Source organism: uncultured Sphingomonas sp., assembly GCF_913774285.1.
Taxonomy (GTDB): Bacteria; Pseudomonadota; Alphaproteobacteria; order Sphingomonadales; family Sphingomonadaceae; genus Sphingomonas.
In genome coordinates this window covers 1-111,085 of record NZ_CAJYHX010000006.1, presented here as the reverse complement: position 1 = coordinate 111,085, position 111,085 = coordinate 1, and the positions used below count along the sequence as shown (strand labels likewise).

119 protein-coding genes, 1 tRNA gene, 1 pseudogene and 1 riboswitch (1 of these 122 cut by a window edge) are annotated in these 111,085 nt (G+C 66.5%); of the genes and pseudogenes, 78 read left to right on the top strand and 43 right to left on the bottom strand.

Going from position 1 to position 111,085, the window contains the following annotated elements; translation table 11 throughout:
- The 5 genes in view from QZ670_RS02320 to QZ670_RS02300 are tightly spaced (at most 57 nt apart) and all read left to right on the top strand, a layout consistent with a single transcriptional unit that may run on beyond the window.
- Positions 1-1,018: the end of a TonB-dependent receptor gene (locus QZ670_RS02320; RefSeq protein ID WP_294251575.1), read on the top strand. It extends 1,460 nt beyond the left edge of the window; the window shows 1,018 of its 2,478 coding nt (coding positions 1,461-2,478); its start codon lies beyond the left edge, outside the window; its stop codon occupies positions 1,016-1,018.
- On the top strand, positions 1,018-1,716 hold the full coding sequence (locus QZ670_RS02315) for a tetratricopeptide repeat protein (RefSeq protein WP_294251570.1): 699 nt from the start codon (positions 1,018-1,020) through the stop codon (positions 1,714-1,716). Before QZ670_RS02320 ends, QZ670_RS02315 begins: the two co-directional genes overlap by 1 nt.
- Positions 1,710-2,393, top strand: coding sequence for a Fe2+-dependent dioxygenase (locus QZ670_RS02310; protein ID WP_294251567.1), 684 nt, complete (start codon positions 1,710-1,712; stop codon positions 2,391-2,393). The genes QZ670_RS02315 and QZ670_RS02310 overlap by 7 nt, the downstream gene beginning before the upstream one ends.
- A gap of 45 nt (positions 2,394-2,438) precedes the next feature.
- On the top strand, positions 2,439-2,990 hold the full coding sequence (locus tag QZ670_RS02305; RefSeq protein ID WP_294251565.1) for a hypothetical protein: 552 nt from the start codon (positions 2,439-2,441) through the stop codon (positions 2,988-2,990).
- Positions 2,991-3,047: 57 nt separating this feature from the next.
- Complete coding sequence (locus QZ670_RS02300) at positions 3,048-4,034, top strand: hypothetical protein (protein ID WP_294251562.1); 987 nt, start codon at positions 3,048-3,050, stop codon at positions 4,032-4,034.
- A 31-nt stretch (positions 4,035-4,065) separates the two neighbouring features.
- Here the strand turns inward: QZ670_RS02300 and cobS are convergent, their stop codons facing one another.
- Both cobS and QZ670_RS02290 read right to left on the bottom strand, forming a co-directional pair.
- Positions 4,066-5,070, bottom strand: a complete 1,005-nt coding sequence (gene cobS, locus QZ670_RS02295) for a cobaltochelatase subunit CobS (RefSeq protein ID WP_125972285.1) — start codon at positions 5,068-5,070, stop codon at positions 4,066-4,068.
- 73 nt (positions 5,071-5,143) lie between these two features.
- The gene (locus QZ670_RS02290) at positions 5,144-5,824 is read right to left on the bottom strand and encodes a winged helix-turn-helix transcriptional regulator (protein ID WP_294251558.1); all 681 of its coding nucleotides are present in this window, start codon (positions 5,822-5,824) and stop codon (positions 5,144-5,146) included.
- A 79-nt stretch (positions 5,825-5,903) separates the two neighbouring features.
- Here QZ670_RS02290 and QZ670_RS02285 point away from each other — a divergent pair, with 79 nt between their 5' ends.
- The 6 genes from QZ670_RS02285 to QZ670_RS02260 are packed head-to-tail and all read left to right on the top strand — an operon-like array spanning position 5,904 to position 8,913.
- On the top strand, positions 5,904-6,335 hold the full coding sequence (locus QZ670_RS02285; protein ID WP_294251552.1) for a VOC family protein: 432 nt from the start codon (positions 5,904-5,906) through the stop codon (positions 6,333-6,335).
- 19 nt (positions 6,336-6,354) lie between these two features.
- Positions 6,355-6,585, top strand: coding sequence for a DUF4287 domain-containing protein (locus QZ670_RS02280; RefSeq protein ID WP_294251550.1), 231 nt, complete (start codon positions 6,355-6,357; stop codon positions 6,583-6,585).
- Between the two features lie 18 nt (positions 6,586-6,603).
- Positions 6,604-7,275, top strand: coding sequence for a glutathione S-transferase family protein (locus QZ670_RS02275; protein ID WP_294251547.1), 672 nt, complete (start codon positions 6,604-6,606; stop codon positions 7,273-7,275).
- 12 nt (positions 7,276-7,287) lie between these two features.
- Positions 7,288-7,644 carry a DUF1428 domain-containing protein gene (locus tag QZ670_RS02270; RefSeq protein ID WP_294251544.1) on the top strand — a complete coding sequence of 119 codons (357 nt, stop codon included), beginning with the start codon at positions 7,288-7,290 and terminating at the stop codon, positions 7,642-7,644.
- Between the two features lie 19 nt (positions 7,645-7,663).
- Positions 7,664-8,449 carry a VOC family protein gene (locus QZ670_RS02265; protein ID WP_294251540.1) on the top strand — a complete coding sequence of 262 codons (786 nt, stop codon included), beginning with the start codon at positions 7,664-7,666 and terminating at the stop codon, positions 8,447-8,449.
- Positions 8,446-8,913: an SRPBCC family protein gene (locus tag QZ670_RS02260; RefSeq protein WP_294251536.1), complete on the top strand. Its 468-nt coding sequence runs from the start codon at positions 8,446-8,448 to the stop codon at positions 8,911-8,913. The genes QZ670_RS02265 and QZ670_RS02260 overlap by 4 nt, the downstream gene beginning before the upstream one ends.
- Before the next feature lie 13 nt (positions 8,914-8,926).
- On the opposite strand, the gene QZ670_RS02255 is transcribed toward QZ670_RS02260, so the two are convergent.
- Positions 8,927-9,466: a J domain-containing protein gene (locus tag QZ670_RS02255; RefSeq protein WP_294251531.1), complete on the bottom strand. Its 540-nt coding sequence runs from the start codon at positions 9,464-9,466 to the stop codon at positions 8,927-8,929.
- A 107-nt stretch (positions 9,467-9,573) separates the two neighbouring features.
- On the opposite strand from QZ670_RS02255, the gene QZ670_RS02250 reads away from it, so the two are divergent.
- Positions 9,574-9,858, top strand: a complete 285-nt coding sequence (locus tag QZ670_RS02250) for a BolA family protein (RefSeq protein ID WP_294251526.1) — start codon at positions 9,574-9,576, stop codon at positions 9,856-9,858.
- Positions 9,855-10,295 carry an NUDIX domain-containing protein gene (locus QZ670_RS02245; RefSeq protein ID WP_294251521.1) on the top strand — a complete coding sequence of 147 codons (441 nt, stop codon included), beginning with the start codon at positions 9,855-9,857 and terminating at the stop codon, positions 10,293-10,295. Before QZ670_RS02250 ends, QZ670_RS02245 begins: the two co-directional genes overlap by 4 nt.
- Before the next feature lie 198 nt (positions 10,296-10,493).
- Here the strand turns inward: QZ670_RS02245 and QZ670_RS02240 are convergent, their stop codons facing one another.
- On the bottom strand, positions 10,494-15,116 hold the full coding sequence (locus tag QZ670_RS02240) for an NAD-glutamate dehydrogenase domain-containing protein (RefSeq protein WP_294251518.1): 4,623 nt from the start codon (positions 15,114-15,116) through the stop codon (positions 10,494-10,496).
- An 89-nt stretch (positions 15,117-15,205) separates the two neighbouring features.
- Complete coding sequence (locus QZ670_RS02235; protein WP_294251515.1) at positions 15,206-16,474, bottom strand: hypothetical protein; 1,269 nt, start codon at positions 16,472-16,474, stop codon at positions 15,206-15,208.
- Positions 16,475-16,677: 203 nt separating this feature from the next.
- Here QZ670_RS02235 and QZ670_RS02230 point away from each other — a divergent pair.
- From QZ670_RS02230 to QZ670_RS02145, 18 genes are all read left to right on the top strand, one after another.
- A tRNA-Thr gene (locus QZ670_RS02230) sits at positions 16,678-16,753 on the top strand.
- A 152-nt stretch (positions 16,754-16,905) separates the two neighbouring features.
- Positions 16,906-18,123: an integrase arm-type DNA-binding domain-containing protein gene (locus QZ670_RS02225; protein ID WP_294251510.1), complete on the top strand. Its 1,218-nt coding sequence runs from the start codon at positions 16,906-16,908 to the stop codon at positions 18,121-18,123.
- A gap of 483 nt (positions 18,124-18,606) precedes the next feature.
- Positions 18,607-18,747 carry a hypothetical protein gene (locus QZ670_RS02220; protein ID WP_294251505.1) on the top strand — a complete coding sequence of 47 codons (141 nt, stop codon included), beginning with the start codon at positions 18,607-18,609 and terminating at the stop codon, positions 18,745-18,747.
- 62 nt (positions 18,748-18,809) lie between these two features.
- On the top strand, positions 18,810-19,682 hold the full coding sequence (locus tag QZ670_RS02215) for a TorF family putative porin (protein WP_294251502.1): 873 nt from the start codon (positions 18,810-18,812) through the stop codon (positions 19,680-19,682).
- Between the two features lie 119 nt (positions 19,683-19,801).
- Positions 19,802-19,891: a K(+)-transporting ATPase subunit F gene (gene kdpF / locus QZ670_RS02210; RefSeq protein ID WP_066689868.1), complete on the top strand. Its 90-nt coding sequence runs from the start codon at positions 19,802-19,804 to the stop codon at positions 19,889-19,891.
- Positions 19,892-19,904: 13 nt separating this feature from the next.
- Positions 19,905-21,608 (top strand): potassium-transporting ATPase subunit KdpA, encoded by a 1,704-nt coding sequence (kdpA, locus tag QZ670_RS02205; RefSeq protein WP_294251499.1) that lies wholly within the window; start codon positions 19,905-19,907, stop codon positions 21,606-21,608.
- 12 nt (positions 21,609-21,620) lie between these two features.
- A complete protein-coding gene (gene kdpB, locus QZ670_RS02200) occupies positions 21,621-23,657 on the top strand; it encodes a potassium-transporting ATPase subunit KdpB (RefSeq protein ID WP_294251496.1) in 2,037 nt (678 codons plus the stop codon).
- Between the two features lie 10 nt (positions 23,658-23,667).
- Positions 23,668-24,240, top strand: coding sequence for a potassium-transporting ATPase subunit KdpC (gene kdpC / locus QZ670_RS02195; RefSeq protein ID WP_294251494.1), 573 nt, complete (start codon positions 23,668-23,670; stop codon positions 24,238-24,240).
- Positions 24,240-26,915, top strand: a complete 2,676-nt coding sequence (locus tag QZ670_RS02190; RefSeq protein ID WP_294251491.1) for a sensor histidine kinase KdpD — start codon at positions 24,240-24,242, stop codon at positions 26,913-26,915. Before kdpC ends, QZ670_RS02190 begins: the two co-directional genes overlap by 1 nt.
- Positions 26,915-27,601, top strand: a complete 687-nt coding sequence (locus QZ670_RS02185) for a response regulator transcription factor (RefSeq protein ID WP_294251489.1) — start codon at positions 26,915-26,917, stop codon at positions 27,599-27,601. The genes QZ670_RS02190 and QZ670_RS02185 overlap by 1 nt, the downstream gene beginning before the upstream one ends.
- A 118-nt stretch (positions 27,602-27,719) precedes the next feature.
- On the top strand, positions 27,720-28,019 hold the full coding sequence (locus tag QZ670_RS02180; protein ID WP_294251485.1) for a hypothetical protein: 300 nt from the start codon (positions 27,720-27,722) through the stop codon (positions 28,017-28,019).
- A complete protein-coding gene (locus QZ670_RS02175) occupies positions 28,016-28,267 on the top strand; it encodes a hypothetical protein (protein ID WP_294251482.1) in 252 nt (83 codons plus the stop codon). The genes QZ670_RS02180 and QZ670_RS02175 overlap by 4 nt, the downstream gene beginning before the upstream one ends.
- A gap of 22 nt (positions 28,268-28,289) precedes the next feature.
- Positions 28,290-28,655: a hypothetical protein gene (locus QZ670_RS02170; RefSeq protein WP_294251479.1), complete on the top strand. Its 366-nt coding sequence runs from the start codon at positions 28,290-28,292 to the stop codon at positions 28,653-28,655.
- 35 nt (positions 28,656-28,690) lie between these two features.
- On the top strand, positions 28,691-29,659 hold the full coding sequence (locus QZ670_RS02165; RefSeq protein WP_294251477.1) for a magnesium and cobalt transport protein CorA: 969 nt from the start codon (positions 28,691-28,693) through the stop codon (positions 29,657-29,659).
- A gap of 60 nt (positions 29,660-29,719) precedes the next feature.
- Positions 29,720-30,070, top strand: coding sequence for a hypothetical protein (locus QZ670_RS02160; RefSeq protein WP_294251472.1), 351 nt, complete (start codon positions 29,720-29,722; stop codon positions 30,068-30,070).
- Between the two features lie 177 nt (positions 30,071-30,247).
- Positions 30,248-30,592 (top strand): SAM-dependent methyltransferase, encoded by a 345-nt coding sequence (locus QZ670_RS02155; protein ID WP_294251469.1) that lies wholly within the window; start codon positions 30,248-30,250, stop codon positions 30,590-30,592.
- A gap of 275 nt (positions 30,593-30,867) precedes the next feature.
- The gene (gene lysA, locus QZ670_RS02150; protein ID WP_294251466.1) at positions 30,868-32,100 is read left to right on the top strand and encodes a diaminopimelate decarboxylase; all 1,233 of its coding nucleotides are present in this window, start codon (positions 30,868-30,870) and stop codon (positions 32,098-32,100) included.
- Positions 32,101-32,434: 334 nt separating this feature from the next.
- Complete coding sequence (locus QZ670_RS02145) at positions 32,435-32,689, top strand: sigma factor-like helix-turn-helix DNA-binding protein (protein WP_294251463.1); 255 nt, start codon at positions 32,435-32,437, stop codon at positions 32,687-32,689.
- Between the two features lie 76 nt (positions 32,690-32,765).
- Here QZ670_RS02145 and QZ670_RS02140 read toward each other — a convergent pair whose 3' ends face one another.
- Positions 32,766-34,562, bottom strand: a complete 1,797-nt coding sequence (locus QZ670_RS02140) for an FAD/NAD(P)-binding protein (RefSeq protein ID WP_294251460.1) — start codon at positions 34,560-34,562, stop codon at positions 32,766-32,768.
- A 50-nt stretch (positions 34,563-34,612) separates the two neighbouring features.
- Between QZ670_RS02140 and QZ670_RS02135 the strand changes: the two genes are divergently transcribed.
- The 3 genes from QZ670_RS02135 to QZ670_RS02125 all read left to right on the top strand — a co-directional run bounded on the left by QZ670_RS02135 (position 34,613) and on the right by QZ670_RS02125 (position 37,099).
- Positions 34,613-35,131 (top strand): hypothetical protein, encoded by a 519-nt coding sequence (locus QZ670_RS02135; protein WP_294251457.1) that lies wholly within the window; start codon positions 34,613-34,615, stop codon positions 35,129-35,131.
- A 158-nt stretch (positions 35,132-35,289) separates the two neighbouring features.
- Positions 35,290-35,472, top strand: coding sequence for a CsbD family protein (locus QZ670_RS02130; protein ID WP_294251455.1), 183 nt, complete (start codon positions 35,290-35,292; stop codon positions 35,470-35,472).
- Between the two features lie 121 nt (positions 35,473-35,593).
- Complete coding sequence (locus tag QZ670_RS02125; RefSeq protein ID WP_294251452.1) at positions 35,594-37,099, top strand: PAS domain-containing protein; 1,506 nt, start codon at positions 35,594-35,596, stop codon at positions 37,097-37,099.
- Here QZ670_RS02125 and QZ670_RS02120 read toward each other — a convergent pair.
- Positions 37,094-37,480, bottom strand: coding sequence for a response regulator (locus tag QZ670_RS02120; protein WP_294251449.1), 387 nt, complete (start codon positions 37,478-37,480; stop codon positions 37,094-37,096). The genes QZ670_RS02125 and QZ670_RS02120 overlap by 6 nt on opposite strands.
- A 130-nt stretch (positions 37,481-37,610) precedes the next feature.
- Positions 37,611-37,826 carry an AlpA family phage regulatory protein gene (locus QZ670_RS02115; protein ID WP_294251965.1) on the bottom strand — a complete coding sequence of 72 codons (216 nt, stop codon included), beginning with the start codon at positions 37,824-37,826 and terminating at the stop codon, positions 37,611-37,613.
- 312 nt (positions 37,827-38,138) lie between these two features.
- Here QZ670_RS02115 and QZ670_RS02110 point away from each other — a divergent pair, with 312 nt between their 5' ends.
- The 7 genes from QZ670_RS02110 (at position 38,139) to QZ670_RS02080 (ending at position 47,869) form a co-directional block, all read left to right on the top strand.
- The gene (locus QZ670_RS02110; RefSeq protein WP_294251446.1) at positions 38,139-38,549 is read left to right on the top strand and encodes a DUF2946 family protein; all 411 of its coding nucleotides are present in this window, start codon (positions 38,139-38,141) and stop codon (positions 38,547-38,549) included.
- 84 nt (positions 38,550-38,633) lie between these two features.
- Complete coding sequence (locus tag QZ670_RS02105; protein ID WP_294251441.1) at positions 38,634-39,239, top strand: TonB-dependent receptor plug domain-containing protein; 606 nt, start codon at positions 38,634-38,636, stop codon at positions 39,237-39,239.
- Positions 39,169-40,683, top strand: a complete 1,515-nt coding sequence (locus QZ670_RS02100; RefSeq protein ID WP_294251439.1) for a TonB-dependent receptor — start codon at positions 39,169-39,171, stop codon at positions 40,681-40,683. The genes QZ670_RS02105 and QZ670_RS02100 overlap by 71 nt, the downstream gene beginning before the upstream one ends.
- Positions 40,684-40,829: 146 nt before the next feature.
- Positions 40,830-42,908, top strand: coding sequence for a TonB-dependent siderophore receptor (locus tag QZ670_RS02095; RefSeq protein ID WP_294251434.1), 2,079 nt, complete (start codon positions 40,830-40,832; stop codon positions 42,906-42,908).
- Positions 42,909-42,910: 2 nt separating this feature from the next.
- A complete protein-coding gene (locus tag QZ670_RS02090) occupies positions 42,911-43,825 on the top strand; it encodes an alpha/beta hydrolase (RefSeq protein ID WP_294251431.1) in 915 nt (304 codons plus the stop codon).
- A gap of 125 nt (positions 43,826-43,950) precedes the next feature.
- Positions 43,951-44,171: riboswitch (cobalamin riboswitch) on the top strand.
- A 204-nt stretch (positions 44,172-44,375) separates the two neighbouring features.
- Positions 44,376-46,334: a TonB-dependent receptor plug domain-containing protein gene (locus QZ670_RS02085; RefSeq protein WP_365894594.1), complete on the top strand. Its 1,959-nt coding sequence runs from the start codon at positions 44,376-44,378 to the stop codon at positions 46,332-46,334.
- Positions 46,335-46,336: 2 nt separating this feature from the next.
- Positions 46,337-47,869, top strand: a complete 1,533-nt coding sequence (locus tag QZ670_RS02080; RefSeq protein ID WP_294251427.1) for a PepSY domain-containing protein — start codon at positions 46,337-46,339, stop codon at positions 47,867-47,869.
- On the opposite strand, the gene QZ670_RS02075 is transcribed toward QZ670_RS02080, so the two are convergent.
- From QZ670_RS02075 to QZ670_RS02035, 9 genes are all read right to left on the bottom strand, one after another.
- Entirely contained in the window at positions 47,833-48,966 is a 1,134-nt protein-coding gene (locus tag QZ670_RS02075; RefSeq protein WP_365894592.1) for an aminotransferase class V-fold PLP-dependent enzyme, read from the bottom strand. The genes QZ670_RS02080 and QZ670_RS02075 overlap by 37 nt on opposite strands.
- A 618-nt stretch (positions 48,967-49,584) precedes the next feature.
- Entirely contained in the window at positions 49,585-50,883 is a 1,299-nt protein-coding gene (locus QZ670_RS02070; protein ID WP_294251421.1) for a PLP-dependent transferase, read from the bottom strand.
- A 104-nt stretch (positions 50,884-50,987) separates the two neighbouring features.
- Positions 50,988-52,073 (bottom strand): PepSY-associated TM helix domain-containing protein, encoded by a 1,086-nt coding sequence (locus QZ670_RS02065; protein WP_294251418.1) that lies wholly within the window; start codon positions 52,071-52,073, stop codon positions 50,988-50,990.
- Positions 52,074-52,105: 32 nt separating this feature from the next.
- Positions 52,106-54,124, bottom strand: a complete 2,019-nt coding sequence (locus tag QZ670_RS02060; RefSeq protein ID WP_294251414.1) for a TonB-dependent receptor — start codon at positions 54,122-54,124, stop codon at positions 52,106-52,108.
- A 31-nt stretch (positions 54,125-54,155) separates the two neighbouring features.
- Positions 54,156-54,788, bottom strand: a complete 633-nt coding sequence (locus QZ670_RS02055; protein WP_294251408.1) for an SCO family protein — start codon at positions 54,786-54,788, stop codon at positions 54,156-54,158.
- Positions 54,775-55,248 (bottom strand): copper chaperone PCu(A)C, encoded by a 474-nt coding sequence (locus tag QZ670_RS02050; protein WP_294251405.1) that lies wholly within the window; start codon positions 55,246-55,248, stop codon positions 54,775-54,777. Before QZ670_RS02050 ends, QZ670_RS02055 begins: the two co-directional genes overlap by 14 nt.
- 45 nt (positions 55,249-55,293) lie before the next feature.
- A complete protein-coding gene (locus QZ670_RS02045) occupies positions 55,294-55,740 on the bottom strand; it encodes a DUF2244 domain-containing protein (protein ID WP_294251402.1) in 447 nt (148 codons plus the stop codon).
- A gap of 65 nt (positions 55,741-55,805) precedes the next feature.
- On the bottom strand, positions 55,806-56,033 hold the full coding sequence (locus tag QZ670_RS02040) for a hypothetical protein (RefSeq protein WP_294251398.1): 228 nt from the start codon (positions 56,031-56,033) through the stop codon (positions 55,806-55,808).
- A 136-nt stretch (positions 56,034-56,169) separates the two neighbouring features.
- Entirely contained in the window at positions 56,170-56,571 is a 402-nt protein-coding gene (locus QZ670_RS02035) for a hypothetical protein (RefSeq protein ID WP_294251394.1), read from the bottom strand.
- A gap of 307 nt (positions 56,572-56,878) precedes the next feature.
- Between QZ670_RS02035 and QZ670_RS02030 the strand changes: the two genes are divergently transcribed.
- Genes QZ670_RS02030 through QZ670_RS02020 form a run of 3 tightly spaced genes read left to right on the top strand, consistent with a single transcriptional unit; the run spans position 56,879 to position 57,876 of the window.
- Positions 56,879-57,091 (top strand): hypothetical protein, encoded by a 213-nt coding sequence (locus tag QZ670_RS02030; protein WP_294251391.1) that lies wholly within the window; start codon positions 56,879-56,881, stop codon positions 57,089-57,091.
- A 10-nt stretch (positions 57,092-57,101) separates the two neighbouring features.
- Positions 57,102-57,560, top strand: a complete 459-nt coding sequence (locus QZ670_RS02025; protein ID WP_294251387.1) for a hypothetical protein — start codon at positions 57,102-57,104, stop codon at positions 57,558-57,560.
- Between the two features lies 1 nt (position 57,561).
- Positions 57,562-57,876, top strand: coding sequence for a hypothetical protein (locus tag QZ670_RS02020; protein WP_294251385.1), 315 nt, complete (start codon positions 57,562-57,564; stop codon positions 57,874-57,876).
- Here the strand turns inward: QZ670_RS02020 and QZ670_RS02015 are convergent.
- Together QZ670_RS02015 and QZ670_RS02010 are read right to left on the bottom strand one after the other, a co-directional pair.
- Positions 57,873-58,517 carry an SOS response-associated peptidase family protein gene (locus QZ670_RS02015; RefSeq protein ID WP_294251382.1) on the bottom strand — a complete coding sequence of 215 codons (645 nt, stop codon included), beginning with the start codon at positions 58,515-58,517 and terminating at the stop codon, positions 57,873-57,875. The two genes, QZ670_RS02020 and QZ670_RS02015, sit on opposite strands and share 4 nt — an antisense overlap.
- A gap of 56 nt (positions 58,518-58,573) precedes the next feature.
- Positions 58,574-59,164 (bottom strand): SOS response-associated peptidase family protein, encoded by a 591-nt coding sequence (locus QZ670_RS02010; RefSeq protein ID WP_294251378.1) that lies wholly within the window; start codon positions 59,162-59,164, stop codon positions 58,574-58,576.
- Between the two features lie 236 nt (positions 59,165-59,400).
- On the opposite strand from QZ670_RS02010, the gene QZ670_RS02005 reads away from it, so the two are divergent.
- Together QZ670_RS02005 and QZ670_RS02000 are read left to right on the top strand one after the other, a co-directional pair.
- On the top strand, positions 59,401-62,007 hold the full coding sequence (locus QZ670_RS02005) for a TonB-dependent receptor (protein WP_294251375.1): 2,607 nt from the start codon (positions 59,401-59,403) through the stop codon (positions 62,005-62,007).
- On the top strand, positions 62,001-64,124 hold the full coding sequence (locus QZ670_RS02000) for an Atxe2 family lasso peptide isopeptidase (protein ID WP_294251373.1): 2,124 nt from the start codon (positions 62,001-62,003) through the stop codon (positions 64,122-64,124). The genes QZ670_RS02005 and QZ670_RS02000 overlap by 7 nt, the downstream gene beginning before the upstream one ends.
- A 52-nt stretch (positions 64,125-64,176) precedes the next feature.
- On the opposite strand, the gene QZ670_RS01995 is transcribed toward QZ670_RS02000, so the two are convergent.
- The 5 genes from QZ670_RS01995 to QZ670_RS01975 form a co-directional block, all read right to left on the bottom strand.
- Positions 64,177-64,302 (bottom strand): hypothetical protein, encoded by a 126-nt coding sequence (locus QZ670_RS01995; RefSeq protein ID WP_294251370.1) that lies wholly within the window; start codon positions 64,300-64,302, stop codon positions 64,177-64,179.
- 20 nt (positions 64,303-64,322) lie between these two features.
- Positions 64,323-66,104 carry an asparagine synthase-related protein gene (locus QZ670_RS01990; RefSeq protein WP_294251367.1) on the bottom strand — a complete coding sequence of 594 codons (1,782 nt, stop codon included), beginning with the start codon at positions 66,102-66,104 and terminating at the stop codon, positions 64,323-64,325.
- Positions 66,101-66,748 (bottom strand): lasso peptide biosynthesis B2 protein, encoded by a 648-nt coding sequence (locus QZ670_RS01985; RefSeq protein ID WP_294251362.1) that lies wholly within the window; start codon positions 66,746-66,748, stop codon positions 66,101-66,103. The genes QZ670_RS01990 and QZ670_RS01985 overlap by 4 nt, the downstream gene beginning before the upstream one ends.
- Positions 66,749-67,203: 455 nt before the next feature.
- On the bottom strand, positions 67,204-68,274 hold the full coding sequence (locus QZ670_RS01980) for a FecR domain-containing protein (protein WP_294251359.1): 1,071 nt from the start codon (positions 68,272-68,274) through the stop codon (positions 67,204-67,206).
- A gap of 2 nt (positions 68,275-68,276) precedes the next feature.
- Positions 68,277-68,810, bottom strand: a complete 534-nt coding sequence (locus QZ670_RS01975; protein WP_294251356.1) for a sigma-70 family RNA polymerase sigma factor — start codon at positions 68,808-68,810, stop codon at positions 68,277-68,279.
- Between the two features lie 415 nt (positions 68,811-69,225).
- Between QZ670_RS01975 and QZ670_RS01970 the strand changes: the two genes are divergently transcribed.
- Positions 69,226-69,519, top strand: coding sequence for a sigma factor-like helix-turn-helix DNA-binding protein (locus QZ670_RS01970; protein ID WP_294251353.1), 294 nt, complete (start codon positions 69,226-69,228; stop codon positions 69,517-69,519).
- Positions 69,519-70,442: a HEPN domain-containing protein gene (locus QZ670_RS01965; protein ID WP_294251350.1), complete on the top strand. Its 924-nt coding sequence runs from the start codon at positions 69,519-69,521 to the stop codon at positions 70,440-70,442. Before QZ670_RS01970 ends, QZ670_RS01965 begins: the two co-directional genes overlap by 1 nt.
- A 27-nt stretch (positions 70,443-70,469) precedes the next feature.
- Here QZ670_RS01965 and QZ670_RS01960 read toward each other — a convergent pair whose 3' ends face one another.
- The 3 genes from QZ670_RS01960 to QZ670_RS01950 form a co-directional block, all read right to left on the bottom strand.
- Positions 70,470-71,072, bottom strand: coding sequence for a GntR family transcriptional regulator (locus tag QZ670_RS01960; protein WP_294251348.1), 603 nt, complete (start codon positions 71,070-71,072; stop codon positions 70,470-70,472).
- Between the two features lie 28 nt (positions 71,073-71,100).
- Positions 71,101-71,709 (bottom strand): acyl-homoserine-lactone synthase, encoded by a 609-nt coding sequence (locus QZ670_RS01955; protein ID WP_294251345.1) that lies wholly within the window; start codon positions 71,707-71,709, stop codon positions 71,101-71,103.
- A gap of 77 nt (positions 71,710-71,786) precedes the next feature.
- Complete coding sequence (locus tag QZ670_RS01950) at positions 71,787-72,530, bottom strand: LuxR family transcriptional regulator (protein ID WP_294251343.1); 744 nt, start codon at positions 72,528-72,530, stop codon at positions 71,787-71,789.
- A gap of 208 nt (positions 72,531-72,738) precedes the next feature.
- On the opposite strand from QZ670_RS01950, the pseudogene QZ670_RS20065 reads away from it, so the two are divergent.
- Together QZ670_RS20065 and QZ670_RS01945 are read left to right on the top strand one after the other, a co-directional pair.
- A pseudogene (locus QZ670_RS20065) lies at positions 72,739-72,900 on the top strand (DUF6499 domain-containing protein); the annotation flags it as partial.
- On the top strand, positions 72,854-73,570 hold the full coding sequence (locus QZ670_RS01945; RefSeq protein WP_294251341.1) for a DUF2285 domain-containing protein: 717 nt from the start codon (positions 72,854-72,856) through the stop codon (positions 73,568-73,570). The pseudogene QZ670_RS20065 and the gene QZ670_RS01945, both read left to right, overlap by 47 nt.
- On the opposite strand, the gene QZ670_RS01940 is transcribed toward QZ670_RS01945, so the two are convergent.
- Positions 73,567-74,154, bottom strand: a complete 588-nt coding sequence (locus QZ670_RS01940) for a zeta toxin family protein (RefSeq protein ID WP_294251338.1) — start codon at positions 74,152-74,154, stop codon at positions 73,567-73,569. The genes QZ670_RS01945 and QZ670_RS01940 overlap by 4 nt on opposite strands.
- Positions 74,151-74,507: a ParD-like family protein gene (locus QZ670_RS01935; protein ID WP_294251335.1), complete on the bottom strand. Its 357-nt coding sequence runs from the start codon at positions 74,505-74,507 to the stop codon at positions 74,151-74,153. The genes QZ670_RS01940 and QZ670_RS01935 overlap by 4 nt, the downstream gene beginning before the upstream one ends.
- Before the next feature lie 376 nt (positions 74,508-74,883).
- On the opposite strand from QZ670_RS01935, the gene QZ670_RS01930 reads away from it, so the two are divergent.
- Positions 74,884-75,273 carry a response regulator gene (locus QZ670_RS01930; protein ID WP_294251332.1) on the top strand — a complete coding sequence of 130 codons (390 nt, stop codon included), beginning with the start codon at positions 74,884-74,886 and terminating at the stop codon, positions 75,271-75,273.
- A 118-nt stretch (positions 75,274-75,391) separates the two neighbouring features.
- Here QZ670_RS01930 and QZ670_RS01925 read toward each other — a convergent pair whose 3' ends face one another.
- On the bottom strand, positions 75,392-75,652 hold the full coding sequence (locus QZ670_RS01925; RefSeq protein ID WP_294251330.1) for a hypothetical protein: 261 nt from the start codon (positions 75,650-75,652) through the stop codon (positions 75,392-75,394).
- 361 nt (positions 75,653-76,013) lie between these two features.
- On the opposite strand from QZ670_RS01925, the gene QZ670_RS01920 reads away from it, so the two are divergent.
- From QZ670_RS01920 to QZ670_RS01905, 4 genes are all read left to right on the top strand, one after another.
- Positions 76,014-76,985 (top strand): zincin-like metallopeptidase domain-containing protein, encoded by a 972-nt coding sequence (locus QZ670_RS01920; RefSeq protein ID WP_294251327.1) that lies wholly within the window; start codon positions 76,014-76,016, stop codon positions 76,983-76,985.
- Positions 76,982-77,410, top strand: coding sequence for a DUF2958 domain-containing protein (locus QZ670_RS01915; protein ID WP_294251322.1), 429 nt, complete (start codon positions 76,982-76,984; stop codon positions 77,408-77,410). Before QZ670_RS01920 ends, QZ670_RS01915 begins: the two co-directional genes overlap by 4 nt.
- Positions 77,411-77,501: 91 nt before the next feature.
- Positions 77,502-79,253, top strand: coding sequence for a ParB N-terminal domain-containing protein (locus tag QZ670_RS01910; protein ID WP_294251318.1), 1,752 nt, complete (start codon positions 77,502-77,504; stop codon positions 79,251-79,253).
- A gap of 149 nt (positions 79,254-79,402) precedes the next feature.
- Entirely contained in the window at positions 79,403-79,768 is a 366-nt protein-coding gene (locus QZ670_RS01905) for an NIPSNAP family protein (protein ID WP_294251314.1), read from the top strand.
- A 19-nt stretch (positions 79,769-79,787) separates the two neighbouring features.
- On the opposite strand, the gene QZ670_RS01900 is transcribed toward QZ670_RS01905, so the two are convergent.
- Both QZ670_RS01900 and QZ670_RS01895 read right to left on the bottom strand, forming a co-directional pair.
- Positions 79,788-80,198, bottom strand: a complete 411-nt coding sequence (locus QZ670_RS01900; protein ID WP_294251311.1) for an NUDIX domain-containing protein — start codon at positions 80,196-80,198, stop codon at positions 79,788-79,790.
- 4 nt (positions 80,199-80,202) lie between these two features.
- Positions 80,203-80,682 carry a YbaK/EbsC family protein gene (locus QZ670_RS01895; protein WP_294251309.1) on the bottom strand — a complete coding sequence of 160 codons (480 nt, stop codon included), beginning with the start codon at positions 80,680-80,682 and terminating at the stop codon, positions 80,203-80,205.
- A 330-nt stretch (positions 80,683-81,012) separates the two neighbouring features.
- Here QZ670_RS01895 and QZ670_RS01890 point away from each other — a divergent pair, with 330 nt between their 5' ends.
- The 11 genes from QZ670_RS01890 to QZ670_RS01840 all read left to right on the top strand — a co-directional run bounded on the left by QZ670_RS01890 (position 81,013) and on the right by QZ670_RS01840 (position 89,970).
- Positions 81,013-81,312 carry a DUF736 domain-containing protein gene (locus QZ670_RS01890; RefSeq protein WP_066725667.1) on the top strand — a complete coding sequence of 100 codons (300 nt, stop codon included), beginning with the start codon at positions 81,013-81,015 and terminating at the stop codon, positions 81,310-81,312.
- A gap of 168 nt (positions 81,313-81,480) precedes the next feature.
- Positions 81,481-81,720 (top strand): helix-turn-helix domain-containing protein, encoded by a 240-nt coding sequence (locus tag QZ670_RS01885; protein WP_294251298.1) that lies wholly within the window; start codon positions 81,481-81,483, stop codon positions 81,718-81,720.
- Positions 81,707-82,291, top strand: a complete 585-nt coding sequence (locus QZ670_RS01880; protein ID WP_294251295.1) for a S26 family signal peptidase — start codon at positions 81,707-81,709, stop codon at positions 82,289-82,291. The genes QZ670_RS01885 and QZ670_RS01880 overlap by 14 nt, the downstream gene beginning before the upstream one ends.
- The gene (locus tag QZ670_RS01875) at positions 82,279-82,890 is read left to right on the top strand and encodes a lytic transglycosylase domain-containing protein (RefSeq protein ID WP_294251290.1); all 612 of its coding nucleotides are present in this window, start codon (positions 82,279-82,281) and stop codon (positions 82,888-82,890) included. Before QZ670_RS01880 ends, QZ670_RS01875 begins: the two co-directional genes overlap by 13 nt.
- 221 nt (positions 82,891-83,111) lie before the next feature.
- Positions 83,112-83,483 carry a hypothetical protein gene (locus QZ670_RS01870; protein WP_294251285.1) on the top strand — a complete coding sequence of 124 codons (372 nt, stop codon included), beginning with the start codon at positions 83,112-83,114 and terminating at the stop codon, positions 83,481-83,483.
- A 257-nt stretch (positions 83,484-83,740) separates the two neighbouring features.
- Positions 83,741-85,768, top strand: coding sequence for a relaxase/mobilization nuclease RlxS (rlxS, locus tag QZ670_RS01865; protein ID WP_365894590.1), 2,028 nt, complete (start codon positions 83,741-83,743; stop codon positions 85,766-85,768).
- A 75-nt stretch (positions 85,769-85,843) separates the two neighbouring features.
- On the top strand, positions 85,844-86,269 hold the full coding sequence (locus QZ670_RS01860; RefSeq protein ID WP_294251282.1) for a CopG family transcriptional regulator: 426 nt from the start codon (positions 85,844-85,846) through the stop codon (positions 86,267-86,269).
- A complete protein-coding gene (locus QZ670_RS01855) occupies positions 86,266-86,700 on the top strand; it encodes a helix-turn-helix domain-containing protein (protein ID WP_294251279.1) in 435 nt (144 codons plus the stop codon). The genes QZ670_RS01860 and QZ670_RS01855 overlap by 4 nt, the downstream gene beginning before the upstream one ends.
- A gap of 253 nt (positions 86,701-86,953) precedes the next feature.
- Complete coding sequence (locus QZ670_RS01850) at positions 86,954-87,757, top strand: alpha/beta fold hydrolase (protein WP_294251276.1); 804 nt, start codon at positions 86,954-86,956, stop codon at positions 87,755-87,757.
- Between the two features lie 555 nt (positions 87,758-88,312).
- Positions 88,313-88,558, top strand: a complete 246-nt coding sequence (locus tag QZ670_RS01845; RefSeq protein ID WP_294251274.1) for a hypothetical protein — start codon at positions 88,313-88,315, stop codon at positions 88,556-88,558.
- Positions 88,559-88,674: 116 nt separating this feature from the next.
- Complete coding sequence (locus QZ670_RS01840) at positions 88,675-89,970, top strand: cation:proton antiporter (protein ID WP_294251272.1); 1,296 nt, start codon at positions 88,675-88,677, stop codon at positions 89,968-89,970.
- 22 nt (positions 89,971-89,992) lie between these two features.
- Here QZ670_RS01840 and QZ670_RS01835 read toward each other — a convergent pair whose 3' ends face one another.
- The 7 genes from QZ670_RS01835 to QZ670_RS01805 form a co-directional block, all read right to left on the bottom strand.
- Positions 89,993-90,268: a hypothetical protein gene (locus QZ670_RS01835; RefSeq protein WP_294251269.1), complete on the bottom strand. Its 276-nt coding sequence runs from the start codon at positions 90,266-90,268 to the stop codon at positions 89,993-89,995.
- A 55-nt stretch (positions 90,269-90,323) separates the two neighbouring features.
- Positions 90,324-90,512 carry a hypothetical protein gene (locus QZ670_RS01830; protein ID WP_294251264.1) on the bottom strand — a complete coding sequence of 63 codons (189 nt, stop codon included), beginning with the start codon at positions 90,510-90,512 and terminating at the stop codon, positions 90,324-90,326.
- Between the two features lie 321 nt (positions 90,513-90,833).
- On the bottom strand, positions 90,834-91,313 hold the full coding sequence (locus QZ670_RS01825) for a hypothetical protein (protein ID WP_294251261.1): 480 nt from the start codon (positions 91,311-91,313) through the stop codon (positions 90,834-90,836).
- A 1-nt stretch (position 91,314) separates the two neighbouring features.
- Positions 91,315-92,202: a transglutaminase family protein gene (locus tag QZ670_RS01820; protein WP_294251259.1), complete on the bottom strand. Its 888-nt coding sequence runs from the start codon at positions 92,200-92,202 to the stop codon at positions 91,315-91,317.
- Positions 92,203-92,211: 9 nt separating this feature from the next.
- Positions 92,212-92,493 (bottom strand): hypothetical protein, encoded by a 282-nt coding sequence (locus QZ670_RS01815; RefSeq protein ID WP_294251256.1) that lies wholly within the window; start codon positions 92,491-92,493, stop codon positions 92,212-92,214.
- 68 nt (positions 92,494-92,561) lie between these two features.
- Entirely contained in the window at positions 92,562-92,729 is a 168-nt protein-coding gene (locus tag QZ670_RS01810; RefSeq protein ID WP_294251253.1) for a hypothetical protein, read from the bottom strand.
- 146 nt (positions 92,730-92,875) lie between these two features.
- Positions 92,876-94,003, bottom strand: a complete 1,128-nt coding sequence (locus QZ670_RS01805; protein WP_294251249.1) for a PHB depolymerase family esterase — start codon at positions 94,001-94,003, stop codon at positions 92,876-92,878.
- A 351-nt stretch (positions 94,004-94,354) separates the two neighbouring features.
- Here QZ670_RS01805 and QZ670_RS01800 point away from each other — a divergent pair, with 351 nt between their 5' ends.
- Positions 94,355-94,513: a hypothetical protein gene (locus QZ670_RS01800; RefSeq protein WP_294251246.1), complete on the top strand. Its 159-nt coding sequence runs from the start codon at positions 94,355-94,357 to the stop codon at positions 94,511-94,513.
- On the opposite strand, the gene QZ670_RS01795 is transcribed toward QZ670_RS01800, so the two are convergent.
- A complete protein-coding gene (locus tag QZ670_RS01795; RefSeq protein WP_294251244.1) occupies positions 94,510-95,232 on the bottom strand; it encodes a Crp/Fnr family transcriptional regulator in 723 nt (240 codons plus the stop codon). The genes QZ670_RS01800 and QZ670_RS01795 overlap by 4 nt on opposite strands.
- Before the next feature lie 505 nt (positions 95,233-95,737).
- Here QZ670_RS01795 and QZ670_RS01790 point away from each other — a divergent pair.
- Entirely contained in the window at positions 95,738-96,409 is a 672-nt protein-coding gene (locus tag QZ670_RS01790; RefSeq protein WP_294251241.1) for a PEP-CTERM sorting domain-containing protein, read from the top strand.
- A gap of 92 nt (positions 96,410-96,501) precedes the next feature.
- Here QZ670_RS01790 and QZ670_RS01785 read toward each other — a convergent pair whose 3' ends face one another.
- A complete protein-coding gene (locus QZ670_RS01785) occupies positions 96,502-96,894 on the bottom strand; it encodes a response regulator (protein WP_294251238.1) in 393 nt (130 codons plus the stop codon).
- 86 nt (positions 96,895-96,980) lie between these two features.
- On the opposite strand from QZ670_RS01785, the gene QZ670_RS01780 reads away from it, so the two are divergent.
- Positions 96,981-99,578, top strand: coding sequence for a GAF domain-containing protein (locus tag QZ670_RS01780; RefSeq protein WP_294251235.1), 2,598 nt, complete (start codon positions 96,981-96,983; stop codon positions 99,576-99,578).
- Between the two features lie 171 nt (positions 99,579-99,749).
- Entirely contained in the window at positions 99,750-100,922 is a 1,173-nt protein-coding gene (locus tag QZ670_RS01775) for a zinc-dependent alcohol dehydrogenase (protein WP_294251232.1), read from the top strand.
- Positions 100,923-100,995: 73 nt separating this feature from the next.
- Here the strand turns inward: QZ670_RS01775 and QZ670_RS01770 are convergent, their stop codons facing one another.
- Entirely contained in the window at positions 100,996-101,718 is a 723-nt protein-coding gene (locus QZ670_RS01770) for a Crp/Fnr family transcriptional regulator (RefSeq protein ID WP_294251227.1), read from the bottom strand.
- A gap of 175 nt (positions 101,719-101,893) precedes the next feature.
- On the opposite strand from QZ670_RS01770, the gene QZ670_RS01765 reads away from it, so the two are divergent.
- The 5 genes from QZ670_RS01765 (at position 101,894) to QZ670_RS01745 (ending at position 107,044) form a co-directional block, all read left to right on the top strand.
- On the top strand, positions 101,894-102,181 hold the full coding sequence (locus QZ670_RS01765; protein ID WP_294251224.1) for a hypothetical protein: 288 nt from the start codon (positions 101,894-101,896) through the stop codon (positions 102,179-102,181).
- 398 nt (positions 102,182-102,579) lie between these two features.
- Positions 102,580-103,626 carry a fatty acid desaturase gene (locus QZ670_RS01760; RefSeq protein ID WP_294251221.1) on the top strand — a complete coding sequence of 349 codons (1,047 nt, stop codon included), beginning with the start codon at positions 102,580-102,582 and terminating at the stop codon, positions 103,624-103,626.
- 100 nt (positions 103,627-103,726) lie between these two features.
- A complete protein-coding gene (locus QZ670_RS01755; RefSeq protein ID WP_294251219.1) occupies positions 103,727-104,770 on the top strand; it encodes an alpha/beta hydrolase in 1,044 nt (347 codons plus the stop codon).
- Between the two features lie 193 nt (positions 104,771-104,963).
- On the top strand, positions 104,964-105,683 hold the full coding sequence (locus QZ670_RS01750) for an ATP-binding protein (RefSeq protein WP_294251216.1): 720 nt from the start codon (positions 104,964-104,966) through the stop codon (positions 105,681-105,683).
- A gap of 728 nt (positions 105,684-106,411) precedes the next feature.
- On the top strand, positions 106,412-107,044 hold the full coding sequence (locus QZ670_RS01745; RefSeq protein ID WP_294251956.1) for a tyrosine-type recombinase/integrase: 633 nt from the start codon (positions 106,412-106,414) through the stop codon (positions 107,042-107,044).
- 164 nt (positions 107,045-107,208) lie between these two features.
- Here QZ670_RS01745 and QZ670_RS01740 read toward each other — a convergent pair whose 3' ends face one another.
- Positions 107,209-108,222 carry a Crp/Fnr family transcriptional regulator gene (locus QZ670_RS01740; protein WP_294251213.1) on the bottom strand — a complete coding sequence of 338 codons (1,014 nt, stop codon included), beginning with the start codon at positions 108,220-108,222 and terminating at the stop codon, positions 107,209-107,211.
- Here QZ670_RS01740 and QZ670_RS01735 point away from each other — a divergent pair.
- The 3 genes from QZ670_RS01735 to QZ670_RS01725 all read left to right on the top strand — a co-directional run.
- Positions 108,181-109,131 carry a ferritin-like domain-containing protein gene (locus QZ670_RS01735; protein WP_294251210.1) on the top strand — a complete coding sequence of 317 codons (951 nt, stop codon included), beginning with the start codon at positions 108,181-108,183 and terminating at the stop codon, positions 109,129-109,131. The two genes, QZ670_RS01740 and QZ670_RS01735, sit on opposite strands and share 42 nt — an antisense overlap.
- A 27-nt stretch (positions 109,132-109,158) precedes the next feature.
- On the top strand, positions 109,159-110,151 hold the full coding sequence (locus tag QZ670_RS01730; RefSeq protein WP_294251206.1) for a ferritin-like domain-containing protein: 993 nt from the start codon (positions 109,159-109,161) through the stop codon (positions 110,149-110,151).
- A partial coding sequence (locus QZ670_RS01725; protein ID WP_294251203.1) for an Nramp family divalent metal transporter occupies positions 110,151-111,085 on the top strand: 935 nt, incomplete at its 3' end. The genes QZ670_RS01730 and QZ670_RS01725, both read left to right, overlap by 1 nt.

Genomic DNA, 111,085 nt, shown 5'->3' with positions numbered 1-111,085 from the left:
CACCGTCGCCGTCTATGGCTTCGATTCCATCACCCTGCTGCCGCAGCTGATCCTCAACGTCGGCGCGCGCTACGATCGCTTCAAGTCGACCGTCACGCCCGGCCAGGCGGCGACCGCGACCAGCACCTTCCAGCTCAGCAAGACCAGCAACCTGTTTAACTGGCAGGCGGGCCTGGTGTTCAAGCCGACCCGCAACACCAGCCTCTATGCCAGCTACGCCACCGCCGCGACGCCGCCGAACAGCCTGGTGGGCGAAGGCCAGGAGGGCAACGGCCTCGGCACCGCCGTCAGCGCCGCTGCGGTGCTGGACAGCCTGAAGGTCGAGAAGACCAAGTCCTATGAGGTTGGTGCCAAGGCCAATCTGTTCGACGAGCAGCTGTCGCTGACCGCCGCCGTCTTCCAGACCGACACCGACAATGCCCGTGTCACCGGTCCCAACAACACGGTGGAGTTCATCGGCAAGCGCCGCATCCGCGGCGTGGAGCTCAACTTCAACGGCAACGTCACCAAGTGGCTGAGCGTGTTCGGCGGCTATACCCATCTTGATCCGGTGATCGTCGACGGCGGCTTCACGGCGCTGACCGCCGCCGCGGTCGGGAACCAGGCGGCGAAGACGGTGCAGGTGCCTTCGGTCAACACCGGGCGCCAGGCGCAGCAGACGGTGAAGGACAGCTTCACGCTGTGGGCGGACGTGAAGCCGACCAGCAAGTTCAGCTTCGGCGGTGGCGCCTTCTACGCCAGCACGATGATCGGCGGCTACCAGGACAACCGCAGCGCCACGCAGAACGCGGCGGGCGTAGTGACCGTGAACCCGGCCACCAAGGTGCTCGTCCGCTCGGTGCCGTCCTACTGGCGTTTCGATGCGCGGCTCGCCTATCAGCTCACGCCGAAGATCGGGGTGAGCGCCAACATCCAGAACCTTACCGACAAGACCTATTATACGCAGGCCTATACCTCGCACTATGCGACGGTCGCGCCGGGCCGCTCGGCCTTCGCGACGCTGAACGTGAAGTTCTGATGCGCGTCGCGCTCGACGACCTCAGCGCCGAAGACATCGCCGCCCGCCTCTCCGGTTCCCCGGAGGCGCGGGCGGCGCTCGTTCGGGAAGGCGCCGAAGCGGGCGTCGCCGAAGCCCAGGCGGTGTGGGGGCAGATGCTGCTCGACCAAGGCCGGGCGACCGAGGGGTTCGAATGGTTCGTGCGCGCCGCGCGGGCGGGGCACCTGATGGCGCTCAACATGCTCGGGCGCTGCTACGATCTCGGCTGGGGCACGGGCGTGGATAAGGTCCGCGCCGCCGAATGCTTCCGCGTCGCCGCCGAGCGCGGGCTCGACTGGGGCATGTATAATTACGCGACGGCACTGGCGCTCGGCGAAGGCTTGACCGAGGACAAGGCTGCGGCGCTCGGCTGGTTCGAAAAGGCCGCGGCGACGGGCAACGCCAAGGCGATCAACTATGTCGGCAGCTTCCACGAGGATGGCTGGGTGGTGCCGCAGGACATGGCCAAGGCGGCAGACTGCTATGCCCGCGCGGCCGAGGGCGGCGATTTCCGCGGCGCGTTCAACCATGCCCGCATGCTGGCGGGTGAGGGGCTGCTGGAGACAGCCGCCCATTGGCTGATTCGCTGCCGCGAAACCGCGACTCCGGCCTTCGTGCAAAAGGCCCGCGACTGGCTCCGCCGCTCGCCCTGGCCCGAACTGGAGACCCATCTTTGCTGATTCCCATCCCCGACCTGCTGACCGCAGACGAAGTCGCGCATATCCGCGGCATCATCGATGCGGCGGAATGGGTCGACGGCAACGTCACCTCGGGCGCGCAGTCGGCGCTCGCCAAGCGCAACGAACAGCTGCCGGAAGGCGGCGAGGCGCATCGCAAGGCCGGCGCGATCATCCTCGACGCACTGGCGCGCTCGCCGCTGTTCGTGGCCGCCGCGCTGCCGCTCAAGGTGTTTCCGCCGCTGTTCAACCGTTATGCCGGCGGTCAGGCGTTCGGCACCCATGTCGACAATGCGATCCGCATCCAGCGCGGCAGCGACTTCCGCATCCGCTCCGACCTGTCGATGACCGTGTTCCTGGAGCCGCCCGAGGCCTATGACGGCGGCGAGCTGCGGATCGAGGGACTGTTCGGCGAGCAGAGCGTCAAGCTGCCGGCCGGCCACGCGATCCTCTATCCCTCGTCGAGCCTCCACCGGGTGGACCCGGTGACCCGCGGCGCGCGAACCTCGAGTTTCTTCTGGCTCCAGTCGATGGTGCGCGACGACGGCGAACGTCGCATCCTGTTCGACCTCGATCGTTCGATCCAGGCACTGGCCGGCGAGGTGGGGCAGGGCCATGCCGAGGTAGTGGCGCTGACCGGCGTGTACCATAATCTGCTGCGCCGCTGGGCGGACGCCTGAGGAGCCAGCCTGCAACGACAGGGACGGGGCGTACGTTGTGCCGCCATGCCGGCCGATGCTCCGCAAACCGCCACCGTCGTTACCAGCCGCGCGATCCGTGCGGGGCACGAGCAGGATTTCGATCGCTGGGCGACGGCGCTGGGGGACCTCGCCGAGGCCGCGCCCGGCTATCGCGCGGCGATCCGCCTCGGCCAGACCGCCGGCTTCCAGCATCTGCTCTTCCGTTTCGAGGATCGCGCGACCGCCGAGGCCTGGCATGAGAGCGAGGCGGTGCGCGCGCATGTCGCAATCGCCGATCGCTGGTCCACGGCGCTCCGCCAGATCCAGTCGGGCGACCGCATCGCCTTCGATCTGCCGAGCGACGCCAGCGCGAGCAAGTGGAAGCGCTTCGTCACCACCTGGCTGACGGTGTTTCCGGTGCTGCTGCTCGTCAGCCTGGGCGTGCGCACCGTGCTGAAGGACGTGCCGCTGCCGCTGCAGCTGCTGCCCTCCTCGTTGCTGCTGACCGCGACGCTGCAATGGATCATCCTGCCGCGGCTGCAGCGCTACACCCGCTTCTGGCTGCTGCAGGACAGCTCGGGCACGCTGAAGACCTGAGCGCTGCGGATCGGCGCGGATCATGCTATGCAGGGCCGCCAACTTGGGGGGAGGCCGATGACCGCCACGCCGCTTGCGATCCGCCGTTCGACTCTGTGGGTGCGGCTGCTCCCCATCCCGGTGCTGTTCCTTGCCGCCTGGGCCGTGCGGACGCCGCTGGCGAGCGCGCATCCGCTCGTCGCCGGGATGCTCTTCTTGTGGATCGCGAGCGACAGCCGGCTGCTGGCGCTGATCGCGCGCGCGCCGCGCCGTCGTCCGGCTCCGCGCCAGATCGTCGCGGGGCTTGCGCTGGCCGTGTTCGCGGTGCTGATCGCCGCGCCTCCGGCGGTGCGGAGCGCGTTGCTGAACCTGCCGGTACTGGCGGGCGCGATGGCGATCGTGCTGGCCGTCCATCTCGGCTGGGGCGCCTGTGCCGCCTGGGGGCGGCTGCGGACGGCTGCCGAGGCGCGCTGGGTCGCGGCCCTGTCCGAGCTGTTGCCGCCGCCCCTCGTTCGGCTGGCGGCGGCCGAGCTCCGCCTGCTCCATCTCGGCCTGTTCCGCTGGGGCACGGCGCCGGAGGTGCCGGCGGGCTGCCAAGGCTTTGCCTATCATCGGCACCTGACGCCGATGGCGGTCACGCTGCTGGCGTTGCAGGCGATCGAGGTCGCCATCCACCATCTGTTGCTCGCGCATTGGAGTGCGTTCGCCGCCTATGTGCTGTTCGTGCTGAGCGATGTCGGGCTGATCTACATGATCGCCCTGATCAAGTCGTTCCGGCTGTACCCGGTGCTGCTGACGCCCGACGGCGTGCGGGTGCGCGCCGGGCTGCTGATCGACCGGTTGGTGCCCTATGCGGCGATCACGAGCGTCGAGACCAGCTTCGACTCCACGCTGGTGAAGGACAAGGCGACGCTGAATGCCGGGCTGCTTGCCTGGCCGAATTTGGTGCTGCGGCTGGACTCGCCGCTGCCCGGCCGGCGCCCACGTACCGCAATCGCCTTCCGCCTCGACGATCCGGAGCCGTTCGTGCGCGCGCTGCGCTGGCGGCTGGAGAGCAAGTCCTAATCCTCCCCCTGGCGGGGGAGGATAGGCTTGATTACGCCCGCCCGACCACGCTCTCCGGCAGATCCTTGCCGAACACGCGCTGGTAATATTCCGCCACCTGCGCCCGCTCGGCGTCGTCGCACTTGTTGAGGAACGACAGGCGGAAGGCGAAGCCCACGTCGCCGAAGATCAGCGCGTTCTGCGCCCAGGTGATCACGGTGCGCGGGCTCATCACCGTCGAGATATCGCCGTTGATGAAGCCGCGGCGGGTCAGCTCGGCCACGCGGACCATGTTCTCCACCGTCTCCTTGCCGCCCGGCTTGTCATATTCGCCGGACTTGGCGAGCACGATCCGCGCCTCGGTGGCGGCGGGCAGATAGTTGAGCGTCACCACGATGTTCCAGCGGTCCATCTGGCCCTGGTTGATCTGCTGGGTGCCGTGATACAGCCCGCTGGTGTCGCCCAGGCCCACGGTGTTGGCGGTGGCGAACAAGCGGAACCAGGGGCTCGGGCGGATCACCCGGTTCTGGTCGAGCAGGGTCAGCTTGCCCTCGGTCTCCAGCACGCGCTGGATGACGAACATCACGTCCGGGCGGCCCGCGTCATATTCGTCGAACACCAGCGCGGTCGGGGTCTGCAGCGCCCAGGGCAGCAGGCCTTCGCGGAACTCGGTGATCTGCTGACCGTCCTTGAGAACGATCGCGTCGCGGCCGATCAGGTCGATGCGGCTGATATGCGCGTCGAGGTTGATGCGGATGCACGGCCAGTTGAGCCGCGCCGCCACCTGCTCGATGTGGCTCGACTTGCCGGTGCCGTGATAGCCCTGGATCATCACGCGGCGGTTGTGCGCGAATCCCGCCAGCACCGCGAGCGTGGTGTCCGGATCGAACACATAGGCGGGGTCCAGATCGGGCACGCGCTCGTCCGCCTCGCTGAACGCGGGGACTTCCATATCGATGTCGATCCCGAACAGGTCGCGCACCTTCACCATCTTGTCGGGCGCATCGAGGATCGTGGAGTCCCGGCTGTCGGGCAGGGTGTTGGGGATGTCGGCCATATCAAATCCTTCAGTCGCACCGGACCTAGTGGCTTGTTTGCCGCACTGCAACCGCATGCCCTAATGGGATGGTTCAGGCGCCGATCTTGGGCGGCAGCAAGAACAGGGTGGCGAAGTCAGCGGCGCGGGCCTGGTCGCCTTCGACAACGAACCTGTGCTCGGCGAGTGCCATCGGCAGCGGCATCGTGCCGAACAGTACCGGCAGGAAATCATTGGGTTCGCCGACGAACACCGCCTCGGCATCGACGAGCGTGCCCCGGTCGATCGCCAGCGCGCCATCGGCCACGGTAACGCGGTAGGTCTCCTCGCCCAGCCGGAAGCCGATGCGGCCCGCCCAGCCCGCCGCCTTGTCCGGCAGCAGCAGCATGCGCAGCGCCAGCATCAAGGAGACGCGCGAGAAGGGGAGCGAGGGATCGTGCCGAGGCGAGCGCAGCGCCCAGCGACCCATCGCCATCACTACCGGCTCGGCCTCGTAGCCCCAGGGCGTGAGCGCGTAGACCTGCACGCTGGCCGGTGGCGGCAGTTTTTCGCGCACGACGATGCCATCCGCTTCCAGCCCTTGCAGCCGCTGGGTGAGGACATTGGCGCTGAGCCCCGGCAGCCCTGCGCGGATCTCGCCGAAGCGGCGCGGGCCGAGCAGCAATTCGCGAATGATCAGCAGCGCCCAGCGCTCGCCAACGAATTCCAGCGCGAGGGCAGTGCCGCAGGCATCCTCATAGCGGCGCTTGAGATTGGTTATATGTTCTAACTTCACGGTTGTTTTTTAGGATCAGGCGCGGCACGAATCAAGCAGCGCGCGACTCGAAAGCGCTGCACAAAGGGGAGAGACAGCGATGCCGAACGCCGTGTTCGTGAACCTGCCGGTGGCCGATGTGCCGCGCGCGACCGCCTTCTACGAAGCGATCGGCTGTACCAAGAACCCGCAGTTCAGCGGGCCGACCGCGAGCGCGATGGTGCTGTCCGAAACGCTCACCTTCATGCTGCTCCACCGCGACTTCTTCCAGACCTTCACGCCGCGCGCCGTCGCCGATGCGACCGCGACAACGGAGGTGCTGATCGCGCTGCCGCTCGACGATCGCGCCGCGGTCGATGCGCTGGTCGAGAAAGCGGCGGCGGCCGGCGGATCGGGAGACATCCGCCCGGTGCAGGACATGGGGTTCATGTACGGCCGCACCTTCACCGATCCCGACGGGCATATCTTCGAGCCGTTCCACATGGACATGGCCGCCGCTGCCAAGGTGATGGCACAGGCGGAGCCGGCCTGAACCGAGGAGGAGACCGACGATGTCGTTCCAGGCCTATCTCGACAACATCCAGGCCAAGACCGGCCGCAGCCCCGACGATTTCCGCAGCTACGCCGCCGAAAAGGGCTGGGCGGATGCCGCTGGCCTGCGCGCGGGCGTGAAGGCGGGGGCGATCGTCGCCGACCTCAAGGCGCAGTTCGGGCTGGGCCACGGCCACGCCATGGCGATCGTCGCGCTGCTCAAGGGTGCGAAGCGCGAAGGCGATATCTGAACCGGAGGAGAGGATGGCATGCCCGTGGTTTCCGAAAGCCCGATCGAGATCGTCACGCTGGACTGGGTGCCGGACTTCGCGCGTGGCCATGTCCGCGACTTCCGCGTGCGCTGGGCGCTGGAGGAGGCAGGGATCGGCTATCGCACCGATCCGATCAGCACGGTGGACCGGCCGGCGGCCTATTTCGCCGAACAGCCGTTCGGGCAGGTGCCCGCCTATCGCGAAGGCGCGGTGCGGATGTTCGAATCCGGGGCGATCGTGCTGCACATCGCCGAGCGCTCCGAGACGCTGCTGCCGCGTGATCCCGTTGGCCGGGCACGGGCGCTAAGCTGGACGGTAGCGGCACTCAACAGCGTCGAGCCGATGCTGATGGAACTCGCCACGGTCGACAGGTTCGCGCAAGGCGAAGAATGGGCGCGGCTCCGCCGGCCCGGCCTGGTCGCGGATGTCGACAAGCGGCTCGGCCACCTTGCCGCGGCCCTGGGCGACCGCGACTATCTGGAGGGCCGCTTCACCGCTGGGGACCTGCTGATGGCCTCGGCGCTGCGGATGCTCGACCATACGGACATGCTCGCCGCGCACCCGGCGCTGGCGGCCTATCAGCGGCGCTGTCTCGCACGCCCTGCTTTCGGTGCAGCGATCGCGGCGCAGCTCGAGGACCTGCGGAGCGAGATGCCCGAACCTGCCTGAGGGAGCGCGACCATGGCCTATCTCGATGGATATGTGATCCCGGTGCCCGAGGCGAAGAAGGAAGAATATCGCGTGCTGTCAGAAGTGACGGCCGAGCTGTTCCTCAACTTCGGCGCGACGCGGGTGATGGAGACGTGGAGCGAGGACGTGCCGCACGGCACCGCCACCGACTTCTACCGCGCGACGCTGGCCGGGGCGGGGGAGGCCGTGGTTTTCGCCTGGGTGCTGTGGCCCGACAAGCCGACGCGGGATGCCGGCTGGGGCAAGCTGATGGAAGCCCCCGAGATGCAGGGGCGGACGATGCCGTTCGACGGCAAGCGCATGTTCTGGGGCGGATTCGAGCCGATCGTCGATCGCGGCGACGGCTGACGGCAGGAGAAAGCGAGACATGACCAACCGGCAGGGCGAAATCATCTGGTACGAACTGATGACGCGCGACGCGGACAAGGCAGCGGCTTTCTATGGCGCAGTGGTCGGCTGGCAGGTGGCTGCACCGCCGCCGGGTGGCCCTGATTATCGCATGATCGTGGCACCGGACGGCAATGCGGGCGGCATGCTGCAGCTCGACGATGCCATGCTGGCGGCGGGGGCGAGCCCGACCTGGCTCGCCTATTTCGGGGTCGACGATGTCGATGCGAGCGTAGCGGGCATCGTCGCCGAGGGCGGCAAGGTGCTGGTGCCCGCCTGGGATGCGGCCGGGGTGGGGCGGATCGCGATGCTCACGGATCCGCAGGGCATTCCCTTCTATGTGATGCGCGGGGCGACCGAGGGGGCGACCAGCACCGTCTATCAGCGGCGAGGGCTCGGCCATGTCGGCTGGAACGAGTTGCTAGCACCCGACGCCGAGGGCGCGCTGGGCTTCTACCACCGCCAGTTCGGCCTCACCCGGATGGGCGGCATGCCGATGGGCGAGATGGGCGAATACAGCTTTATCGGCCACGAAGGCGGCGAGCCGATCGGCGCGATCATGCGGGCGCCGCCGGGTGCGAAGCCGGGCTGGGGGTTCTACTTCCGGATCGACGATGTGGATCAGGCGAAAGGGCTGGTCGAAGCAGCGGGCGGGACCGTGGTCATGGAGCCGATGGATGTGCCGGGCGGCGAGCGGGTGCTGCAGGCGGTGGATCCCGACGGCGCGGTCTTCGGCCTAGTGAGCGGCGCGGAGGTACAGGCATGAGCGATCTGCTGGAACTGTTCGTCGAGCGCCTGATCGACGCCCCGGTCGAGCCCTGCTGGCGCGCCTTCACCGATCATCTTGAGGAATGGTGGTGCCCGCGGCCCTGGACCACCCAATTGATCGAGCAGGATCTGCGCTCCGGCGGCCGTAGCGCGATGATCATGCGCGGCCCCAACGGCGAGGAGCAGCGGCTGGAAGGCGTGATCCTGGAGGTCGTCCCGGGGCGCCGCGTCGTGTCCACCGATGCGTTCCGGGTGGGATGGATCCCGCAGGCGCCGTTCATGGTCGGCACCTGGTCGTTCGAGCCCGAGGGGCCACGAACCCGCTACCGCGCCAGCGCGCGGCACTGGTCGCAGGAAAGCTGTAATACGCACCGCGAAATGGGGTTCGAGCAGGGTTGGTCCGCGGTGGCCGAGCAACTCGAAGTGGTCGCGCGCCGGCTGACGGCGGACGCGGAAGTCTGATCCGGCGCGGCCTTCAGGCGAAGGCCGCCGACCCCTTCAACTGCTGATACGCCGCGATCACCCGCTGCAGCCGCGCCTCGTGGCTGCGGTCGCCGCCATTCCGGTCAGGATGGTATTTCCGAACCAGCTCCGAATAGCGCTTGCGCAGCGCCGTCCGGTCGCAGTCGATCTCCAGATCGAGCACCTTCAGCGCATCGCGATCCGCGCCGGAGAGCGGACGCCCGTCCTTGCGCTCGCCGCGATCCTTCATCCGGTCGCGGAAGCGCGCGCCGATCGCGTCGAGCGGGTCGGCGAAGTCGGCCCAGCGTGGCGGCACGTCCGGGTTGGCGCTGAACGCGCGCGTCTCGCGCTCCCAGCCGGCGATCGGGCGCTGCGCCTCGTGGATTTCCTCCGGGCTCATCCCCGAGAAGAAATTGTAGCCCGAATTGAACGCGCGGACATGGTCGAGGCACAGCCAGCGGAACGGCGGCGGCCCGTCGAAGCCGCTGCGCGCGCCTTCCAGCGGCGGCGCGCGGAACTCGCCGGCGGCATTGCAGCCCGGCTCTGCGCACATTCTTCCCTCCGCTTCCACGCGACCGTGGAAACGGGCATTCGGACGATCCTTCTTCGGCGGACGGCTAGCCACGCGACTCCCTCGAGCAAACCGCCTATATAGGCGCGATGACCGACCTCGCCACCGGCCCTCTGGCCGATCTTATCGCCGAACGCCTGCGCACCGCGCTCGCTCCCTCCCAGCTCCATGTCAGCAACGACAGCGCCCAGCATCGCGGGCATCTGGGCGATGACGGCACGGGCGAAACGCACTTCTCCGTCACCATCGAGAGCCCCGAATTCGCCGGGCTCAACCGCGTCGCCCGCCAGCGCAAGGTCAACCATGCGCTCGCCGACCTGCTCGCCACGCGCATCCACGCGCTGGCGATCAAGGCGACCGCGCCGGGCGAATGAGCACGCGTATCGCGCGCCCTGCGGCGCGGATCCTGCTGCTCGATCGTGCGCGGCGGGTGTTGCTGTTCCGTTTCGATCCCAGCGACCGGCCGCCCTTCTGGTGCACGCCGGGCGGCGCGGTCGATCCGGGCGAGAGCTATGAGGCCGCCGCCCGGCGCGAGCTTTGGGAGGAGACCGGCATCCGGGCCGATCCCGGACTCGAGGTGACGCAGCGGATCGTCGAATTCGTGACGATCGAAGGCGTGCCGGTGTGGGCGGACGAGCGCTATTTCGTCGTCCGCACTGAGGTGGAGGCGATCGAGACCGGCGGCCATACCGCGCTGGAGCAGCGGGTGATGCGCGGGTGGCGCTGGTTCACGCGCGAGGAGATCGCCGCGCATGACGAGGCGATCTTCCCGGAGGACCTGCTCGAGATGCTCGCGGCGCTCGAAGGCTAGCGCCTTCTTCTTCTATTCTCCCCTCCCGCTTGCGGGAGGGGTAGGGGGAGGGTGTGTGCTGCAAGCGATGGCTGCGGGCGAAGAAGCGCTGGTTTGTACGCCATTCATTTCAGCGGATCGCCTGCTACCCTTACACACCCTCCCCTAACCCCTCCCGCAAGCGGGAGGGGGACTTAAGGTAACGGGAAGTAGCTCAGATCACTCCCGCCCGAGCAGAACGCGTGCTTGCCCCGCGATCTGCGCGAGCATCGCCGCGTTCGGCACCGCCGACTGGCGCGCACGCCGCACCAGCGCGCTGAACTGCTCGACGCGGGCGCGGTGCTCGGCGAGCCACGCGTCCACCGCCGCCTGCGGGTCCTGCCCATCGACACGGCCGAGGAAGTCCAGCCGCAGCTGCTGGAAGTCGCGGGCGAGGCCGGCGATCAGCAGGCGCTCCCACACATCGCCGGTGGTGATCCGCGCCGCGGTCGCCTGCGCCCAGTCGAGGCCGAGCGCCTGGCCGAGCGCGGTGAAGGCGCGGGTGAGCACCACCTCGTCGACCCCGCTGCGCTGGCCGAGGTCGGCGAGACCGATGCAGCCGTCCAGCTCGAACACATGGACCACGCGGTCGACCAGTTCGTGCGGCGCGCCCGCGGCGGTGAGCTTGCCGCAGATCCGATCGGCCTGGGCGCGCACCTCGGTGAGCATCAGGCTCTTGGTCTCACGGCCCAGCGCGTCGATACCCGGCTGCAGGCGGGCGATCACCTCGGCCGGGCTGGCGCCCGGGCGGGTGATGCGCAGCAGATCGGCAATCTGGCCGCGGACCGCCACCGCCAGCTCGTCGAGCAGCGCGACGCGGGCGCCCTCGCTGATCTCGGCGGTTTCCACCGCTTCCCACAGCGCCGGGAGCCCCAGCAGCCGCTCCGCCACGACGAACATCGCCGCGATGTCGCGCATGGACGCGCCTTCTTCCTCGGCGAGCTCGAACGGGTGGAGCACGCCGAGGCGGTTCACCACGCGGTTGGCGAGCTTGGTCGCGACGATCTCGTTACGGAGGCGATGCTCGTCGATCGCCTTGCCGAAGCGTTCCTGCATCGCGCGTGGGAATGCGGCGTGGAGATCGCCGACCAGCGCGGCGTCATGGCCGAGCTCGCCCTGTTCGATCGCGTCCTGCAGCGCCAGCTTGGCCGAGGCGAGCAGCACCGCCAGCTCCGGCCGGGTGAGCCCGCGGCCGTCCTGGGCGCGGCGCAGCAGATCCTCGTTCGAGCCCAGCCCCTCGACGCCGCGGTCGAGCCGGCCGCTTGCCTCCAGGATCTCGATCACCCGCACATAGCTGGGCAGGTCGAGCGCGCCGTCATTCTCCATGAAGGAAAGCGCCAGGGTCTGGAGGCGGTTGTCCTCCAGCACCAGGTGCGCGACATCGTCGGTCATCGAGGCGAGCAGCGTGTTGCGATCCTCGAAGCCGAGGCGCCCTTCGATCATCTCGCGGTTGAGCGCGATCTTGATGTTGACCTCATTATCCGAGCAGTCGACGCCCGCCGAATTGTCGATGAAGTCGGTGTTGAGGCGGCCGCCGTTGCGGGCGAACGCGATGCGCGCCGCCTGCGTCACGCCGAGGTTGGCGCCTTCGCCGACCACCTGCGCGCGCACCTGCTCGGCATTGATGCGGATGCGGTCGTTGGCGGGATCGCCCACCTCGCCGTTGCTCTCGCTCGCCGCCTTCAGATAGGTGCCGATGCCGCCGAACCACAGCAGCCCGACGCGCGCCTTGAGGATCGCGATCATCAGCCCGTTCGGGTCGATGCTATCAACATCGAGGTCGAGCAGCGCCTTCACCTGCGGGCTGAGCGGGATCGACTTTTCGGTACGCGGGAAGACGCCGCCGCCCTCGGAGATGAGATCAGGGTTGTAATCTGCCCAGCTGGAACGCGGCAGCGCGAACATGCGCGCACGCTCTTCCCAGCTCTTCGACGGGTCCGGATTGGGATCGAGGAAGATGTGGCGATGGTCGAACGCCGCGACCAGCTTGATCGCCTTGGACAAGAGCATGCCGTTGCCGAACACGTCGCCCGACATGTCGCCCACGCCCGCCACGGTGACCGGCTCGGACTGGATGTCGGTGCCCATTTCCAGGAAGTGGCGGCGAACCGAGACCCAGGCGCCCTTGGCGGTGATGCCCATCGCCTTGTGGTCGTAACCGACGCTGCCGCCCGAGGCGAAGGCATCGCCCAGCCAGAAATTGCGTTCGATTGCGAGCGCATTGGCGACGTCCGAGAAGGTCGCCGTGCCCTTGTCCGCCGCGACGACGAAATAGGGGTCGTTACCGTCGAGGACGGTCACACCCTCCGGGTGGACCACGTCGCCGGCGACGATGTTGTCGGTGATCGAGAGCAGCGCGCGGATGAAGATGCGATAGCTTTCGGTGCCCTCGGCCAGCCAGGCGTCACGGTCGATGGCGGGCGAGGGGAGATGCTTCGGATAGAAGCCGCCCTTGGCGCCGGTCGGCACGATGACGGCGTTCTTCACGCGCTGCGCCTTCATCAGGCCCAGGATCTCCGTGCGGAAGTCGTCGCGGCGATCGGACCAGCGCAGGCCGCCGCGGGCGACCGGGCCGGCGCGCAGGTGGATGCCCTCGACACGCGGGCTGTACACCCAGATCTCGCGCCAGGGGAGCGGGGCGGGGAGGCCCGGCACCTTGGCCGAATCGAGCTTGAAGGCCAGTGCCTCGGCACCGGCGGGCGCGAAGGCGTTGGTACGCAGCGTGGCGAGCACCACGCCCTTGAACAGGCGCAGGATGCGGTCGTCGTCGATTGCGTTGACCTGGGTGAGGCCGAGATTGATCGCGCGTTCGGCATCCCCGATCGCTTCGGCATCGCCGCCGCGCGCCGGATCGTGCGCGGCTTCAAACCGCTCGACCAGCGCGGTGGCGACCAGCGGCGCCCGGCGCAGCGCGTCAACCACGGTGCCGAGGCCGTAGAGCATGCCGGTCTGGCGCAGATAGCGGAACCAGGCGCGCAGCAGCACCACCGCGGACGGGCTGAGGCCCGCCTCGACGATCAGCCGGTTGAACAGGTCGTTTTCGGCGCGGCCTTCCAGCACCGCCGCCACCGCCGCCTCAACGGTAGCCGGATCCTCGTCCAGCATCGCGCTTGGCGTTGCCGGCTCGACCTTGAAGTCGTGGATGAAGGCGCCGTTGGTCAGCTCGGTCGGCACTTCCTCGAGCACGCGGAACCCGAAATTCTCGAACGCCGGCACCGCATCGGACAGCGCCAGCGCGCCGCCCAGGCGGTAGAGCTTGATCCGGTATTTGCCGGGCTCGCCCTGCAGCGGCACGATCCGCACCGAACGGGCATGCTCGTCCTCGAGCCCGCCGATCCGCACCATGTCCTGCGCGGCTTCCTCGGGCGTGTGGGTGAGGCGGTAGACATCGGGGAAGGCGTTGGCGAGGCGCAGCGACAGGCGGGCGGCGCCGCTGCCGGCGATGTCGCTGAGGCACGCTTCCACCGCCGGCGCCCAACCGCGCACCATGCGGGCAATGCGCGCGTCGAGCTCGGCCTCGTCGGGCATCGTCGTGTCGCCGCGCAGGTCGAGCGTGTAGCGGAGCTGGGCGAGCACGCCGTCTTCGAGCGCGATCGACCAGTTGATCATCTTGGCGTGCGCCGCCTCGGTCAGCATGTTGCCGATCGTCTCGCGGTGGCCGGCGGCGACCTGCTCGCGCGGCAGCCAGACAAAGGCGAACAGGTGGCGGCCCAGCGTGCTGCGCACCAGCACCAGCTTCGAGCGCGGCCGATCGGCGACCGACATGGCGGTGAGCACCAGGCTTTCCAGCGCTTCGAGGTCGAAGGCGGTGGTCAGGTCGTGCGGCAGGCCGGTGAGGGCGTGCGTCATCGCCTTGCCGGTATGGCCCGAGGGATCGAAGCCGAACTTCGATTCGAGCATCTCCAACCGCCCGCGCAGCATCGGCACCATCGCCGGGGGCGTGTTGAGCGCCTGGCTGGTCCACAGGCCGTAATGGATCGACAGGCCGGTGACGTCCTGGCCGGTCATCAGCGGCGTGACGACGATGTCGAGCGGCACGCGGCGATGCACCGAGGAGGTGGCGTTGGACTTCAGGAGCAGCGGAATCTCGCCGCCCATCTCGAAATAGTCGACGGCCAGCTTGCGCGACGTTTCGGCGAGCAGCGGCACTTCATGGGTGTAGCGGGCCAGGCCGATCTGATCGGTACTCTCGCCGGTGATCGACCATTTCTCGTGGCCGAGCAGCGTCATCGCATCGTCGGCGAACCAGCGCAGCAGCGCCTCGCCTTCGCGCGAGGGGACGCGGGCGCCGTCGATCGACAGCGCCTGCTGGAGCGGGCGCCAGTCGGAAACCACGTCGCGGACATGCTCGAGCACGCGCTCGATCTCGCTGGTCAGCGCGCGGCGGGTGCGGGCGTCGGCACGCTCCATCTCGATGTAGATCATCGACTCGGGCGACGCATCCTTCGCCTTCTCGCCGATGTCGGTCACCACGCCCTTGGCGTCGCGCTCCACCGGCAGGATCGGGTGAATGATGCGGAAGATGCTCAGGTCGAACGAGGCGATCGCCGCCGCGATCGAATCGACCAGGAACGGCATGTCGTCGTTGATCACGGCGAGCCGCATCTTGCGGCTGGCATCGTCCTGATAGGTTTCGAGATTGAGCCGTACGGTCTGCGGCGGGCGTTCCGCCGCCGTTTCCGCGACGAACCGCGCCACTTCGGTGCGCTCGGCCTCGTCCAGTCCTTCCAGCTCTCCGGGCAGGGCGCCTTCGAAGATCCGATCCTCAAACGCCTGCATGATCTTTTTTTCTAGGTTCTTCATGGATGCGGCTATGCTCCCGGGCGAAGGCCACCTCAAGTCTGGAAAAACCGGGAGGAAAGGCGCAAAAGCGCCCTCCGCCGCGGCGAGACTCAGGCCGCCGCGCGGCGGACGGCGCGGTCGGTCAGCTGGGCGTCGTCTTCCAGCTTGGCGATGATATCGAGACCCTGCTCGCCCGCGCGGGCCAGCAGCAGCACGAATTCGGCCTGGCCCGGCGTCATCGCCACGCGGGCGAGCGGCGGCCGATGGCGAAGGGCCTCGACGGCACGGGCAAAGGCGGCCGGGCGGCGCTCGCCGGCCACCGAGGTGCGCAGCTCGCGCTCGGCAGCGACGACGCCCTTGATTCCGCCGGGCGTGATTTCGAGAAACGCGTCGAGCCCGTCCGCCGGCACTGCCAGCCGCCGGGCATGGGTGAGCACGGCGGCGAATTCGGCCAGCCGGGTCTTGTCGTAATCAGCGCCGAAAACGAGCTTGGCCACCGGCGTCATCGGCGCGCGCGCCTGGGCGGCGATTCCCGCCTCGGCGAGCAGGGCAGCATAGCCCTCCGGGTCCTTCTCGGCCGCGATCGCGAAGCCATAGGCGCGATCGAGCGCCCGGTAGAGCGCCGCGCGGCCGCGCAGCTCCGAGGCGCGGGCGGCCGCAGCCGATTCGCGCGCGAGCATCAGTTGGTCGGCGAGCGGCGAGGCGACTTCGGTGCGCGGCAGCTCGGCGGTGGCGGGCGAATCGAAGCCGGCGCTGGGACCGTCGGCCCAGACTGCCTGGGTCGGCGCGGGGTGCGGCACCGCGCGGCGCGACGCCTCGATCTCGGCATCGAGTCGCGCCTGCATCTCGGCGTCGACCACTTCCTTCCAGTTGATCACGCCGTAGATGAAGTCGATCGTTTCGGGGTTCGACGCGAAGGGCATCAGGATGCCGCGATAGAACATCTGGTGGCCGCGCTGGCCGACGAACTCGGCCTCGAATCCGATCGGCGCGCGGTTGGCGATGATCTGCAGATAATGGTCGGTGAGGCGCGACAGCAGCGAGCGGCTGGGCACTTCGCCGACATGGGCGATTGGCCCCTCGATCCCGCATTCCTCGCGCAGCGCGGTGCCGAGATAGCGGATCGCGGGGTTCTCGATCCCGGCGGTGAAATCGAGCAGCACGCTGTTCGGGCCGAAATCGGCGATATTCTCGGGATCGAGATCGTGGATCGCGGGGTAGGGGCGGCCGCGCAGCAGCGAGACCCAGTGGTTGTAGGCGCGCACGTGCATCCGCCGCTCGTCGCCGCCGATCGCCACGGGGCGTTCATCGATCGCCTCGTCCGCCACGGTCACGGGCTCGGGTTCCGTCGGACGATTGATGCCGCGAGCCATGTTCATGCGGATGCTCCACTGCGGGCAAGGGCCCGAAAACGCTGATCCGGCGCCTTGTGCAGGGTCCATGGTAAATGCTGCGTAAAAAGCGGATCAGGAAAAGCCGCGGACGCAAGAAAGTTAGCCTCGGCGTAAGGAGGTGCTTGCATGCGCTGGAATCGGCTGGTAAGCGCGCCGTCCTCCGGGCAAGCCAGCGCCCGGCACCGGGCGCCGCTTTAGCTCAGCTGGTAGAGCATCGCATTCGTAATGCGGGGGTCACAGGTTCGAGTCCTGTAAGCGGCACCAGTACATATTGAGAACATTGTAGAAAACCGCGGAAAACTGCGGTAAAATGTCTCCTGCGGGTCCCGTGGTTTCCCATTTTGTTCCACCGTGGCCCACCCGAAGTGGGCCACGAATCGGTGGGCCACGGAGATCGCAGGAAGGCGTGGCCCACCATGCTTACGAACGTCGAGATTCGCGCCCTCAAGCCGGCAGCGCGTCCGTTCAAGGTTCCGGACGGCGATGGCTTGTATCTTCTCGTCCAGCCCTCCGGGGCACTGTTGTGGCGGTTTCGCTACAAGGTGTTTGGAGTCGAGCGGAAGCTTTCGCTTGGCAGCTTCCCCGAGGTAACTCTCCAGCAGGCGCGCCACAAACGAGACGAGGCGCGCGCTGAACTCGCCGACGGCTTCGATCCGGTCGAGCAGAAGCGACAGAAGCAGCTCGAGGCGGAACTGGCAGCGAAGACCACCTTCGAGCTGGTCGCCAATGAATACATCGAGAAAATGGAGCGGGAGGGAAAATCGGCGGCCACCCTTAAGAAGGCGCGCTGGTTTCTCGAACTGCTCGGTGGAATCGCCCGCCGGCCCATCGCGGCGATCACACCGCACGAGCTGCTGGATGTCCTGAAGCGCGTTGAACGCCGCGGGCATCACGAGACGGCGGTGAGGCTGCGCTCCTTCGCAGGCCGCGTGTTTCGCTATGGCTTCGCAACCCTGCGTACCGAAAAGAACCCGGCGGACATTCTCCGAGGCGCGCTGACCGTTCCCCGTGTAAAGCACCACGCCGCGATTGTTCAGCCGAAGAAGGTCGGGGAACTGCTTCGCGCCATCGAGGACTATAAAGGCCGCCCCGAAACGCTCTACGCGCTGCGGATCGCGCCGCATGTGTTCCTGCGGCCGGGCGAGCTCCGGCAGGCGAGATGGAGCGAGATCGACTTCGCCGAGAAGGTCTGGCGCGTGCCTGCGGAGCGCATGAAGATGAAGCAGCCGCACGCTGTGCCACTTTCCCGGCAGGTCCTGTATCTGCTCCAGGATCTGCGCTGGCTTGCGCGATCCAGCGAGTTCCTTTTCCCCGCGCTGCACACGACGTTGCGTCCGATCTCCGACAACACGCTGAATGTCGCACTTCGGCGGCTGGGCTTCGAACATGACGAAATGACCAGCCACGGTTTTCGCGCCATGGCGAGCACGCTGCTCAATGAATCCGGCCTTTGGCACCCCGATGCGATCGAGCGTGCGTTGGCCCATGGCGAACGGGATCGCGTCCGAGCAGCCTATCATCGTGGCGCGCATTGGGAGGAACGCGTTCGCATGGCGCAGTGGTGGTCTGACTACCTTGATCAGCTTCGGGCTGGCGGTGCGCTAATCAAGGCGAAATTCCGAAAGCGCGGGTAGAGTTGCCCTAATCGCCTGCGATTGCAGGGAACGAATGGATTGAAAACGGATCTCAAAACAATTGCTTACCGCACTGCAGTATAATCGGGCCCCATGGGTCAGGCCCCACTCCAATTTTCGTAAATAGGGTTCTAAGCACAAGCGCGCTCGGGTTGGGCAACTACCAACGTCGGAGATGTACCACGATCGTTCGGCTGCAGGCGACAGCTGAAGACGTTCAGGGTTCTCGGCTTGCACGGCGGCCGTTGCTGAAAGCCGTCATTCGGGTCCCGAGACCCACCGGAGGCGAGTTGCGTCTACTTCCCACCATGAGATGAGCGAAGGCGGTGAGTGATTCCTTGCCTAATTTTCTCGCGGGGGCAGATTACGTCAACCGGCGTTGAGGACGCCCGATCGCAGAGATGTGCGATCAACCGGTCAATTGCCCATCGCTTTCAAAGGGTCGATTTCGGCGGAACAGGTGGCTCGTTTTCATCAAGGTACATGTTCCGTCGCGTGCGTCAGCAGGAAGCGTTCGGCCGATTTGGTAAGACCATGGCCACCGCCGCAGCGCAAAATATTCGCCAGCTATATGCGGCCTATATGCGAATCATGGCAATCGATCTCGAATTGCTACGCTCCTAGCGCCTAATCGCCCGGCATGAAGACCGCCGACTCAGCGGCGGCCAGCTCTTCTGGGGGCGAAGATGAAGAATAGTTATTGGATCTCGGCGATGGCGATGTTTGCCCTGCCGATGGCGGCCAACGCGCAGTCGACAACGGAAGATAAGCAACCCGTCGCCGCGCCGTCGGCCCCGGCGATCACTGTCAGTGGTGCCGCTACGATCGCATCCGACTATCGGTTCCGCGGCGTGTCGCAGTCCGACCAGCATATGGCGGTCCAGGCCGGCATCACCGTTGCGCACGAAAGCGGCTTCTATGTCGGCACTTGGGCATCGAACCTCGCCGGCTGGGGCACGTTCGGCGGTGCGAACATGGAACTCGACCTGATCGGCGGCTACAAGGCCAAGCTCGCCGACCATGCCACGCTCGACGTTGGGCTCACCTGGTACGTCTATCCGGGCGGTGCCGACAAGACCGACTTCGCCGAGCCCTATGCCAAGCTGAGCGGCACCGCCGGGCCCGCCTCGCTGACCGCCGGCGTCGCCTATGCGCCCAAGCAGGAAGCGCTGGGCAAGTGGTATAATGGCGGCGCGTCGGCGGCGGCGGGCACCTATGATCATCCCGGTGCGAAAGACGACAACCTCTATCTCTGGGGAGACGGTGCGCTGGCGATCGCGGGCACGCCGCTAACCGCCAAGGCGCATATCGGGCACAGCTCCGGCCAGAACGGCCTTGGCCCGAACGCCACAGCCGTCTCGCCGACCGGCGACTATTGGGACTGGTCGCTGGGTGCCGATGCGACCTGGAAGAATCTCACGCTCAACGTGAGCTACATCGGCACCGACATCTCCAACCGTGAGGCCGTCTATCTGCGGCCCAGCTTCAGCAAGGGCCAGGACGGCACCGGCAACATCGCCGGCGGCACCGCCGTGGTCTCGCTGACCGCTGCCTTCTGAAAGGGCCTAGCCGATGCAAGACCTGCTCTGGATCCTCGTTATGCTCGGGCTGGCGGCGGCGACGCTTGCCTATGCCCGGCTGTGCGACGCTGCCTGAACCCCTGGCGTGAGGTGAACGCATGACCCTCGATCTCTGGCTCGCCGCGATCACCGCGCTCGGGCTCCTCGTCTATCTGGTGGCGGTGCTGATCCGCCCCGAACGCTTCTGAAGGGAGCGGCATCATGACACTTCAGGGCTGGCTCCTGATCCTTGGCTTCGTAGCCATCCTGCTGCTGCTGACCAAGCCGGTCGGCATGTGGCTCCATGCACTTTATGAGGGGCGGCGGACGCCACTCCATCTCGCGTTCGGCCCGGTCGAACGCGGCTTCTACAAGCTCGCAGGCGTTGATCCGAATGCCGAGCAGGGGTGGCGCCGCTACGCGCTGCACATGCTGCTGTTCAACATCGCGCTGATGGCGTTCACCTACGCCGTGCTTCGGCTGCAGGGCGTGCTACCCGGCAACCCGCAAGGCCTGCCGGGACTGTCCCCCGACCTCGCTTTCAACACCGCGGTGAGCTTCACCACCAACACTAACTGGCAGAGCTATGGCGGCGAAAGCACCATGTCGAATCTTAGCCAGATGCTGGGGCTGACCATCCACAACTTCCTGTCCGCCGCGACCGGCATCGCGCTGGCGTTCGCGCTCTTCCGCGGCTTCGCGCGGCGCTCGGCGGCCACGATCGGCAATTTCTGGGCCGATGTCACCCGCGTGACACTCTACCTGTTGCTGCCGATCTGCGTCATCTACACGGTGTTCCTGATTGCGTCGGGCGTCCCGCAGACGCTGGCGGGCACGATCCACATCCAGACGATCGAGGGCGCGGCGCAGACGCTCGTCACCGGTCCGGTGGCGAGCCAGGAAGCGATCAAGATGCTCGGCACCAATGGTGGCGGCTTCTTCAACGCCAACAGCGCGCATCCGTTCGAGAATCCGACGACGCTGACCAATCTGGTCCAGATGCTGTCGATCTTCCTGATTGGTTTCGGTCTCACCTGGACGTTCGGCAAGGCCGTGGGCAACACCCGTCAGGGCTGGGCGATCCTCAGCGCGATGGTCATCCTGTTCCTTGCTGGCGTCTCGGTGACCTATTGGCAGGAAGCCGCGGGCAACCCTGTTCTCCACCAGCTCGGCGTCGCCGGCGGCAACATGGAGGGCAAGGAAGCGCGCTTCGGCATCGCTGCCAGCGCGCTGTTCTCCGTCGTCACCACCGCCGCCTCCTGCGGTGCGGTGAACGCGATGCATGACAGCTTCACCGCGCTGGGTGGCATGATTCCCATGTTCAATATGCAATTGGGCGAGGTCGTCATCGGCGGCGTCGGCGCCGGCATCTATGGCTTCCTGCTGTTCGCGATCCTCGCGGTGTTCGTCGCCGGGCTGATGGTAGGCCGCACGCCCGAATATGTCGGCAAGAAGATCGAGAGCCGCGAGGTGAAGCTCGCCGTGCTGGCGATCGCCGTGCTGCCGCTGATGATCCTCGGGCTGACGGCGCTGTCGGCAGTGCTCGCGCAGGGCCTGGCCGGGCCGCTGAACAAGGGCCCCCACGGCTTCTCGGAGATCCTTTACGCCTTCACCAGCGCGGTGGGGAACAACGGATCGGCCTTTGCCGGCCTGACGGCGAACACACCCTATTATAACGGGCTGCTCGGCTTGGCGATGTGGGGTGGCCGCTTCTTCGTCATCGTGCCGATGCTCGCCATCGCGGGCAGCCTGGCGGCGAAGAAATACACGCCCGAGAGCGCCGGTTCCTTCCCGACCACGGGGGGGCTGTGGATCGGCCTGCTCGTAGGCATCGTGCTGATCCTGGGCGGTCTCACCTTCCTGCCGAGCCTCGCGCTCGGTCCCATCGCCGATCATCTCGCGATGATCCGCGGCCAGCTGTTCTGATCGGGGGCCACCATGGCAAAAACCCAAAGCAAGAGCCTGTTCACGGCCGACCTCGTCGTGCCGGCGATCCAGGCATCGTTCCTCAAGCTCAATCCCAAGGAACTGATCCGCAACCCGGTGATGTTTGTCACCGCAACGGTGGCGGCGCTGATGACGATCCTGCTCGTCGTCGGCCACGATAACCTCAGCTTCGCCTTCAAGGCGCAGCTCGCCGTTTGGCTGTGGCTGACGGTGCTGTTTGGCACCTTCGCCGAAGCGCTGGCTGAAGGGCGCGGCAAGGCCCAGGCGGCCTCGCTGCGTGCGACTAAGGCGGAGCTTACCGCCAAGCGGCTGATCGGCGACGGCCGGACTTGGGACTCGGTGCCCGCCAGCCAGCTTAAGATCGGCGACATCGTGCTCGTCGAGACTGGCGACCTGATCCCGTCCGACGGCGAGGTCGTCACCGGCGTCGCGTCGGTCAACGAGGCGGCTATTACCGGCGAGAGCGCGCCGGTGATCCGCGAGGCGGGCGGCGACCGTTCGGCGGTGACGGCGGGCACCCGCGTCATTTCCGACGAGATTCGCGTCAAGGTGACGGTGGAGCCCGGCAAAGGCTTTCTCGACCGCATGATCGCGCTGGTCGAAGGCGCCGAGCGGCAGAAGACGCCGAACGAAGTGGCGCTGACGATCCTGCTGGTCGGGCTGACGATCATCTTCCTGATCGCCGTCGGCACCATCCCGGGCTTCGCTTCCTACGCGGGCGGCAGCATTCCGATCGCGATCCTCGCGGCGCTGCTGATCACGCTGATCCCGACCACTATCGCGGCGCTGCTCTCCGCGATCGGCATTGCCGGCATGGACCGTCTCGTTCGCTTCAACGTGCTCGCCAAGTCGGGCCGCGCGGTGGAAGCCGCCGGTGACGTCGACGTGCTGCTGCTCGACAAGACCGGGACCATCACCGTAGGCGACCGCGCGGCCAGCGAGTTCCGCGCGGTCGGCGGCACCAGCGCGGCGGAGCTGGCCGAGGCGGCGCTGCTCGCCAGCCTGGCGGACGAGACCCCGGAAGGGCGCTCGATCGTGGTGCTCGCCCGCGAACGCTTCGGCGTGCGCACGGCCACGCTCCCCGAGGGCGCCGAGGTGATCCCGTTCACCGCGCAGACCCGCATCTCCGGCGTGCGCGCCGGCGCGGACCTGATCCAGAAGGGCGCCGTCGACTCGATCCTCAAGGCCAATCCCGGCCTGGGCGAGACGGCGGCCGCGACCGAACTGCGCCGGGCGACCGACGAGATCGCGCGCGCCGGCGGCACCCCGCTGGCGGTGGCCAAGAATGGCCGGCTGCTGGGCGCGATTTTCCTCAAGGACGTGGTCAAGGCGGGCATTCGCGAGCGTTTCGGCGAATTGCGGACGATGGGCATCCGCACGGTGATGATCACCGGCGACAACCCCCTGACCGCCGCCGCCATCGCTGCTGAGGCGGGGGTTGACGACTTCCTTGCCCAGGCGACGCCGGAGGACAAGCTGGCGCTGATCCGCAAGGAGCAGACCGGCGGCAAGCTTGTCGCGATGTGCGGCGACGGCACCAACGACGCACCCGCGCTGGCGCAGGCAGATGTCGGCGTGGCGATGAACACCGGGACCCAGGCGGCGCGCGAGGCCGGCAACATGGTCGATCTCGACAGCGATCCTACCAAGCTGATCGAGGTGGTGGGTCTGGGCAAGCAGCTGCTGATGACCCGCGGGGCGCTGACGACCTTCTCGGTCGCGAACGACGTCGCCAAATATTTCGCGATCATTCCGGCGATGTTCGTCGCGCTCTATCCGGGGCTGTCGGTGCTCAATGTGATGCGCCTCGGCTCGCCCGAATCGGCGATCCTCAGCGCGATTATCTTCAACGCGCTGATCATCCCGCTGCTGGTGCCGCTTGCGCTGAAGGGCGTGACCTACAAGCCAATGGGCGCGGGGCCGCTGCTTGCCCGCAACCTGGCCATCTATGGCCTGGGAGGACTTGTCGCGCCGTTTATCGGTATCAAGATCATCGACCTCGTGGTCGGCGGGCTCGGGCTCGCGTAAGGAGTACGACATGGGCAAGGACTTCACTTCCGCATTGCGACCGGCGATCGTCATGACGATCCTGTTCGCCGCGCTCCTCGGGCTGGCGTATCCGCTGGCGATGACAGGGATCGGCCAGGCCATCTTCCCGGCGCAGGCGAACGGCAGCCTCCTCCGCGACAATGCCGGCCGTGTCATCGGTTCGGCGGTCGTCGGCCAGTCGTTCACCAGCGAGCGCTATTTCCAGACCCGTCCGTCGGCTGCCGGCAAGGGCTATGACGGCCTCGCGTCCTCGGGCTCAAACCTGGGCCCTGCGGCACAAGCGCTGGTCGATCGGGTCAAGCCTGATATCGCCAAGCGGCGCGCCGAAGGTGTGACCGGCCCCGTGCCGGCCGACCTCGTGACGGCCAGCGGCTCGGGCCTCGACCCCGACCTTTCGCCCGCCTCGGCGCTGGCCCAGGCACCACGCGTCGCCCGCGTCCGCAATCTTCCGGTCGATCGGGTGCGTGCACTGGTTACCCAGCATGTCGAGAGCTCGATCCTGGGTGAACCCACGGTCAACGTCCTCGCCCTCAATCGCGCGCTGGACGCCCTGTCGCGCTGATGGGCGTATCCGGAGACGGCCGGCCGGATCCCGACGCCCTCCTGCGCGCCGCCGCGCAGGAGGGTCGGGGACGGCTCAAGATCTTTCTCGGCGCGGCCCCCGGCGTCGGCAAGACCTATGAGATGCTGTCCGAGGGCGCGGCCAAGAAGCGTGACGGCGTCGACGTGGTGGTGGCCGTCGTCGAGACACACGGCCGCGTCGAAACCGAGGCGCTCACCCGGGGGCACGAGATCGTCCCGCGCCGCGCGGTGCCGTACGAGGGCCGCACGCTCCACGAAATGGACCTCGACGCGGTGCTCGCCCGGGCCCCGCAGCTGGTGCTGGTCGACGAGCTTGCGCATACCAACGCGCCGGGCAGTCGCCATTCCAAGCGCTACCAAGATGTCGAGGAACTGCTCGCCGCCGGCATCGACGTCTATTCCACAATCAACATCCAGCACGTCGAGAGCCTCAACGACGTCGTCGCCAGCTTCACCCGGGTCCGCGTTCGCGAGACCGTGCCGGACAGCATCCTGGAGCAAGCCGAGATTGAGGTGGTCGATATCCCGCCGGACGAGCTGATCGACCGGCTGAAGGCCGGCAAGGTCTATCTGCCGCAGGAAGCGACCCGCGCGCTAGGCCATTTCTTCTCCAAATCCAATCTCTCGGCGCTGCGCGAACTCGCTCTCCGCCGCGCGGCGCAGGCGGTCGACGCGCAGATGCTCGAGCATGTTCGCGCAATGGGTGTCGGCGGCACCTGGGCAGGCAGCGACCGCATCGTCGTCGCCGTTTCAGAACTGCCCGGCGCCGATGGCCTGGTTCGGGTCGCCAAGCGGGTGGCCGACGCACTGAAGGCGCCATGGACCGCGCTCTTCATCGAGACGCCCCGCACGCAACATTTCACAGATGCGCAGCACCAGCGCGTGGCGGCAACCATGACGCTGGCGACACAACTGGGCGGCGCGATCGCGACGGTGCCGGCGCCGTCCGTCACCGAGGGCATCCAAACCTTCCTCGCAGATGCCCGCGCGACACAACTCGTTCTCGGCAAGTCGAAGCGCTCGCGCTGGTTCGAGCTGCGGCACGGGTCGGTCGTCGATCGGCTAGTGCGCGCGACGCCGGGGGTCACCGTGCACGTGGTGCCGATCGAAGACGGCGCAGAAGCAGCGGCGTCTGCCCGTCCTCGGGGACGTGGGTGGGGTACCCCGACGGGATATTTCGCGAGCCTGCTGAGCGTTGCGGCCGTCACCGCCTTGGCGAGCGGATTGTTCCATATCCTCAACCTCGGCAATGTCGCGTTGCTCTATCTGCTGCCGGTGATGGCTGCGGCGAGCCTGTACGGCCTGCGGACGGGACTCTTCGCCGGCGTTCTCTCCAGCCTCGCGTATAATTTTTTCTTTCTGCCGCCGACCGGCACCCTGACCGTCAACAATCCCGAAAACGTGGTCTCGATCTTCGTGCTACTTGGTGTGGCAATCGCGACCAGCCAGCTCACGTCGCGGGTGCGCGCGCAGGCGGATCTCGCAGCCGCCAGCGCGCGGACCAACGCCACGCTCGCCGGCTTTCTGCGCCAGATCACGAGTATCAACGATCCGGCTCAAGCTAGCCAGATGATCTGTGACGACGTGAAGCGCCTGTTCGGCGTGCAGGTAGTGCTGCTCGTCCCCGCGGCCGGCGGCGGGCTCGAAGTGCAGGCGGCGACCGACCCCGATTACCGTCTCGATACAATGGATCAGGCGGCGGCGAGCTGGGCGTTCGACAGCGGCGTTAGTGCCGGCAAAGGTTCCGGAACCCTCGCCGCGTCGGAGTGGCTGTTCCAACCCTTGAAAGCCGGAGGCCGCGTACTGGGCGTGCTTGGTGTCTCGCGCGATGCTGGCGGCGACCCGATTCGCGCCGACCAATTGCCGCTTCTTGCCAGCTTGATCGATCAGTCCGCCTTGGTGCTCGAGCGCCTACGCCTGGAAGCCGATATGCGCGACGTTGATGCCGTTCGCACGCGGGATCGGCTACGCGCGGCACTGCTATCCTCGGTGAGCCATGACCTTCGTACGCCACTGACTGCCGTCATCGCTGCTGCGAACGAACTGGAGCATGGCGCCACGCCCGAGCTGATCGGCACGATCAAGTCGGAGTCGGCACGATTAAACCGGTTCATCGCCAATCTGCTCGACATGGCGCGGGTCGAAGCCGGAGCGCTCAGGCTGAACATCGAAGCGGTCGATCTCTGCGATGCCGTAACGGGGGGCGCGCACGATGCCAGGCGCGCCTTGGAAGGTCATTCCGTGCGACTGGATGTGCCGCCCGATCTGCCGCTGGTGCGGGCTGATCCGCAGCTTCTGCACCACTGTCTCCTGAATCTGCTGGACAATGCTGGCCGATACGGGGAGCCGGGAACGGAAATCGTCATCCGGGGGCGGCATCAATATGGACAGATAGAGCTCGCAGTGCTCGATAAGGGGCCCGGACTGCCCCCAGGCCGAGAAACGGAGGTGTTTGAAACCTTCCGACGCCTCGAAGGCTCCGATCGAGCGATCGGCGGCACCGGGCTGGGTCTCGCCATCGTCAAGGCGTTCGCGGAAGCGATGGACATGGGCGTCGAGGCCCATAACCGCTCCGACGGAACGGGTGCCGCTTTCGCGCTCCTCTTTCCTTCCTCCCTCATCGTGCGCGACACCGCGCGGGAAAGTAATCCCTAATGCCTGCCAAGATCCTCGTAGTGGACGACGAAGTCGCCATTCGCCGACTGTTGCGCAACACGCTCACGCGGGCCGGCTATGCCGTGGTGGAAGCGCACGACGCTCGTGAGGCGCTGCGCCAGGCTGCAATCGAGCACCCGAGTGCCGTGCTGCTCGACCTCGGGCTCCCCGATCGTGATGGGCTGGGACTTATCCCGCTGCTGCGTGCGAATGGCGACGCCGTCGTGGTCGTCGTTTCGGCCCGCGACGCGGTAGACGAAAAAGTAACCGCGCTCGACCTGGGGGCGGACGACTTCGTCTCCAAGCCGTTCGACACCGAGGAGCTTCTGGCGCGACTTCGGGTCGCGCTGCGCCATCAGGGCCTGTCCGAGTCGACTCCGAAGGTCGTCAAGCGCGGCGACCTGACCATCGATCTCGACCGGCGGATCGTTTGCCGCGGTGACGAGGAACTGCACCTGACCCGTAAGGAGCACGACGTCCTGGCGGTACTCGCGCGGCACATCGGCAGGGTCGTGACCCATGATCGTGTGCTCGCAGCGGCCTGGGGTGGGGACGAGGAGCCGAGGGTCGAATATCTGCGCATCGTCATCCGCAACCTGCGCCAGAAATTGGAAGCGCCTGGTCCGATCGGCAGCGTCATCTCCAATGAACTGGGCGTCGGCTACCGTCTGAAGGCGGACGGTTGATCGCTTCATCAAAAAATCTCGTGTCGCGCTATGCCGGCTATACGCAAATAGCGGCTTTCACTCTCGAATTGCTACGCCCGTCCCGATAGCTGAGCTGCGACATTTGAAAGGATGTGGCATGGCGGCGTGGCATCGGTCGCGCAGGGCGGATCTTGGTCTGCGTGCGTTGGGTTTGGGATTTTGCGCGATGGCATATCTCGCCATCGCCCGCCTGGTTGCGCTCTCGCATCCACAACAGGCGGCCAGCGCGTTAGGCATCGCGCTGGCCGCGATCGGCGTCGTCTGTGGCATCGTCGGCAGCGCGCTGACGATGCTGGGAAAGCACTTGTTCGACGACGTTCAAGTGAGCACGCGTTGGCAACACCGCAGTATTCACGATCCGTATGCCCGCGCGCGGTGGCTTGAGGGCGAGCAGTGAGCGACCCCATCGCCCCGCCGATGCTAGTAATTGGACGCGGCCTCGACGGAGCCTGGACGGTCAGCGAAGCCGCCGGCGCGCTACTCGGCCGCTTCAAGAGCAACGCATCCGCTGCACATTTCGCACGCCGCCAGCAAAGGCTGCAACCATCCACGTCGATCGCCAATGCCCCAGCGCCGCGGCCGCGGCTGCACGGCCGGCTATCGGTTGCAACGACGCCTGCCCGCAAAGACCGGGACGATGCGTAAAGAGCGGCATAGGCTTATCGGCGTGCTGCTGATCCTCGCTTCGTGCGGCACCACCCTCGCCCATCGCGCGATCTGGACTGCCGCGCGGCACGGACCGGCACAAGCCGCAGAGATGGGCCTAGCGCTGACGAGCTTCGTGCTCGCGAGCCTGGGCATGCTGTTGATTATCCACGGCGGGAAATTGTCCGGCGGAGGAGGGGCAGGCGCCAAACCGCTCGGCCGTCGTCGCGGACGTGATATGCTCCTCTTCTTCCAAGAGCCCGTACGCCCCGGCACCGCCATCCTGGATACAAGAGACGGCGTCGCGGGGCTGCAGGCATATTGCGCCATCCATGCCGCACGGCATCGCCTGCGAATCGTCCCCCTGTCGGTCGACCGGACCCGCTGATCGGCCGTCAGGCAGAAAAAGACAGAGGATGGGCCATGCCCGTTATCGCCGCGTATCTATACCGACACGGCCGCCGTGTACGTGCCATCGCCATTGGCGAGCGAGTTGACTGCCCCAACGATCGCTCTGAGTTCGTCTGGATTGGATTATCTGATCCATGCGCCAAAGAGGTGGAGGCACTTCAGGCGCTGTACGGCCTGCATCCGCTGGCGGTCGAAGACGCGCTCAAGGACGGCCAACTTCCCAAGGTCGATGTCTATGGCGACCAGCTCTTCGTCATCGGCCGGACCGCGCATCTTTGTGACGGGCATATCGTGTACGGACAGACCGCGGTTTTCCTCGGCCACAGCCACATCATCACCGTGCGCCAAGGATCGACCAGATCACACCGGCCCTTGCGCGAACAGCTGGAAGCTTCGCCGGACCTGCTCGGCCAGGGCGCCGATTACGTCCTCCATGCCGTGCTGGATTTCATCGTCGACGGATATTTGCCACTGGTGACAGCGGTAGAGGAGGAAGTGGCGGGGATGGAGCAGCGTACGATCGACACGTTCCTCGGCCGCACCGAGATTGCGCGGATCTTCACGCTGCGGCGAGAGCTGATGCGCTTCGATCGCATCCTGGTTCCGATGGGAGAGGTCGCACGCAAGCTCGCGCGTCACGACTTGCCCTGCGTGGACGGCGAGGCGCGGCACTATTTCAGCGACGTCCTCGATCATGTGCGTCGGGTCGAGGCCATGGCTAGCGGGCTCCGCGAGGTGCTCACCTCCGTGTTCGAGTTCAGTAACCTGATGGAGCAGCAGCGTACCGGCGCGATCACCCGACAGCTTGCCGCATGGGCTGCTATCCTCGCGGTGCCCACGGCGATTGCCGGCATCTACGGTATGAACTTCGACCATATGCCGGAGCTGCACAGCCGCTTCGGCTACCCAGCTATATTGGCGATCATAGGCACGGTCTGTGGCATTCTCTTCTGGCGCTTCAAGCGTTTCGGTTGGTTGTAACGCCGAAAGAGCGATATGCGGCGGGATGATCCTCGCCACTATGGTAGCGCTATGAAGATAGTGCGGATCGATCTCGAAACCCTATACGAGCCTCCGTACATCGATGTTCGAGCAGCAAAGCTCGATCATTGGAGGCACTTCGACATCATGTCGGCTGATACCAAATCGGAGCCCGACCCAAAGGGCCGCATTATCTTCGTCGGTCAGGATAGGGCCGGCCATTGGCTGGTCCAGGACAATAGGCAGACCCTGGAGGGTCGCTTCATCTCACGCGGCGCGGCGATGCACTTCGCACAGGCAGAGCGTGAGATCTACGGCGCGGCGCTGGAAATGGCGACAGCGCCCTTGACGCCGTTGGTCCCGTTCGAGCCGGCACGGCAGGACGAATGTGTCCTGCCCCGTGCCGCCTGACCGGAGGAAAGTGCCATGCAAGCAAAGCACATCCCACCCATTACCCTCCCCACGCCACAGCGGGGACACAGGACGTCGACCCCAGGCGCTTGGACCGCAGCGCACGACACGCGCTGGCCGCAATTGGCCGCAAGACTGCTTTCGCTCAAACACGCGTGCCGCAGGTCGGTTCGCATCGTGGATGTCGATTGCGGCGCTGGCGGGCTGCTGCTCCATGCGGTTGCCCATGCGCGGGCGCTGGGCTTCCTCGCCATCGAGGGGCGCGGGATCGACGCGTCGCCCGCGCTGATCGGCCGGGCCCGTGCCGCCGCGGCGCGCTTGAGCGATCCCGCGATCGGCATGACGTTCGAGGTAGGGGAGATGCTCGCCGCACTGCGCGAGGAGCAGCCGTTCCCGGCCGATATCGTGCTCTGGCCTTCGTCGGCCCCGGCGGCGCTGTACGAGACAGCGCATTGCTTGCTGCTCGAAGCGGCGGACTTCGTCGTGCGTGGCCACGAACCTTCTTGGCGTGCCGCGGCATGACGGGGCGGGACCTTGTCTGGCGCACTGCCGGTGCGTGCCTGTTCGTCGGCGGCTGTGCCGCGTCCACGATCGCCCGTGACGGCTCGCCTTGGGTGGTGCTGGATTTCCTCGTCGCAATCCTTGGGATCGTCCTCGTGCTGAACGGCAAGCGCGTTGCCGTGGCGATACGCGCGGAACGCCGAGGCCATTGCAATACTGCCGCTGCGATACATGCCGCGCGAGTCCGTCGCCGGCACCGCAGTGGCGAACCTCGCGACTTTTGACAGAGAAGAGCCATGTCTTTCTTTGAACATCGTGACGGCGTGCTGCACGCCGAGGGAGTGCCGCTGCCCGCCATTGCCGACGCGGTCGGCACGCCGGTGCACATCTATTCGGCTGCAGCGCTGCGGCATGCGGCGGACAGCTTCACCGCGGCCCTGTCGATCCTGCCGCGGGTTCGCGTGGCGTTCGCCGTCAAGTGCAATCCAAACACCGCGGTACTTCGCGTACTTGCGGATCGTGGTTTCGGCGCGGACATCGTATCTGTCGGCGAGATGCGCCGCGCAATCGCCGCAGGGATCGCACCTGAAAAGATCGTGTTTTCCGGTGTTGGTAAAACCGACCGTGAGCTGGAGGAGGCGCTGGACGCGGGCGTCGGCCAGTTCAACCTTGAACTGGAGGAGGAGGGCGAAGTCCTGGCTGGGCTCGCGTGGGATAGGGGTCGCACTGCGACCGCGGTCCTGCGCGTCAATCCGGACGTGGATGGCGGCACGCATGCCAAGATTTCGACGGGGAAACGCGAAAACAAGTTCGGGGTGCAGATCGACGAGGCTGTCGGCATCTACGATCGGCTTTCTCAGTTGAAGGGTCTGAACTTGACAGGTGTGGCGCTCCACATCGGAAGTCAGCTATGTGACCTGGGCCCCCTTGAGACCGCGTATCGACGGGTCGGTGCGCTCGTCGATACATTACGGACGCGTGGGCATGCGGTCACGCGGGTGGATCTGGGGGGCGGACTGGGTATCGCGTACCGATCGGAGGACGCGGTGCCGACGCTTGATGCATATGCTGCGATGGTTCGGCAGGTCGCAAACGGCTGGGATGTAGAGCTCATCTTCGAACCTGGGCGTGTTATCGCGGGTCTGGCGGGCGTGCTGCTAACGCGGGTGACGTGGGTGAAGCCAAGCGCTGCCCATCCCTTCGTTATCGTGGATGCGGCGATGAATGATCTGGCCCGGCCCGCGCTATATGGCGCGTATCACCGCTTTGAAGCGGTGCAGTCCTCGCGGCAACGCATGACGGCGAACATCGTCGGGCCGATATGCGAGACGGGCGACACCTTTGCGTCGGCGCGAGAAATTGACGTGGTTCATCGCGGGGATCTGGCCGTCTTCCACGGCACAGGCGCCTATGGAGCTGCGATGGCGTCAAGCTACAATTGTCGTGCGCTCAGTCCGCAGATCATGGTCGACGGGGATATGTTCGAAGTGGTGGCGGATCGGCTTATGCCTGCGGAGCTTGCCGCCTAATCGGAGTAATTCGGGATAATCTATAGCGTCTGTAACACCGCATTCCGTCTGGTCGCTTCCGACCCTCCTTGCGTAGCGCGCGCGAAATTCAAAGTCTGCAGACTGTCAGAAGGGCGCAGGTCCGCATGGGAAACGCGACTCAGTTCAGTACGTTCATGTCCGATTTTGCATTGTTCCACCCAAGAGCTGGCGCCCTTTGCGCCAGCTCTGCTCATTCGTCTGCCATTAAGATCAAATGGGAATGTCCGGTTTTGACTGAAGCCGTCTTTCAGATACGGTGCGGGAAATAGCTGGAAAGTCCCAGGCTTCGTCATTCCACACTTTGCCGTCGGATATGGTCGCCGCGGCGGGCATGTCCTATGAGGAAGTCGCCGAGGTTACCGGCGTGATGCTGGGCACGGTCAAAAGCCGCGTGTCGCGGGCGCGTGCTGCGCTCGAGACGCTGATGACCGAAGGCGTCCTCAACACCAAGCGCCAGGATTTCGCATGCGCCGAGGGTGCGGTGGTCAGTTTGCTGTCGTCGCTGAGCGCCATTCAGGCGCGCTCTGCTCCCACGCCACGCCCGGAACCGCTTCCGATCGCGGCCTGACCGAGCGCCGTGGCTCTCCACGTCCCCGAGTAGGGCGCGGTCTCTTCGGTCGTCATAGGCCGGGACCGCGCCGTCTTCATTGCTTCGAACCAGCCAGCGGGAGCACCGCTCCGTCCGAAAGGATGACGCTGGGCCTTTCCAGGACATCGAGTAGCTCCGCGGCGGAGATCTGATCCCCATCTGTCGCGCCGCGCGCTTCCTGAATCGCACCACTGATCGCGGTCGCCATGGCGGCACATTCCACGAGCCCCTGCACGAACGGTCGATTGCCAAGCAAAAAGGGCAGCGCGCAAAGATGTACGCGCTCGAGCGAGGAGTCCTGTTCGCGCATGGTGAGGTCGCCTGCTGGATTGAGGCCGCTGCTCCATGCCTGATCCGCTTCCAGCGCGCTGGCGCATAGCTGAAGGCGCAGGGTGGGGAAGGGGAAGTGGTTCAGGGCGGCCGTTTGCGATCCGCGGGCGTCGAGCAGTTCGTCGAACGCGCTGGTCCAGTTCGGAGAATGCACCAGGCAGGTGCCATCCTGCTGCGGCGCGATGTCATAGGCGTTACCCAGCGCCTGCGCCTCGAGATGCCCCGCGTCGTGCAACGCCAGGATCCGTTCGATCGAGAGATGCGGGACAGCTGCGTAATTGTCGGTAAACACGCGCTTCAGGCCACGATGGAAGCGGGCAAGATCGGTTTTCGACAGCGACGGGATCGCCGTGGCGAACACCTCGTGCGCCTTGAGGATCGCGATGCGCCAGAAGGGCGTGTCGTGATGCGCATGCCAGTGACGTACGTCGGCCAGATTATGGCGGGCGTAGTCCCAAGCATTGCTTGAATGTCGGGCGGCGAAGTAGCGATCCGCGAAATCATCCGCCGTCGCCTCGGCAAGACCAAGACGCGCGGCCCAATCGGACGCGCCCTTGCGAAGCACCGCGATGAACTGGTCGAACAGCCTGTCCAGATCGCCGTCTTCGCCCCGCAATGTCGCGGCCGCAGTCTCCGGCGTGAACCCCTTCAAGCTGGGGAGGGGATGGGGGAACCAGTAATCCGCTTCCGGCAACAGGCCGTTCCGGCTGAGCAAGGTCGCCTGCCACGGGGTTTCGGCAACATAAGTCAGGGTATCGCCGTCCGGTACGAACGTGCCGCGGGCGGTGGCGATCGCGGTCACCACGTCGATCGCGGACAGGGATGAGCCCAGCACCCCGAAGCGTTCGGTCTGCCGGGCCCGTCTCATGGCTGTAGGGGGCTCCCCAGTGCGAGCGGCTGCCGCCGTCATATTCGCTGCGATCGGGCCATAGCCGGTTGCCACGATCAGCCGGTCGAACTGGTCCTGCACGATGCGGCCGTCAGTGCCGCGCCACTCGACCCGGCAGCCCTGCGGCATCGCCACGACGTCAACCACTTCCGCTTGCCGCTGCACCGAGATCGGTATCGGACTGCCGGCGACAATCATGGCGAACTGATCGGCGAGCCAGGCACCCAAAGCCACCCGCGGGAAGAAGGCGCGATCGTCGCCGGCGCACGCGTGAATGCCCCAGGCATCAAGCTTGTCCGGAGACTGCCGCACCGCCCACGCGTTGAGACTTTCGATCAGCGGCGGGATTTCGATGCCGGCAATGTTCGACAGGGCATGCGGCGCGTTGAGATGCTCGGCATAGGCGAGGCCGGGGCCCAGCGCGGCGCTGCTTTCGAATATGGCGATCTCGCGCGCGACGCCGCTGCGGAGCAGGGCATCCAGCACATAGGTGCCGGTGGCGCCGGCACCGACAATCGCGATGCGCTCGCCCAGATCATGGCGATCCTTGGTATGGATACGGAAAGCCTCTATTCGCGCCGTGCGCTTCGAAGGATTGCTGGAACGCGGCCCGCCGCTGGGAGGTTCCTGCACCAACGTGCATGTCGGGCGCGCCCTCGGAACACAAGCGTGAAGGATCTAGGATGAAGCTCTACCTCGTGGAAATCGGAGGCATGCGCGACGGTAATCTGTTCGAGTGTCACGAGGTCCATGCGCTGGTCGCGGCCAGCGAGGAGCAACTCCTCCGCGATTGCCAATCGCGATTTGCCGGCGCGATGCGTGCCGCCCATCTCGACGGCTGGATCGAACTGGAGCTCGAACATCTGGCGCCGGACAATCGGCGAGACGGGCCATCGTTCTTCGTTGCCGAGCTTGGACGCAATTCGGCTAGCGCGATGCGCGAACAGCATGACTATCGCTTCCTGAACGCGGCAAGCTTGCGGGAGGCGGTGCAGGCTGCCCGCCAGGGGGCGCCGGGATGGCACGTCGATGCGTGCGTCAACCTCGATGACCTGGCGCGAGAAGCCGGATATGCGCTGCGCCGCGATCTGTTCGGAGAGGTGCCGAACCCTCGTTCACAAGCACGGTACGTCCGCTTTCTGGAACCGCGAGCCGAAGCGCCGCTTCAGGCACCTGTGCCGGCCGATCCTGTCCAGGCCTGACCTCCGTCGGCGCATGGGGCGTTGCCGAAGTGGCCGGGAGCGCGTTTGCGGTCAGCGGCCTCTGCGGATCACGGGAAGCAGGCAACAGCGCCGAGGAACTTGACCTATGTCAGTCCGTTAATTGCAGGCTGCTTTAACCGACATCTTGAAAAACTCCCGTGGGCGAACTCACCGACAAGATCAACGCGGCCGGCAACAAGATCGTTGGCAATGTCAAGGAAGCGATCGGCAAGGCGACCGACAACGACAAGCTGGTCGCCGAAGGCGAGGCGCAGCAGCTCAAGAGCACCGCACAGGACGTGAAGGGCAGCGTCAAGGGCGCGCTCGGCGACGATATCTGAGACGTTCCGACAGCCGCATGTCGCCGGGTTTCCTTCGGCGCCATGCGGCTGAGGTTGCTCCAGCAGCAATGCCACGCCCTTGATCCATCGGTCGTGCGATTTGGAAGAGATTGTTCCGCAAATGACCGACACCCTCGAGGGTAATTTCTGCCAGGACGAGACCGTACGAGCCGCGGCGATCCGAAGTTTCGGACTGGCCGATCTGATCGGCAGTCCCAAACTGACCCGGATCACCGATTTCGCGTCGACCCTGTGCGAGGCGCCGATCGCGTTGGTGAGCATCGTCGAAGGCGAGCGGCAATGGTTTCCGGTGCGGACCGGACTCGACGTTCGCGAGACCCCGCGCGAGACGTCCTTCTGCGCCCACGCGATGCGCGGCACGGACATCATGGTCGTAGCCGACGCGACGCGCGACCCGCGCTTCCGCGAGAACGCGCTGGTGACGGGGGAGCCTTGTATCCGCTTCTACGCCGGCGCGCCGCTGGTGTCAGAGGACGGGGTGCAACTCGGCGCGCTGTGTGTCATCGACCGCGCGCCGCGCGCGGGCTTGAGCGATGTGCGGCAGGAGGGCCTGCGCGTCCTGGCCGCGAACGTCATGGCATTGCTCGGCGCCCGCCGCGCTTCGCGCCGCACCGACCGCGAACTGGAGGAGCGGGAGGCGAAATTCCGCATCCTGGCGGACGCGATGCCGCAGATGGTCTGGTCAACGCGCCCGGACGGATTCCACGATTATTACAATGCGCATTGGTATGCGTTCACGGGCGTGCCGTCCGGCTCCGCCGATGGGGAAGGATGGAACGGCATGTTCCATCCTGACGACCAGCCCAGGGCCTGGTCGGCGTGGCGACACTCGCTCGAGACCGGCAAGCCCTACGAAATCGAATATCGGCTGAAGCATGCCGATGGCGTCTATCGGTGGGTGCTGGGCCGGGCGCTGCCCATCCGCGACCGTGACGGCGCGATCACGCGGTGGTTCGGGACCTGCACCGATATCCACGACCAGAAGATGATCCAGGTGCAGCGCGAGATCGTCGCGCACGAGCTGAGCCACCGGATCAAGAATATCTTCTCGGTGATCAGCGGTCTGATCAGCTTCTCAACCCGGCACCATCCGGAGATGGCCGAGGCCTCGAATGATCTGCGCGAGCGCATCCTGGCGCTGGGGCGCGCCCATGATTTCGTGCGCCCCCACAGCGAAGCGTCGAAGCCGAGCGCCGTGCAGGATAGCCTGACGGGCATGCTGGGAAACCTGCTGGAAGCCTATGCGGGCCGCATCACGATCCTGGGTGACGACGCGATCATTGACGATCGATCCGACACGCCGCTGGCGCTTCTGTTCCACGAGCTTGCGACCAATGCAGCCAAATATGGCTCGCTCTCGTCCAGCGACGGCGAGGTTCGGATCAGGATCGCAGCGGATGATGCGCGTGTCCATCTCGAGTGGCACGAGCAGGGCGGGCCTGCCGTCGCGGCGCCCTCGCAGGAGGGCTTCGGCACCAAGCTGATCGAGCTCAGCGCCATCCGGCAGCTGGGCGGGCAGATCGACCGGGATTGGTCGGTGGAAGGCTTGCGGCTGCACCTCGTGCTGCCGGCGTCCGCGCTGAACCGCGTGCCGCAGCCCCTATAGCTTAATGATGTCCTGATGGGCGGCGGGCGGCGCTTCCACCTCCGCTGCGATCGCTGCTGCCGATCGTATCGCATCTTCCGAGAAAGGTTTGCGGATACAGCCGATCGCGGTCGGCGCAGGGGTCACGATCTGGCTCGGGTTGGCGGTGACGTAGACAATCCGCACGCCGAAGCGTTCCGCCAGTTGCTGCGCCAGGTCCGGACCGGTCGGGCCATCCCGGAGGTTCAGGTCGACAAAGGCCACTTCGGCCGCCGCGGCCGCAGCGATCGCCTCGGGCTGATCGGCGGCAATGCCGACCACCGTGTAGCCGGCATCCTGCAGGATCCGTTCTATCTCCATCGCAATGAAGATTTCGTCCTCGACGATCAGCACCGACTTCATATTGCAAACCTCACCCGGGACACAATGCCACGGGGGCTTCCGCGTTCCCCATTCTCGGCGGTTCATCCGTTTCCTCCCGCAGAAAAATGCGCGTTTGGCCAGGTGCTTGCACCGTAGGATTTCGGCCGCTTCATCGGTCTGATTGCACGGTGGTCTGATAGGTAGCGGGGTTGTCAATCCAGCGCTCGATGGCGGATGCGCGCCACCCCGTGCAGCGAGTGCTGATCTGGATGCTCTGGGGAAAGGTGCCTGCTTCCATTTTCCGGTAGAGGGTGGAGCGCGTGAGGCCTGTCAGCGCCAGCACCGCCTTGAGCCGAAGAATGCGATCAGTAGCGGTGGATTGCATCGCGATCACCTTGCGTCTCCCAAAGGCGTTGATGATTGTGCTGCTAGCCGATTTGCACCTCCGATCGCTTACAGGGGAGAGCTGAGATGGGGCAGAAAACGCCCTGTTCGGTGCAGGTCGCCCGTCGCCGCCCGAAGGACTGGGATCAACTGCCCGAGCGTTTATCGAAGTCGCTTTGGCCGCTCAGGCAACGTCAATGTGACGTGGCGATCATCAAATGCCAAACGAGACCGGGCCAACGGCCCGTAGCTCGCCTGGACAAACAGCCGTGTAACATATTGTCCAAGTGACACCTTGTCTTCAGGCAGCTAGATGATCGTTGTGCAAGCCTTCCGGCACCTCCTCGCGCAACGCAATCTGGCCATGCTTCTCTGCACGGCGGCGCTGCTGCTGAAGCTGATTGTACCCAGCGGCTACATGGTGGATGCGGACCACGGCCGCCCGTTCATCGGTTTCTGCTCGGGGACCGGCGCGCCCATGGCCATGCCGGCGGTGCGCGAAAACATGCCCGATCCGACCGCGCCGAAGCACCATGGCAAGGCGGAACTGCCGTGCGCCTTCGCCGGGCTCTCGGCCGCTGCTACCGGCGCGGTCGATCCGCTGCAGCTCGAAGCACTGATCGCCTTCGTGATGGCGGTGGGAGTCGCTCGCGTCCGATTGCCCGCCCCCGACCAACCGACCTTTCTGCGACCACCTCTGCGGGGACCCCCGATCCTGCGTTGATCCTCCGCTGCGTGTCGCCCGTCGCGCTACGCTCGTGATCCGTCGCCGGCGCCTTGGGGCGTCCGGCCGATCAGAGGTTTTCCCATGCAACGAACCCTCCTGCTGGCAGGCGGCGCGCTACCGTGCCTGCTGGCCCATGTTCCGGCCTTCGGCCAATCCATGCCTGCGTCTCCAGGCGACATCGTCGTAACCGCCACCCGTTCGGCACGTGCGCGCGCCGAGGTGCCGGCGAGCGTCTCCGTCGTCACCGGCGACCAGATCGAGCGCACCCCGGCGCGCTCGATCGACGAGGTGCTGCGCCGCATCCCCTCGGTGGATATGTCGATCGCCGGCACGAACGAGCAGCACCCGACCAATACGATCGTCTCGATGCGCGGATTGAGCGGCATTCGCGCGTTGGTGCTGCTGGACGGAGCGCCGATCAACGACCCGTTCTTCGGCTATGTCCAGTGGAGCGAAGTTCCGCTCGAGACGGTCGACCGGATCGAGGTGGTGCGCGGTGGCGGCGCGCCGCTCTGGGGCAATTACGCGATGGGCGGGGTCATCAACATCCTGACCAAGCCGATCGACCGGACCAGCCTCGTGGCGGAGGCGGCCGGCGGCAGCCGTGGCAGCTATCGTGGCGACGGCCATGCCGCGCTGGCGGGGAAGGGCTTCGGCCCCGGGGCTCGATGCCGGCATCAGCCATAGCGACGGCTATGTCGAGCAGGTCGAGAGCGCGCGGGGCGCGGCGACGGTCCCGACGTCGTTCACCGCCCGCACCGCCGCGCTGTCCGGCAATGTCGACCTGGCACCCGACCTCACCGCACGCGGCCGGGTCAGCTATTACGACAATGACCAGACCTTTCTCACGCGGGCCAACACCAACGAGCAGCGGACCTGGCGCTACACGGGCGCGCTCCGCTGGACCCCGCGCGCGGGCGCGGCGCTGGACCTTACCGTCTTCCACAATGACGAGCATTTCGTCACCAACAACCCGGGCGCGCCGGCCGGCGCCAATCCCAACGACGTCGAGTTCGTCCAGAACAGCCATCGCACGCGCGCGACCGACTGGGGGGCGTCGCTGCTGTGGACGCAAAGCTTCTCGGGCGTCGTTCGCTCGGTATCGGCAGGCGCCGATTATCACGGCATTCGGGGCAGCGACCATGCGCGGATCTTCGAGGAGACCGGCGCGCTGGTGCGGATCGATATGGGCTCAGGCAACCAGCGGTTCCTGGGCGGCTTTGCGCAGGTGGAGGTGCGCCCCGTCGATCGGCTGCAGATGCTGCTGAGCGTTCGCTACCAGGATTTCTACAGCTTTCACGGCGTGGACGACACGCCCGGCGGGCTGGGCAGGGTGGCCAGCCGTCACGACAGCGATGTCGATCCGCGTCTCTCCCTGCGATACGCGCTGCCCGCCGGCTTTGCACTCCGCGGTGCCGTATATCGTGCTTTCCGCGCGCCGACGCTCGACAATCTGTATCGCGGTGCGTCGGTGCCGGGCTACATCCTATACGCCAATGCCGCGCTCAAGCCCGAAACGCTGGAGGGCGCGGAAGCCGGGTTCGACATGGATCGCGGTGCGCTGCGCGTGCAGGTGACCGCCTATGCCAGCCGCATCTCGGACTTCCTGACCTATCGCTACCTCGATCCGGCCATGCTGCCGCCGGGGTTCGATATCGGCGCGCGGCTGATCAACGCAGGCCGCGCCCGCAGTCGCGGCGTGGAGGCGGAACTGACCTGGCGGCCGAGCGCCAGCCTAGCCGGCACCATCGCCAATACCTATGCGGATTCGATCGTCACCCGGAACCCCGAGGATCCGGCCAGCGTCGGCGTGCAGCAGCCCGGCGTCCCCAGCCACCGGGCGAGCGCGAGCCTGGACTGGACCGGCCCGCGCGGCATCCGGGTCAGCCCGCGCGTCCGCTACCTGGCGCGGACCAATGGCGACCCCGACGCGATCTACCGGACCGACGCGCATTTCATCGCCGACCTCGGGGCGAGCATGGCGGTGCGGCGCGATCTCGAGGTTTTCGGGCAAATCGAGAACCTGTTCGATCAGCGCTATATCGGCACCAACGACGGCTTCACCGCAGCGCTCTACGGCAAGCCGTTCACGGCCATGGCCGGCATTCGCGTCAAGCTCGGAACGCCGTGATGCGAGCGTCCGCAGGCGCATGGCCGCGCCACCCTCATTTCCCAGCCACGATGGCCGCCCTGCGGCGTGCCCGTCATGGCCTTTCGAAAGTATCGTTCATGCAAAACGCCTTCCTCGCGAAGTCCGCTATATCCGTATTCGCCTTCATGGCCGCCGCAAGCGCCTGGGCGCAGTCCACCACGCCTGCGCAGCCGCCCGAGCGCGGGCAGGAGGGCTGGACCGGCGACATCCTCGTGATCGGTGTTCGAGGTGGCTATGGCGTGCCGGCGACCGATGCGGGCACGCGGACCGACACGCCGCTGATCCAGATTCCCCAGTCGATCCAGGTGCTGACCCGCACGCTGATCGAGGAACAGGACCGGCGCACACTCGGCGAGGCGCTGGTCAACGTCTCGGGGGTCACCCCCACGCGATCCGATGAAGTGCTGTTCATCCCGCCGATCATCCGCGGCTTCCCGGCAGAGGTGTATCTCGACGGCCTGCCCATCTTTGCGGGCAACCAGCAGGCCTATGATCCGAACGGCCTGGTCGGCATCGCCCGCATCGATGTGCTCAAGGGCCCGAGTGCCACGCTGTACGGCGGCGGCCTCGGTACGCCGCTCGGCGGCATCATCAATCTTGAAAGCGAACGGCCGGCGGAAAAGCTTGGCGGCACTCTGGCGCTGCGTGCCGGCAGCTTTTCGACCTGGAATCCCTATGGCGATCTGAACGTGCCACTCGCGGATGGCCTGGCAACGCGTATCGCGGGCGAGTACCAGCGCAACGACAGCTGGATCGACAAGGTCGATGGGCGTCGCTGGTCGATCCAGCCCAGCCTTTCTTACCAGATCGACGCGGCAACCGATCTGCTGGTCCAGGGGCAGTTCAGCCACCGCAGCACCTTGGAATATTCGGGCCTGCCGGCCGATGCAGCGCTCGCCGGCACGATCCGGCGCAACGCCTTTCCCGGTGCGGCGATCGACCAGCCGCCGACGACCAACGATATCCGCATGGGCATGGCGACGCTGCGGCATGCCTTTTCGAACCGTGTGAAACTGACGGTGAGCGGTCGCTACTATACGAGCGACATCGATGAGCAGGGCAGCTTCGTCTATCCAGGCCTGATGCCCACCGGGACGGTGGCCCCGCTGTACGATGTCTTCCCGATCACGATGCGCAATCGCACCAGGGAAGCGACCGCCGATGCCAATCTGGCGGGAACGCTGGAGATGCTGGGGGGCACTCACCGGCTGCTCGGCGGCGTCAACTATGACTGGACCAGCTTCTACAGCGGCATGGGACTGTTCGTCAGCGATTCGCCTCTGGGTACGATCGACCTGTCTGATCCTCGGTACGACCTGCGCTACACAGCCCAGCTGCCCGTCAACTCCTACACGGACGACCGGTTCGAGACCTTGGCCGGATATATCCAGGACCAGGCGACCTATGGCCGCCTCCACTTGACCGGGGGGCTGCGGCTGACCTCGCTCAAGTTCCTGGAGAACAGCAATATCGGCGTCGCGAACAACAGGACCTACACCCATGTCTCGCCGCGGCTCGGCGCGACCTTCGATATCGGCAAGGGGGTTGCCTTGTTCGCGGGTTATGCCACCGCGTTCCGCGCGCCCTTTGGCTTTATCGGCACGGCGGCGCCCGTCCCGGAGACGTCCAGCAACCTTGAAGGCGGCGTGAAGCTGGCGCTTGCCGGCACAGGCCTGTCCGGCACGCTCGCGGTCTTCCGGCAGACCCACGACAATGTCGTCACCACCGATCCGGCCAATGTCGGCTTCTACATCCAGAGCGGCCGGCAGCGCGCCCGCGGCGCGGAAATGGATGTCGTCTGGGAGCCGAGCCCGGCCTTTTCGCTGCTCGCCAACTATGCCTATACCGACACGCGCGATGACGGGGTGGCGCCGGGAGACCGGCTCGCCCGCGTGCCAGAGAGCAGTGGGCGGGTCGCGGCGCGGTACCGGATCCTCCACGGCCCCGCCAAGGGCCTGTCCTTCGGTGCCGGCGTCAGCGCCTTCACCGCGCGCGAACTGAACCTGCCGAACACCATCGCAGTGCCGGGCTATGCGGTGGTCGATGCCCAGGCCGCCTATGACATCGGTCGGTTCACCCTTGGCGCGTCGGTGGTCAATCTCGGTAATCGCCGCGCGTGGGACCCCTATTCCTATATGGGCTATCCCGTGGTCGCACCCAATCAGCCGCGTGCTGCCTATCTGACGCTCAAGGCCCGGATCTGACGATGGCCGGCATGCGGATCTGCAGGGCGGTGACCGCTGGGCTTGCGGCTGCGGCTTGCCTCGCTGCCACTGCCGTGCGCGCGCAGCCAGGAGCTATCATCCCTCTTTCCGCAAAGGGCAGCGTACCATCGCTGGGCGTTCCCGAGGTTCGGGACCTGACCGAGACGGGCGAGACGTTGATCTACGACGTCAGCGTGCCGACGTTGGAGCTCTTCCGCCCCGCGCCCGGTCGCGGGAACGGCGTGGCGGTAATCGTTGCTCCTGGAGGCGGGTTCGTCGCGTTGAGCTATGGCTTCGGCGGGATCGAGATTGCCCGCGCGCTGGCCAGCCGTGGCTTCACCGCGTTCGTGCTCAAATACCGCACCATCCGTAGCGGCGCAGGGCCGATGCGGATGCCTGAGGTCCATCTGAAGGAAATGGAGCGGGTGACGGCGCGGGCCACAAGCGGAGCGCCCCTCGAGCTGCCGGCATTCGCGGGCGAGCCCCATGCGGTCGAGGACGGCGCCCGCGCGATGGCGATCGTGCGGCAGCGTGCGACCGAATGGGGCCTCGACCCGCACCGAATTGGCTTTCTCGGCTTCTCGGCCGGGGCCTATCTCGCGGCCGACCTCGCGATCGGCGCCGAGGCGTCGCGCCCTGACTTTGTCGGGCTTCTCTACGGCGGCCTGCGCACGCCCGTTCCGGCAGGCGCGCCGCCGGCCTTCATCGCGGGCGCTGCCGACGACGCCTATCAGCCAAACGATCCGATCCTGCTCTACACCGCCTGGCGTCGGGCGGGGGCCGCGGCCGAACTGCACGTGTACGAGCAGGGTGGGCATGGATTCGATCTGCGCCGACAGGGCAAGACGAGCGACCATTGGTTCGATGCGTTCGTGCAGTGGCTGGAGGCGTACCGTCTCGCGGCGCGCCGGCAATAGGGCATGGGCCTTTGAAGTGCAGGGCTGCATCGCAAGGTGCGGATCCCCGGTTTGCGCGGCAGTCGTTGCGATCCTTCTGTTCTGCCGCTACGGCCTCTGCATTCGAACAGCGGCATTGCCCTTGTTCGAACCATGATCGCGCTGGTGTTCCGAGAGGAGCTTAAAAGGGAACGCGGTGTGGGAGCGACGCTCCCGAAGCCGAGGCTGTCCCTGCAACTGTAAGCGGCGAGCGAGATGCGCGGGCTTCCTCCCAAGGAAGCAGCCACTGGGCCCGGCGGGCCTGGGAAGGTGCGCATCGAGCGACGACCCGTGAGCCAGGAGACCTGCCGGCGTCTGGTCGCTCTTGCCTTGGTCCAGGGGATGGCCGCGGCACGGTGTACTCCGTCTGAGCGACGAACGAGCGGCGGGAGCCGCATCGGTCACGTGCGTCGGTCGCCCATGGCGTCCGGCCGGCGCCGTGCGCCGACCGTTCGCGCGAACGGCACGCTCCCGCCCGACGTCGACGACGCCGGGGGTATGAATGATGCATTTTTCGTATGTTACGCGGTCCGTGGCCGTCCTCGCTACTGCCGTTACCTTCGCGATTCCGCCCGCCCATGCGCAGGCGGAAGGCGAGGACGAGACGCTGGTCGTTACCGGCGCCAGCCTGGAGGAGACGCTGCCGCACCAGCGTGCCCGCTATGGCAGCGATCTCGCGGTGCTCGCCGAAGCCCAGGTCCGGGAGAGCGGCGCGGTCGACGTCGCGACGGCGCTGCGTTCCGTGCCCGGCCTTTACGTCCAGCCCGGCAGCGGGCCGTTCAGCTATGTCGACGTTTCGCTGCAGGGCTCCCGGACGCAGGACGTGCTGTGGACCGTCGACGGTATCCGCATCAACAACCGCCTCTATGGCAGCACCTCGCCCAACGACACGCTGCCGGCCAGCATGACCGAGCGCGTCGAGGTGCTGAAGGGCGGCGAGAGCCTGTTCTACGGCACGCAGGCGGCGGCGGGCGTGATCAATGTCGTCACGCGCGATTTCGCGGACCGGTTCGGCGGCCAAGTTGACGCCAGCGTCGACAGCTTTGCAGGCACCAACCTTGGCGGCTATGTGCGCGGCGGATCGGGCCGGCACCAGTTCGTCGCCTGGGGGTCGTACAATCGCTCCGAAGGCTATCGGCCCTATAGCCGGATGGAGCCAAGCGCGACGGACCGCCTGCGCGGCTACGATCTGTGGTCGGTCGGCGGCAAATATCGCTACGATCTCGGCCCCGACTGGCGGTTCAACCTCCAGTACATCCATACCGAGGCGAAGCTCGACAATCTCAGCCCCACCCGCACCCGCGAGAGCCGCAACGATCGCAACGAGGAGATCGCGAGTGTCCGGCTCGACTATGTCGGGAACGAAGTGGTGCAGCTGTTCCTCAAGGGCTATTTCCACGACTGGAAGACGGCCTATGTCCAGATCCGCAATCCCGTTGGCGGCGGCGCGCCGATCGTGGTGTATCCGGCCGGCACCTTCTGGGGCTTCAAGGACTATGGCGGCAGTGCGCTGGTGCAGCTGCGGCCGCATCGCGGGCTGGACTATCTGATCGGCTATGATTTCCAGCAGTTCAGCGGCCGCGACGACGTGCTGCGGATCGCCGCGACCAAGGAACGCGTCCATGCCGGCACCTTCCAGATCCGCACCAACGACGACCTTTCACGCCGCGCGCGCCTCTCGGCGGGGGTACGATACAATGACGGCAGCGGATCGCGGAAGGCAGTGTGGAACGTCTCCGGTCGCATCGAACTGACCGAGCGCCTGTTCGTGCAGGCCAATGGCGGGACGTCGTTCCTGCTGCCCAGCGCCTCGCAGCTCTACCAGATCGATCCCTGTTGCGAGCAGGGCAACCCGAACCTCAAGCCCGAGGAGAGCCTGAGCGTCAATGCCGCGATCGGCGGCGCCCTGGCCGGCGGTTTGCTCCACTGGCAGGGGACGGTCTTCGCCCGCCGCATCGATCATCTCATCGATATCGACACGACCAACCCCGCCTATCCCGACGGCATCTACACGAACTCAGCCTCGCGCGTGAACGTGCGCGGTGCCGAGGTGGTGCTGGGCGCGGTGATCGCCGATGCCTGGCACCTGGGCGCGAGCTACACCCATGCCCGCGCGCGTACCGAGGGCTCGTCGCTCCAGCGGGACCGTACGCCCGAGCAACTGGCGCGCGGCACGGTCGCGTGGCGTCCCCGGCGGCTGCCGGTGGGGGCCAGTGCCTCGGTCAACTGGGTCGGCGACGCCTATGCGACCGCGAGCGGCTTCGGGCGCCGCAACTATGGCAACTATGCGATCGTCGATGCCGGTCTGACCCTTTTCCCCGACACGGCGCGCCGCCACCGCTTCGGCATCAACGTCGAGAATCTGTTCGACCGCGACTATGCGACGCGCGGCTTCCAGTCCGCGGTGCCGGACAGCGGGGTGGGGCGGTTCCTCTACTTCACCCGCGGCGTGCCGCGGACGCTGCGGGTCAGCTACGGCCTGGGCTTCTGAGGATGCCCAAGGCGGTCCTCGTCCTGCACCGCTGGCTGGGCGTCGTCATCGGCATGGTGATGACGCTCTGGTGCCTGTCGGGCTTCGTGATGCTCTATGTCGACTATCCACGGCTGACCCCGGCGGAGCAACTGCGGGGGCTGCCGCCGCTGCGGCTGCCCGCCGCTGCAGCGCTGGCGCGGATCGACCTGCCCGACGATTTGATGCTGGCCTCGGCGCGGCTGGAGACCCTGGCGGGCCGGACCATGCTGCGCGTCGTCCCCGCCGCGGCGCCGGAGCGGCGGATCGCGCAGATCCGGTCGATGCCCGGCAGCTACGACCTCGCCACCGGCGCGCTGCTGGCCGCACTGTCGCCGACCGACCTACGCCGGGTCGCCTCCGACTATGCGGCGCAGGCCGGCATCGCGGGGGCGGTGAAGCGCGTGGCCGAGACCGGCATCGACCAGTGGACGGTGCAGACCTATCGCCAGAACCGTCCGCTCGTCCGCATCGACTATGCCGATCCGGCCGCCACCAGCGTGTACATCGCCCGCCGGAGCGGGGAGGTGGTGCAGCAGACCACGCGGTTCGAGCGCTTCTGGGGTTGGCTGGGTGCGGTGCCGCACTGGCTCTATCCCACGCTCTTGCGGCAGAATGGCGCGCTGTGGAGCCAGGTGGTGATTTGGACCTCGCTGATCGGCTGCTTCCTGACGGTGACAGGCCTGTGGGTCGGGATTGCGCGATTGCGCCGAAGGAAGGACGGCAGCTTCGGCTCGCCGTACATGGGGCTGTGGTGGTGGCACCATGTCTTCGGGCTCGTCTTCGGGGTGCTGACGCTCACCTGGGTGGCCAGTGGACTGCTTTCGATGAACCCCTGGGGCTTTCTCGATAGCCAGGCGGGGGCCGTAGAGCTCGCGCGCCTCGCCGGGCCGATGCGCTGGGATGCGTTCCGCACCGCCTTGGCGCGGATCGAGCATCTCCCGGCCGATACGCGGCGGCTGGAAAGTGCTCCGCTGGGGGGACGCATTTTCCTCCTGGCGGTGAATGGCGCGGGGGCAGCGGTGCGTTTCGATGCGCAAGGTAAACCCGCGCCGCTGCAGCGTGATGCGCTCGCGGCGGCATTGCGGCCTGGTCCGCGCGTCACGAGCCTAACCCTACTCACGGACGAGGACGCCTATTACTATGGCCACAAGGTGCCGGCATCGCTGCCGGTATGGCGTGCGGTGCTGGCAGATGGCCAGGCTACGCGGCTCTATATCGATCCCGCTACGGGCGGGCTGCTCCGCGCGGTCGATGGCAACGCCCGAGCCTTTCGCTGGCTACAGGACGGTCTTCACCGGCTCGACCTGCCGGGTCTTCGGTCCCGCCCGCTTCGGGATCTGGTGGTACTGCCGCTGCTCGCGATGGTCACGCTGGTCTGCGCTACCGGCAGCTGGATGGGGTTGCGCAAGGCACGGCGGGACATGCGTCGGCTGTCCCGGCGATGGCGGCGCCGGTCCGAGGGACGGCGCAGTGCGCGTCAGGAAAACAGGCCCCGCTCCTCGCGGATCGCGTGAACCAGGCGGTCGAGCTCGTCCTGCGTGTTGAAGAGGGAAGGGGTGACGCGCAGCACCGGCCCGGACGCAAGCCCCTGCTTAGCGACGACCAGCAAGCGATGCCTGTCGAGAAAGCGCTGCTGCGCCGTTCGCGCTTGATCCCAGCTTGCCTGGCCCGGGAGGCGGAAGGCGCCGATCACCGCGCAGCGATCGTCCTCCTCCGGATGAACGATCGCCAGATCCTGCAAGTCGCGCACGCGGTCGGCCCAGTAACGACGCTTGGCGACGAGCGTTGCCAGTTTCCGATCGGGGCCCAGCGCGTGATGCTCGGCGATCGCTGCTGGAATCGTCAGCCGCGCGGCGAAGTCCACGGTGCCGGTGGGTACACGCGCGCGAATGTCGTCGTCGGGATGGATGTGATTGCCGAGCCATGGCGCGATGTCCGCGAGGCGGCTCGCGCGGATGTAGATCGCGCCCGAGCCGAGCGGCGAGGCCACCCATTTGTGCAGGCTGAAGCCCATGAAGTCGACGCCCAGGGCCCCCACGTCGACGGGGAGGAGCCCCACCGATTGGGCGCTATCGAGGATGACGTCGACCCCGTGCGCCTTGGCCATCGCGGCAATCTCGCGGACGGGCAGCACCAATCCGTTGCGGTTCGAGACGTGGGTGAGCAGCAACAGCTTGAGCCTCGGTGTGTCGCGCAGCGCCTGTGCATAGGCGGCAAGAATGTTCGCCGTGGTTGCCGGCTCGGGCAGCGCTATACGAACGTGCTGCGCGCCGCGCGTCGCCGCGAGATGGCTCATGGCTAATTGCATCTCGTCGTAATCGGTGTCGGCGGTGAGCACGGCGTCGCCCGCCTTCAGAGGCCGATAATTGACGATCAGGCCATAGAGCGCCTCGGTGCCACCTGCGCACAACGCGATTTCCTCGGGCCGGGCGCCCACCAGCGCCGCGACGCTGTCTATCGCCGGCTGCAGGCGCTGGTCTCGTGACAGTCCGGGAAGCGCGCTGCGCAGGAAGAGCGCGTTGTGCCGGTTCACCCATTCGCCATGCTGCCGGTAGGTCTCCGCCACCGAACGGGTCATCGCGCCGTAATAGGCCGCGTCGAAATTGGCCACGCTGCGATCGATGTCGTATCGGCTTGCCCAGGCATCCGGCTGTGGCGAGGCGTGCAGGGCAGGGGCGATAAGGCTTGCCGCCGCTGTGCTCCCCGCCAGGCCAAGAAAGGTACGACGTCCGCTCAAAACCCCACCCCCCGTAGTAACGCTATGAATCTTTCGTTCGACGCCTATCTGATACAACATATCATGGGCATTTGAAGGGCATTCGACGGCGTTGGGGACAGCGCCGCGACCATAGCGCCGTGGAGCGCGCCGTCAGGCGGACGATGAGGGCCGTGCAAAGCGCACAGTGTAAATGGCGGGGTGGACAGTTTGCCATATGGTCCTCGCCGAATTTAGGCGGCAGGAACTCTGCCCGTCTGTCGGCCTAGCTTGGCGCGAAACGGCTGCGATAGCGGAAGAGCGAAGTTCAGGTACGGGTTTTGAGCATGTTGACGAAAGGCGAGCGCTGGTTCCGTCGGGGACTTCACCTTACCATTGCCCTGCTGGTTGTCTTCACCGCATTCGTGGTGGTTCTCGAACCAAAGCGCGACAGCGCGGCCGGACCGACCCCGCCGCTCTGCTCCAGCAAATAGCCGGAAGCCTTGCCGGGGGAGCCGGCCATCCGGCTCATTCTTACCCGGTGGCCCGGTCCAGTGCCTGGCCCAGATCGGCGAGAATGTCGTCGATATGCTCGAGGCCGATCGACAGCCGGACATAGCCTTCGGACACACCGGTAACGGCCTGCTCCTCGGCGGAGAGCTGCGAATGGGTGGTCGACGCTGGATGGATGGCCAGGCTGCGCGCATCGCCGATATTGGCGACATGGTAGAAGAGCTCGAGCGCGTTGATGAACGCGCGGCCCGCGGCGCTGCCCCCCGCCAGCTCGAAGCCGACCAGCCCGCCCTGGCCGCCGGTCAGCACGCGCGCGGCGCGCTCCGCCTGGACGCCGGTCTGGACCGAAGGGTGGATCACCCGCGTCACCTCGGGGCGCGACTGCAGGAAGGCGACGACCTTGGCGGCATTCTCGCAGTGGCGCGGCATGCGCAGCGGCAGCGTTTCCAGCCCCTGGAGGATCTGGAAGGCGTTGGTCGGCGAGAGCGCGGCGCCCAGATCGCGCAGCAGCACGGTGCGGGCGCGCAGGATATAGGCGATCGGCCCCAGCGGCTTGGCCGCCTGGTTCCATATGGCGCCGTGATAGCTGGGATCGGGCGTGTTGAGCAAAGGCTGGCGCTCGGGGAAAGCTTCCCAGTCGAACGTCCCGCCGTCGACGATCATGCCGCCGATCGAGGTGCCGTGCCCGCCGATGTATTTCGTGGTCGAATAGACCACGATCGCAGCGCCATGATCGAACGGCCGGGCGATCAGCGGTGCTGCGGTATTGTCGACGATCAGCGGAATGCCGAGCGGACGGCCCAGCGCTGCGATCTCGCCGATCGGGGCGACGATCAGCTTGGGGTTGGGCAGCGTCTCGACATACCAGGCGCGGGTGCGGTCGTCGCTGGCGCGCACGAACGCCTCCGGATCGGCGGGATCGACGAAGCGGACCTCGATGCCCATGTCCTTCAGCGTGTTGGCAAACAGGTTCCAAGTGCCGCCATAGAGGTCGGTGCCGCTGACGATGTTGTCGCCAGCGCGGGCGAGGTTCTGCACCGCATAGGCCGACGCAGCCTGGCCCGAGGCGACTGCCAGCGCCGCCGCGCCGCCTTCGAGCGCGGCGATACGCTGCTCCAGCACATCGGTGGTCGGGTTGCCGAGCCGGGTATAGATGTTGCCGAGCTCGCGCAGCGCGAACAGGTTGGCGGCGTGGTCGGTATCGCGGAACTGGTAGGAGGTCGTCTGGTAGATCGGCGGCACCACCGCGCCGGTGCTCGGATCGGCGCGCCAGCCGGCGTGGAGGGCAAGCGTTTCCGGGTGCAGCGGGCGATCGGCCATTGTCGTTCTTCCTCTCAAGCGGCGGTCTGTCCTGTTGGGGAGGATGCTAACGGGCGCTCTCGCGAAGGGGAGATAGATTTCCTTGGGATCGCCCTGGCGGACGCTCACCCGTGGCGGCGGCGCGGCCTCCGGCGCCGCCAGCGCAGCAGGCCGGTGACGAACAGCGCGATCGGCGCCAGCCCCGCCAGCAGCGCGAGCAGTCGCCCGGTCAGCCCGAACGCCTCGCCGCCATGCAGCGGGTGCAGCCAGTTGAGCAGTACGTCGCCGCCGCTTTCCGCCAGCCCGTCGCGCACGGCGAGGATCCGGCCGCTATAAGGGTCGAGCCACACATTGGTACGCGGGAAGCGCTGGCTCGGTTCACCGGGGCGGGCGAGGTTGATGCGGATCGGTGCGGTCGCCCGCGCGGGCGTTTCGATCCAGGCGAGGCGGCCATCGGGGAAGCGATGCTCGGCGCGCGCGACGAGCGTGTCGAGCGGCAGCGGTTCGCCGGTGAGTTTCACGGTGAGCACAGGCGTCGCGTACAGCGGGGACATCTGCTGGAGCAGCGGGCGCACCTGGTCGGGCAGGTCGAGCAGCACGCCGGTGCCGGTGACGACGAGCACCAGCACCAGCGCACCCACCCCGGTCAGCTTGTGCCAGTCGTAGAGCCGCCGCACCGGCGCCGCGCGGTGCTTGAAGTGCAGGCCGCGCCGCCAACCGCCCCGTCGCGGCCACCACGCCCAGAGGCCGCTCGCGATCAGCGCCAGCATCACGATCCCGAAAATGCCCATCGCTACCCCGCCGGGCTTGTCGAGCAGCAGCCGGTAATGGAGATCGTAAATCCAGGTGAACACCGTGTCGCCCCAGAAGCCGGTGCGGATCGTCGTGTTCCGCCCCGGATCCACCCAGACGAGCAGCGGCGCGAAGTCCCGACCGGAAGTTTCGCGCGGTTTGTAATAGCGCACCGGGATCGCGCCACCCTCCGGCGTCACTTCGATCCGCCAGGCGCCGGTGCGGCTGGGATGCTCGCGGTGGAGCGTGTCCACCACCGCCTGCCACGAGGCGGGCCGCGCCCCCGCCGGCACCGCACGCAGCGCCGGCGACAGCGCCGCATCGATCTCCGGGTAGAAGACCAGCAGGCTGCCGGTCAGCCCGGCAAAGGCGAACAGCGCGCCGATCGTCAGGCCGAGCCAGAGATGGACCCGCCGCACCAGCACCCGCAGCGAAGGCCGCGCCGCCGCCATCAAAAGCGCAGCCGTACCGCGCCGTAGAGCGCGCGGGGATCGGCCGGGCCGTGCAGCCGCTGGGTGCCGTCGAACCAGACATATTCGTAGCGATCGTTGGCGAGGTTCTTGAGCTGGGCCGACACCTCGACATGCGCGTTGACCTGATAAGCGGCCTCGGCGTTGAGCACGACATAGTCGCCGAACCGCCCCTGGTTGTTGGCGGCGTTGAGCTGGTAGCTCGACTGGCCGTTGCCGGTCAGCGACAGGCGCAGCTTCTCGGTCGGCGTCAGGTCGATGCCGCCCGAGAAGACGTTGCGGGGGACATGGTCGATGTCGTTGCCCGCCTGCGACGGGGTTGCCGGATCGGGGGTGACGATGCGGGCGGTCTGGTAGGAATAGCTGCCCCACAGGTCGATGCCGCGTACCGGCTTCACGTCGATCTGCAGGTCGATGCCGCGCCGCCGGGTCTTGCCGAGATTGTCGAAATCGCCCGAGGGATCGTTGAGACGGCGCTTGAGCTCGCCGCTCGCGGTCTGCTGCCACAGCGCCACGCGCGCCTCCAGCCAGCGCCCCCGCGCGAGCTTGATGCCGGCCTCATAGCCCTCGTTGATCGAGGGGGCGAGATTGGCGGTACGCGGCGGCACCAGATAGGCGCCCGAGCCAACCCCGATCTGGAAGCTGCGACCGTAATTGCCGTAGAGCGTCACGCCGCCGCCGGGGCTGATCGCCACGTTCAGCTTGGGCTGGCTGATCGTGCCATAGTCGTTGATCGGCGCGGTGGTGCCGTTCAGGCGGTTGGTGAAATTGCCCGCCACCCGGTCCACGCGCCAGGCGGGGGTAAGCTTCAGCCAGGTGGTCGGTTCGATCACCGCCTGCAGATAGCCGCCATAGACGGTGAGATCGAACTTCTGGTCGCGGGTCTGGCTGGTCAGCGTCCGGCGATTGGCCAGCCAGCGCAGGCTCTTGTTGTCCTGTACCTGTACGTCGCCGCCCGCCTCCAGCATCAGCCGGTAGAGGAAATCGACCTGCGGATGATAGTGCAGTGCCAGCGTGCCGCCATATTGCCATTCATCCGCCAGCCGCCGCTGCTGCGCGACGCTTGCCGAATAGCGGACATAGCGGTCGTCCCACAGGCTGTTGGCATAGCCGGTGGCGTTCAGCGCCATCGTATCGGTAAGGCCGCTGTCGAGGTGCAGGCTGTATTGGCCGATCCGCCGGGTGCCGCCATCGGTTTCCGAAATCGGGTAAGAGATGCTGCGGCGGGTATAGGCATCGGCATCGGTGAGATAGCCGGGCTCCTGCGCGGTTGCATCCGAATAGCGCACGATCGCGCCCAGTCGCGTGCCGCCGAGATCGTAAAACCATTTGCCGGCGAGGTTGAGGCGCTCGAGATCGGCATGCGCCCTGTACCCGTTGGTCGAGCGATAGCTGACCATGTAGTTCTGGCTGAAACGCCCGCGCTCCAGCCCGGCCGAGAGCTGCCCGTCCATCGTCCCGAACGACCCGCCGAGCAGGCGCGCGTCGAGATAGCTGCCGCCGATCCGGGTGAGGATATTGGCGCTCCCTGCAATGGCGTTCAGGCCCCAGCGCGGATCGGAGGTGCCGCGCACCAGCTCGATCCCCGCGATATCGAGCGGCGCGATCATGTCGATCGCGGTCATCGCGCCGGCATTGTCGTTGCTTGGCACGCCATCGACCAGCAGCTTGACGGCGTTGATCTCGCCTTCGCCGTTGAAGCCCCGGATCGAGAAACGGCCCGAGGTCGTGCCCTGGTTGAAATCGGTCAGCACCACGCCGGGCAGCCTAGCGAACAGCTCCCAGGCATTGTCGACCGACTGGCGCTGGGCGACGTCGCCGCCGAGCACGTCGACCGAGGTGAGGACGTTCTCGGTCGAGCGGGCCATGCTGGGCGCGGTGACGATGATCTCGCCGATGGTGAAGCGGGTATCGCCTTCGGACGATGCGGGCGGGTCGGTCTGGGCCAGCGCCGGCGCGGCCAACGCGAGGCATGCGCCGGTGAGAAGCGTGGTCTTCAAAACATGTTCCCCCTTTTAATGGCTGCTCGGATCAGGATGCGATCACGCGCTTGAGCTTCTCGAACGCGACGTCCTGCTGTTCCTGGTGATCGATGGTGGTGACGAACCGCCCTTCGCGGTCCATCAGGTAGATCGAAGCGGTGTGGTCGATCGTGTAGTCGCCGCCGGGTACCGGCACCTTTTCGTAATAGACGTGGAACGCCTTCACGATTTGCGCGACCTGGGCATCGGTGCCGGTCAGCCCGATGATCGGCGTGCCGAACAGCGTGAGATAGTTGCCGATGTCCTGGCGCTTGTCGTGGCCGGGATCGACCGAGACGAAGACGATGGCGAACTTCATGCCGTCGGGCCCAAGCCGCTTGCGCAGCTGCGCCATGCGGTTGAGCGAGGTCGGGCAGACGTCCGGACAGCGGGTGAAGCCGAAGAAGATCGCATAGGGCTTGCCGCGCAGCGACCGGTCGGTGACGGTGTTGCCGTTCTGGTCGGTCATCGCGAAGGCGCCGCCGAAGCTTGGAACGGCGGTGGCGGGTGCCTCGCGGCGGGTGACCCAATAGGCCGCACCGCCCGCGAGCGCGAGCAGCAGGAGAGCCGTGATCGCCCAGCCGATCCAGCCCGGCGCGACGCCGCGCTGCCGGGGCGTGCCGTCCGGATCAATGCTGCTCATGCGCTGCCTCCCCGGTAAAGCTGACCGGCTCGACCTTGAGCTGGACGGTGATCGTGCCCGCCCGCGCGAAGCGCAGCGTCAGCGGCACCATCGTGCCAAGGGTGAGCGGCGCCTTCAGTCCGATCAGCATGACGTGATATCCGCCCGGCGCGAGCGTCAGCGTGCCGCCCGCCGGGATCGGCAGTCCTCCGGTCACCGGACGCATGCGCATGATCCCGCCGTCCATCGACATGGTGTGGAGCTCCACCTTGTCTGCCACGGGCGAGGCAACGTCCACCAATTGGTCCGCCGCCCGGCCCTTGTTGGTGACGACGAGGAAGCCGCCGCCATTGCGCTGGCCGGGAGCGGTCTGGCGGGTCCAGGGATGGGCGATTTCCAGGCTGCCGAGCTTGAACTCATGGGCAAGCACCGGGGTGGCGACGGCAACGGCGCAGGTCAGGCCGGCAAGAATGCGTTTCATCGTGTCTATTTTCCTTGCAACGAGGGAATGTCAGGACGGTTTTGGTCAGGAGAAGCAGCGGGCCGCACGCAGTGCGGCCTGGAGGCGCGGGGCCACGGCCCGTCGCTCGGCCGCGGAGACGAAGCGGCCGATGCGGTGGCGTTCGCGACGCAGGACGAGCCAGAGCTCGAAGTCGAGTTCGGATCGGCTGCCGGTTTCGAGGCGGGTCCAGAACACCGGCAGCACGATCTCGGTGCGTCGCCCGTGATGGTCGATCCGGGTCAGCTCGAGTCGGTCTCCACGAATGCGCAAACATTCCTCGGGCACTTGGCGCTTGCGGAACAGGATCAGCGCGACCGCGAGGCCGCCGAGGTCGAGGATCGAGAAGACCAGCACCGGCCAGGCACCGAGCAGCAGGAACCGCAGCGATACGAGGATCGCAGCGAATGCTGCGCCACCGAGGAGCAGCTTGCCTTCCAGCGAAAACGGGGATCGCGGGGCGACCAGCCGCATCTCGAACGCAGCTTCGGTTGAAGTTTCCCATGGGGAGGGTCGGGATGGGCGTGAGGCGTCGGCGCTCATCGCGGCTGCTCCGCCGCAGCGACGGCGTCGCCAGGCCCGCCGGGGGTTTCCTGAACGATCGCTGTTCCGATCCGCACCAGCATGCAGACGGCGATCAGCAGCCACGCCGAACGGCGCAGCCTGCGCAGCCAGGCTATGAAAGGCGGCAGTGTGCTCGCCGCCGGAGCATGCAGGCGAACGCGATTATGGCGGGCCGGCGCCCGCGCTGAGAAAGGATAGCGCATGGATGGCAGTCCTCGATGCCAGCCGGCATCGCGCATGGCGATGTCCCGGCCGGACGATGCAACGAGGCATGACGGCGCGCGGGTTGGCGGCGCCAGGGCACAGCCTTCCCGTCAGCCGATCACGCGGCGTGGGTGATCAATGTGCCGGTGGGCCGCGTAGCGGCGGTCGCAGATGGGCTGGTGCGGCCGTGGTCGGTTCCGCCACCGCGCGGACGCCCATCGCCAGCACGAAGAGGATCGCCAGCGCCAGCAGGATCGGGTCCGCCGCTGCCAGCGACGGCGTGGACAGGCCGGAGAAGGCGCAAGGCTGCTCATGCTTGTCGTGGTGGCTCTCGCGGTCGGTCCTGTTCTCGAGTCCGGGGATCGCCATGACCATCGTCATCGGCCCCGCTCCCGAGCACATCCGCACGACCATCTGGCCATTCGCCACCGTCGGCATGAAGCCGGCAGGGATCAGCAGCTTCATCACCAGCGCCAGTGCGAGGATCGCCCCGGCGACGACACGATGACTTGCAACAAGGCGGCGTAACGGGTGCACGATCTGACCCTAACCTCAGCGTACGGGCTTGTCATGTGCCGAGAGGGGCAGCCGAGGCATGCCTTTCCTGCATGCATTCGCTTGCGGAGGGCCAAAGAGGCTTGAGCTCGCCGTCGATCATGCGGCTCCAGGCGGAATCAGCGCTCCCAGCCGGCCGCTTGCAACGACAGCCGGCGAAAGGCGGGGATTGCCCGGTTCGATGCGGCTTGCCGCATGGGCTACGGCGAACTTGCTTGAAGTTCTTGTTATGTTCTAATTGGTGCTTCGCCGCAAACCCCGGCGATTCGATACCATTGGGAGTGTCCGAATGGAGCAAGATCTCCAGCTGCGTGCCGCTGCGCGCGCAATCTACGACGCCTGCTATCCGAGCGAGGAATGGGCGCCATTCGGCTTCGACGAGGCCGAGCGATTCAGGACCATCCATTATCGCCAAGCGGTCGGCGCGGCGCTGCAGGCGCGTCGGGCGCTATACGATCGTGCCGTCCAGCCGACCCTGTTCAGCGAGCAGGCGCGCGCCTGAACCCCGCGCGATGGATGCGATCAAACGGACCAACTGGCTGGCGCATCGCTGGCCGATCGAACTCGAAACCTTCTCCTATGGCGGATGGCTGATCCATGTGGGCAGAGTCGAGGGGTATCGCCTGGGGCAGGTCAACTCCGCTACGGAGTTCGAGACCTGGAAGGCGGCGCAGCGGCCGCTGTGCCTGGCGCGCTTCATTGCGGGGCGGCGCGAGCTTCATCCTCCCGCGGTGCTGGTGGTCGCCGGCAAGTACCGCCTGGGCCGTATCCCGCCGGAATTGTGGTGTGGCTATGACGCGACGCTGCTGATGGATGCACCGTCAGCGACGCTCCTGTCCGCCAAGGTGCGGGCGATGTTCCCGGCCTGGCCGGATGCCCTCATCCGGGTGGTGCCGCAGGCGCAGGTGCCCGCGCTCGGCCTCCACCCTGCGCCCGCCGCGGCAGGTCCGCGCCTGCGCTTGGTAGGCTGATATGGCTCGCTACGACGCAGATGGCGGGCAGGTGCCCCGGACGCTGTTCGAGGCTGCGGCGTTCCACCGTTCGGTCCGGGCAGCCTGTGCGGGATGTGGGCACATCGGGGTCTTTCATGCGGCGGCGCTCTGGCGGCTGTTCGAGCGCAGGCAATGGCCTGGCCTGCTCGCCGAGGTAGGCGCTCGCCTTCGATGTTCGCGATGCGGGCGGCGCGGCACGACGATCAGCCTGACCTGCGATCCGCCGACGATCACCAGCCTGCCGCTCCCGAGCGATGTCGAGTGGCGGCGGGCGGTCAGCCGGTTTCGCGCCTAGAACAGAGCTGCCTGGTCGACGGCGCCCTTGCGCTTTACCCAAGGCTCATCGGTACGCTCCATGACGATCAGGTCATCGGGGAAGCAGCGCGCCTGGAAGCCGAGAATGTCGTCGAAGCTACCGTGCAGCCAGCGATCATGGTCGTCACGGTGGAGCAGCACCGGCATGCGGTCATGCACCGGGCGGATCGCCTCGTTGCAGTCGGTCATGACGCCGGAGTAGACCGGCCCCCATTCGGCGCTGTCCCGCCACAGTCCCGCCCAGGCGAAAAGCGGCGCGTCCTGGACGCTGAACCAGGTCCGCGTCTTCGAACCCTTGGCGCCCTCCGCCTCGGCAAAGCCGGTCAGCGGGATGAGGCAGCGCCATTCCGGCTTGCGCGCGAGCCCGACCCACATCGGCTTGGTGAGATCCGCGATATTGTTGACCGGCTTCGGCTTGGCGGTCGGGCTCATCCCCTTCAGTCGGAACGGGAAGCCCCACACCATCGACTGCAGCACGCGCGCGCCCGCTTCCTCGCGCACCACCATGCCGGGATAGCCGGGATACACTTCCTCGCCTGCATTGGACCGCACCGGGGTATCGACGCCGAAGTGCGCGGCGACTTCGGCCGCGCTCTTCCGAAGGTGGTAGAGGTTGCACATGGCGGCAGCCTAGGTCGAAGGCGAGATGGCTGCAACGCACGGCTCATGGTTTGCGGCTAGAGCAGGTCCAACTGCGTTCCATCGGGCGGAGGGCCGCCGCCGCGCCGGGGATCTTCGGTGCGCAGCACCTCCATCTGCTCGGCGGCGATCGGCGGACGAAACTGGAAGCCGATCACGTCCCGGATCGAGCCGTGCAGCCAGCACGCGTGCTCGTGCGGCTCGAGCAGTACCGGCATGCGGTCATTGGTCGGCGGATTGGCTGCGTTCGCCTCCATGGTCATGCCCGCATAGGAGGGCCCGACCTCGGGGAAGTTCCGGCAGAAGCCCGCCCAGGCCAGGATCGGTTGGTCGCGGACCGAGAACCATGTCCGTGTCTTGGCGCCTTCGTCGCCATCCGGGTTGCCGAAATGGGTGATCGGGATGATGCAGCGGTAGCGTGGATCGACGACGGTCTGCTCCCAGAGCGGATTGGTGAGGTCCGCTACCAGGCCGATGATCTCAGGCTCGTTCCGCTGCAATTGCGTGTCGCGGATCCGGCGGGGAAAGCCCCAGCGCATCATCCGCAGACGCCTGCGGCCATCGGCCTCGAACATCACCAGCCCTTGGCGGCCCTCGGTGACGTCGGGCGGAAGGATGATCTGCCCCAATGGTTCCGCGTCCAGGAAGCGGGCGACATCGTCGATCGTGGCGCGGAGGCTGTGAAGGCGCGACATGGTTCGGCGCGGGAGCCTAGCGGCACCCGGCGACGGGACAAGGGCTGCTGGCAAATCCCGGAACCCAGCGCTGCTGCGGCCCCCGCAAACTTCTTTCATGTCGCGACCCCGTAGTTCGCCGTCGGCTGCGTCAATCGCTCCAGTGCCGGGACACCGGCGGGGAGAAACGAATGACGATCTCGAAAAGGGCGCTTTGTGCGGCGATGCTTGCCGCGACGATTTCCTACAGCGACATGGTAGCCGTCCCTGCACACGCCCAGGCAGCGACGACCAGTTTCGACTTGCCGGCGCAGGCCCTAGCGACGACGCTTCGCGCAATCGCGCGTCAGACCGGGCGGGAAATCCTGTTCGCTGATGAGGAGGTCCGCGGCAAACGCGCCGTGGCAATTCGGGGCAGCTACACCGTCGAGCAGGCCGTGCACCTCGCCATAGGCGAGGGGATGGTGGTGCGCGAGGAAGCCGGCGCACTTGTCGTTCGGGGCAACCCTGGCCGGGCTGGGAGCGTGGCAGCCCAGGCAGAGACGCAGGATGCCATCACGGTCACCGGCTCGCGCATCCGCGGTGCCGAGGGTCCTTCGCCGGTCATTATCGTGTCGCGCCGAGGGCTGGAGGAGCAGGGCATTCCCGACATTGCGAGTGTTTCACGGATACTCCCGCAGAATTTCACCGGAGGGCAAAACCCCGGGGTCGCGGGGGGCGGTGACCAGGGCGGATACAATAATGCGAACAACGCGACGACGCTCAACCTTCGCGGGCTGGGCTCGGACGCGACGTTGACGCTCATCAATGGTCATCGCCTCCCTTACGACGCCGTCAATCAAGGCGTCGACATTTCGATCATTCCCGTGGCGGCGCTCGAACGCATCGAGGTCATCACCGACGGTGCCTCGGCGCTCTACGGCTCGGACGCGGTGGGCGGCGTCGCCAACCTGATCCTGCGCCGCGACTATGACGGCCTCCTGACCAGCGCGCGCGTCGGCGCATCGACCGAGGGCGGCAACGTCCAGCAGCAATATTCGGGCGTCGGCGGCGCGCGCTGGGCCGGCGGCGGATTCATGGCCGCCCTCGACTACAGCAAGGCGACTCCGATCTATGCCGACGATCGGCCCTATACCCGCCAACTCAACGCCGGGCAGATGTTGACGACCAGCAGCCGACAGGTGAGCGGGGTGCTGGCCGGCCACCAGGATTTTGCCAGCTGGGCGTCTTTCGAGCTCGACGTGCAACTCGCCGATCGCCGGTCACGCAAGGTCAACGCCTTCTCGCTGACGGGGCCGACCACCTTCTATGGGCAGGACAACCGACCGGTGGTGCGCAGCTATGCGGTGACGCCGTCCTTGCACCTCCGCCCGGGTTCCGGCTGGGAGGCAACGCTGCAGGTGACCGATGGCGAGAGTTCCACCGTCATCCATACCCAGCGCTATACCAACGGCACCCTGTCCGTCAGTCGAGCTGCCTATGACAACCGGCTGAGCAACTTCGAGGCCAGCGCCGAGGGCCCGCTTGCCCATCTGCCCGGCGGCGACATCCGGCTCGCACTGGGTGGCGGCTATCGTCGTTTCCAGCTCGACTTCGACGTCCGCACGACAAGCGGCGGCGTGACCACCGTCTCGCGCGACTCCGTCGAGCGCCGCAACAGCGCGTTCGGCTATGGCGAGCTGTCGGTGCCGCTGGTCGGGGCGGCCAACCGGATGCCGTTCATCGACGCCCTGCGACTGAGCGGGGCCGTCCGCTATGAAAGCTACAAGGGCATTGACGCCGTCGCGACGCCCAAGCTCGGCTTGGTCTACTCGCCACACCGCGACATTACCCTGAAATATAGCTGGGGCCGCTCGTTCAAGATCCCGACGCTGCAGCAGGTCAACCAGGCACGGGAGGTGATCCTGTTGCCGGCCTCGGTGTTCGCGCCACAGCCCAGCCCGCCGCTGCCGGCGGGCGCCACGATCCTGGCGATCGGTGGTGGGAGCCCGAACCTGCACGCCGAGCGGGCCAAGAGTTCGACCTTGTCCGCAGAAGTGCGGCCCCGCTTCCTCCCGGGGCTGCGGGTCGAGGCGACGTGGTATGACATCGACTATCGTGACCGCATCGCCTCCCCGATCAGCGACCTGCTCTCCGCGCTGAGCAATCCTGCCGCGGCGAACTTCGTCCAGTTCTCGCCCAGTGTCGCAGAGGCGCAGGCGACCGTTGCGCAGGCAGCGGCCGGGCTGTCAAACCAGAGCGGCCAGCCGTTTGATCCGGCAAAGGTCGCCGCGATCGTGGATTCGAGCCTGCGCAACATCGCCCGCGAGCATATCCGGGGTGTCGACCTGTCGATCGACTATGACGCTCGGTTGGGAGGAGACAGCCAGCTGACGATTGCTGGGTCCGCAACTTATCTCGATGGGGATCGCCAGGCCGCGCCCAACCTGCCGAAGGTCGGCCGCTCCGGCCTGATCTTCACGCCGCCGAAGTTTCGAGCGCGGGGCGCGGCGAGCTGGCGCACCTCGGTGGTTCAGCTGTCCGCGGCGCTCAACTATCTCGACGGAACGACCGACAAGCGTTTTTCCACGCCGACGAGGATCGGTTCGTTCACGACCATCGACCTGAGTGGCTCCGTTCGGACACGGGAAGGGCGCGGTCCGCTTGATCGGATCGAACTTCGCCTGAGCGCGCAGAATCTGCTGAACGAGCAACCCGATCCCATCCGTGTCACCAACCCGACCTATGTGGCCTATGACTCGACCAACCAGTCGCCGATCGGCCGCTTCGTCAGCTTCACGGTGACCAAGCAATGGTGAGGCGGCATCTGCTAGCGGCGTTGCTCGCGACCGTGTGGCTGCCGGTACCGTGCCACGCGGCCGTCCCGCCCGATTGCAACGGCATCCTGCCGCCGACGATCGCGACACCACAGGCGAAACGCGCGCTGGTCCCCGAGGATCTCGTCCGACTGCGCGACATCGGGCCCGTCGATCCCAACCAGCAATATGGCGGACTGTTCACGGTATCGCCGGACGGGACCAAGGCCGCGTTCCAGCTACGGCGCGGTGATCCTGTCGCCAATGGGTATTGCCTCGCGATGGTCGTTGTCGATCTGGGAAGCGGCCGGGCGGTTGTGGTGGACCGAGGTGGCGATTTCATCCGCTTGCGAATCGATGTGCGGGGCAAGGCGCATTTTCCGACAGGGCTTGCCGATGCCATCACGCCGCGTTGGACGCCCGATGGCCGGTGGATCATCTACCGGCGACGCGACAAGGAGTCGATCCAGCTCTGGCGCGCCCGAACCGACGGCAGCGGCAGCGCGGCTATCACCGACAGCCTCGATGATGTCGACGACTTTCGGCTGACCGCCGATGGGAGCGGGATCGTCTATGCGACCGATTCTAAGTTGCGCGAGGCACTGGCCGCGATCGAAGCGGAAGGGCGTTCGGGGTTTCACTATGACGATCGCTTCGCGCCCTCGGCGAGCAATCGCCCGTTTCCGCCAGCTCCGCTTCCGCGAAAGACCTGGTTCCGCGACCTGGCGACGGGAGATACGCGGCCTGCGACAGACGCCGAGGCGGGATTGCTCGGCGCCGCCGCGATGCAAGAGGGAAGCTGGACCCAATCGATCGGCGCCGCCGGGTGGATCGCCAGGATTCGCGTGCCGCCCGAAAGCCTTCGTCCCGATCGTGGCGTGCTCGAGACGGAGCTCGGCGATCGACATCGCACCTGCACCGCAGCGGCGTGCACCAACGCAAGCTACCCCTGGTGGGTCGGTGACCGGGTGCGATTTCTCCGTCGCGAAGGCGTGCGGGGAGAGAATATCGGCATCTACGAATGGCGGCCTCGCACACCCAAGGCACGCCGGCTGTACCAGACCCAGGACCTGCTGATCGGCTGCGTGCCCAGCGGCGCCGAGATCCTCTGCCTCCGTGAAGGTGCCTCGCAGCCGCGCCGGCTCGAGCGGCTCGACCCGACCACCGGGCGGCGCGATGTGCTGTTCGACCCGAACCCGGAGTTTGCGGGCCTGACGCTGGGGCGGGTCAAACGCCTCTATGCGCGCAACAGCTTCGGCCTGGACTCCTTTGCCGATCTCGTCCTGCCGGTGGGGTATGAGCCGGGCAAGCGCTACCCGTTGGTCGTGGTGCAATATGTGTCGCGCGGCTTCCTGCGCGGCGGCACCGGCGATGACTACCCCATCCAGGCGTTCGCCAATCGCTGCTTTGCGGTGCTGAGCGTAGACAAGCCTGAGGCGGTGGGCGCGAGGGCCGCGCCCGACTTTGTCGAAGGCGACCGGATCAACCTCAAGGACTTTGCCGACCGTCGCAGCGTGCTCGAAGCGGTGGAGGCTCCGGTGCGTGCCGCTATCGCGCGCGGGATCGCGGATCCGTTGCGGATTGGGATCACCGGGCTGAGCGACGGGTCTTCAACCATGCAATTCGCGCTGCTGCACAGCACGTTGTTCTCGGCGTTCGCGTCGAGCAGTTGCTGCTGGGATACGAGCATGCCCGTTCGGGTCGGGCCGGGTGCTGCAAAGGAGTTCTACCGCATCGGCTATCCACGGATCACCGATGACAGCGAGAAAGCGCGGGCCATGTGGCGGCAGATCGCCATTACCCCGAATGTGGAGCGGATCCACGCGCCGATCCTCGCGCAGGTTTCCGATGACGAATATTTGGCCGCGCTGCAGAGCTTCACCGCGCTCCGCGACCTCGACCGACCGATCGACCTGTTTGTGTTCCCCGGCGAGCATCATGTTAAATGGCAGCCCGAGCACAGGCTCGCGACCTACGCGCGGGCGATCGATTGGTTCGACTTCTGGCTGAACGGGGTGAAGGCGCCCGGCCGAGAGGCGGAGATCGCGCGGTGGGAGGCCATGCGGAAGGTGCAGGCGATCCCCGACAAGCCCGCACGCGTGCCAGCACCCACGCCCTGACGCCAGGTAGATTCGAGGGACGGGCGGATGCCGCTGCACCCGCCCGCTTGGGTCAGTCCGCCTGCAGGCCGGGCTGCCAAGTCAGGCCGCCCTCACTGTCCGCGAACCCCATCATCGAACCGCGGGTGGCTAAGCTCGCGGTGCCGAGTTCAATCGTCATGTGCTTGGTGTTCATCATGCTTCTCCAATGTCGTCTGTTCAACCAACAATGCTCGCACTGGATGCGGTCTCGGCCCCGGATGGCCGGGAAGACCGGGCACCAAGCCAGGCCTCGACATTCGCCAGTTCGAGCAGGCGCACATTTTCCTCTCCGGTGGTCGGCCGCCCGGGCCGGAGCGTTTCCTCGATCGCGCCGGGATCGAGAATGCGGTGATATGCGAGCTGTCCGTCGAGCAGCCGGGCGCGCAGCTCCGCGCGTTTGCGCTGGACGATCTCGCCGCAGAATGGGTCAGGCGTGCCCTTCATCCTTCGCTCGACGATCACGCTGGGGAGGCGCTCGGCAAAGGCCGCCCGGGCCATTGCCCGGTCCCGGCCACCCTCTCGCCAGCGCCAGCTCGGGATGGCGAGGCAGGTTTCCATGATCGGCTGCGAAACCAGCGGATTGACCACCGGCAGCATCTGGCTGCGATCGGATTCGAGCGTGAGCTGCGCGCGGACCAGCGCGGCGATGTGTGCCGCTTTGGCCGGTAGCGTCGAGGCGGGGGCGTCGAGCCATGGGTGAGAAAGCCGCGTATCGGCGAGCGAGGCGACCAGATCGCGATGCAGGAAGCGCGGGTTCGGCTTCCAGCGATAGCCTCGGGGCTGGCGTGCATGGCGCATGGCGGCGCGCGTCACGCGTAGCGGTCCCGCGCCGGTTTGTCGGCAAATGTCCCGTAGTGTCGCAAAGGCGCCGGCGCCGGGGCCTTCGTGAAGGGCCCGGTCCGCAAGCGCTGCAGCCGATTGCGAATAGCCGAAGACATTGTCGCCGCCATTGCCGGTGAAGAAGGCGTCGGCGCCGATCTGCCGTGCGAGGGCGCGATGCGCGGCCTCGTATGGCTGTGCTTCGACACGGCCTGCGGGACGCGGCAGGTGCCCGCCGAGTGGTCGTGACAGGTCGACGGCATCCAGGTCGTAGCGGTGTTCGGAGAGCGGCAGGCCAACCGCGTCGCACACCAGCTTCGCGAAGGCGCGTTCGTCGCCTGCGGCATCGTCGGTGTACAGCGTCAGGCACTCGGCGCTTGGCCTGGCGCCGCCGAGACAGGCCGCAACGATGGACGAATCGAGCCCGCCCGACAGGCTCAGCAACGGACGCCCATAGAGCGATGCCCAGCCGGCGACGCAGTGTTCGACGACGCGCCGCAGCCGTTCGGCGGTCGCGGCGCTTTCCTCGTCGTTGCGAGGATCGGCGAACGTCCAGGGGGACCAACCGGTGGCCGTCTGCTCTGCCACGCCGTCGAGCGTTATGATGTCGCCAGCGCGGAGGTCGCCGATGCCGGCAAGTGCGGTCTCGGGGGTGGGCAGGCCCGCCGAGTACAGGACTCGGCCGAGGGCATCCCAGGCCACCGGATACCTCCGGCCGCTCGCTGCTTCCAGAAGGGCGAGATCCGAAGCGAAGAGCGTCGACCCGCCCTGTTCGGCTCGGTAGCAGGGCAGCGCAGCGGAGGGATCGCGGATGACTTGCGTCCGACCGCCTTGGGACCGGACGCCCACATAGCCGCCCCACCAGGCTTCGAGCAGCGCGGCGAAGCCATGGCGCGATAGATGCGCCCGTTCTGCCTCGCTGAGGGCAGTCACCGCGCGTGCCGGACCCTGCCTCGGGAATAGGGTGCCGATGACCACCGCCTCCGGATCGACGGTGATACATGTGCAGGCCTCGTTCGTCAGAACTGCAAAGCCATGGGCGCTGTGTGCTACCGCAAGGCCCGTACGCGCCGCGACGCGCGCCGTTGCCAGAGAGACCGCCTCCCGGTCCCCGACCAGCAGGAGATAACGCGGCCTCACTGCAGCACCAGGATCGGGGTGTAGAGCCGCACCTGCTCGAGGTCGCCGACCACGACGGCATCTCCGGACTGAACCCAGCTATGCGCGGCGAAGGGGTGAAGGCGAACGCCCAGGATCAGCGCGGCATCCAATCCGCGGTGCCAACAGAGACGGGCTGCAGCGATCGCCCGGGGCAGGCATTGGTCAGCTGCGGGGAGGACCATGGCGCTCGTCGCGAACGCGCCAGCGATTGCCTGCAGCGACGCTTCACCCGGCGATCGAGCTGCCGACGCGGCGGGTGACGGAAGGTCTCGCAGGATATTCGCCAGCGGCCGCCGTCGGAGCCAGTACTTCGCGCGCAACTGACCGAAAATCGCCTTCGCCGAGGTCCATACAGCTCTGCCTGGACCGGCATGGGCGAGGTCTCGCCTCGCAACCGAAAACGAGACGGGCTGCGGACGTTGTGTGGGATCGGCGCCAGCGACGCCGGCGGCGACCAGCGCGGTGTGCGCGTCCCGGTCGATCGCTTCGCCGGCAGCCCAGCGCTGGAAGATCGCATCTAGGGGCTCGGGCAGGCAGAAATAGCGGTCGCCTTCCAGGTCCAGGAAGACCGCCTGGCCTGCACAACGGCACCAGGAGATGCTGGGATGAGAAGCAAGCGACATGTCGGGATCCCTCACCGATAGGGCGCGCGCCCGAAGACGCGCGCCCGGGTCGATCAGTCGTCGCTGAGGCCGACATTCTGCTGCAGGGTCGCTTCGACATCGGCGAAGCCGATCGTGCCGCCCTTGGTGTCGACGCTGGCGACGCCCAGTTCGATGGTCTGTTCGGTGTTCATGGCACTTCTCCAATCGTGGGAAATGTCATGGCCATGACCCGGTCGAAGGTAGCCGGCCCGCTGGTTATGAGAAGCTTATAATCTGATTATAATTCGAATGTTTGCGCAGGCTTTGCGATAAACCTTTTGGCAACTGGCTTGGCCGACCATCGCCAGCGGCCGGGTGGCCACCACTATGTCCAGGCCTCGCGGCTAAAGGTGGTGGCGCATGCCCACCAGGCGCATGCTTTCCCCGCCCGGCTTCGTCGCTCCCTGTGCGGTCTCCGTTCGATCGGGCACGGTTCAAAGCGCGGCCTGTTTCTGTGCCTCCCTGGTTGCACAGCTTCCGTGTCCTTCCTGCGGCACTACCACGATCTGGTGCGCGTCGCGCAGGTCGACGTCGCTGCACAACAAGGCGCCCAGCCGGCGTGCCAGGAGCAGTGTGTCGTCGACACGGAACCATCCCGACACGCGCCGCGCGCCCAGGGACGGCTCTGCGAGGCGGATCGGCCGGCTCGTGGTGCGGTTCGCCAATGCGATGAGTTCCTGGACGGGCACCGCTTCGAACGATTGCGGCGTGTCGCTCTGCAAGCCTGCGGCACCTGCCGAGGTTACGCGCGCTGCGGGATGTTCTGGCTCGGCCGAGTACGTGACCTCCTGGCCCGGTGCCAGCCTGCGGATCGCCGGCGTCGCCTTGGCGGTGCCACGCGGCATCGCCACGTCCACTGCGCCGCGGAGCAGCCGGACCTCGACCCTGCCGGCAGGTGCCAACGCAACCTCGAAGATCGTGCCGCGCGCGGTCACGCTGCCGCCGCCAGCCAGGACGATGAAGGGCCGGCGTTCGTGCGCGACCTCGAACCGTGCCTTGCCCCGGAGCAAGCGCAGCTGACGCACGCCGGTCGCGATCTCGACCCCGACCATTGTGTCGACTGCAAGCGTCACGGTCGAGCCATCGGCTAGTTGGACGGTCTGTGGGGCGGTGCTGGTCGACAGTGTTCGGTTGTCCGTCGTGTCTGCCAGTGCGGCCGGCCGATCGGACGTGGGCGCGGAGGACTGATAGGTGATCCAGCCGCCGACGCCGATCGCGCAGGCGGTGATGGTGGTCAGCATTGCGACAAGGACCTTGCGCCCTCGCTTCGGTTCAGGCGCGGCCAAGGATGGAGGCGCATCCGGCTCGGAGAGCAGCTTTCCCATCGCGAAGATCTCGGCGGCGCGATTATATGCAGCACGGTGTTCCGGCGCCTCCGCCAGCCAGGCCTCCAGTTCCGCCCGGTGCACCTCGGCGTCCGGGCCGCGCGTCCTGGCGAACCGATGTGCGGCCTCGCGGGCCAGCGCCTCGGCGGCACCCTCGGTGGGTTCTTCGGCGTTGGTCATTGTCACAGCTCCTTGCCGATCCGCACCAGCGCCTCGCCGACATGCCATTCGACGGTGCGGATGCTGATGCCGAGCTGAGTCGCGATGTCCTTGTAGCCGAGCCCCTCCATTCGGTGGAGCAGGAACACCTCGCGCGTCCGCGGCGGCAGCGCGTCCACCGCCGCCCGGTAGCGTATGCGCATCTGGTCGAGCTGGATCGCATCCTCCTGGGTAGCACGCGTCTCGGGTTCGTTCGCCGCGTCGATCGGCACATGCGCCATGCGGTTCGCAATCCGCCGTGACCGGTCGATCAGCAGGTTGCGCACGATCCGGTTGAGGAATGCCTCAGGCTGGCGCAGCCCCTCGCGGGCGCCCGACCCGAGCAGCCGGGCAAAGGCATCCTGCACGACATCATGGGCGTCCTCGCTCGAGCGCAGGCGTGCATCGAGCCAACGCCGCAAGCGCGGTGCCTGCTCGCGGTAGAGCGCGTCGATGCGCAGCTCGGCATGGCCGTCCCCGTGGGGCGCCGCGCGAGGATCCTGCTCCGGTCGCCGCATGCGCAGGCCTAGGCGAAGCCGCCGCGCAGGGCGCGGGCAGGGGAAGGGGATCGCACGAGAACCCATCTCGTGCCGGGCAGATGCCTCGGGGATACAGCCGACCGCGCTGGTCGAATGCGTGTGATGCCTGGCGGTCGAACTCCACAGCGGGCTGCCGGCCTGGACCGCGCTGCGTGTGCAGTCTGCGGTACTTCGCGCGGCTGTGCAACTCTCCCGGCAAGCGACTGATTTGCCTGGCCGTCCGCCGCCCTCGGGGCCGGACGCCGCATGTCGGGCGCGGCGCGGGCGTCCCGCAACCCGGCCGAGGCCGGGTGCTTCGCTGGCGCTTCGCCCTGCGGTGCGGGCCACCGCTGGATCGCGCCCGCTGGTCGCGCCGCCGACCGGCCCCGTCGGGTCGGCGCAGCGGAGCAGGATCATGTCCATCGACCGGCAGGAGAAAAGAGCAGCGATGCAGCGCGCGGTCGCCGCTTTACCCGAGGACCAGCGCGCGGTGTTCCAGCTTTGCGCCGTGGAGGGGCTCGCCTATCCGGAGGTCAGCGCGCGGCTCGGCATCAGTGCGGCGCAGGTCGAGCACCTCCTCGGGGAAGCCATCGTCGCGGTCGATCGATCCCTTCGCGATGCACGATATCTGCGCGATCCCGTTGGTTTCGGCGGCAAAGCGCGTCGCGCGCTGTTGCATCGCCTGGCACGCTGGCTAGGGTCTGGCTGATGCGCACCGATCTCGATCACCTGCCGGCGGCGAAGCAACGCGAGCTCGAGCGCGTGGTGCAGATCCTGTTCGAGGAATTCGGCGACGCGACCGCCACCGCGACGGTCGACTGGAAGCGCCACGCGCGCATCCTCACGGTCATCCTCTATGGCAGCTATGCGCGCGGCGGCTGGGTCGATGAGCCGCACACCGCCAAGGGCTACCAGTCCGACTTCGACCTGCTGGTCATCGTCAATCACGACAAGCTGACCGACCGCGTCGAGTTCTGGGCCAATGCCGAGGAACGGCTCAACCGCGAACTCGCCGTTACCCGGACCCTGCGCACCCCGGTCAACTTCATCGTCCACACGCTGCAGGAAGTGAATGACGGCCTCGCCCATGGCCGCTATTTCTTCATGGATGTCGCCCGCGACGGCATCGCGCTCTACCAGAGCGACAGCACCGGGCTGCACGAGCCCAAGCCCAAGACGCCGCAGCAGGCGCTGGCGATGGCGCGCGAGTATTTCGGGGAGTGGTTTCCCGCCGCGGCTGGCATGTTGGAAACGGCGCAGTTCAGCCAAGCGCAGGGCAGACTGAAGGATGCCGCCTTCCTGATGCATCAGACGGCAGAGCGGCTATATCACTGCGTTCTGCTCGTCTGCACCTTCTATACGCCGCACGTTCACAATCTCGGCTTCCTGCGCACCCAGGCCGAGCGGATCGATCCGCGCCTCGTCGATGCATGGCCGCGCGACAGCCGTGCCGATCGCGGTCGCTTCGAGAAGCTCAAGGAAGCCTATGTGAAGGCGCGCTATTCCAAGCACTATCGGATCAGCGACGAAGAGCTTGCCTGGCTCGGGGAGCGCGTCGAGGTGCTGGGTCGTGCCGTCCAGGTGATCTGCGAGGAGCGGATCGCGGCCTTGGAGCGCAGCGCCGCCGCCTGACGCTTGCGTTGAGAGGGCGCGGCGCGTCTATCTTCGGATGGGGCGCATCAGATGCCCGACGGTGCCCGTCACCGCCGCAATCCTGCGGCGATGATAGCGCGTCAGCGCAGCCGCCAATGCGACCCGGTCACCAGCGTCGATGACGGATTCCAGGCCCGCGATTTCGTCTGCGATGGCGGGCAGGGTAGCGACCTCCGCGCGCCGCACCACCATGAGTCGATCGTTGAGCGACCGGACGGTGGCGACAAGCTCGGCGCTTTCGGTTGCCTGCGCGACGCGGAGGAAGAGCGTGGCGGTGATCTCCTCGATGCTGCCGGAATGCTGGAGGTGGGTGTCGGATGCGGGCTGAACCTTTTGCGCAGCCAGGCCGAGCACCCGCCCATTCCACTGGTAAAGATCGCGCAGCGCTGCTTCGGAGAGCAGCGGCACACGGAAGCCATTATGGTTGGGCGCCTCGACCAGCCGCTCGCCGGTCAGCCGGTGGAGCGCATCGCGCACCGGCGTGATGCTTGCGGCAATCTCGCGGCCGATCATGGCAGGCTCGATCGGGGCACCGGGCGGCAGCTCGCCGTCGAGCAGCATCTGCTTGATCGCACCATAGACCCGCTCGAACGTGGCACCGGGGCTCATCGGGCCAGTTCCCGTGGCCGGAGCGCGATCATGCCGCCTTCGCTTGGGCGAGTGGGACCTGCGGCTGGATGCCGCTGGCCGCAAGCAGCGCCGGCGTGTCGGGGCGGATCTCGATCTGCAGCGCGCCGAGGCGCATGCCGCCGACCGTGCCGACTGGCCCGAGCGCGTGCGCTTCCCATCCAAAGGCGAGGATCTGCTCGCGCCAGGCCGGTTCGGCGACGCCGACGTAGCGGCTTATCCCGTGGTCCAGCGCGTAGCGGGCGATGCCGTGGACCAGAACGTCGCGCCACCTGCGCCGCTCGCCCGCGCGCAGGCGCCGGTCGAGGCAGAAGCGGGTGATCTCCCAGGTGCTGGGGCCGGTGGACGGCGGCACGTCGCACAGCGCGGCGAACAAGCGGCCGAGCAGATGCGGGCGTTCGGTCGGCAGCAGGCGGGCGGAGGCCAGATGCTGCCCCTCGCCGTCGGTGAGGATCAGGTAGCGGGCATGGATGTCGTCGAACTGGTCCACCTCATAGCGATCGCCCAGGACCGGCAGGTCCCAGCCGAGCAGGTCGACGAATACCCGCTTCCGCGCCTCGAACATCGCGCGCATCGCCGCATCGCCCGCGGAGGCGCCATCGCCCTGAATGAACTGCATGATCGGCTTCCCTCGTTGTGGAAGCCCGATCGTCCGCCCCGGCTCGGTCGGCCGCTATTCCCCAGAGCTGGGGAGTTTCAACGCCGCAGCGCGTCGGTGAAGCTTAGCGCTCCATCGAAGATTGCGTGGATCGCGAGCTGGGTCCGGTTGCCCACCCCGTAACGGCCGCGCGCTTCCTTCAGGTGCTGGATCGCCGTTTCATGACTGATGCCCAGGATCTTCGCAATTGCCCAGTCGGACTTGCCCTGCGCTGCCCAGTAGAGGCAGTCGCGCTGTCGGTCGCTGAGCCGCGGCCGGTCTACCTGCGCCCGCCGCATGCCGACCAGCCGCCTGGCACTCTCGAACGCCGTGGTCCCGACGAACTGGAGGAGCGGCAGCCATTCGGGGCGGGGGGTGCTGCCCCAGCTCACCGCAAACGAGCAGGAGCCGGCCGCCTCGCCGGGGAGATGCGCCGGAATGGTGATGCCGTCGATCAGCCCGATCTTCCTAGACCTGGCGAGGAAATCCTCGTCGCGGTTGGTCAGCGACAGCAGCTGCGAAAGCATCGACCAGCAGAACCCGGCGCTGGTGAGGTGGCTGGCCCGGTGCACCGGGTCCGAGGGGCCGAAGCGCTCGGCATCATAATAGGCTTCCCACTCGGGGGGATAGTTATGCAGCCGGAGCACAGGCTGCGGCGCCCGCGGCACGTCGACATGGTGCGACAGGGCAAAATACTGGAAGCCCATCTCGCGCGTGATCGCGTGGAGGAGGTTGTTCAGTTCATTGAGCGTCGTGGCCGCCAGGACGGCCTGGCCGAAATGCTGCGCGGTTGCGATGACCATGGGGCGTACCCACCCGATGCTGGACGCGCCCCAGGCCGCTGCGCCGATGCCTTGTCCAAGCCGGCACCGCGACCGCCGCTTTCCCGTCGGCATCGCGACCCGATCGAAGTGCAATCGATACTAGCATTTGGTGCACTGCGCAAATTATCTTGGGGGAAGTGGCCTGCAAGCCATTTGACAGGCTCGGTATTTGTCCTGCGTACCAGCCATGGGGCCGGCGGCTGACCCGCGACCCGACTGGCGCGACGACGCGCCGTACCGCGCACTGGCCGGCATCGATCGCGCCGGTCTCGCCTGGGAGTGGTTGCGCCGCGATCCCGGCTATGCGGCGATGGCTGCCCGGCTCGGGCGCCTTGGTGCAGTCGCGGATCAGTCTCTGGTGCCGGAGGCGGACGCCCGGGCTTTCGGGCTCTGCTTTTGCCGAGGATCCGGGGCGGCCTGCACCCGCGGCGCGCCTGCTCTGGCACGCGGACCTCGATCCCTTCGTGCTCGAAGTCCGCGTCTCGCCGACCGCGGCGACGGACCCCGATGGCATCGACCTAGCCCGTCTGCTGAGGTGGGCGACGATCGTCCGCGGCGGTGGCCGCGAGCATGTCGCGCTTTCCGACGGATGGCACCGGATCCGGCTGGACGTGGTCGGCGGGTCACTGGTCGAGGAAGGACCTGCGCGGCTCGACTATCTTCTGTCGGGGATGACACGGGTCGATGCCCATGTCCTGACGCTCCGGCGCATGCTGGAGCTGTGGCGCACCGGCCGCTTCTCTCCGAAACTCCACCCGCCCGAACCGGGGATCGAGCGGAGGATCGAGGCGCTCCGCGTCGGCGACGCGGTGGCGGCGGGTGCCACCTATCGAGAGATGGCGTCGGCGCTCTACGGCGAGACCCTCGTCCGCGAGGAATGGAAGGGCCGGTCCGACTTCCTGCTGTCGCGCGTCCGTCGGCGCGCCGACGAGGCAGCGCGCATGGCTGCCGGCAGCTGGCGCACGCTGCTCGGCACCGGCGCTGGTTCGCGGGACGATCGGGTTGGTGGCGCGCGCTAGAGTTGGAGGTCCGCCGCGTACACCGCGCGGACCCAGGCAGGCAGCTGGGGGAGGGCGAAGACCAGCCGTCCGTTCGCGAAGGTCAGGCAGTGGCGGGGCGGCCGGTTGAGCGTCGAATTGTCGAACACCATCGCGCGATCGGTTTTGAGCGCAGCGGCTCGTATCAGCGGCGCGCCACGGGCATAGCGCGCGCGGATTTTGTCGTCGGGGACGACATGCCCGCCTTCCTCGACCCGGGCGCCGACGCGCGCCACCGACAGTTCTGGCGTCTCCACCCCGACATGCATCAGCACCACGGTGAAGCCGCTTGCCTTGGCTTCGTCGATCAGGTCGAGCTTTGACGGGTGCGAGAAGACCGTCTCGGTGACGAAGTCGCGGGCCCCGGCGAGATGGTCGGCACGCCGCGCCGTCGCGATCCGCGCGGCTTCATAGGAAGCAGCAGGTGACGGATCGCGCAGTTCGTCGCGCTGGATCAGGTCGGCGTTGATGAACGGTCCCGCGAAGCTCGGCGCGACGCGCGTGGCATAGAGCGTCGACTTGCCGGCGCCGTTCGGTCCGGCAAGCACGATCATCGTCGGCTTCATGCCTTGCGGCCGGCCTTCTCGCGCACGAGGTTGCCGCCTTCATCGAGCCCGACGCCGAGGCCAAGCTGGCGACGCTGGGTGTAGAATGCCTCTTCCTCGGGGCTCGCCTGGCCCATCTTGTCGACGAAGCCGTCGAGCCAGACGTCCTTCTCCTCGTCGGTGAGCGCGGTCGTCTCGATCTCGCCGGCAAGGGCTGCGGTGATGCGGGCATGGTCGAAATTGCCCGACTTCTCGATCGCGCGCCCGATCCGGACCCAATGGGCGATCTGCCCGGCCAGCGACCGGCTCTGCAATTCGGATTCGCGGCGCACGATCTTCATCAGGTCGTCGCCGAGCTTGATCGACTGCGCCATCCCGCACCTCCAGCTTTGTAGGTAGCAAATTGCCACCTCCTTTTCAACGCGGGACGGCGAGCAACCTTAAGCACCAACCGATCAACGTTGGAGCCTTGGGCCTTTGCATGCGCAGATGCGGACAGTCTCGAAGGAAGAAGCAGCGGTGCGGCCTCGGTCGAGACGCTTCTTGCCCCTAAGTGGCCAACAATCTCGCTGAGACGTTTCGACCGCGGAACTAAAAAGCGCGCCGAGCATTCCCAGCAAACCGTTGATACTGAAACCACTTGGTCGCCGAGTTTCGCATCTCGCGATATGATCTGGTCAGGGAGAGCCGCCAGATCAATTCCTCGGCGCTCTCGGGTCACGGCCCCTGCGCGGTCACGCAAGGACCCGAATGATGAACCAGGCGATACTCGTTCTTCTGGTCGAGGACGAACCGATGTTGCTCATCAACGCCCAGGATGCTCTCGAAGACGGCGGCTTCGACATCATTGATGCCAGCAGCGGCGATGAGGCAATCCGCATCCTGGGTTCCGACGGCGAAAACATCGTCGGTTTGATCACTGACGTGCGACTTGGCTTCGGCGCGAGTGGCTGGGATGTCGCCCGCAAGGCCCGCGAGCTCAAGCCAGCCCTTCCTGTAGTGTACATGACGGCCGAGAGTCCCGAGGACTGGGCGGGGTACGGCGTTCCCAAAAGCATCCTGGTCCAGAAGCTAGTCGCTCCCTCCCAACTCGTCACGACAATCTCCACATTGCTAAACGAGGCAGGCTTCAGCCTCTGAGCGGGGGGACAGGGCGGTTGGTTGGCGTGCCGACGGCGTCGGTCAGCCTAGTCAACACATCGACATGGTTTGCGCCCGTTAGTGCCAACCTACCGAATCGGTTGCGCGGAGCGTTGGGCTATTCAAGCAGGCTGGTACGTTCCAGGACGACCAGGACGCATTCCGCGAACGATACGCGGTGCACGACGGTGCCCGCGTCGTTCATCACCTCGATGCTTCCGTTCAGGTCGATGAAGCCTTGGGCGAGATCTTCCCCCAGCAGCGACCGGCCGAAGGCAACGGCGGTATGGCGGGCCATGGCGGCATCCGCATGTTCGATGCCGTCCGGATCGACCAGATAGCCGTGCCGATCCTGCACGTTGAAGAAATAGCGCTGCATCGCTTGGGTTTAGCCCATCTGATCCGACGGACAATCACGCAGGTTGGGGCAACCCAGAGATTGGGCGCCGATGGGCGCAGATCGTCGCTGCCATTGCACGTCACTGCAATGGCTGAGGTCGCCGCGCTCCCGGCGCGGCGGCGTACTTGTGCCTCTCCCGGCGCGGCGGGGGAAGGCGGCGCGCCCGGCTAGGCCCGGCGTGGCCGGCGGCAACCCCTCCGCTCGCGCTCCGGGGTGCTCCGCTGCGCTCCGCCCTTCGGTGCCCCCGACCCCTGGCGCCGGGTCTCTGGGTCGCTGCTGCCGCCTACCCCCCGCCTTTGCGGGGAGGCATGGTGCCTTTTGGGGCGGCGAGGAGGAACCGATGCGCCAAGCCACCCGCCGATCTGCCCGCTCGCGCGGTGCCTGCGAGGATCGCCAGCCTGCGGCCCGAACCAATCTCTATGACGAGGTGACCGCGCGGATCGTCGCCGAACTCGAAGCCGGGCGACTGCCCTGGGTCCAGCCATGGGGCCGGACCGGCGGGACCGGACCCGGCCTGCCGCGCAACGCGCTGACCGGCCGCAGCTACTCCGGGGTCAATGTCCTGATCCTCTGGGGTGCGGTCATCGAGCAGGGCTGGCCCTCGCAGTCCTGGCTGACCTTCCGGCAGGCGCTGGAGGCAGGCGGCTGCGTCCGCAAGGGCGAGCGCGGACAGTGCGTTGTCTATGCCGACCGCTTCACCCCCGAGGCCGAGCGCGCGCGTGCCGCCCGCGACGGTGACGATGCCAGGGCGGTACCGTTCCTCAAGCGCTTCACCGTCTTCAACGTCGCCCAGTGCGAGGGGCTGCGCGCAGGGCTCGCTTGCGACCCCGCGCCCTTGCCCGAGCGCGAGATCGTGCCGGTCGCCGAGGAAGTGATCGCTGCCTCGGGCGTCGAGTTCCGCGTCGGCGGGGATCGCGCCTTCTACGTGCCGTCGCACGATTTCGTGCAGGTGCCGCCGCAGCCCTCCTTCTTCGAACAGGTCAACTATTACCGCACCTGCCTGCACGAACTCACCCATGCCACCGGTCATGCCAAGCGGCTGGGCCGCGACCTGACCACCGCCTTCGGCAGCAAGGACTATGCCCGCGAGGAACTCGTCGCCGAGATGGGATCGGCGTTCCTCTGCGCCGCCCTCGGCATCGTGCCGACCGTGCGCCATGCCGACTATATCGGCAGCTGGCTGGAGGTGCTGCGCGAGGACCACCGCGCCATCTTCCGCGCGGCGAGCGCCGCCAGCAAGGCCGCCGACTGGCTGCTCGCCCGCCACCGCGAGGCCGGGGCCGCCCGCGAAGCGGGGAGGGCGGCGGCATGATCCTTCTCACCCCCGACCTTCGCGAGGCGCTGCGCGCCAACGACAGTGCCCGCCGGACCGCCATGCGCGAGGGCCTGCCGGAACCCGACCCGCTGTCGCTCGTCAAGCTGTTCAACCCGCTGGGCGCCGCGACCTGGCTGGCGACCGAGCTCGACGCGGACGGCGACACGCTGTTCGGCCTTGCCGACCTTGGCTTTGGCTGCCCGGAACTGGGTAGTTTCAGCCTCTCCGAGATCGCCGCGATCCGGCTTCCCTTCGGCCTCCGCATCGAGCGCGACCTCGGCTTCGAAGGCCTGGTCCCCCTCTCCGACTGGGCCGAGTGGGCGCGGCGCGCCGGGTCGATCATCTGGGCAGAGACGCTGATCCGCCGTGCCGTGCGCGGTGGGCAAGCGTCGGACCCCGAGCTTCCGCCGAATGGCGGTTGAGGCGCCGGCGGCGCGCTTCGCCGCCATCCCCGACAGCCCGGTCCGCCGCATCGAAACGAACGGCGGACCGGCGCTCGCAAGGAGTACGACCATGACCCTGTTATTCATCGACCAGGACAAGCTGTCCGTCAGCAAGACCAACATGCGATACAGCAAGAAGGCCCCCGACGTGGCCGACCTGCTGCCCACCGTCCGCAAGCGCGGCATCATCCAGACCCTGCTCGTGCGCCCCGCCACCGAGCCCGGGCAGTTCGAGATCGTCGCGCGCGCGCGACGCTTCCATGCCGCGCGGATCGTCGCCGCCGAAACCGGCGAGCCCGAACCTTTGCCCTGCCGCATCCTCGCCGACACCGACGATGCCGCCGCCATCGAAGCCTCGATGATCGAGAACCTGTCCCGCCTCGACGCCGACGAAGTGACGCAGTGGGAAACCTTCACCCGGCTGGTCCGGCAGGGCCGCGACGTGGCCGACATCGCCGCCACCTTCGGGCTGCCCGACCTCACCGTTGCGCGGGTGCTGGCGCTCGGCAACCTGCTGCCGCGCATCCGCCAGCTCTTTGCCGCCGAGAAGATCGACCGCACCACGATCCGGCACCTGACGCTTGCCAGCAAGGGCCAGCAGCTTAGCTGGCTGGCGCTGTTCGACGACCCCGAGGGTTATGCCCCGACCGGTCATCAGCTCAAGGCATGGCTGTTCGGCGGCCAGTCGATCGCCGTACGCTACGCGCTGTTCGACCTCGATGCGTTCGGCGGCGCGATCGTCGTCGACCTGTTCGGCGAGGACCGCTATTTTGCCGATCCCGATGCCTTCTGGGCGGCGCAGAATGCGGCGATCGCGGCGCGCCGCGCAGCCTATCTGGAACAGGGCTGGAACGATGTCGTGGTCGTGCCGCCGTCCGAGCACTTCCATGGCTGGGAGTATGAGAAGAAGCGCAAGGGCGGGCGGGTCTATGTCGATGTCCGGGTGAGCGGCGAGGTGACCTTCCACGAGGGCTATTTGCCCGCCCGGGAAGCGCGCCGCCTAGCGCGCGGCGAAGCGTCGGAACCCGCCAGGGCGCCCCGACCGGAAGTCACGTCCACCATGCAGGCCTATCTCGACCTGCATCGTCATGCCGCCGTTCGCGCCGCGCTGCTCGGGCATCCCGGCGTCGCGCTGCGGCTGATGGTTGCCCATGCCATTAGCGGCTCGCACCTCTGGCGGGTGTCGCCCGACCCGCAGGCGACGCGCAACGACGCCGTGCGTGAAAGCGTTGAGGCCTGCCCCGCCGAGGCGCTGTTCGACGAGCGCCGCCGCGCCGTGCTGGCCGTGCTCGGCCTTGCGCCCGACGAACCGACCGTGACCGGCGCCAGCGGCCATGAGGGCGGCATGCCCGCGCTCTTCCTGCGGATGGTCGACCTGCCCGGCGCGGTCGTCATGGAAATCCTGACCATCGTCATGGGCGAGACGCTGGCGAGCGGCAGCGCCGTCGTCGCGGCGCTAGGCGTCCATCTCGGCGTCGACATGGCCGACTGGTGGGAGGCGGACACCGCCTTTTTCGACCTGATCCGCGACCGGGAAGTCCTCCTCCGCATCGTCGCGGAGGTGGCGGGCGAGAGGGTCGCCGCCGCGAATGCGGCCGAGAAGACCAAGGTCCTGAAGCGCATCATTCGCGATCATCTCGACGGGGCCGATGGACGTAGAAAGGTCGAGCGCTGGGTGCCGAGATGGCTGGGCTTTCCGGCGTCCGCCTATACCGACCGAGGCGGGAACGACGCCCTTGGGGGGCGTGATGGGGCCGAGTCCGCGCAGGCCCCCGAGCCAGATCCCGACACCGTGCCTGCACCATTGCAGCAGGCGGCATGACCGAAGGCGGGCGGGCCTCGGCCCGCCCGCAGCGGACCCCAAAATTTCGGCCGCGTGACGTCGCCCAAAGGCGCGCCACGCGGCAATTTTTGCCTAGTGGGCCGTCTGGTGCGAATGTTTACGTAGGGCTTCTGGGAGGAACAGGACGCATGCAAACCAACGCGATCGTCTGCGAAGTGCGGTATCGGCTCGACCCCGAACGACTTGTCGAATTCGAGGACTATGGTCGCGCCTGGGTGCGCCTGATCGAGCGGTTCGGCGGAACCCATTACGGCTTCTTTCTGCCGCGGGAGGCGCCCAGCGACACGACGATGAGCTTCCCCGGCAAGGGGCGCCAGGGTGAGGGCGACATTGCCGTCGCGCTGTTCGGCTTTCCCGACGACGCGGCCTATCGCCGCTATCGCATCGAGCTGCCGCAAGATCCCGAAGCCGTTAAGGTCATCGCGCGCTTCGCCGAACCGCCCTTCGAAAGCTATGAGCGCCTCTTCCTGAAGCCGCTTTCGGGTGCGATGTAAGCGTGGAGCGCTGGCGCGGTCAGAGCGTCTGCGCCAGCGGCAGCACGACATCGCGCGTCAGCGGCGCGAGCGGCAAATGGGCGGCCTCCGTGATGCCGATCCAGACCGCTTCCGCGATCTCCGCCTGCACGATCGGCACATGCCGCACGCGGAGGTGGAACAGCTCCGCCTCGACGATCGTGTCGGGTTCGTTGGCGGCGGGTGCCGAGAACCGGCCGAGATAGGTTGCATCCCGCGCGCGCAGCGCCAGCCCGATCTCCTCGGCCAGTTCGCGCCGAAGCGCGGCCAGGGCGCTTTCCTGACCCTCGATCTTGCCGCCCGCCTGCATGAACCATGGCGACCCCGCCTTCCGTACGAGCAGCAGCCTTCCGTCGCCGTCGTCGATCAGGGCGGCGGCGATGCGAATCGTGCCGTAAGCTGCGTCTGCCATGCGGTCAGCCGACCGTAGGCTCGGGAAGGCTGCAGACATCGATCCACGCGGCGCCGACGAGCGCCGCCAGCCGGTCCGGCGACAGCGCGACCGACGTGTTGCGCGAGCCGGCCGCCGGATAGACGACCGCGAACGCCTTGAGGCTCTCATCGCAGTAGATCGGGAGCGCGCTCGGCAATCCGAACGGGCAGACGTCGCCGATCGGATGGCTGGTCACCGCCAGCGTTTCGGCAGGATCGAGCATGCGCGGTCGTCCCCCGAGCGCTGCCTTGGTCTTGCGATTGTCGAGCCGCGTGTCGCCGCGCGTCACCAGCAGCGCGGCCTGGTCTCCCACGCGAAGCGCCAGCGTCTTGGCGATCTGGCCGGGCACGACGTCCAGCGCGATCGCGGCCTCGGCGACGGTCGCCGTGCTCTGTTCGACCGTGATGACGGTCAGGTCGGGCGCACGCAGCGCGAGGTCGGCGAGAACGGATTCATGGCTCATCGGACCCATCGATAGCCCAGCAATTCGCGATGCCGAATGCGCGCGATCGCCACGGATCGCTTCCGATCGTCGGTGGCCTTCCGATGCAGATCGCGTCCACCCCATGGCCTCTCTTGCTGGCAGGTCTGGCGCTGGACGGCCTGGTTCGCGCAACGGCGTCGCCGACTTTCTTCCCCGCCCTGGCGGGCTCCTCGCGGACCAAGAAAGCCGGCTTTGGCCGTCCTTCGCTGGCGCTTCGGCCTTCCGGTGCGCGTCGTCCGCCCATCGCCTGGTCGCCTGCCATCGAGGCCGCATGGGGCGGCATCGAGACACGCATCAGGAGACTTCACCATGGCACAGATCGGCAGCTTCACCCGCGGCGAAAACGGCATCTATACCGGCGAAATCCGCACCCTCACGCTCCGCGTCAAGGCGAGCATCCGCCCCGTCGAGCGCGATCACGACAAGGCACCCGACCACCGCGTCAACGCCGGCGGGGTCGAATTCGGCGCGGGCTGGACCAAGGCGGCGCGCGAGACCGGCGCGGAATATCTGAGCCTCAAGCTCGACGATCCGTCCTTTCCCGCGCCGATCTACGCGACCCTGACCCAGGGCGACGACGGCGAATACAAGCTCATCTGGTCGCGCTGACATCGGCCGCCCCTCGCGCACCGCGCGGGGGGCTTCGATCCTTGCGGGGCAGGGGGGTGTCGAACCGATGCAGGTCGATTCCGACACTCCGCAGCGTGTCTCCCACCGGTCATCCCAGGCGCGAGCGACGGCAGTCCCGCCGCCGGCTCGACGCGACGGGAATGGCGGATGGACATCGACGACGACATCACGCGGGCGAACCGCGCCAAGCGCGGCTCGCCCTACCTCAATACCGACCAGGCGGCGGCCTATCTGAAGATCTCGACCCGACTGCTCAAGCAGTTGCGGCGCGACGGCAAGGGTCCGACCTTCCGCCGCCACAGCCAGCTGATCCAGTACCATATCGACGACCTGAGTGCGTGGTCGGACGCCCAGTCGGTGCGCGGCGACGGCCATGGCGCGGCGTGAGAAATCGCCCGGCGAACTGCCGCTGCTCGCTTGGGGCGACCGGCTTCCCGCGCCCGGTAATGCTCCGCGCCGCTTGGGCTGGCGGGCCGCCACGATCGGGCTCGGCATCGGCTTGCTGGCGCTGACCATCGCCGTTCCCCCGAGGCCGCGTCTGCTCTGGAACGCGAGCGCCAGCGCGCCGATCGGGCTCTATGCGGTAGACCCCGGCGCCTCGATCCAGGCCGGCGACGTGGTCGTCGCGCGGCTGCCGGACGGGTGGCGGACGCTCGCTGCCCGACGCCGCTATCTGCCTGCCAATGTGCCGTTGGTGAAGCAGGTCGTAGCGGTCGCGGGCGACCAGGTCTGTGCCGTCGGTGCCCATGTCCGGGTCAATGGCAGGCCAATCGTCGAGCGTCGCAGCACCGATGCCGCAGGTCATCCCTTGCCCTGGTGGCATGGCTGCATTCGGCTGCGGCAGGGCCAGTTCTTCCTGCTGATGCCGGGCAATGCGGCGTCGTTCGACGGACGCTATTTCGGCCCGATCGAGGGCGCCCAGCTGGTCGGGAAGGCGACGTTGCTATGGCGGCGCTGAAGCTATTACATGCTGTGGTTCTGCTGGCACTCGCCACGCCGGCACGCGCCGGCGCCGTGGAGCAGTGGCGCCCGTTGATCGAGGAAGCATCGGCGCGGTTCGGCGTCCCGGCGGCGTGGATCGAGCGGGTGATGCGCGCCGAAAGCGGTGGCCGAACGACGCTCGGGGGGCGCCCGATCCGCAGCCGGGCGGGCGCCATCGGGCTGATGCAGCTGATGCCGGCCACCTGGGCGGAGATGCGCGCGCGGCTGGCCCTGGGCAACAACCCGGACGATCCCCGCGACAACATCCTGGCGGGCACCCTCTACCTGCGGCAGATGTATGACCGCTTCGGTTATCCGGGCTTGTTCGGCGCCTATAATGCCGGGCCCGGCGCCTATGCGGCGTACCTGGCGGGCAGGCGATCGCTGCCGCGTGAGACCCTTGTCTATCTGGCGGCGGTCACCGGCCGGGCCGTGCTTGTTCCTTTGCCGCGCCGGCAGGCCGCCCCGCGACCGGGACTGTTCGTGGTGGGGCTGGAGGGTGCCGTCGCATTGCCCCGTGAGCGGGTGGGCGATCCGAAAGGCGCACTTTTCGCAGTCCGAAAGGTCATCCCATGACTGCGGGCGGGGGAGGGGCTCGTCTCGAAAGTCCGAGCATGACGGGTGGCGAAGCGGCTCTCAAGGCCCGCGGGTGCCCCCCAATTTTCTTCGAAAATCGGTTCCCCCCACGTCCGCTTCGCGGCGCTTCCGCTGACGCTCCAGCGGCCCTGACAGCCGCTCCGCCACCCGTCTTCGAGGCGATGTTCTCGATCAGGAGAACAGAAGCGAAGGAGACGGTCATGGCGATGGTACAACCGATTTCGGCAGCGTCGGGCGCTGCACAGGATCGCGTGATGGCGGCGCTGGTTGCGGGGCTGGAGCGCGAGTTCGGGCACGATGCGGGCGAGGCTTTGGCACATCGGTTCCTGGATGCCGAGGAGGCCGAATTCCTCTGGGAAGCGCGCGACCAGGAGCGCTGGCTCGGGGCCTACGAGAGCGCGGGCAGCGAGGCGGATGTCGAACTGGACCGGGTCCGGATCGTCGGGCGGCTGGCAGGCCGCTGGTACGTCGCGGTGATGATCGTCGATGGCAACGGACACCCGCACGGGCTGCTGGGCAAGCGCAGCTTCGGGCACCGACGCGCGGCCATGGCGGCGTTCGCGGATGCCTAAGCGCCTGGCCAATCCATGCCGGGATGCGGTGCGACATCGGCATCGTGTCCCGGCTTTTTTGTCGCGCCGGGATGGGGGCCGGAGGACGACGTTGGATAGGCTGATTAAGAGGGCAAGATAAAAGCGGTGCCTCCAAGCGGCCCCGGAAATGGCGTCTGCACGTCGTTTTTGATGGAGGCATGGCCATGGCGGTGCCTCCATCGGGAAGGCGCGATCGCCGGAATGCCGGCATTTCTGCGGCTTTCCGGCTCCGCCGAATGGAGGCCCTTGAAGGGCTGCGCTGGCGCACCCTCATCTGGCGCTTTGCAGCATGGGACAGCGTCATGGCCGAGGATCCATTCGAGCTATGGTTGGGGCGGGTCGGCGCGGATCGCCCGTTCGCGCACCAACTTCGCAAGGCGACCAATCTGGCCGGCGGCGCAGCGCGGTCTTCGGCCGCGCGCGCCCGGTATTTCGACGGCAGCAGGATCGGGCGCGGTTCGGGCGTCGGCCGGGTGCTTGGGGCATCCGATCGCTTCGCTGGAATTCGCGTGCGCCGCGTCGTCGTGAAGGCGCGCTTCGTGAAGCTGGCGGGGAAGGGGACAAAGGGCGCTGTCGCGCACCTTCGCTATCTCCAGCGCGACGGCACCACCCGCGAGGGCGAACGTGGCACGCTCTATGCCGCTGACCATGATGTCGCCGACGGCAAGGCGTTCCTCGAACGCGGTGCTAGTGATCGGCACCAGTTTCGCTTCATCGTCGCACCCGAAGACGGCGCGCAGTACGAAGACCTCAAGCCGCTGGTGCGGCGTTGGATGGTGCAGGTCGAGCAGGACCTCGGCACGAAGCTCGACTGGGTGGCTGTCGACCATTTCAACACCGGCCATCCGCATGCCCATGTGCTGGTGCGTGGGATCGACGATCGCGGCCAAGATCTGATCATCGCCCGCGAATATATCAGCCGCGGGCTGGCGGCACGGGCAGCGGAGCTGGTCAATCTTGAACTGGGGCCGCGCACCGACCGGGAGATTTTTGAGGGTCGCCAGCGCGAGGTCGGCCAGGAACGCTTCACCAGCATCGATCGCAGGCTGCTGGTCGCGCGCGAGACCGACGGGTTGGTGTCGTCCTGGCATGGCGACAGCGTCGAGCACGGGCTGCGTGCGGCGCGCCTCGGCACGCTGGTGCGGATGGGGCTGGCGACCGACGAGGGCAAAGGGCGCTTCCGGCTCGCCGACGACCTGGAGGCCACGCTGCGGGCGATGGGCCGCCGAGGCGACATCATCGCGACGATGCACGTGCAGCTGAAGGAACAGGCGCCCGAGGTGCCTCCGCAGGACTATGCGATCTACGACCCGGCCGAGGGCAAGCCGCTGGTCGGCCGTGTCGTGGCGACCGGACTGGCCGATGAGCATCGCGACCGCCACTATCTGATCGTCGCGGGGACCGACGGGCGCAGCCACTATGTCGAACTGGGCAACTGGTCGCTCTCGGAAGGGAGCGATCGCGCCGAAATTGTGCGGGTGACGCCGGTCGTCGCAGGCATCCGTGATGTCGACCGGACGGTGGCCGACGTCGCTGCCGCCAATAGCGGCATCTACAGCGTCGACCGGCACCTGCGCCATGACGCCAGCGCCAACCAGCGTTTCGCCGAAGCCCATGTCCGGCGACTGGAAGCGCTGCGACGGGGAGGGGGCGAGGTAGAGCGCATGCCGGATGGCAGCTGGAAAATCGGCACCGATCATCTCGACAAGGTGCTGGCCTTCGAGCGAAGGGCGGCTGCCGCCCGGCCGGTCGAGATCGAAGCGCTTGCCGAGCGCCCGGTCCTGGAGCTGGTCTGCCACAACGGCGTGACCTGGCTCGACGAGCAGCAGGTCGCGAAAGAACCGGAAGTGCTGGGCGGCGGCTTCGGCGCGCAGGTGCGACAGGCATTGGTGCTTCGCCGCCAGTGGCTGATCGAGGAAGACCTCGCCTGGCGCGACGGCGATACCGTCCGCTTCCGCGCCAATCTGCTGACCGAGCTCCGCCGTCGCGAACTGCGGCAGGTAGCGGGCCAGCTCTCGAAAGAGATGGGTCTCGGCTATGCGGAGCATCGCGGCAGCGCGATCGAGGGTACCTATCGCAAGGCGGTGCAGGTCGGAGCCACGAAATATGCGGTGATCGAGAAATCGCGGGAATTCACGCTCGTGCCGTGGCGGCCGGTGCTGGAGAAGCAGATCGGCCGAACCGTCACCGGCGTTGATCGTGGTGGCACGATCAGCTGGACATTCGGGCGCCAGCGTTCGGGTCCGGATATCGGCGGGTTCTAAGATGCCCCGGATAGGTACCGGGAGTCACCAGCGAGGACCTGTAACGGAAGCGCGAACAGGCGGATTCTGCCCGGCATGCAGACCCGCAAGACCCGCCACCAATTCTACCTTCCCGACGAACTGTCGGTGAAGCTCGACGCGATGGCCGCGCAGCCGGGATCGTCGAAGACCGCAATCCTGACCGACGCGCTGACCGCATGGTTCGAGCGCCGTGCCGGCCATGAACTTGATCAGCGCTTCGGCACGCGGCTCGATCGCCAGAACCGCGCCGCCGACCGGATGGAGCAGAAGCTCGACTATCTGACTGAAGCCCTCGGGCTATTCGTCCGCCACCAGCTCACCCTTACGGCACATCAGCCGGCCTTCGATACCGAGACGCAGCGCCTCGGGCGGCTTCGCTACGACGCCTTCGTTGAGCTTGTCGGTCGAGCAATCGCCCGGGGGGACACGAACAACCGCATCGCTAACCGTCAATCCCCAGAACAGGGGAGGGGCAGATGAAGGAGCATACCATGCGCCCTACGCCGCGCCGGCCGAATGCCGATCTGTCCCCCATCACGCTGCGGGTTGCTGACGCGTGCCGCATCACCGGCATCGGTCGGTCGAAGTTCTACGAGCTGATCAAGGCGGGGGAGATCGAGGTGATCAAGGTTGGCGCGATTACGCTCGTGCCAATGACCAGCATCGATGGACTGCTGCAACGTGGCCGCCCGATTGCGGGCGACGGCGCCTGGCCACCCTTAGCGGAGGTCATGCACCCATTTCTGGCCAACGCCATTTTGACAGCGAGCCTTGCCTCGACCCCTGAGGCGGTTCGTCGCGATCTTTCGTCGGCGGACGAGAGGCGGCGGGGGAAAGCTGAAGACGGAATCGTAGAGCGTATGATTTTGGCGCTCTATGATCGAGACGACCAGCCCGACGTGGTTCGTTGATACCACCTTACGTCATTCTACTGTCCTAGCTTTGGCTAGTGTCTGTGCTTTGGGCCCTTGCTAAAAGTGGCCTGCCCGACAGGCCTGAATTTGGGACATTGCTGTCACTCCTAGGCTGCTGGCCTAACGGCAGGTTTCGTCGAAAGCCGCCGAATGAAATGACCCACAAGCGGTCATCCAGCCGGGTTGACCGCTTCTCCAGAACCGGCATTCGTTCACGCCGATATCCGGCGCCGTTCCCCTCGCTCGATCGTTGAGTTGCGCGAACAGGACGGAGTTTCATATTCACCAGATCACCCGTGGCAGTGGCAAGCCGCTGCTGCTCATCCATGGCTTAGGCAGTAGTTGGCGTAGCTGGCAGCCGATCCTGGATGGCCTGGCAGTAGAACGATCGGTTATCGCCATCGATCTGCCGGGGCACGGTGCGACGCCGGCCGAACAGGACAGCGGTTCGTTCGAGGGTCTGGTCGGCAGCGTCGAGCGCTACCTCGTGACGAACGACCTTGTCGGTATCGATGTCGTGGGCAGCTCGATGGGTGCCAGAATCGTCCTGGAACTCGCGCGAAGGGGCAAGGTCGGCAATGTCGTCGCACTCGATCCTGGGGGGTTCTGGCGCGGTTGGGAGCGTGCTTTCTTCCGCACCACAATCGGCCTCTCCGCACAGTTGCTGCGCGTCCTGCGATCGCGCCTGCCAGCGATCAGCCGCAGCGCCGTGGCGCGCACGGCGCTGTTGGCCCAGCTGTCCGCGAAACCCTCCGCCCTGTCGCCCGAATTTGTGTGTACCGAACTGACGGGCATAACGGACACGCCGACATTCGATGCCCTTGTCCGCGACCTTGCCCATGGCGCCGAGCAGCAAGGCCCAGCGGCCGATCCGACGCAACGCCTCATCATCGGCTGGGGCAAGCATGACCGGTTGTGCTTGGCCCGTCAGGCTGGCCGCGCGATAGCGGCATTCCCCTCCGCGACGCTGCACTGGTTCGAGCACAGCGGTCATTTTCCGATGTGGGACATGCCGCGCGAAGCCACCGCGGTAATCCTGCAGGCCACTAGGTGACAATGTCGGCTGTGTTGCATTCCACGAGAAAGGTTCAACGTCATAGCAAGACCCAATCCCCAGTCACTAGCGGCCCAATTGGTGGCTCCTGGAAGTGGACATCTTTTCATGTTCATGAATCGCGCTCTACGGGAACGCGGACTGCCCCACTGAACGGCGAGCAGTGGGACAAAACGGTCGTTCCGGAGAGATATCTTGAACGGCAGCTCCAGTCAGGAGCCGACCATCGCCCTCCTGCAGCATGAAGCCGCGCCCATCCTTCAATAACCAACCGTCGTCCACGTTCCACGCCCATAGCGATATGCTATCGGGCTCGATGGCCAGCCCGAAATGGTTGGCATGCAAATCACGCTTTGCATGCTTCGCTGGATGTGCCGGTTCCGTACCTGATCGTCAGCCAGCTTGAGCCTGACGCCGCAGCACGACAGCCGATAGATGCAATCGCATCTATTCATAGCGCTTCGGCGTCCCCATATTCAGTCTATCGCAGCACCCGCCACGAGCGTCGCTGCGACTGAGAGATGCTACGTACTCCCGCTCGGCGAGGACACATGCATGACCAACGACCAGAAAAAGACACGCCTGCTCGACGAAGCTGCCCCGCGCCCCTGCGCGCCAGCCGGATCGGATGCGGATGCGCTTGAGGCCGCGCTTGCGGACATGACCAGGGCGTTCTCCAGCGACTTCGTCGCCGGTCGGGTGGGGGAGCGCCATAACACCTATCAGCATCGCACCCGCGTGCTGCGCCAGTTGAGCGGTCAGTTGGCCACGCTGCGCGAACGGGAAGCGGCGGGGCACTGAGGGGAAGAAAGCCTGAGCGTGGAGATGCGCTCCGCCGAACAACGATCAGACATGGCGGTGCCAGCGTCTTTCGCACGCGCCGGCACCCGATCCGCTCGGCGACCGGTTAAGCAACGATGGACCATGCCAGCTTGCTCCCCTCCACCTATATCCTTGTCCTGACCGGGACGGGCCTGTTGGTGGCGCTGGTGGCGTGGCTGCCGCTCGCACTCCGCAAATTGCCGCTATCGCTGCCGATCGTGTGCATGGGCATCGGCGCAACGATCTTCCTTCTGCCCCAGGTAACGCTGCGGCCGCTGCCCATGCGGTATCCGGACATCACGGAGCGATTTCCAGAACTGATCGTCATCATCGCGCTGATGGGCGCCGGTCTCAAGATCGACCGGGTATTCGGGTGGGCGCGCTGGGCGGTCACCTGGCGACTGCTGGCGATTACCATGCCGCTCAGCATCCTTGCGATCGCGGGCATTGCCGGTTGGGCCGTGGGGCTGCCGTTGGCGACGGCGCTGCTGCTGGGGGCGAGCCTCGCGCCCACCGATCCGGTGCTCGCCTCGGACGTCCAGGTCGGCCCGCCAAAGACCGGGGAAGAGGATGAGGTCCGCTTCGGCCTAACCTCGGAAGCCGGTCTCAACGACGGAGCCGCCTTTCCGTTCGTCCATCTGGCCATCCTGCTCGCGGCCAGCGCCGTGTCGGGCGCGCCGTGGCTCGGCGCGTGGCTGGGCTATCGGGTGGTGTGGGAAATCGGCGGCGGCATCCTCGGCGGATGGCTGGTTGGTCTCGCCTTTGGCTGGCTCACATTCCACGTCCGCGCCGACTCCAAGCTCGCCAAGACGGGCGACGGCCTGATCGCGCTTTCGGCGACGTTCGTATCCTACGGCCTGACCGAGATCGCCCATGTCTACGGCTTCCTGGCGGTGTTCGTGACCGCGCTGACCTTCCGCCATACGCACCGCGAGCACGCATTCCACCACGAGATGCACACGATCATCGAACAGCTCGAGCGGCTGGTGATGATGGCGCTGCTGATCCTGTTCGGTGGCGCGCTCGTCAGCGGCCTGCTGGCGCATGTCGGATGGGTCGACATCGGCATTGCGGCGACGATCCTGCTGGTCGTGCGGCCGTTGGCGGGGTGGACCGGGCTGCTCGGCTACCGCGCCGATCGCAGCGAGAAGCTGACGCTGGCCTTTTTCGGCATACGCGGCGTGGGGACGATCTATTACCTGGCCTATGGGATGAACCACATGGCGGTGGCGCAGGCCGAACGGCTATGGGGCATAATCGGGCTGGTGGTACTCTTCTCGATCCTGCTGCACGGGCTGACGGTGACGCCGATCATGCGTTCGCTCGATCGCCAGCAGGGGCGAGATCCGGACGCCGGGGACCTATCGGCGGCGAACGAAAGCGGCGCGTGACGGAAGCGCGCGCCGCCCGGCATCACCCCAGCGCGTGCAGCACCGGTCGATCGGCAAAACCGCGATCCGGATTCTCGCTCAAGCCGCGATCCTCCGTGGTGCGTTCGAGACTCGCTTCGATCCGGTGCAGGCGGGTGGCGATCTCGCGCGCCTCGCGCTTTTCGGCCGCGAGCGCTTCCTTTTGCCAGGCTGCCGCTGCGATGAACGCTACGTCACGGGCATTGGGCAACGGGGCATCGGTCGCCAGCTGACGCTGGCGGGCTTCCTGCGCGCGGCAGGTAAAGGCGGTCGGCTGCATCGTGGTGGCTCCTCGGTGTTCGCGATGGGTAATTGCGCGGCAGTTGATCGTCCGATCAGATGCGCCGTGCGGGCCGCCGGACGCGCGTCACCGCGCCGTCGAGCAGGCGCCCCTGAAACAGCTGGCGGATTCGCTCGGCATCCTCTGCGCGGGCAAAGACGACATGGGTGCCGCGTGGTGACATCGGCTCGATCGCGCTGATCCGCACCTGCTGCTGCGCGCAGGTCGCGAGTACCTGTTGCATGGCCGCGTCGATGTTGACGACGCGCGACATTCAGGCGGACTTCGGGCTGGGCGGGCCTGCGGGATCGTGCCGCGGCGTGAAAATCGACAGGATCTGCCTGCGGCGCGCGCTGCCATAGATAAAGGGAACGACATTGGGGAACCGCGGAACCAGGGAGAAAGAAGACATGGGGCTGCTCCTTCGAAGAGCGGGAGCAGGATTCTCTCTCAGCCGCGGCCTTGCTCAGGCAAGGCTGGCCGCGATACCATCAATATGGGGATCCACCACGTATTTACTAGGGACGCTGCACGAGATCGTCGGCGAGCCCTCGATAGAAATGGCCTACGCGCTGCAGGTCCGCCGGTAGAATGACGAGCATCGTGCCAGTTTCGGGCGCCGGTGCCGTCCCAGACCTGCCGAGGCCGGTCCAGCACGCCGTCGCCATCGCGTGGCCGCGCAGGATACCGTCAAGTGGAACAGGCACGCGCGCGTGCCGCCTAGCCCCAGCAGCCGGCCGTGATCGACGCCGCCATGCCCCAGCGCCGCGTGCAGCGCGCGCAGCTTGTTGGCGCTGTTCCGCTGGCCGGGCGCGGCACCAAGCCCATGGACGTGCGCGACCGCGTCGAGCAGATGATGGAGGAACCGATGCAGTTCGCGCAGGCCGTTGCCGATCCATTTCGACCGATGCTGATGGCTGATCGGCACGGCGCTCTCCGGCCGCGTCGCGCCTTGCCCCATGGGGCCAACGACGAAGCGCGCGCCCCGGCACAACGTCCGATAGGCGCGATCGAGTTCGACGGTGCGTCCCAGGGTGTCGCGCATCTCAGCGTGGAGACGCGTCAAAGGCAGCGTCGGGCGCGCTGCTCGTCTCGACCGTCACCTCGACCTGCATGTCGAGAAAATCTTCGGGCGCGCCGAGATAGCTGCCCCGCACCGGGTGGATCCGGGCGATGTTGCCGGCGACCGCCACCGGGATCAGGCCCGCCCCGCCCATGCGGCCATGGGTGGGATCGAACGGGATCCAGCCGGCACAAGGCAGATATACCTCGGCCCAGGCATGGGTGGTGCCGTGCTGGTCTCCCGGCAGGTCGGGCTGGAGATAGCCAGACACCGCGTGTGCGCCAAAGCCAAGGTGGCGCACCGCCTCGATGAACAGCGTCGCGAAGTCGCGGCACGATCCGCTGCCTCGGTCGAGCGTCTCGTCCGGCGACTGGGTGCCCTCTTCCTCCCGCACCCGATAGCCGAGGCTGGTCGCGATGGCGGTGTTGATCATCTTGAGCAGCGTCAGCGTATCGGTCGGCGCGGTGCCGCGGAACTGCGCCACCCATGCGGCCACCCGGCTCGCCGCCTGCGGATAATGGGGCAGCCGCATCCCGCCCAGATCGGCGATGTCCGCATCGGAATAGGCAAAGGGAAATTGGTGCGCGGACGGCGCGATGCTGAAAACCGGCCATGCCGCGGCGGAATGATCCACCACCATCCGGCTGTCGATCGTCAGCGTCTGGGTCGCCTCCGCGAAGCTTGCCGTCGCGATCAGGTTGCCGAACACATCCTGCGTCCAGTCGATCGCGGCCGGCGGCACGCAGCGGAGCTCGGTCGTGAGCAGCCGGAGGTCATGCTGGCCGCGTGGGCACAGCATCATCCGGTGGGGCTGCAGCCAGACCGGCCGCGCATAGCGGTAGCTGGTGCGATGACGGATGGTCAGCAGCACGGCGGCGCTTCAACGGCGCTCGGCACGGGCGGCGATCGCCTGCTCCACCGCCTCGCAGCCGACCGGGCTGGCGACGGCGAGGTCGAGCGGCCGCCCGCCCAGCGCCTCGTCATGGCTGTTGAGAAAGGTGACCGCAGCATCGCCGCCGAGCAAGTTCCAGGCGAGCAGCGCGACGCGGCTCTGCCGTTCCAGACTTTCCGGCGCGGGGCGCGGCATCCCGAACTTGCTGCGGAACTGCTTGCGGGTCGGCGCGCGCGTGGCCGTGGTTTCGGTCGTCGTCGGATCGGACATCGGCATTCCTCTTTGTCGCGGGGCGCGGGAGAAAGGGGCGCGGCCAGAGCGGCCCCGCCCCCGGGCGATCACGAAGTCTGCGGGGCCAGCAGGACCTGCGATCGGCCCATTGTCTCGATCCGGTCGGCATAGGCGCGAGCGAGGCTGCGATGCGCATAGCGGGCTTCGCGCGACGCCGCGGTGGCGGCCAGCGTCAGTGAAAGCGCGTGGCGGCGGCGGATATAGTCGATGTCCATGGATCGGCTCCCGGGTACGGTAAGCGGGAGCGCGTCGGTCTCTCAGTCGATGGCGCCTACGGAGGAATCTGCCAACGATGCACTTGATATAAGGTGGAGGGGTGCAACAACCTACCCCCTGCCGCCAATTAAGCGGCGCCCTCCGCCTAGCGCATCAGCCCGCCCGCGCGCAGCGCCGCCTCGATCACGCGCCCGATATCCCGACCGGCAGGTGTCTGCGTGGAATTTGCGGGCACCAGCATGGACGGAGGGGCTGGATCCGGCCTCGCGGGGGCACCGCGCGCCCTGTCGCCAAGGGTCTGCGCCGGGGCGTCGGGATCCGCGATGCCCCAGAAGCGGCAGAGATGGGCCGTAGAAGAGATGCCCGTCTCCAGCATATAGGCGCCGCTGCTGCCGCAGCCTTCGGCGCCGGCCGTGTCGAGCGGCGTGCCATGGCCCATGCCGGTGATCCGATATTCCTCGAGCAGGATGCGGCCCTCGCCGTCCGCCCAAAGGTGATGGGGATAGCCGTCGACCCGGTCGCTACGCGTCGGCGCCTCGGGGAGACCGTGCAGCGCGCGCCACTGCGCGACGATGGCGCCCGCGTTGGACGGCGCGACGGTCGCGTCGCCCGTCCCGTGCCACACCGACACGATCGGCCACGGGCCTTGGTGCCGCGACGCGTCGCGGACCAGCGCGGTCAGCCCCGCCGCGTCCGGACCACCCTGCCCCCGCATCCGCTCGAACGCCTGCGGCATCGAGGTTGCAGATCCGAAGGGCAGGCCGGCGATGATCCCGCCACCGGCGAAAACGTCCGGATAGGTGGCGAGCAGCACGGACGCCATCGCGCCGCCTGCCGACAGGCCTGTCACGAAGATGCGCGCGGGATCGATGCCGTGTCGCGCCACCATCGCCGCGACCATCGTGCGGATCGACAGCGCCTCGCCGCCGCCGCGGCGGCTGTCCTCGGGCGCGAACCAGTTGAAGCAGAGATTGGGATTGTTCTGGCGCTGCTGCTCGGGGAACAGCAGCGCGAAGCCGTGGCGATCGGCCCAATCCGACCAGCCCGAACCGCGGTCATAGCCCGCCGCAGTCTGGGTGCAGCCATGAAGCACCACCACCAGCGCGGGCCGCTCGGCCAGTGCGGCGGGCAGATAGCTCCAGCCGGCAAGGCCGCCGGGGTTCGGCCCGAAGTCGCCGAGTGGCGCCAGCCGGCCGGGACCGGTGGACGTGGCGGGGGTGCTGGCGGCGCGGAGGGCGGAAAGGCGGGCAAGGGTATCGGCAAGACCGGGCATCGTGGCGTCCTTCAAACAAGCTCCAGGGAGCGGCAGGGTCGCAACTATGCTGCGTCGCACAAAATATGGTGATCCAGGATCAAAGCGCAATCTCCGAGTGTATTCACCCAGGTTAGGCGCGGCCATCATCTTCCATGAATGGCAAAGGATCGCGCCGTATCTGTCTGAAGCTATGCCGAGACAGTGCAGACCCGCACGTTGCGGATACGCATGCTCCTAGCCGATGAAGACTGCCAAGCGCGGCCCGCCAACACTCTCACGGCAGGGATCTGGCCATGGCCGCACCGCTGCTCGACGATGGCGGGTTGTTGATCGCGAGCGGTGCCTGGAACATGCCCCAGTCGCACGTGCATGGCCTCCGACAAGCCCGGGCTCGGTACCAGCATCGTCGAGGCGCTGGCCTGCCAGTTCGACGCTTTGGTGGGGACCAGCGACGCCGAACCAAGCACCATCATGTCCGTGCGGCGTCCGCCGGTGGCTGGCACGGAGGCACCGGTGAAGGGCAGCTAGGCCGCGAGCTTGAGCCGGCGGTGCAGGTAATTGTCGTCAAAGCCGGCGATCTGCACCAGCTTGTCCGGGTCGGTGATCGTGAGCGTGCCGCGGCCGATCTGCACCACCCCCGCCATGCGCAACGTCCGCAGCACGCGATTGACGTGCACCGGGGTTAGCCCAAGCGCATCGGCAAGGACGATCTGGGTGAGCGGGAACTCGATCTGCGGCCCCTGGACCAAGCCGATGTGTTGGGCCCGGACATAGATTTCGCACATCAGATGGGCGACCCGCTCGACGCTGCCGCGCCGCCCCATGCTGACAATCCAGGCGCGTAGCGTGCCTTCGTCGACCAGTTGCGACCACCAGAAGGCGTTGGTGATCAGCATGCTGGATGCGATCAGCGCTTCCATCTCCGCGCGTTGTACCGATGCCACCCGCGCCGGGGTTAGCGTGGCGATGCTATGATCCATTTCGTCGAGCACGGCGACATGCGTGTCCGAGAAATCGCCGGGCATCAGGACCGCCATGATTTGTCGGCCGCCTTCGGGCAGCAACTTGTAGCGGCAAGCCCAGCCTTCGAGCAAGATGAACACCGTTCCCGGCTTGTCGCCTTCGCGAATGAGGTCGTAGCGCCCCGCAACCGGTCGCGCGCCTTCGCACACCTTGGCCAAGGCCGCGCGGTCGTCGGCAGTCAGGGCAGCATATCCGCTCAGCTTATCGACGAAAGCATTGGCCATCGCTGTCCTTCGTATCGAAAGGACGCAGCAGGACTCTTAATCGGTATCAACATTCCGCTTGCCCAGCGTTTGTGGTGCGAATGTTTCGTTCGGCGTAGACAATGCAAATCCTCAGCCGGTGATTGCACCTCCGGACCACCGAGAGACATTATGCTCCAGAATAAATGTCGTTCGAACACACGACTTCCAATGACAATGGCGGCACTGCCAACGCTCCCTCGCAGCCCGAAGTGCCGGATGCGCATGGCTAGGCCCCGCTGCTCGCCGAAAGCGCGCTGCGTCTGCTGGTCTCATGGAAGCGCGCATTCGCTGGTTGCTGGCGTCATTGCAGAGGATACCCGCTCGTTTGAGGCGAATAGCTACGAAATCCCTGATCTGGGTGAGGGAACACAATGCAGGTTAACAATGCGCGACTGCTCTCAATCTAAGCAGAATCCCTTGATCGTCGAGGACCGTATTGGCGACGGCCCCGTGCGACGCTCATGCAACAGGAAGGGATACTACTATGCGTCCAGCGATATTGCTTGGAGCAACCGTTGCGCTTGTGCTGGCCGGGCCGGCTTCTGCCGCCGTTCTTCTGCCCGGCAGCTCGAACACGGCGTTTACCGGCTTCGACGCGTCGACCCAGGGCACGCTGCTCGACTGGAAGCGAATTCAAGGCGTCGCGCTGACCTTCACCGGTGATCTGCGGGCGGCGGTCTATCGCAACACGCTGGGCACGCTCGACTTCTACTATCAGGTTCAGCGAACGGCAGGCGGCGAGATCGGGAGCGATGACATCCGCAGCATCACCGCGGCGAATTTCGGTGACTTCGGCGTCGAGGCGCTCTTCAGCGATGTCGATCTCGATGGAAGCGGCATCTTCACCACGGCGAACAACGGCGGCGGTCTCGGAACCGGCAACCGCAATACCGCAGGCGGGGTGATCGGCATCAATCTCGACAGCGCCGCCGCATTGTCCGGCACCGAAACCACCGCCACCTACATCTTCCGCACGACAGCACGCACCTATTCAGATCGGGGTACCTTCGGGGTCAGCGACGGCGCGACCTTTTCCGGGCGCGCCTTCCAGCCGACCGGGGTGCCCGAGGCCGGGACCTGGGCGATGCTGCTGTTCGGCTTTGCCGGGATAGGTACCGCGCTGCGGCGGAACCGGGCACGGGTCGCCATCGCTTAGCAGGATCGGGGGAGTGACGGTACGCCGCGCTCCCCAAATCTCGTCGCTGACCCAATGGCGTCCCACATCACCGTTTCAGGTGGCGACAGGCCTCAGATCGCGGCCTTGAGCGGTTCCGGCTTCTTGCCATCCGGCAGCGTGTCGCGCAGATGCGCATGCACCATCGCCGCGGTGAAGGGCTTGCCGATAAAGGTCGCCTTTTCCGGCATGTCCCCCGGCCCGGGGGTGACGCGGCCGCTCGCGATAACGATCTCGATCCATGGATAATGTTCGGCAACGTGGCGCGCCAGGGCGAACCCGTTCGTTCCGCCCGGCATGTCCACATCGGAGAACAACAGGATCACGTTGTCGGCACATCCCGGCAGCATGGTGAGCGCGGCATCGCCGTGATCGGCTTCGTAGGTGCGAAAGCCCGCATCCTCCAAGATTCCGGTGACATCGAGCAGGATCATCGGATCATCATCGACCGCGATAGCATAAGGCATTGTGGAAGCGTTCATTTTGCTAGAACACGCGACATCGGCAAAGGACCCCTGCCAAAAGCAGCGCGGCGCGTTAAAGAGCGATGATGGTGGCAGATCCTTCCCTTCCCGAACCGATCGCCGCCGATATCGCCACGATCGGCGCGTTCGACGTGGTGCCGACGCTGCTCGACACCGTCTGCCGCATCACCGGCATGGGATTCGCCGCGATCGCCCGCGTCACCGACGACCACTGGGTCGCCTGCAGCGTACGGGACGAGATCAACTTCGGCCTCCAGCCCGGCGATGCACTCAAGCTCGAGACGACGATCTGCCACGAGATCCGGCAGCACCGCCAATCGGTCGTGATCCCAGACGTGGACGCCGATCCCGTCTATGCCAGCCATCCCACACCGGCTCTGTACGGGCTGAAGAGCTATATCTCGGTGCCCATCGTGCTGCCGGACGGCCGCTTCTTCGGCACGCTGTGCGCGATCGATCCCAAGCCGCAGGACCTGACTAGGCACGAGATCCTGCCGACGTTCGAGATGTTCGCCCGGCTGATCGCGCTTCAGCTGGAACAGGCCGACCAGGCATCGGCGCGTGCGCGGGCGAACGACGTCACGCGCGAAAGCGAGGCGCGGCATCGCCAGATCCTCGACAGCGCGACCGACTTCGCGATCATCGCGATGGACTGCGAGGGCCGCGTGACCCGCTGGAACGCCGGCGCCGAGAACATCCTGGGGTGGCGCGAGGCGGACATGCTGGGTGCTACCATCGAGCGGTTCTTCACCCCCGAGGACTGCGCGATCGGGCGCCCGGCGCACGAAATGGCCCGCGCACTTGAGGTCGGCCATGGCAATGACGAGCGCTGGCACCTGCGCGCCGACGGCAGCCGTTTCTGGGCGCAAGGCGAGATGACGCCGCTACGGGATGCGGACGACAAGGCGATCGGCTTCGTGAAGGTGCTGCGCGACCGCACCGAGGAGCGCCTGCGCGAGCAGCGGCTGGACCTGCTCGCGCGCGCCTCGGCCGGGCTGCTGTCCTCCGACGACCCCGATCAGGTGCTGCAGGAAATCCTGTCGAGCGGCGCGGAAAGCCTCGGCTATGACCGGAGCTACAGCTATCTCCTCAACAACGATTGCTCGCGGATGCGGCTGCTCCAGTCCACCGGCGTGGAGGAGGAGACCCGAGCATGGCTGGCGGACGTCTGCCCGGTCGACGTGCCGCTATGCGGACTGGTCGCCGAGCAGCGCGCGCCGCTGATCCTCGAGCATGTCCAGCAATCGACCGATCCGCGCACCGAGATCAGCCGGCGCAACGGCACGCGAGCCTATGCGGGCTTTCCGGTGCAATCGGACACGACGCTCTACGGCGTGATCTCGTTCGTCTCGACCAGCCGCGACCGCTTCGAGAACGAGGCGATCTCGTTCTTCGAAAGCTTTGCCCGGTTCCTCTCGATCGGCCGCGAGCGGCTCGACCGGGAAGCAGCGCTGAGCGATCTCGCCATGACCCTCGAGCACCGGATCGAGGAGCGGACGCGCGAGCTGATGGTGTCCGAAGAGGCGCTGCGGCATTCCCAGCGCATGGATGCGGTTGGCCAACTCACCGGCGGCGTCGCGCACGACTTCAACAATCTGCTGACGGTGATCCGGGGCTCGGTCGATCTGCTGCGCCGCCCGGACCTGCCGCCCGAGCGGCGCGCGCGCTATGTCGAGGCGATCGGAGACACCGCCGACCGCGCGGCCAAGCTGACCGGCCAATTGCTCGCCTTTGCACGGCGGCAGACGCTCAATCCAGCCGCCTTCGAAGTGGGCGAGCGGCTGCGCACCGTTGCCGACATGCTCAACTCGGTCACGGGGAAGCGGGTTGCGATCGCCCTCGACCTTCCCGACACGCCGTGCATCGTCCGTGCCGACGTCAGCCAGTTCGAGACCGCGCTGGTCAACATGGCGGTCAATGCGCGCGATGCCATGGCGGGGGATGGACAGCTCACGATTCGGCTCGTCTGTTCGGTCCCGAAGCCCGTCATTCGCGGCCATGCGGCATCCGAAAGCCCCTTCGCAGCCATTTCGCTGATCGATACGGGCGCAGGCATCGAGCCAGCTATCCTGGAGCGTGTCTTCGAACCCTTCTTCACCACCAAGGCGGTCGGCAAGGGCACCGGGCTCGGCCTCAGCCAGGTGTTCGGTTTCGCCAAGCAATCGGGTGGCGACGTCGATGTCGAGAGCGTGCCGGGCGAAGGCACCACCTTCACCCTGTACCTTCCGCAAGCGGAGCCGGGCGCCGAGCCCGAGGTAGCGCCGCGCACCAAGGAACCTGCCGCGCGCAAGGCCGGCCTGTCGATCCTGATCGTCGAGGACAATGAAGAGGTCGGCAGCTTCGCCCGCGAGGCGCTCGACGACCTGGGGTATCGCACGCTGCTTGTGTACAGCGCCGAGGATGCGCTGCATCGCCTGGGGCAGGACGGCGCCGGCTTCGACGTCGTTTTCTCGGACGTGGTGATGCCGGGCATGGGTGGTCTGGAGCTGGGCAAGCGCCTTCGGGAGACCTACCCCAAGCTTCCCGTCATTCTGGCCAGCGGCTACAGCCACATCCTTGCCGAAGAGGGTGCCCATGGTTTTCAGCTGCTGCAAAAGCCCTATTCGACGCAGCAGCTTGCACGCGCCATCGATGATCGGTTTGCCGATATGAACAGGGGCGAATGAGTTCCAGTCGTCAGATTGATTGCACCGCGCAGCCCCACGTCATTTCGCAAATACAAGCAGATGTCGGCTAAACGAATGTTAGTCGATAATCCTACTGTTGATCGCATTATGTGCGGGTCTTTCGCATCGCCGAACTGTTAGCCAGACCGAGTAGTCCTAAAGGAAATGGCTATGCGCGCATTATGCTGGCACGGAAAAGGCGACGTTCGCGTCGACACCGTCAAGGATCCCGAGATTCAACATCCGCGGGACGCGATCATCAAGATAACGGCCTGCGCGATCTGCGGCTCCGACCTTCATCTGCTCGACGGCTACCAGCCGACGATGGAAGCGGGCGACATCCTCGGCCATGAGAACATGGGTGTCGTGGTCGCCTTGGGCGCCGAGGTCACCAACCTCAAGATCGGCGACCGGGTGGTGGTGCCGTTCACGATCAGCTGCGGCAACTGCTTCTTCTGCCGCAAGGGCCTGTTCTCGGCCTGCGAGCGGACCAACCCCAACGCCGAGATGGCGATCAAGGCGATGGGCCATTCGCCCGCCGGCCTGTTCGGCTTCAGCCATATGCTGGGCGGCTATTGCGGCGGACAGGCGGAATATCTCCGGGTGCCCATGGCTGATTTCGGCCCGATCAAGGTGCCCGACAGCGTCACCGACGAGCAAGCGCTGTTCCTCTCCGACATTTTCCCTACCGGCTACATGGCCGCCGAGAATGCCCAGATCGAACCCGGCGACACGGTCGCGATCTGGGGCTGCGGACCCGTCGGGCAGTTCGCGATCCGCTCGGCGCTGATGCTGGGTGCCGGCCGCGTGATCGCGATCGACGAAGTCCCCGAGCGCCTGGCGATGGCCGAGGCCGGCGGTGCCGAGACCATCGACTTCAGCAAGGTCGAGGACGTCTATGACGAGCTGCAGTTCCGCACCAAGGGACGCGGCCCGGACAGCTGCATCGATGCCGTCGGCTGCGAAGCCTCGGGCCACGGCGCGGTCGATTCGGTCGTCGGCAAGGTCAAGGCGGCGACCTTCCTCGCGACCGACCGGGTGCACGTGCTGCGCGAGGCGATCATGAGCTGCCGGATGGGCGGCACGGTCTCGATCCCCGGCGTCTATGTCGGCATGGGCGACAAGATCCCGATCGGCGCGATGATGAACAAGGGCCTGACGATCAAGACCGGCCAGACGCATGTCCAGGCCTATACCAAGCCGCTGCTCGCGCGGATCGAGGCGGGCGATATCGACCCGAGCTTCGTGGTGACGCACCCCGCCAGCCTCGAAGAGGCGCCGGAAATGTACAAGAAGTTCCGCGACAAGCAGGACGGCGTCATCAAGGTGGTCCTGCGCCCCTGAGAACCGGCCGACCTCCGGCACGAGGGATCCGGGCGGCGCGCAAGCCCGCCCGGAGGCCGATCCCCGGCCCAGCCTAGGCGGCGTTGCGCAGGCGCCGGTGAAGGTAGTTCTCGTCGAAGCCGGCGATCTGGATCAGCTTTGCCGGGTCGGTGATGGCGAGGCTACCGCGCTTGAGCAACATCGTGCCCGACAGCCGCAGTTCCTTGAGAACGCGGTTGAGGTGCACGGGGGTCATGCCCAGCGAGTCCGCCAGCATCAGCTGCGACAGCGGCAAGGCGAACTGCGCGTCCGAGGTCAGCCCGATGTTCCTGGCCCGGAGATAGAGTTCGCACATCAGATGCGCCACGCGTTCGATGCTGGAGCGCCGGCCCATGCTGGTGATCCACGCGCGCATCGTGCCCTCATCCACCAGCTGCGCCAGATAGATCGCCTTCGCCACGGCGCGGTGGTTGTCGAGGATCATGTCCATTTGCGGCCGATCGATCGTGGCGACCACGGAGGGCGTTATCGTCTGGATGCCGTGGTCCATCTCGGCCAGCAGCCCGACGTGCAGGTCGCAGGAATCGCCGGGCATCAGATATGCCAGCACCTGGCGCGAGCCGCTGGGCAGGATCTTGTAGCGGCAGGCCCAGCCCTCCAGCATCACGAAGACGGGGCCCGGACGATCGCCTTCGCGAATGAGATCCGTTCGCGCCGCAACCTTGCGTGCCCGCGATGTGGCGGCCGCCAGCGCATCGACGTCCGACTGGCTGAGCGACCCAAAGCCTGACAGCTTGTCGATGAAGCGGTTCGTCATCCTGCATAGTCCCACGTCCCGATCGCCATGGATATTGCTCAAAGTTATAGTCCAAAGTTGATCTTAGTGATGGCAATCCACGGCAGGTGGCGTATGCCTGTCTGATCGTCGGCCCCAACCTTCAGGCTCCGGCGGCTGAGAGACGCGACGCTCTCGCCTGCGCAGGAGCGACGCCATGGCCGGAAACACCAACGACAATGAGAATCTTCGTGCGGATCGACGCGCTGATCCCCCGGACGCCCATGGCCAGGCGGCGATGCTCCTTGTCGAAAGCCTCCTCCACGGACTGGTCGCGCGGTCCGTTATCAGCCTGGCCGATGCAGTCGAAATCGTCGAAACCGCGACCGACGTGAAGGAAGAGATCGCCTTCGAACGCGGCGAGGATGCGAAGACGCGGCAAACGTCGATCATGTTGCTCGACATGATCCGTGCCAGCTTGAGCAATGATCTTCCCCGCGCCTAGCCCTGGCGCGATCCCGTAATTGCCGACATCCATCGCGAAATGGCAAAATCGATATTCCGAACGCATCCGGCAGAGCGTCGACGCCGTCCCATCGGTACACTGGGCCCTGAACAATTCGGGCCGCAGCCGCATGCTTCATTTGGGCGGTGTCTTGCCGGGCGAGAGGGGTTCGGCATAGATAACGCGGCGCGCCCGCGAAAGCATCCTTGTGTCGTGGCGTTCGTTCATTGAGTCCTTCCGGCCGGCCGACCTGACAACATCGAAGCCGGTCGCAGCCCTCCGACCTTCCGAAGGCACGTTTTCCCCAAATGCACTCAGGCGTACCCGCGCGAAGCGCAACCCCGGCCGATGCCAGTGCCGAACAGCCATACATCGACGTACAGGATGTCACCCGGAAGGTGACGGCCTTCCGTACCTCTGATGACCGGCGCGGGTTGCTGGAATTGCTCGTCAGCGTGGTGCCGCTGATGCTCCTTTGGCTGCTGATGTGGTTTGCCCTGGACATCCACTTCAGGCTCGCATTGCTCCTGTGGGTTCCCGCCGCCGGCTTTCTGCTGCGCCTTTTTCTCATCCAGCATGACTGCGGCCACGGTGCCTTTTCCACCGGGCGGCGCGCCAACGACTGGGTAGGCCGATGCATCGGCGTGCTGACCCTCACGCCCTATGAATATTGGCGGCGCACCCACGCCCTGCATCATGCCGGCACCGGCAATCTCGATCGGCGCGGTTTCGGCGACGTGACGACCCTGACGGTCGAGGAGTTCGCGAGCCTGGGAACGTGGGCACGGCTGCGATATCGCCTGTATCGCAGCCCGTTCACCCTGTTCGTGCTCGGGCCGGCCTTCGTCTTTCTTCTGCAACACCGCCTGCCTATCGGATTGATGAACGCCGGGTGGCGCCCGTGGATCAGCACACTGGGTACGAACGCGGCGCTGCTGGCCGCGTGTGCCGGCCTTATCCATGTCGTGGGCTTCTGGACGTTCCTCTCCATCCAGCTGCCGATCACCCTGATCGCGGCGTCGGTGGGCGTGTGGCTGTTCTACGTCCAGCACCAGTTCGAGCACACCTACTGGCAATCCGGCAGGGCGTGGAGCTTCCAGGAAGCTGCGCTGTTCGGCAGCTCCCATTACGCTTTGCCGCCTATCCTGCGGTGGTTCACGGCCAATATTGGGCTGCATCACCTCCATCACCTGTGCAGCAGGATACCCTTCTACCGTCTCCCGGCAGCCCTTGCCGCTCGACCGGAACTCGCGGATCTCAACCGTCTAGGCTTCGCTGAAAGCGTGAAGTCTTTGCGGCTCGTTCTGTGGGATGCCCAGTCGGGACGCCTGGTTTCCTTTGCGGAAGCAGGGTCGGCAGCGGCATGCGATCGGAATAGCCCGGAAGTTCCGGCGACTGCGCGCGAGCTTCATCCGGCCATCTCCCTTAAATCGACACGCGGCTGAAGAGGATCGATCTCCCCGAGCCGCTGCGCCCCCTGAAAGCGACTCCGTATAAGGCGGAAGAAGCGTGCAACTTTGTGCACTGCACAATGGTTCATTTCGCATGACACGGAAACCCAACAAGAAGCTCGCGCGGATGCGCGCCGCGGCCGCCACGCCCGCACGTCGCAGCTTCGTTGCCCGGCACGCGCGATCGCTCGGAGCCGGTGCCGCCGCACTGGTGGGGAGCGCCGTGATCAACCAGATCCAGGCGCGCCGCGCCGAAGCCAAGACGCCGCCTGCCGGCGCGTTCGTCGACATCGACGGAACGCGGCTCCATTATGTCGAGCGCGGTCAGGGTCCGGCCGTCGTTCTGCTGCACGGCAACGGCATGACGCTGCAGGACTTCGAGGCCAGCGGCGTTCTCGGGCTCGCTGCGGAACATCACCGCGTGCTGGCGTTCGATCGCCCGGGGTTCGGCTATAGCAGCCGGCCACGGTTCACCCTGTGGACGCCGGCCGCACAGGCGGACGTCATCGCGCGTGCGCTGGTGCAGCTTGGCGTGGAGCGCGCCGTGGTGGTCGGGCACAGCTGGGGCGCCATGGTCGCGCTGGCGCTGGCGCTGAACCACCCGGAGATCGTCGGGGGGCTGGTGCTCCTCTCGGGCTATTATTACGGCACGATCCGGCCCGATGTCCTGCCCGCAGCCTTGCCGGCAGTTCCCGTCGTCGGGGATCTGATGGCAATGACGCTCTCACCAATCGCCGGGCTGCTCACCGGACCGATCGCGCTGAAGGCGAGCTTCGCCCCGGCGCCGGTTTCCGACAAGATGGCCGATTTCCCGGTCGGACTTGCGCTGCGCCCATCGCAGATCCGCGCAGCTGCGGCGGAAGGCGCGCTAATGATACCAGCAGCGATGGCGCTCGCACCCCGCTACCCCGAACTTGCACTGCCGGTGATCATCATGGCCGGCGAAGGCGATCGGGTGACCTTTCCCAGAAAGCATGCCGAGCGTCTCGCTCGGGACATTCCAGGGGCCGAGCTGCGCCTGGTCTCAGGCCAGGGCTATTTTCTCCATTATGGCGTTCCGGAGCAGGTGACGGCCTCCATCGCCGCGCTCATCCTTCGGGCGAAGATGCCGGCCTTGCGGGATGCGCCGACGGCGTGACGAGAAGGCGTGCCTGGTTCCCTTCGGATGCCGCGCTGGTTTCGCAAGCGTTTCACGCCTCGCGGCACCGGACGCAGGAACGATCTGAAGCGAAGCGAATAATAGTTCAGGCTCCTGCCCGATCTTAATCCTCATCATGAACGCGATCCGCGTTCGATGTACTTTAAGGCCTCCTCCAGGGGGGTAAGCGCCGATGAACCGAGAGACTGAAGCCGCCCGAACCGCGATAGATAACACGCGAAACGACTCACGATCGCTCATCCATCTGTTCAGCCCTACCGCTCCATTATTTTCAGGCGACGCTGCCGGTTTGCAATCCCGCCCGTCGATATGGGCCGAGGACTCGGCGCACCGCGCAAAAAACCTGTCGCAGCTGGCGTCGGCACTGACGCGCATACGATCGCCGATCGACGAATCCTGCGACAACACGAAGAATGCACAAATCGCTCGCGAGCTGGCGGCTGCCTATGCGGCACTCGCGGAAGAAAAGCCGGACGGCGTGCCAACACCTTGTGCCGCGCTTCTCGTCGCGATCGGGGAAGGGCTCGTAACGCTCTTCGGTCAACATCCGCAGCCTGTCAGGCTCCGTTGCCTCGTGTCGGAACAATGGCTTTCCAGCCACGCCCGCCGCGTGCTGGTGCTTATTGCAAGCGAGCTCATCATCAACGCGCTGAAATATGCATTCCCCACCAGGGGTGGGTCCATCGTCGTCAACCTTGGCTCCTTCACGGATCACTTGGCTATGAGGGTGCAAGATGATGGCGTTGGTACGTCCGCAACAATGGCATCGGGCACTGGCGGCCGCATACTCGATGCCCTTGCCGCTCAGATCGACGCTCGCGTTGAACGCACGCAACCGTCTGACGGCGGACTTTGCGTTTCCGTAATCATGCCCCTGCGCGCGGCGCGCTGAGACACTCGGCAGGGTTGCCACGTAACCGCCCTTCCGCCGTCAATGCCGCTACAGCCACAATCTTCGATAAATTTTCCTAAACACCCAGCCACAGAACTGCACGAAAATGTTCGATACTGAAGAATCGGACATATAAATGCGAATTTTTATCTACTATATTTACCGGATTAGCCATTATCCAACTTTTAATCTTGGGCGCGAATGCAACATTCTACATCAAAAATGATGCAATAACGTCGATTATATCGTTTCTAGAACCATAGAATCGCATGGTTATTATTCTACTATTGGCAGACCTGACTGCAGACCGATGCGTTCCGCTTGAAGCAGTCAGATCACAAATTGTTCAGCGCTTACAAGGCCGTTTGCGGGACGAGATCGTCTACATGCGCTGGCACGCTGTTGGCGCCCCCCGCCACACCAGCCATGGCCGACGCAGACCTCATGCATCAGCACTCTGTAGTCAGGGTTCTCCCTCATGAGCTTTATCGACCACACAACGGGAGCAGCAGCAATTAGAAGGGGTGCCGCCAGTTCGGAATCACGATTCCAGGGCGATAATGCCGGTGGAGCGTTTAGGGCTGCCGATGGCCGCTTGCGGCTGGCACGGTCGTTTCCACCCGCTGATGGGAACGACTTAAGTTGGTCGGTAGGTGCCTCGGGGGATTCCCGCTTCTGAGGCTCGAAAGCGTTATTCGGACGGCCACTCTGGCCATCGGAGAATGATCATGGAGATGCCTGAAACCGAACTCACCGCAACAAAGCGCCCAGTCTGGAATGCCGGACGGACCGTTGGTGCGAAGCGCGCGCTGAAACCGAAACAGATATGGGAGATCCGATTTTACCTCAATCAGCGCCGCCGCTTGCGAGATCGGGCGCTGTTCGACCTGGCGATCGACAGCAAACTGCGGGGCTGCGACCTGGTACAGATGAAGATCCGCGACTTGGTCAGCGGCGGGCAGATCCGAACGCGTGCGATCGTGATGCAACAGAAAACCGGTCGGCCGGTTCAGTTTGAATTGCTTCCAGACGCTCGGACTAGCCTGCTGGCGTGGCTTGAACGGCGGGGCGGCGCAGTGGACGATTATGTCTTTCCGAGCAGGATTGATCATAGTGGGCATCTCAGCACCCGCCAGTATGCACGGCTTGTCGATGAATGGGTGACCGGCGTCGGTCTGATGCGAAGCGAGTATGGCACGCACTCGCTTCGCCGAACGAAGGCTTCGATCATATACAGGGCGACCGGCAACCTTCGTGCAGTCCAAATCCTTCTCGGTCATAGCAAGATCGAGAACACGGTGCGCTATCTCGGCATCGACGTGGAAGACGCGCTTGCCCTTGCCGAAAACACCGAAATCTGACCCGATGGCTCCTCGCCTCCGGCGAGGGGCCTATTCACCGTGCTGTGGAACAATCGTGCCATGGCCAGTTTGCCTGCCGAGTAGCCGCTCTTGGGTGAAAATCGGTCGATGCCAACGTCTTCGCGCTGAGGAAGTTTAGAACGGAATCCGACGCATCGGTACAATCAAGGCAGCCAGGCGGGCGGCGAGAAGCGGACTTGACCCTGCGAGAGAGGAGGAGGCTGCAGTTCCCGCGGCCAAGGCGCAATTTCCGCAGCATACCGCGCCTCGGCAGCGCCATAGGAAAATCCTGCCAGCACCATTAGGCGCTCGCGATCACAAATAGTGACGCGCGCTCGCTCGCAGCGGAGTATCTTCTCGCCCTCAAGCACATGGAAGCATTCGGTCACGCTCGCCCGCCGTGTGTGAAGCGCGCGTGCAACCTCGTCATGCGTCAACAACAGCGTATCGCCTTGACTGCGGTCGTGGAGCATCAATATCCATCGGGCAACGCGGCGTTCCAAGGCATCGATCGTGTTCGAACCGAGCATCGAGGCCATCTGCTCGAGAAAATTGTCGGCGTACCGCAGCAGATTGGCGCGGAGCGTCACACTCTTTGCGCAAGCCTCCAGCAGGGGCCCAGCCGCAATGGATAAAGCCGTGCCGCCCTGCATCTCCACGGTTGCGAGCGTGAAGCTTTCTTCCACCCCCATCAGCAGCGACCAACCCAACACGCCCTCATGGCCGACCAAGCCCAGGGCCGGCTGACGATCGCTGAGAAGCGTCTGACGAACACAGAAGACCGCCGTCTCGGGGAAGATCATCTGGACCGACCCGCAGGAGGTGCGGCCCACGCTTTCCCGTGGGCCGAAGGGAAGGCGGGAGAGGTGCGGGATAAGCAACCACGCGTCGCTTTGCGCGAGGGATCGCAGCAGCAGATTGCCGCGGATGTCCGGCGCATAGCAGGCGTTCGGTTTCGGCATCGGCGCGACCCTCTCCTCGTTGCCTGTAAGCTTCGGAACGTGCGGCGCCACGGATGCATGAAAACGCGTGGCAGGGGACATTTTGTACGACACCGTACCCAGCCCGTGCCGAGCCGGAACTGCTTGAAAACGCCCCGGGTTCGAACCCTTGCTACCATCAGGGAGGCATGCGCCGTGAACCAGGAAGTCGAGCTTATCGAAGCTTTCCAGCAACAAGCCCAACGCCGAAAAGATCGCCGCGAATTCTTCAAGGCGTTCGCGCTCACTGCAGTGGCCGGTGGCGGGCTGGCCATGGCAACAAGCGTGCAGCGTGCTGCCGCACAGGCAACCCTCACGGACGGCGACGTCCTCAATTTCGCACTGAACCTCGAATATCTCGAGGCGCAATTCTATGCCTACGCGGCCAACGGCGTTGGCCTTTCCGCCGACCTGTTGACCGGGTCCGGCAAGATCGGTGCCGCCGTGGGCGCACGCCAGGCGACGTTCAAGGATCCGGCGGTCGCCGCCTATGCCCAGGAAATCGCCGCGGACGAACGCGCCCATGTCGCGTTTCTGCGTAGTGCCATCGGCGCTACCGCCGTGGGGCAACCTCAGATCGACATCGGGGTGTCTCCCACCAGCGCCTTTTCCAACGCAGCCCGTGCCGCAGGACTGATCGGCGCGGGTGAATCTTTCGATCCCTATGCCAGCGACGAGAACTTCCTTCTCGGCGCGTTCATTTTCGAAGATGTCGGGGTCACCGCCTATAAGGGCGCCTCGCCGCTCATTACCAACAAGGTGTTTCTCGAGGCCGCGGCAGGCATCCTTGCGGTCGAGGCGTATCATGCCGCGCTCGTCCGCACGACGCTCGATGCCAAGGGAATCGCGGCCCCGAGCCTAGTGGACGCGACCGAGGCGATCTCAAACGCGCGCGACAGTCTCGACGGGGCGAGTGACGATGATCAGGGCATCCGCGCGATCGGTACCTCCAGCAACATCGCGCCGCTCGACGCCAACGGCCTCGCCTATAGCCGCTCGACGGGCCAGGTCCTCAACATCGTCTACCTGAACAAGGCGGCCGTCACTGCCGGCGGATTCTTCCCCCACGGCGTCAACGGCACCATCGTCACCAGCGCAGCGAACTGATCGCTCGGTCCTAGGGAGGCTTCAGCCATGAACCATGATATCGTTCTCCAGGTTCTGGACGCGTGCGACGCTCGCCGCGCCGAGCGCCGGGCTTTCATGAAAAATGCCGGCTTCGCGGTCGCGGGCGCTACCATGCTCGCCGCGTGCAGCAGCAATGACGATGGGCCGGGATCCATGATCACGCCTACGCCTACGCCGATCCCAACCCCCAGTCCGTCCGGCGCGCTCTCCGATCAGGACGTGCTGAATTTCGCGCTGAATCTCGAATATCTAGAAGCGCAGTTCTATTCTTTCGCGGCCAATGGCGTTTCGCTGCCGGCCAGCCTGCTGTCGGGTACAGGTCAAGCCGGCGCACCGAACGGCGCACGGCAGGTCACCTTCAAGGACGACGCCGTGGCCCGCTATGCCCGGGAGATAGCCGGCGACGAACAGGCGCACGTCGCCTTTCTGCGCAGCGCCCTTGGTAGCGTCGCGGTCGCTCAGCCCAATCTCGACCTGTCCGCCGACGTAAATGGCGCATTTTCGACCGCGGCACGCGCCGCCGGACTGGTCGGTGCCAATCAGGCATTCGATCCCTATGCGAGCGACGAGAATTTCCTGCTCGCGGCCTTTATCTTCGAAGATGTCGGGGTCAGCGCCTACAAGGGCGCCTCGCCGCTGATCACCAACAAGACCTATCTCGAGGCAGCAGCCGGCATCCTTGCCGCAGAGGCCTATCACGCCGGGCTGATCCGCACGACGCTCTATCGCAAGGGGCTGACGACGCCCTCGCTCATCGATGCCACCGAAGCCATTTCCAACGCGCGCGACAGCCTGGACGGATCGAGCGACCTAGACCAGGGTATTCGTCCGATCGGCACTGCCACCAACATCGTGCCGACCGACTCCAACGGCGTGGCGTTCAGCCGCTCCGCCGGCCAGGTGCTCAACATCGCGTATCTCAACAAGGCATCGGTCGATCGTGGCGGCTTCTTCCCCACCGGCGTCAACGGCACGATCAAGCTCAGCGCCGCCAGCTGATGCCACCGTTCGAGGGGGAAATGGGCGAGCCGGGGGGCTTGACCGCGATCCACGCGGCGAGCCTGCCGGGCGCGTTCCGGAGCGTCGCGGTGCCCGCCGCCGCGGGGTTCTGGCGCAAGCTGGGTGCCTTTGCGGGCCCCGGCTATCTCGTCGCGGTCGGCTATATGGACCCCGGAAACTGGGCGACGGGCCTCGCCGGCGGTTCCGCATTCGGCTATTCGCTGCTGTCGGTCATCTTGCTTTCGAACCTGATGGCGATGCTGCTCCAGAGCCTTTCGGCGAAACTGGGCATCGTCACCGGAATGGACCTCGCCCAGGCATGTCGCGCCCGCTATCCGTTGGCTCCCCGGATCGGCCTCTGGCTGCTCTGCGAACTGGCCATCATCGCCTGCGATCTGGCGGAAGTGATCGGTACGGCGGTGGCGCTCAAGCTGCTGTTCGGACTTCCGCTCGTGGGCGGGATCTTCGTCACCTCGCTCGATGTGTTTCTGATCCTCATGCTGCAGCGCCACGGCTTTCGACAGCTGGAAGCTGTCATCGTCGCGCTGCTGATCGTCATCGCCCTCTGCTTTGCCGTGGAACTCCTCTGGGCGCAGCCAAGCATTAAGGCGATCGGCGCTGGGCTGCTGCCATCGCCGCAGATCATCACCAACCCCGCGATGCTGTACGTCGCGATCGGCATCCTCGGCGCGACGGTGATGCCGCACAATCTCTACCTCCATTCATCGATCGTACAGACGCGCGCCTTCGACCGCAGCGACCACGGGAAACGCGAAGCCATTCGGCTCGCTACGATCGACAGCACGGTGGCACTCAGCCTTGCGCTTTTCGTCAATGCAGCGATCCTGATCCTCGCCGCAGCCGCGTTTCACGGATCAGGCCAGACCAAGGTAGCGGAAATCAGCGACGCCTATGCCTTGCTGGCGCCGGCGCT

Coding starts and splice junctions, on each gene's coding strand:
- QZ670_RS02005 (WP_294251375.1), top strand. CDS start 59,401: ATGACGATCTCGAAAAGGGCGCTTTGTGCGGCGATGCTTGCCGCGACG.
- QZ670_RS01765 (WP_294251224.1), top strand. CDS start 101,894: ATGGCCGGAAACACCAACGACAATGAGAATCTTCGTGCGGATCGACGC.
- QZ670_RS01750 (WP_294251216.1), top strand. CDS start 104,964: ATGAACCGAGAGACTGAAGCCGCCCGAACCGCGATAGATAACACGCGA.
- QZ670_RS01920 (WP_294251327.1), top strand. CDS start 76,014: ATGCGCCAAGCCACCCGCCGATCTGCCCGCTCGCGCGGTGCCTGCGAG.
- QZ670_RS02000 (WP_294251373.1), top strand. CDS start 62,001: ATGGTGAGGCGGCATCTGCTAGCGGCGTTGCTCGCGACCGTGTGGCTG.
- QZ670_RS02215 (WP_294251502.1), top strand. CDS start 18,810: ATGAAGAATAGTTATTGGATCTCGGCGATGGCGATGTTTGCCCTGCCG.
- QZ670_RS02135 (WP_294251457.1), top strand. CDS start 34,613: ATGAAGCTCTACCTCGTGGAAATCGGAGGCATGCGCGACGGTAATCTG.
- QZ670_RS01965 (WP_294251350.1), top strand. CDS start 69,519: ATGCGCACCGATCTCGATCACCTGCCGGCGGCGAAGCAACGCGAGCTC.
- QZ670_RS01925 (WP_294251330.1), bottom strand. CDS start 75,652: ATGCAGCGCTATTTCTTCAACGTGCAGGATCGGCACGGCTATCTGGTC.
- kdpF (WP_066689868.1), top strand. CDS start 19,802: ATGACCCTCGATCTCTGGCTCGCCGCGATCACCGCGCTCGGGCTCCTC.
- QZ670_RS01980 (WP_294251359.1), bottom strand. CDS start 68,274: ATGACCAACGCCGAAGAACCCACCGAGGGTGCCGCCGAGGCGCTGGCC.
- QZ670_RS02190 (WP_294251491.1), top strand. CDS start 24,240: ATGGGCGTATCCGGAGACGGCCGGCCGGATCCCGACGCCCTCCTGCGC.
- QZ670_RS02275 (WP_294251547.1), top strand. CDS start 6,604: ATGCCCGTGGTTTCCGAAAGCCCGATCGAGATCGTCACGCTGGACTGG.
- QZ670_RS02305 (WP_294251565.1), top strand. CDS start 2,439: ATGCCGGCCGATGCTCCGCAAACCGCCACCGTCGTTACCAGCCGCGCG.
- QZ670_RS02105 (WP_294251441.1), top strand. CDS start 38,634: ATGCAACGAACCCTCCTGCTGGCAGGCGGCGCGCTACCGTGCCTGCTG.
- QZ670_RS02250 (WP_294251526.1), top strand. CDS start 9,574: ATGACCGACCTCGCCACCGGCCCTCTGGCCGATCTTATCGCCGAACGC.
- QZ670_RS01930 (WP_294251332.1), top strand. CDS start 74,884: ATGATGAACCAGGCGATACTCGTTCTTCTGGTCGAGGACGAACCGATG.
- QZ670_RS02245 (WP_294251521.1), top strand. CDS start 9,855: ATGAGCACGCGTATCGCGCGCCCTGCGGCGCGGATCCTGCTGCTCGAT.
- QZ670_RS01840 (WP_294251272.1), top strand. CDS start 88,675: ATGGACCATGCCAGCTTGCTCCCCTCCACCTATATCCTTGTCCTGACC.
- QZ670_RS01970 (WP_294251353.1), top strand. CDS start 69,226: ATGTCCATCGACCGGCAGGAGAAAAGAGCAGCGATGCAGCGCGCGGTC.
- QZ670_RS02145 (WP_294251463.1), top strand. CDS start 32,435: ATGGTCGCCGCGGCGGGCATGTCCTATGAGGAAGTCGCCGAGGTTACC.
- QZ670_RS02270 (WP_294251544.1), top strand. CDS start 7,288: ATGGCCTATCTCGATGGATATGTGATCCCGGTGCCCGAGGCGAAGAAG.
- QZ670_RS01790 (WP_294251241.1), top strand. CDS start 95,738: ATGCGTCCAGCGATATTGCTTGGAGCAACCGTTGCGCTTGTGCTGGCC.
- QZ670_RS01875 (WP_294251290.1), top strand. CDS start 82,279: ATGGCGGCGCTGAAGCTATTACATGCTGTGGTTCTGCTGGCACTCGCC.
- QZ670_RS02235 (WP_294251515.1), bottom strand. CDS start 16,474: ATGAACATGGCTCGCGGCATCAATCGTCCGACGGAACCCGAGCCCGTG.
- QZ670_RS01775 (WP_294251232.1), top strand. CDS start 99,750: ATGCGCGCATTATGCTGGCACGGAAAAGGCGACGTTCGCGTCGACACC.
- QZ670_RS01955 (WP_294251345.1), bottom strand. CDS start 71,709: ATGCAGTTCATTCAGGGCGATGGCGCCTCCGCGGGCGATGCGGCGATG.
- QZ670_RS02240 (WP_294251518.1), bottom strand. CDS start 15,116: ATGAAGAACCTAGAAAAAAAGATCATGCAGGCGTTTGAGGATCGGATC.
- QZ670_RS01805 (WP_294251249.1), bottom strand. CDS start 94,003: ATGCCCGGTCTTGCCGATACCCTTGCCCGCCTTTCCGCCCTCCGCGCC.
- QZ670_RS02280 (WP_294251550.1), top strand. CDS start 6,355: ATGTCGTTCCAGGCCTATCTCGACAACATCCAGGCCAAGACCGGCCGC.
- QZ670_RS01800 (WP_294251246.1), top strand. CDS start 94,355: ATGGCCTCCGACAAGCCCGGGCTCGGTACCAGCATCGTCGAGGCGCTG.
- QZ670_RS01935 (WP_294251335.1), bottom strand. CDS start 74,507: ATGGCGCAGTCGATCAAGCTCGGCGACGACCTGATGAAGATCGTGCGC.
- QZ670_RS02025 (WP_294251387.1), top strand. CDS start 57,102: ATGGATGCGATCAAACGGACCAACTGGCTGGCGCATCGCTGGCCGATC.
- kdpB (WP_294251496.1), top strand. CDS start 21,621: ATGGCAAAAACCCAAAGCAAGAGCCTGTTCACGGCCGACCTCGTCGTG.
- rlxS (WP_365894590.1), top strand. CDS start 83,741: ATGGAGGCCCTTGAAGGGCTGCGCTGGCGCACCCTCATCTGGCGCTTT.
- QZ670_RS02115 (WP_294251965.1), bottom strand. CDS start 37,826: ATGCAATCCACCGCTACTGATCGCATTCTTCGGCTCAAGGCGGTGCTG.
- QZ670_RS02265 (WP_294251540.1), top strand. CDS start 7,664: ATGACCAACCGGCAGGGCGAAATCATCTGGTACGAACTGATGACGCGC.
- lysA (WP_294251466.1), top strand. CDS start 30,868: ATGTCTTTCTTTGAACATCGTGACGGCGTGCTGCACGCCGAGGGAGTG.
- QZ670_RS02120 (WP_294251449.1), bottom strand. CDS start 37,480: ATGAAGTCGGTGCTGATCGTCGAGGACGAAATCTTCATTGCGATGGAG.
- QZ670_RS01855 (WP_294251279.1), top strand. CDS start 86,266: ATGAAGGAGCATACCATGCGCCCTACGCCGCGCCGGCCGAATGCCGAT.
- QZ670_RS01880 (WP_294251295.1), top strand. CDS start 81,707: ATGGCGCGGCGTGAGAAATCGCCCGGCGAACTGCCGCTGCTCGCTTGG.
- QZ670_RS01890 (WP_066725667.1), top strand. CDS start 81,013: ATGGCACAGATCGGCAGCTTCACCCGCGGCGAAAACGGCATCTATACC.
- QZ670_RS01815 (WP_294251256.1), bottom strand. CDS start 92,493: ATGTCCGATCCGACGACGACCGAAACCACGGCCACGCGCGCGCCGACC.
- QZ670_RS02255 (WP_294251531.1), bottom strand. CDS start 9,466: ATGTGCGCAGAGCCGGGCTGCAATGCCGCCGGCGAGTTCCGCGCGCCG.
- QZ670_RS02180 (WP_294251485.1), top strand. CDS start 27,720: ATGGCGGCGTGGCATCGGTCGCGCAGGGCGGATCTTGGTCTGCGTGCG.
- QZ670_RS02110 (WP_294251446.1), top strand. CDS start 38,139: ATGATCGTTGTGCAAGCCTTCCGGCACCTCCTCGCGCAACGCAATCTG.
- QZ670_RS01860 (WP_294251282.1), top strand. CDS start 85,844: ATGCAGACCCGCAAGACCCGCCACCAATTCTACCTTCCCGACGAACTG.
- QZ670_RS01795 (WP_294251244.1), bottom strand. CDS start 95,232: ATGGCCAATGCTTTCGTCGATAAGCTGAGCGGATATGCTGCCCTGACT.
- QZ670_RS02030 (WP_294251391.1), top strand. CDS start 56,879: ATGGAGCAAGATCTCCAGCTGCGTGCCGCTGCGCGCGCAATCTACGAC.
- QZ670_RS02220 (WP_294251505.1), top strand. CDS start 18,607: ATGTTCCGTCGCGTGCGTCAGCAGGAAGCGTTCGGCCGATTTGGTAAG.
- QZ670_RS01900 (WP_294251311.1), bottom strand. CDS start 80,198: ATGGCAGACGCAGCTTACGGCACGATTCGCATCGCCGCCGCCCTGATC.
- QZ670_RS01730 (WP_294251206.1), top strand. CDS start 109,159: ATGAACCATGATATCGTTCTCCAGGTTCTGGACGCGTGCGACGCTCGC.
- QZ670_RS01985 (WP_294251362.1), bottom strand. CDS start 66,748: ATGTCGCTTGCTTCTCATCCCAGCATCTCCTGGTGCCGTTGTGCAGGC.
- QZ670_RS02050 (WP_294251405.1), bottom strand. CDS start 55,248: ATGAAACGCATTCTTGCCGGCCTGACCTGCGCCGTTGCCGTCGCCACC.
- QZ670_RS02285 (WP_294251552.1), top strand. CDS start 5,904: ATGCCGAACGCCGTGTTCGTGAACCTGCCGGTGGCCGATGTGCCGCGC.
- QZ670_RS01910 (WP_294251318.1), top strand. CDS start 77,502: ATGACCCTGTTATTCATCGACCAGGACAAGCTGTCCGTCAGCAAGACC.
- QZ670_RS01830 (WP_294251264.1), bottom strand. CDS start 90,512: ATGCAACAGGTACTCGCGACCTGCGCGCAGCAGCAGGTGCGGATCAGC.
- kdpC (WP_294251494.1), top strand. CDS start 23,668: ATGGGCAAGGACTTCACTTCCGCATTGCGACCGGCGATCGTCATGACG.
- QZ670_RS01835 (WP_294251269.1), bottom strand. CDS start 90,268: ATGCAGCCGACCGCCTTTACCTGCCGCGCGCAGGAAGCCCGCCAGCGT.
- QZ670_RS02090 (WP_294251431.1), top strand. CDS start 42,911: ATGGCCGGCATGCGGATCTGCAGGGCGGTGACCGCTGGGCTTGCGGCT.
- QZ670_RS02040 (WP_294251398.1), bottom strand. CDS start 56,033: ATGCGCTATCCTTTCTCAGCGCGGGCGCCGGCCCGCCATAATCGCGTT.
- QZ670_RS02020 (WP_294251385.1), top strand. CDS start 57,562: ATGGCTCGCTACGACGCAGATGGCGGGCAGGTGCCCCGGACGCTGTTC.
- QZ670_RS02080 (WP_294251427.1), top strand. CDS start 46,337: ATGCCCAAGGCGGTCCTCGTCCTGCACCGCTGGCTGGGCGTCGTCATC.
- kdpA (WP_294251499.1), top strand. CDS start 19,905: ATGACACTTCAGGGCTGGCTCCTGATCCTTGGCTTCGTAGCCATCCTG.
- QZ670_RS02185 (WP_294251489.1), top strand. CDS start 26,915: ATGCCTGCCAAGATCCTCGTAGTGGACGACGAAGTCGCCATTCGCCGA.
- QZ670_RS01945 (WP_294251341.1), top strand. CDS start 72,854: ATGCGGCGATGGCTGCCCGGCTCGGGCGCCTTGGTGCAGTCGCGGATC.
- QZ670_RS01885 (WP_294251298.1), top strand. CDS start 81,481: ATGGACATCGACGACGACATCACGCGGGCGAACCGCGCCAAGCGCGGC.
- QZ670_RS01960 (WP_294251348.1), bottom strand. CDS start 71,072: ATGAGCCCCGGTGCCACGTTCGAGCGGGTCTATGGTGCGATCAAGCAG.
- QZ670_RS01870 (WP_294251285.1), top strand. CDS start 83,112: ATGGCGATGGTACAACCGATTTCGGCAGCGTCGGGCGCTGCACAGGAT.
- QZ670_RS02165 (WP_294251477.1), top strand. CDS start 28,691: ATGCCCGTTATCGCCGCGTATCTATACCGACACGGCCGCCGTGTACGT.
- QZ670_RS01785 (WP_294251238.1), bottom strand. CDS start 96,894: ATGCCTTATGCTATCGCGGTCGATGATGATCCGATGATCCTGCTCGAT.
- QZ670_RS02055 (WP_294251408.1), bottom strand. CDS start 54,788: ATGAGCAGCATTGATCCGGACGGCACGCCCCGGCAGCGCGGCGTCGCG.
- QZ670_RS02015 (WP_294251382.1), bottom strand. CDS start 58,517: ATGTGCAACCTCTACCACCTTCGGAAGAGCGCGGCCGAAGTCGCCGCG.
- QZ670_RS01770 (WP_294251227.1), bottom strand. CDS start 101,718: ATGACGAACCGCTTCATCGACAAGCTGTCAGGCTTTGGGTCGCTCAGC.
- QZ670_RS01845 (WP_294251274.1), top strand. CDS start 88,313: ATGACCAACGACCAGAAAAAGACACGCCTGCTCGACGAAGCTGCCCCG.
- cobS (WP_125972285.1), bottom strand. CDS start 5,070: ATGGCCGACATCCCCAACACCCTGCCCGACAGCCGGGACTCCACGATC.
- QZ670_RS02070 (WP_294251421.1), bottom strand. CDS start 50,883: ATGGCCGATCGCCCGCTGCACCCGGAAACGCTTGCCCTCCACGCCGGC.
- QZ670_RS01975 (WP_294251356.1), bottom strand. CDS start 68,810: ATGCGGCGACCGGAGCAGGATCCTCGCGCGGCGCCCCACGGGGACGGC.
- QZ670_RS01895 (WP_294251309.1), bottom strand. CDS start 80,682: ATGAGCCATGAATCCGTTCTCGCCGACCTCGCGCTGCGTGCGCCCGAC.
- QZ670_RS01745 (WP_294251956.1), top strand. CDS start 106,412: ATGGAGATGCCTGAAACCGAACTCACCGCAACAAAGCGCCCAGTCTGG.
- QZ670_RS02300 (WP_294251562.1), top strand. CDS start 3,048: ATGACCGCCACGCCGCTTGCGATCCGCCGTTCGACTCTGTGGGTGCGG.
- QZ670_RS01950 (WP_294251343.1), bottom strand. CDS start 72,530: ATGGTCATCGCAACCGCGCAGCATTTCGGCCAGGCCGTCCTGGCGGCC.
- QZ670_RS01915 (WP_294251322.1), top strand. CDS start 76,982: ATGATCCTTCTCACCCCCGACCTTCGCGAGGCGCTGCGCGCCAACGAC.
- QZ670_RS02315 (WP_294251570.1), top strand. CDS start 1,018: ATGCGCGTCGCGCTCGACGACCTCAGCGCCGAAGACATCGCCGCCCGC.
- QZ670_RS02095 (WP_294251434.1), top strand. CDS start 40,830: ATGGCCGCCGCAAGCGCCTGGGCGCAGTCCACCACGCCTGCGCAGCCG.
- QZ670_RS02225 (WP_294251510.1), top strand. CDS start 16,906: ATGCTTACGAACGTCGAGATTCGCGCCCTCAAGCCGGCAGCGCGTCCG.
- QZ670_RS02045 (WP_294251402.1), bottom strand. CDS start 55,740: ATGCGGCTGGTCGCCCCGCGATCCCCGTTTTCGCTGGAAGGCAAGCTG.
- QZ670_RS02260 (WP_294251536.1), top strand. CDS start 8,446: ATGAGCGATCTGCTGGAACTGTTCGTCGAGCGCCTGATCGACGCCCCG.
- QZ670_RS01905 (WP_294251314.1), top strand. CDS start 79,403: ATGCAAACCAACGCGATCGTCTGCGAAGTGCGGTATCGGCTCGACCCC.
- QZ670_RS01940 (WP_294251338.1), bottom strand. CDS start 74,154: ATGAAGCCGACGATGATCGTGCTTGCCGGACCGAACGGCGCCGGCAAG.
- QZ670_RS01825 (WP_294251261.1), bottom strand. CDS start 91,313: ATGCGCGACACCCTGGGACGCACCGTCGAACTCGATCGCGCCTATCGG.
- QZ670_RS01810 (WP_294251253.1), bottom strand. CDS start 92,729: ATGGACATCGACTATATCCGCCGCCGCCACGCGCTTTCACTGACGCTG.
- QZ670_RS01995 (WP_294251370.1), bottom strand. CDS start 64,302: ATGATGAACACCAAGCACATGACGATTGAACTCGGCACCGCGAGCTTA.
- QZ670_RS01755 (WP_294251219.1), top strand. CDS start 103,727: ATGACACGGAAACCCAACAAGAAGCTCGCGCGGATGCGCGCCGCGGCC.
- QZ670_RS02125 (WP_294251452.1), top strand. CDS start 35,594: ATGACCGACACCCTCGAGGGTAATTTCTGCCAGGACGAGACCGTACGA.